The sequence below is a fragment of the Ruegeria sp. CDSB013 genome (assembly GCF_059611165.1).
This window is the reverse complement of record NZ_JBXWPA010000001.1, coordinates 454,683-567,349: the sequence shown is the minus strand read 5'-3', so window position 1 is coordinate 567,349 and position 112,667 is coordinate 454,683. Positions and strand designations below refer to the sequence as shown.

General features: G+C 56.9%; 113 protein-coding genes, 3 tRNA genes and 1 other RNA gene (2 of these 117 cut by a window edge). 53 read left to right on the top strand and 64 right to left on the bottom strand.

Translation table 11 applies throughout. The features are described 5' to 3' along the window. The 4 genes in view from AC2FJF_RS02840 to AC2FJF_RS02825 are tightly spaced (at most 4 nt apart) and all read right to left on the bottom strand, a layout consistent with a single transcriptional unit that may run on beyond the window. On the bottom strand, positions 1–974 hold the 5' portion of the coding sequence (locus tag AC2FJF_RS02840) for a dimethylsulfoniopropionate demethylase (protein ID WP_496722736.1). Its footprint begins 130 nt before the window's first position; 974 of the gene's 1,104 nt are visible here — the first part of the coding sequence; its start codon is at positions 972–974; the stop codon falls past the left edge of the window. Further along, a complete protein-coding gene (locus tag AC2FJF_RS02835) occupies positions 975–1,481 on the bottom strand; it encodes a DinB family protein (protein WP_496722734.1) in 507 nt (168 codons plus the stop codon). Then, complete coding sequence (locus AC2FJF_RS02830; RefSeq protein WP_496722732.1) at positions 1,481–2,185, bottom strand: DUF1326 domain-containing protein; 705 nt, start codon at positions 2,183–2,185, stop codon at positions 1,481–1,483. Before AC2FJF_RS02830 ends, AC2FJF_RS02835 begins: the two co-directional genes overlap by 1 nt. Before the next feature lie 4 nt (positions 2,186–2,189). Then, positions 2,190–2,981 carry a DUF2182 domain-containing protein gene (locus AC2FJF_RS02825; protein ID WP_058277885.1) on the bottom strand — a complete coding sequence of 264 codons (792 nt, stop codon included), beginning with the start codon at positions 2,979–2,981 and terminating at the stop codon, positions 2,190–2,192. 86 nt (positions 2,982–3,067) lie between these two features. On the opposite strand from AC2FJF_RS02825, the gene AC2FJF_RS02820 reads away from it, so the two are divergent. The 7 genes from AC2FJF_RS02820 (at position 3,068) to AC2FJF_RS02790 (ending at position 7,815) form a co-directional block, all read left to right on the top strand. Beyond that, positions 3,068–3,799, top strand: a complete 732-nt coding sequence (locus AC2FJF_RS02820) for a FadR/GntR family transcriptional regulator (RefSeq protein ID WP_058271561.1) — start codon at positions 3,068–3,070, stop codon at positions 3,797–3,799. A 10-nt stretch (positions 3,800–3,809) separates the two neighbouring features. Further along, positions 3,810–4,172, top strand: a complete 363-nt coding sequence (locus AC2FJF_RS02815) for a DUF4345 family protein (protein WP_496722729.1) — start codon at positions 3,810–3,812, stop codon at positions 4,170–4,172. A 36-nt stretch (positions 4,173–4,208) separates the two neighbouring features. Beyond that, positions 4,209–4,554, top strand: a transfer-messenger RNA (tmRNA) gene (gene ssrA, locus AC2FJF_RS02810). A 99-nt stretch (positions 4,555–4,653) separates the two neighbouring features. After that, positions 4,654–5,085 (top strand): ester cyclase, encoded by a 432-nt coding sequence (locus AC2FJF_RS02805; protein WP_282168355.1) that lies wholly within the window; start codon positions 4,654–4,656, stop codon positions 5,083–5,085. 126 nt (positions 5,086–5,211) lie between these two features. Then, entirely contained in the window at positions 5,212–6,027 is an 816-nt protein-coding gene (locus AC2FJF_RS02800; RefSeq protein ID WP_496722726.1) for a chromate resistance protein ChrB domain-containing protein, read from the top strand. Continuing rightward, entirely contained in the window at positions 6,024–7,277 is a 1,254-nt protein-coding gene (gene chrA, locus AC2FJF_RS02795; RefSeq protein ID WP_496722724.1) for a chromate efflux transporter, read from the top strand. The genes AC2FJF_RS02800 and chrA overlap by 4 nt, the downstream gene beginning before the upstream one ends. A 76-nt stretch (positions 7,278–7,353) precedes the next feature. Further along, complete coding sequence (locus AC2FJF_RS02790; RefSeq protein WP_058271556.1) at positions 7,354–7,815, top strand: SspB family protein; 462 nt, start codon at positions 7,354–7,356, stop codon at positions 7,813–7,815. 33 nt (positions 7,816–7,848) lie between these two features. Here AC2FJF_RS02790 and AC2FJF_RS02785 read toward each other — a convergent pair whose 3' ends face one another. Next, complete coding sequence (locus AC2FJF_RS02785; RefSeq protein ID WP_496722722.1) at positions 7,849–8,436, bottom strand: hypothetical protein; 588 nt, start codon at positions 8,434–8,436, stop codon at positions 7,849–7,851. A gap of 183 nt (positions 8,437–8,619) precedes the next feature. Between AC2FJF_RS02785 and fumC the strand changes: the two genes are divergently transcribed. The 5 genes from fumC (at position 8,620) to AC2FJF_RS02760 (ending at position 11,587) form a co-directional block, all read left to right on the top strand. Continuing rightward, the gene (gene fumC, locus AC2FJF_RS02780) at positions 8,620–10,011 is read left to right on the top strand and encodes a class II fumarate hydratase (RefSeq protein WP_496722720.1); all 1,392 of its coding nucleotides are present in this window, start codon (positions 8,620–8,622) and stop codon (positions 10,009–10,011) included. Continuing rightward, entirely contained in the window at positions 10,008–10,532 is a 525-nt protein-coding gene (aroQ, locus tag AC2FJF_RS02775; protein WP_496722717.1) for a gamma subclass chorismate mutase AroQ, read from the top strand. The genes fumC and aroQ overlap by 4 nt, the downstream gene beginning before the upstream one ends. Further along, positions 10,529–10,705: a DUF4169 family protein gene (locus AC2FJF_RS02770; protein WP_109311564.1), complete on the top strand. Its 177-nt coding sequence runs from the start codon at positions 10,529–10,531 to the stop codon at positions 10,703–10,705. Before aroQ ends, AC2FJF_RS02770 begins: the two co-directional genes overlap by 4 nt. Beyond that, on the top strand, positions 10,702–10,920 hold the full coding sequence (locus tag AC2FJF_RS02765) for a ribbon-helix-helix domain-containing protein (protein ID WP_496722714.1): 219 nt from the start codon (positions 10,702–10,704) through the stop codon (positions 10,918–10,920). The genes AC2FJF_RS02770 and AC2FJF_RS02765 overlap by 4 nt, the downstream gene beginning before the upstream one ends. Positions 10,921–10,984: 64 nt before the next feature. Then, positions 10,985–11,587, top strand: a complete 603-nt coding sequence (locus AC2FJF_RS02760; RefSeq protein ID WP_496722712.1) for a DNA-3-methyladenine glycosylase I — start codon at positions 10,985–10,987, stop codon at positions 11,585–11,587. A gap of 3 nt (positions 11,588–11,590) precedes the next feature. On the opposite strand, the gene AC2FJF_RS02755 is transcribed toward AC2FJF_RS02760, so the two are convergent. From AC2FJF_RS02755 to AC2FJF_RS02740, 4 genes are all read right to left on the bottom strand, one after another. Further along, positions 11,591–12,472, bottom strand: coding sequence for a fructose bisphosphate aldolase (locus tag AC2FJF_RS02755; RefSeq protein WP_496722710.1), 882 nt, complete (start codon positions 12,470–12,472; stop codon positions 11,591–11,593). Positions 12,473–12,544: 72 nt separating this feature from the next. Next, the gene (locus AC2FJF_RS02750; RefSeq protein ID WP_496722708.1) at positions 12,545–13,894 is read right to left on the bottom strand and encodes a cytochrome P450; all 1,350 of its coding nucleotides are present in this window, start codon (positions 13,892–13,894) and stop codon (positions 12,545–12,547) included. After that, positions 13,891–15,105 (bottom strand): hypothetical protein, encoded by a 1,215-nt coding sequence (locus AC2FJF_RS02745; RefSeq protein ID WP_472723713.1) that lies wholly within the window; start codon positions 15,103–15,105, stop codon positions 13,891–13,893. The genes AC2FJF_RS02750 and AC2FJF_RS02745 overlap by 4 nt, the downstream gene beginning before the upstream one ends. Before the next feature lie 63 nt (positions 15,106–15,168). Next, the gene (locus AC2FJF_RS02740) at positions 15,169–15,921 is read right to left on the bottom strand and encodes a cytochrome c biogenesis CcdA family protein (protein WP_496722705.1); all 753 of its coding nucleotides are present in this window, start codon (positions 15,919–15,921) and stop codon (positions 15,169–15,171) included. Between the two features lie 105 nt (positions 15,922–16,026). Between AC2FJF_RS02740 and AC2FJF_RS02735 the strand changes: the two genes are divergently transcribed. Then, a complete protein-coding gene (locus AC2FJF_RS02735) occupies positions 16,027–16,260 on the top strand; it encodes a sulfurtransferase TusA family protein (RefSeq protein ID WP_496722703.1) in 234 nt (77 codons plus the stop codon). A 46-nt stretch (positions 16,261–16,306) separates the two neighbouring features. Here the strand turns inward: AC2FJF_RS02735 and AC2FJF_RS02730 are convergent, their stop codons facing one another. From AC2FJF_RS02730 to purC, 7 genes are all read right to left on the bottom strand, one after another. After that, positions 16,307–19,186: an Rne/Rng family ribonuclease gene (locus AC2FJF_RS02730; protein ID WP_496722700.1), complete on the bottom strand. Its 2,880-nt coding sequence runs from the start codon at positions 19,184–19,186 to the stop codon at positions 16,307–16,309. Between the two features lie 510 nt (positions 19,187–19,696). Next, positions 19,697–21,031 (bottom strand): sigma-54-dependent transcriptional regulator, encoded by a 1,335-nt coding sequence (locus AC2FJF_RS02725; protein ID WP_496722971.1) that lies wholly within the window; start codon positions 21,029–21,031, stop codon positions 19,697–19,699. 12 nt (positions 21,032–21,043) lie between these two features. Then, the gene (locus AC2FJF_RS02720) at positions 21,044–22,822 is read right to left on the bottom strand and encodes a sensor histidine kinase (protein WP_496722698.1); all 1,779 of its coding nucleotides are present in this window, start codon (positions 22,820–22,822) and stop codon (positions 21,044–21,046) included. A 36-nt stretch (positions 22,823–22,858) separates the two neighbouring features. Continuing rightward, a complete protein-coding gene (gene purQ, locus AC2FJF_RS02715; RefSeq protein ID WP_496722696.1) occupies positions 22,859–23,527 on the bottom strand; it encodes a phosphoribosylformylglycinamidine synthase subunit PurQ in 669 nt (222 codons plus the stop codon). A gap of 23 nt (positions 23,528–23,550) precedes the next feature. Continuing rightward, positions 23,551–23,781, bottom strand: a complete 231-nt coding sequence (gene purS, locus AC2FJF_RS02710; RefSeq protein ID WP_109311572.1) for a phosphoribosylformylglycinamidine synthase subunit PurS — start codon at positions 23,779–23,781, stop codon at positions 23,551–23,553. A gap of 118 nt (positions 23,782–23,899) precedes the next feature. Beyond that, a complete protein-coding gene (locus tag AC2FJF_RS02705) occupies positions 23,900–24,568 on the bottom strand; it encodes a MarC family protein (protein WP_496722693.1) in 669 nt (222 codons plus the stop codon). A gap of 138 nt (positions 24,569–24,706) precedes the next feature. After that, complete coding sequence (gene purC, locus AC2FJF_RS02700; protein WP_058271542.1) at positions 24,707–25,462, bottom strand: phosphoribosylaminoimidazolesuccinocarboxamide synthase; 756 nt, start codon at positions 25,460–25,462, stop codon at positions 24,707–24,709. Between the two features lie 187 nt (positions 25,463–25,649). Between purC and AC2FJF_RS02695 the strand changes: the two genes are divergently transcribed. After that, complete coding sequence (locus AC2FJF_RS02695) at positions 25,650–25,967, top strand: DUF1476 domain-containing protein (RefSeq protein WP_058277863.1); 318 nt, start codon at positions 25,650–25,652, stop codon at positions 25,965–25,967. A gap of 116 nt (positions 25,968–26,083) precedes the next feature. After that, entirely contained in the window at positions 26,084–27,100 is a 1,017-nt protein-coding gene (gene bmt / locus AC2FJF_RS02690) for a betaine--homocysteine S-methyltransferase (RefSeq protein WP_058271540.1), read from the top strand. A 5-nt stretch (positions 27,101–27,105) separates the two neighbouring features. Here the strand turns inward: bmt and AC2FJF_RS02685 are convergent, their stop codons facing one another. The 10 genes from AC2FJF_RS02685 to AC2FJF_RS02640 all read right to left on the bottom strand — a co-directional run bounded on the left by AC2FJF_RS02685 (position 27,106) and on the right by AC2FJF_RS02640 (position 38,526). Beyond that, positions 27,106–27,882: an enoyl-CoA hydratase-related protein gene (locus AC2FJF_RS02685; protein ID WP_496722690.1), complete on the bottom strand. Its 777-nt coding sequence runs from the start codon at positions 27,880–27,882 to the stop codon at positions 27,106–27,108. A 75-nt stretch (positions 27,883–27,957) separates the two neighbouring features. Beyond that, on the bottom strand, positions 27,958–28,413 hold the full coding sequence (locus AC2FJF_RS02680) for a cytochrome c-type biogenesis protein (protein WP_058271538.1): 456 nt from the start codon (positions 28,411–28,413) through the stop codon (positions 27,958–27,960). Continuing rightward, positions 28,410–30,374 carry a heme lyase CcmF/NrfE family subunit gene (locus AC2FJF_RS02675; RefSeq protein WP_496722969.1) on the bottom strand — a complete coding sequence of 655 codons (1,965 nt, stop codon included), beginning with the start codon at positions 30,372–30,374 and terminating at the stop codon, positions 28,410–28,412. The genes AC2FJF_RS02680 and AC2FJF_RS02675 overlap by 4 nt, the downstream gene beginning before the upstream one ends. 74 nt (positions 30,375–30,448) lie before the next feature. Beyond that, the gene (locus tag AC2FJF_RS02670) at positions 30,449–31,027 is read right to left on the bottom strand and encodes a holin family protein (protein ID WP_496722688.1); all 579 of its coding nucleotides are present in this window, start codon (positions 31,025–31,027) and stop codon (positions 30,449–30,451) included. Continuing rightward, positions 31,018–31,629, bottom strand: a complete 612-nt coding sequence (locus AC2FJF_RS02665; RefSeq protein ID WP_496722686.1) for a holin-associated N-acetylmuramidase — start codon at positions 31,627–31,629, stop codon at positions 31,018–31,020. Before AC2FJF_RS02665 ends, AC2FJF_RS02670 begins: the two co-directional genes overlap by 10 nt. Before the next feature lie 123 nt (positions 31,630–31,752). Further along, entirely contained in the window at positions 31,753–32,199 is a 447-nt protein-coding gene (ccmE, locus tag AC2FJF_RS02660) for a cytochrome c maturation protein CcmE (RefSeq protein ID WP_496722684.1), read from the bottom strand. 7 nt (positions 32,200–32,206) lie between these two features. Beyond that, positions 32,207–33,235 (bottom strand): N-acetyl-gamma-glutamyl-phosphate reductase, encoded by a 1,029-nt coding sequence (gene argC, locus AC2FJF_RS02655; protein WP_496722682.1) that lies wholly within the window; start codon positions 33,233–33,235, stop codon positions 32,207–32,209. Positions 33,236–33,329: 94 nt separating this feature from the next. After that, positions 33,330–34,139 (bottom strand): glutamate racemase, encoded by an 810-nt coding sequence (gene murI, locus AC2FJF_RS02650; RefSeq protein WP_496722680.1) that lies wholly within the window; start codon positions 34,137–34,139, stop codon positions 33,330–33,332. 8 nt (positions 34,140–34,147) lie between these two features. Continuing rightward, the gene (locus AC2FJF_RS02645; RefSeq protein ID WP_496722677.1) at positions 34,148–35,026 is read right to left on the bottom strand and encodes a lysophospholipid acyltransferase family protein; all 879 of its coding nucleotides are present in this window, start codon (positions 35,024–35,026) and stop codon (positions 34,148–34,150) included. An 80-nt stretch (positions 35,027–35,106) separates the two neighbouring features. Continuing rightward, positions 35,107–38,526, bottom strand: a complete 3,420-nt coding sequence (locus tag AC2FJF_RS02640) for an indolepyruvate ferredoxin oxidoreductase family protein (RefSeq protein ID WP_496722675.1) — start codon at positions 38,524–38,526, stop codon at positions 35,107–35,109. Positions 38,527–38,697: 171 nt separating this feature from the next. On the opposite strand from AC2FJF_RS02640, the gene AC2FJF_RS02635 reads away from it, so the two are divergent. The 6 genes from AC2FJF_RS02635 (at position 38,698) to grxD (ending at position 45,672) form a co-directional block, all read left to right on the top strand. Next, the gene (locus AC2FJF_RS02635) at positions 38,698–39,603 is read left to right on the top strand and encodes a LysR family transcriptional regulator (protein WP_058271530.1); all 906 of its coding nucleotides are present in this window, start codon (positions 38,698–38,700) and stop codon (positions 39,601–39,603) included. 277 nt (positions 39,604–39,880) lie between these two features. After that, positions 39,881–42,127 carry a mechanosensitive ion channel family protein gene (locus AC2FJF_RS02630; RefSeq protein ID WP_496722673.1) on the top strand — a complete coding sequence of 749 codons (2,247 nt, stop codon included), beginning with the start codon at positions 39,881–39,883 and terminating at the stop codon, positions 42,125–42,127. 189 nt (positions 42,128–42,316) lie between these two features. Next, complete coding sequence (purL, locus tag AC2FJF_RS02625) at positions 42,317–44,476, top strand: phosphoribosylformylglycinamidine synthase subunit PurL (protein ID WP_496722671.1); 2,160 nt, start codon at positions 42,317–42,319, stop codon at positions 44,474–44,476. Positions 44,477–44,612: 136 nt separating this feature from the next. Continuing rightward, complete coding sequence (locus tag AC2FJF_RS02620; RefSeq protein ID WP_282168374.1) at positions 44,613–44,849, top strand: BolA family protein; 237 nt, start codon at positions 44,613–44,615, stop codon at positions 44,847–44,849. Positions 44,850–45,032: 183 nt separating this feature from the next. Continuing rightward, the gene (locus tag AC2FJF_RS02615) at positions 45,033–45,323 is read left to right on the top strand and encodes a hypothetical protein (RefSeq protein WP_058271526.1); all 291 of its coding nucleotides are present in this window, start codon (positions 45,033–45,035) and stop codon (positions 45,321–45,323) included. Continuing rightward, positions 45,310–45,672 carry a Grx4 family monothiol glutaredoxin gene (grxD, locus tag AC2FJF_RS02610; protein ID WP_058277848.1) on the top strand — a complete coding sequence of 121 codons (363 nt, stop codon included), beginning with the start codon at positions 45,310–45,312 and terminating at the stop codon, positions 45,670–45,672. The genes AC2FJF_RS02615 and grxD overlap by 14 nt, the downstream gene beginning before the upstream one ends. On the opposite strand, the gene AC2FJF_RS02605 is transcribed toward grxD, so the two are convergent. The 3 genes from AC2FJF_RS02605 to AC2FJF_RS02595 are packed head-to-tail and all read right to left on the bottom strand — an operon-like array spanning position 45,673 to position 47,212. Beyond that, the gene (locus tag AC2FJF_RS02605) at positions 45,673–46,023 is read right to left on the bottom strand and encodes an MliC family protein (RefSeq protein WP_282168375.1); all 351 of its coding nucleotides are present in this window, start codon (positions 46,021–46,023) and stop codon (positions 45,673–45,675) included. Further along, positions 46,020–46,415, bottom strand: a complete 396-nt coding sequence (locus AC2FJF_RS02600; protein WP_058277846.1) for a cell division protein ZapA — start codon at positions 46,413–46,415, stop codon at positions 46,020–46,022. Before AC2FJF_RS02600 ends, AC2FJF_RS02605 begins: the two co-directional genes overlap by 4 nt. Continuing rightward, positions 46,415–47,212, bottom strand: a complete 798-nt coding sequence (locus AC2FJF_RS02595; RefSeq protein WP_496722666.1) for a hypothetical protein — start codon at positions 47,210–47,212, stop codon at positions 46,415–46,417. Before AC2FJF_RS02595 ends, AC2FJF_RS02600 begins: the two co-directional genes overlap by 1 nt. A gap of 234 nt (positions 47,213–47,446) precedes the next feature. On the opposite strand from AC2FJF_RS02595, the gene tkt reads away from it, so the two are divergent. Next, complete coding sequence (tkt, locus tag AC2FJF_RS02590) at positions 47,447–49,471, top strand: transketolase (protein ID WP_496722664.1); 2,025 nt, start codon at positions 47,447–47,449, stop codon at positions 49,469–49,471. 51 nt (positions 49,472–49,522) lie between these two features. Here the strand turns inward: tkt and AC2FJF_RS02585 are convergent, their stop codons facing one another. Together AC2FJF_RS02585 and AC2FJF_RS02580 are read right to left on the bottom strand one after the other, a co-directional pair. Continuing rightward, entirely contained in the window at positions 49,523–49,936 is a 414-nt protein-coding gene (locus AC2FJF_RS02585; protein WP_282151122.1) for a hypothetical protein, read from the bottom strand. A gap of 15 nt (positions 49,937–49,951) precedes the next feature. Next, positions 49,952–50,923 carry a DUF808 domain-containing protein gene (locus AC2FJF_RS02580; RefSeq protein WP_282151121.1) on the bottom strand — a complete coding sequence of 324 codons (972 nt, stop codon included), beginning with the start codon at positions 50,921–50,923 and terminating at the stop codon, positions 49,952–49,954. A gap of 181 nt (positions 50,924–51,104) precedes the next feature. Here AC2FJF_RS02580 and gap (AC2FJF_RS02575) point away from each other — a divergent pair, with 181 nt between their 5' ends. From gap (AC2FJF_RS02575) to gap (AC2FJF_RS02565), 3 genes are all read left to right on the top strand, one after another. After that, the gene (gap, locus tag AC2FJF_RS02575; RefSeq protein WP_496722660.1) at positions 51,105–52,106 is read left to right on the top strand and encodes a type I glyceraldehyde-3-phosphate dehydrogenase; all 1,002 of its coding nucleotides are present in this window, start codon (positions 51,105–51,107) and stop codon (positions 52,104–52,106) included. 71 nt (positions 52,107–52,177) lie between these two features. Further along, positions 52,178–52,321 carry a hypothetical protein gene (locus AC2FJF_RS02570; protein WP_282151119.1) on the top strand — a complete coding sequence of 48 codons (144 nt, stop codon included), beginning with the start codon at positions 52,178–52,180 and terminating at the stop codon, positions 52,319–52,321. 82 nt (positions 52,322–52,403) lie between these two features. Continuing rightward, on the top strand, positions 52,404–53,408 hold the full coding sequence (gene gap, locus AC2FJF_RS02565; protein ID WP_496722657.1) for a type I glyceraldehyde-3-phosphate dehydrogenase: 1,005 nt from the start codon (positions 52,404–52,406) through the stop codon (positions 53,406–53,408). Here the strand turns inward: gap (AC2FJF_RS02565) and coaD are convergent. The 3 genes from coaD to AC2FJF_RS02550 all read right to left on the bottom strand — a co-directional run bounded on the left by coaD (position 53,400) and on the right by AC2FJF_RS02550 (position 55,377). Further along, positions 53,400–53,891 carry a pantetheine-phosphate adenylyltransferase gene (gene coaD, locus AC2FJF_RS02560; protein WP_170412872.1) on the bottom strand — a complete coding sequence of 164 codons (492 nt, stop codon included), beginning with the start codon at positions 53,889–53,891 and terminating at the stop codon, positions 53,400–53,402. The two genes, gap (AC2FJF_RS02565) and coaD, sit on opposite strands and share 9 nt — an antisense overlap. A gap of 85 nt (positions 53,892–53,976) precedes the next feature. Then, positions 53,977–54,414: a CBS domain-containing protein gene (locus AC2FJF_RS02555; RefSeq protein WP_113790721.1), complete on the bottom strand. Its 438-nt coding sequence runs from the start codon at positions 54,412–54,414 to the stop codon at positions 53,977–53,979. A gap of 60 nt (positions 54,415–54,474) precedes the next feature. Continuing rightward, positions 54,475–55,377 carry a LysR family transcriptional regulator gene (locus AC2FJF_RS02550; RefSeq protein ID WP_496722967.1) on the bottom strand — a complete coding sequence of 301 codons (903 nt, stop codon included), beginning with the start codon at positions 55,375–55,377 and terminating at the stop codon, positions 54,475–54,477. Between the two features lie 104 nt (positions 55,378–55,481). Here AC2FJF_RS02550 and AC2FJF_RS02545 point away from each other — a divergent pair, with 104 nt between their 5' ends. Beyond that, complete coding sequence (locus AC2FJF_RS02545; RefSeq protein ID WP_496722655.1) at positions 55,482–56,981, top strand: CoA-acylating methylmalonate-semialdehyde dehydrogenase; 1,500 nt, start codon at positions 55,482–55,484, stop codon at positions 56,979–56,981. A gap of 405 nt (positions 56,982–57,386) precedes the next feature. After that, complete coding sequence (locus tag AC2FJF_RS02540; protein ID WP_496722651.1) at positions 57,387–57,986, top strand: L,D-transpeptidase; 600 nt, start codon at positions 57,387–57,389, stop codon at positions 57,984–57,986. A 53-nt stretch (positions 57,987–58,039) separates the two neighbouring features. Here the strand turns inward: AC2FJF_RS02540 and AC2FJF_RS02535 are convergent, their stop codons facing one another. Beyond that, positions 58,040–58,516 carry a fasciclin domain-containing protein gene (locus AC2FJF_RS02535; protein ID WP_496722649.1) on the bottom strand — a complete coding sequence of 159 codons (477 nt, stop codon included), beginning with the start codon at positions 58,514–58,516 and terminating at the stop codon, positions 58,040–58,042. Positions 58,517–58,587: 71 nt separating this feature from the next. Further along, positions 58,588–59,439 carry a class I SAM-dependent methyltransferase gene (locus AC2FJF_RS02530; protein ID WP_496722647.1) on the bottom strand — a complete coding sequence of 284 codons (852 nt, stop codon included), beginning with the start codon at positions 59,437–59,439 and terminating at the stop codon, positions 58,588–58,590. Positions 59,440–59,579: 140 nt separating this feature from the next. On the opposite strand from AC2FJF_RS02530, the gene AC2FJF_RS02525 reads away from it, so the two are divergent. The 5 genes from AC2FJF_RS02525 to AC2FJF_RS02505 all read left to right on the top strand — a co-directional run bounded on the left by AC2FJF_RS02525 (position 59,580) and on the right by AC2FJF_RS02505 (position 64,309). Next, positions 59,580–60,695, top strand: a complete 1,116-nt coding sequence (locus tag AC2FJF_RS02525) for a carboxylate-amine ligase (RefSeq protein WP_496722645.1) — start codon at positions 59,580–59,582, stop codon at positions 60,693–60,695. 117 nt (positions 60,696–60,812) lie between these two features. Continuing rightward, positions 60,813–61,955: an acyl-CoA dehydrogenase family protein gene (locus tag AC2FJF_RS02520; protein WP_496722643.1), complete on the top strand. Its 1,143-nt coding sequence runs from the start codon at positions 60,813–60,815 to the stop codon at positions 61,953–61,955. A 7-nt stretch (positions 61,956–61,962) separates the two neighbouring features. Continuing rightward, positions 61,963–63,003, top strand: a complete 1,041-nt coding sequence (locus tag AC2FJF_RS02515) for an enoyl-CoA hydratase/isomerase family protein (RefSeq protein WP_496722641.1) — start codon at positions 61,963–61,965, stop codon at positions 63,001–63,003. A gap of 3 nt (positions 63,004–63,006) precedes the next feature. Beyond that, positions 63,007–63,879, top strand: coding sequence for a 3-hydroxyisobutyrate dehydrogenase (gene mmsB, locus AC2FJF_RS02510; RefSeq protein ID WP_496722639.1), 873 nt, complete (start codon positions 63,007–63,009; stop codon positions 63,877–63,879). A gap of 205 nt (positions 63,880–64,084) precedes the next feature. Next, complete coding sequence (locus AC2FJF_RS02505) at positions 64,085–64,309, top strand: excinuclease ABC subunit A (RefSeq protein WP_472723686.1); 225 nt, start codon at positions 64,085–64,087, stop codon at positions 64,307–64,309. A 9-nt stretch (positions 64,310–64,318) separates the two neighbouring features. Here AC2FJF_RS02505 and uvrA read toward each other — a convergent pair whose 3' ends face one another. The 3 genes from uvrA to AC2FJF_RS02490 form a co-directional block, all read right to left on the bottom strand. Next, positions 64,319–67,177, bottom strand: a complete 2,859-nt coding sequence (gene uvrA / locus AC2FJF_RS02500; protein ID WP_108858724.1) for an excinuclease ABC subunit UvrA — start codon at positions 67,175–67,177, stop codon at positions 64,319–64,321. A gap of 176 nt (positions 67,178–67,353) precedes the next feature. Beyond that, positions 67,354–67,430: transfer RNA gene (locus AC2FJF_RS02495), tRNA-Asp, on the bottom strand. 46 nt (positions 67,431–67,476) lie between these two features. After that, positions 67,477–67,553: transfer RNA gene (locus AC2FJF_RS02490), tRNA-Asp, on the bottom strand. A gap of 211 nt (positions 67,554–67,764) precedes the next feature. Between AC2FJF_RS02490 and AC2FJF_RS02485 the strand changes: the two genes are divergently transcribed. Together AC2FJF_RS02485 and AC2FJF_RS02480 are read left to right on the top strand one after the other, a co-directional pair. Then, a tRNA-Val gene (locus tag AC2FJF_RS02485) sits at positions 67,765–67,839 on the top strand. Between the two features lie 127 nt (positions 67,840–67,966). Continuing rightward, complete coding sequence (locus AC2FJF_RS02480) at positions 67,967–69,553, top strand: APC family permease (RefSeq protein ID WP_496722637.1); 1,587 nt, start codon at positions 67,967–67,969, stop codon at positions 69,551–69,553. Between the two features lie 52 nt (positions 69,554–69,605). Here the strand turns inward: AC2FJF_RS02480 and lon are convergent, their stop codons facing one another. Continuing rightward, complete coding sequence (gene lon / locus AC2FJF_RS02475; protein ID WP_058277828.1) at positions 69,606–72,014, bottom strand: endopeptidase La; 2,409 nt, start codon at positions 72,012–72,014, stop codon at positions 69,606–69,608. Between the two features lie 338 nt (positions 72,015–72,352). Here lon and AC2FJF_RS02470 point away from each other — a divergent pair, with 338 nt between their 5' ends. After that, positions 72,353–73,525, top strand: a complete 1,173-nt coding sequence (locus tag AC2FJF_RS02470; RefSeq protein ID WP_496722634.1) for a sugar-transfer associated ATP-grasp domain-containing protein — start codon at positions 72,353–72,355, stop codon at positions 73,523–73,525. Positions 73,526–73,571: 46 nt separating this feature from the next. Here AC2FJF_RS02470 and tgt read toward each other — a convergent pair whose 3' ends face one another. Beyond that, complete coding sequence (tgt, locus tag AC2FJF_RS02465) at positions 73,572–74,702, bottom strand: tRNA guanosine(34) transglycosylase Tgt (protein WP_496722632.1); 1,131 nt, start codon at positions 74,700–74,702, stop codon at positions 73,572–73,574. A 64-nt stretch (positions 74,703–74,766) separates the two neighbouring features. After that, on the bottom strand, positions 74,767–75,678 hold the full coding sequence (locus AC2FJF_RS02460; RefSeq protein ID WP_496722630.1) for a nucleoside hydrolase: 912 nt from the start codon (positions 75,676–75,678) through the stop codon (positions 74,767–74,769). A gap of 177 nt (positions 75,679–75,855) precedes the next feature. Between AC2FJF_RS02460 and AC2FJF_RS02455 the strand changes: the two genes are divergently transcribed. From AC2FJF_RS02455 to AC2FJF_RS02445, 3 genes are all read left to right on the top strand, one after another. Continuing rightward, on the top strand, positions 75,856–76,746 hold the full coding sequence (locus tag AC2FJF_RS02455; protein ID WP_282151106.1) for an SPFH domain-containing protein: 891 nt from the start codon (positions 75,856–75,858) through the stop codon (positions 76,744–76,746). Further along, positions 76,746–77,024, top strand: coding sequence for an NfeD family protein (locus tag AC2FJF_RS02450; protein ID WP_113788870.1), 279 nt, complete (start codon positions 76,746–76,748; stop codon positions 77,022–77,024). The genes AC2FJF_RS02455 and AC2FJF_RS02450 overlap by 1 nt, the downstream gene beginning before the upstream one ends. 98 nt (positions 77,025–77,122) lie before the next feature. Further along, positions 77,123–77,485: an SUF system Fe-S cluster assembly protein gene (locus tag AC2FJF_RS02445; RefSeq protein WP_058271500.1), complete on the top strand. Its 363-nt coding sequence runs from the start codon at positions 77,123–77,125 to the stop codon at positions 77,483–77,485. Positions 77,486–77,583: 98 nt separating this feature from the next. On the opposite strand, the gene AC2FJF_RS02440 is transcribed toward AC2FJF_RS02445, so the two are convergent. Further along, positions 77,584–77,925 (bottom strand): hypothetical protein, encoded by a 342-nt coding sequence (locus tag AC2FJF_RS02440; protein ID WP_496722627.1) that lies wholly within the window; start codon positions 77,923–77,925, stop codon positions 77,584–77,586. 193 nt (positions 77,926–78,118) lie between these two features. Between AC2FJF_RS02440 and AC2FJF_RS02435 the strand changes: the two genes are divergently transcribed. Then, complete coding sequence (locus AC2FJF_RS02435) at positions 78,119–78,484, top strand: HesB/IscA family protein (protein ID WP_496722625.1); 366 nt, start codon at positions 78,119–78,121, stop codon at positions 78,482–78,484. Here the strand turns inward: AC2FJF_RS02435 and AC2FJF_RS02430 are convergent. Continuing rightward, positions 78,481–79,392: an isopenicillin N synthase family dioxygenase gene (locus tag AC2FJF_RS02430; RefSeq protein ID WP_496722623.1), complete on the bottom strand. Its 912-nt coding sequence runs from the start codon at positions 79,390–79,392 to the stop codon at positions 78,481–78,483. The two genes, AC2FJF_RS02435 and AC2FJF_RS02430, sit on opposite strands and share 4 nt — an antisense overlap. A gap of 121 nt (positions 79,393–79,513) precedes the next feature. On the opposite strand from AC2FJF_RS02430, the gene tpiA reads away from it, so the two are divergent. After that, a complete protein-coding gene (gene tpiA, locus AC2FJF_RS02425) occupies positions 79,514–80,263 on the top strand; it encodes a triose-phosphate isomerase (protein WP_496722621.1) in 750 nt (249 codons plus the stop codon). A 2-nt stretch (positions 80,264–80,265) separates the two neighbouring features. Here tpiA and AC2FJF_RS02420 read toward each other — a convergent pair whose 3' ends face one another. The 6 genes from AC2FJF_RS02420 to AC2FJF_RS02395 all read right to left on the bottom strand — a co-directional run bounded on the left by AC2FJF_RS02420 (position 80,266) and on the right by AC2FJF_RS02395 (position 87,409). Next, positions 80,266–80,577, bottom strand: coding sequence for a DMT family transporter (locus tag AC2FJF_RS02420; protein ID WP_496722619.1), 312 nt, complete (start codon positions 80,575–80,577; stop codon positions 80,266–80,268). Between the two features lie 330 nt (positions 80,578–80,907). Then, on the bottom strand, positions 80,908–82,284 hold the full coding sequence (locus AC2FJF_RS02415) for a TRAP transporter large permease (protein WP_496722617.1): 1,377 nt from the start codon (positions 82,282–82,284) through the stop codon (positions 80,908–80,910). Then, on the bottom strand, positions 82,284–82,961 hold the full coding sequence (locus AC2FJF_RS02410) for a TRAP transporter small permease (RefSeq protein WP_058271493.1): 678 nt from the start codon (positions 82,959–82,961) through the stop codon (positions 82,284–82,286). The genes AC2FJF_RS02415 and AC2FJF_RS02410 overlap by 1 nt, the downstream gene beginning before the upstream one ends. Before the next feature lie 115 nt (positions 82,962–83,076). Then, positions 83,077–84,078: a DctP family TRAP transporter solute-binding subunit gene (locus AC2FJF_RS02405; protein WP_109311602.1), complete on the bottom strand. Its 1,002-nt coding sequence runs from the start codon at positions 84,076–84,078 to the stop codon at positions 83,077–83,079. Positions 84,079–84,449: 371 nt separating this feature from the next. Continuing rightward, positions 84,450–85,679, bottom strand: coding sequence for a sigma-54-dependent transcriptional regulator (locus AC2FJF_RS02400; RefSeq protein ID WP_496722615.1), 1,230 nt, complete (start codon positions 85,677–85,679; stop codon positions 84,450–84,452). Further along, a complete protein-coding gene (locus AC2FJF_RS02395; protein ID WP_496722613.1) occupies positions 85,676–87,409 on the bottom strand; it encodes a sensor histidine kinase in 1,734 nt (577 codons plus the stop codon). Before AC2FJF_RS02395 ends, AC2FJF_RS02400 begins: the two co-directional genes overlap by 4 nt. A gap of 47 nt (positions 87,410–87,456) precedes the next feature. On the opposite strand from AC2FJF_RS02395, the gene AC2FJF_RS02390 reads away from it, so the two are divergent. Next, on the top strand, positions 87,457–88,638 hold the full coding sequence (locus AC2FJF_RS02390) for a cytochrome P450 (RefSeq protein ID WP_496722611.1): 1,182 nt from the start codon (positions 87,457–87,459) through the stop codon (positions 88,636–88,638). Here AC2FJF_RS02390 and AC2FJF_RS02385 read toward each other — a convergent pair. Beyond that, positions 88,635–89,114: an Lrp/AsnC family transcriptional regulator gene (locus AC2FJF_RS02385; RefSeq protein WP_058271489.1), complete on the bottom strand. Its 480-nt coding sequence runs from the start codon at positions 89,112–89,114 to the stop codon at positions 88,635–88,637. The two genes, AC2FJF_RS02390 and AC2FJF_RS02385, sit on opposite strands and share 4 nt — an antisense overlap. A gap of 143 nt (positions 89,115–89,257) precedes the next feature. Here AC2FJF_RS02385 and cobA point away from each other — a divergent pair, with 143 nt between their 5' ends. The 7 genes from cobA (at position 89,258) to infC (ending at position 94,886) form a co-directional block, all read left to right on the top strand. Then, positions 89,258–90,034 (top strand): uroporphyrinogen-III C-methyltransferase, encoded by a 777-nt coding sequence (gene cobA / locus AC2FJF_RS02380; protein WP_496722609.1) that lies wholly within the window; start codon positions 89,258–89,260, stop codon positions 90,032–90,034. After that, entirely contained in the window at positions 90,034–90,348 is a 315-nt protein-coding gene (locus AC2FJF_RS02375; RefSeq protein WP_496722608.1) for a DUF2849 domain-containing protein, read from the top strand. The genes cobA and AC2FJF_RS02375 overlap by 1 nt, the downstream gene beginning before the upstream one ends. A 68-nt stretch (positions 90,349–90,416) precedes the next feature. Beyond that, entirely contained in the window at positions 90,417–92,081 is a 1,665-nt protein-coding gene (locus AC2FJF_RS02370; protein WP_496722606.1) for a nitrite/sulfite reductase, read from the top strand. Then, a complete protein-coding gene (locus AC2FJF_RS02365; RefSeq protein ID WP_109311607.1) occupies positions 92,071–92,832 on the top strand; it encodes a phosphoadenylyl-sulfate reductase in 762 nt (253 codons plus the stop codon). The genes AC2FJF_RS02370 and AC2FJF_RS02365 overlap by 11 nt, the downstream gene beginning before the upstream one ends. Next, positions 92,829–93,236 (top strand): DUF934 domain-containing protein, encoded by a 408-nt coding sequence (locus AC2FJF_RS02360; protein ID WP_170557552.1) that lies wholly within the window; start codon positions 92,829–92,831, stop codon positions 93,234–93,236. Before AC2FJF_RS02365 ends, AC2FJF_RS02360 begins: the two co-directional genes overlap by 4 nt. A 107-nt stretch (positions 93,237–93,343) precedes the next feature. Then, the gene (locus tag AC2FJF_RS02355) at positions 93,344–94,177 is read left to right on the top strand and encodes a ferredoxin--NADP reductase (protein WP_058271890.1); all 834 of its coding nucleotides are present in this window, start codon (positions 93,344–93,346) and stop codon (positions 94,175–94,177) included. Positions 94,178–94,304: 127 nt separating this feature from the next. Continuing rightward, positions 94,305–94,886 carry a translation initiation factor IF-3 gene (gene infC, locus AC2FJF_RS02350; protein WP_496722603.1) on the top strand — a complete coding sequence of 194 codons (582 nt, stop codon included), beginning with the start codon at positions 94,305–94,307 and terminating at the stop codon, positions 94,884–94,886. Between the two features lie 88 nt (positions 94,887–94,974). Here the strand turns inward: infC and AC2FJF_RS02345 are convergent, their stop codons facing one another. Beyond that, on the bottom strand, positions 94,975–96,297 hold the full coding sequence (locus tag AC2FJF_RS02345) for an aspartate aminotransferase family protein (protein ID WP_496722601.1): 1,323 nt from the start codon (positions 96,295–96,297) through the stop codon (positions 94,975–94,977). Next, positions 96,294–97,064 (bottom strand): beta-keto acid cleavage family enzyme, encoded by a 771-nt coding sequence (locus AC2FJF_RS02340; protein WP_496722599.1) that lies wholly within the window; start codon positions 97,062–97,064, stop codon positions 96,294–96,296. The genes AC2FJF_RS02345 and AC2FJF_RS02340 overlap by 4 nt, the downstream gene beginning before the upstream one ends. A gap of 89 nt (positions 97,065–97,153) precedes the next feature. Here AC2FJF_RS02340 and AC2FJF_RS02335 point away from each other — a divergent pair, with 89 nt between their 5' ends. After that, positions 97,154–98,053: a MurR/RpiR family transcriptional regulator gene (locus tag AC2FJF_RS02335; protein ID WP_496722597.1), complete on the top strand. Its 900-nt coding sequence runs from the start codon at positions 97,154–97,156 to the stop codon at positions 98,051–98,053. Positions 98,054–98,100: 47 nt separating this feature from the next. Here AC2FJF_RS02335 and AC2FJF_RS02330 read toward each other — a convergent pair whose 3' ends face one another. From AC2FJF_RS02330 to AC2FJF_RS02310, 5 genes are all read right to left on the bottom strand, one after another. Beyond that, positions 98,101–98,892, bottom strand: a complete 792-nt coding sequence (locus AC2FJF_RS02330; RefSeq protein WP_496722596.1) for an FAD binding domain-containing protein — start codon at positions 98,890–98,892, stop codon at positions 98,101–98,103. A 93-nt stretch (positions 98,893–98,985) separates the two neighbouring features. Next, positions 98,986–101,346: a xanthine dehydrogenase family protein molybdopterin-binding subunit gene (locus tag AC2FJF_RS02325; RefSeq protein WP_496722594.1), complete on the bottom strand. Its 2,361-nt coding sequence runs from the start codon at positions 101,344–101,346 to the stop codon at positions 98,986–98,988. Positions 101,347–101,425: 79 nt separating this feature from the next. Next, a complete protein-coding gene (locus AC2FJF_RS02320) occupies positions 101,426–101,911 on the bottom strand; it encodes a (2Fe-2S)-binding protein (RefSeq protein WP_109311614.1) in 486 nt (161 codons plus the stop codon). Between the two features lie 153 nt (positions 101,912–102,064). Further along, entirely contained in the window at positions 102,065–103,066 is a 1,002-nt protein-coding gene (locus AC2FJF_RS02315) for a molybdopterin-binding protein (protein ID WP_496722590.1), read from the bottom strand. Beyond that, the gene (locus tag AC2FJF_RS02310) at positions 103,063–104,031 is read right to left on the bottom strand and encodes an XdhC family protein (RefSeq protein WP_496722588.1); all 969 of its coding nucleotides are present in this window, start codon (positions 104,029–104,031) and stop codon (positions 103,063–103,065) included. The genes AC2FJF_RS02315 and AC2FJF_RS02310 overlap by 4 nt, the downstream gene beginning before the upstream one ends. A 241-nt stretch (positions 104,032–104,272) precedes the next feature. Here AC2FJF_RS02310 and AC2FJF_RS02305 point away from each other — a divergent pair, with 241 nt between their 5' ends. Then, entirely contained in the window at positions 104,273–104,773 is a 501-nt protein-coding gene (locus AC2FJF_RS02305) for a hypothetical protein (RefSeq protein WP_496722585.1), read from the top strand. Positions 104,774–104,776: 3 nt separating this feature from the next. Here the strand turns inward: AC2FJF_RS02305 and AC2FJF_RS02300 are convergent, their stop codons facing one another. Both AC2FJF_RS02300 and AC2FJF_RS02295 read right to left on the bottom strand, forming a co-directional pair. Continuing rightward, positions 104,777–106,033, bottom strand: coding sequence for a vWA domain-containing protein (locus tag AC2FJF_RS02300; protein ID WP_496722582.1), 1,257 nt, complete (start codon positions 106,031–106,033; stop codon positions 104,777–104,779). Further along, on the bottom strand, positions 106,033–106,941 hold the full coding sequence (locus tag AC2FJF_RS02295; RefSeq protein WP_496722580.1) for an AAA family ATPase: 909 nt from the start codon (positions 106,939–106,941) through the stop codon (positions 106,033–106,035). The genes AC2FJF_RS02300 and AC2FJF_RS02295 overlap by 1 nt, the downstream gene beginning before the upstream one ends. A gap of 154 nt (positions 106,942–107,095) precedes the next feature. Here AC2FJF_RS02295 and pyrC point away from each other — a divergent pair, with 154 nt between their 5' ends. Then, positions 107,096–108,133, top strand: coding sequence for a dihydroorotase (gene pyrC / locus AC2FJF_RS02290; protein ID WP_496722577.1), 1,038 nt, complete (start codon positions 107,096–107,098; stop codon positions 108,131–108,133). On the opposite strand, the gene AC2FJF_RS02285 is transcribed toward pyrC, so the two are convergent. Both AC2FJF_RS02285 and AC2FJF_RS02280 read right to left on the bottom strand, forming a co-directional pair. Continuing rightward, positions 108,130–109,425 (bottom strand): MmgE/PrpD family protein, encoded by a 1,296-nt coding sequence (locus tag AC2FJF_RS02285; RefSeq protein ID WP_496722575.1) that lies wholly within the window; start codon positions 109,423–109,425, stop codon positions 108,130–108,132. The genes pyrC and AC2FJF_RS02285 overlap by 4 nt on opposite strands. Before the next feature lie 37 nt (positions 109,426–109,462). After that, positions 109,463–109,909 (bottom strand): type II toxin-antitoxin system RatA family toxin, encoded by a 447-nt coding sequence (locus tag AC2FJF_RS02280; RefSeq protein ID WP_058271887.1) that lies wholly within the window; start codon positions 109,907–109,909, stop codon positions 109,463–109,465. A 71-nt stretch (positions 109,910–109,980) separates the two neighbouring features. On the opposite strand from AC2FJF_RS02280, the gene hpt reads away from it, so the two are divergent. Then, positions 109,981–110,523, top strand: coding sequence for a hypoxanthine phosphoribosyltransferase (gene hpt, locus AC2FJF_RS02275; protein ID WP_058271886.1), 543 nt, complete (start codon positions 109,981–109,983; stop codon positions 110,521–110,523). A 131-nt stretch (positions 110,524–110,654) separates the two neighbouring features. After that, positions 110,655–111,014 (top strand): hypothetical protein, encoded by a 360-nt coding sequence (locus AC2FJF_RS02270; protein ID WP_496722572.1) that lies wholly within the window; start codon positions 110,655–110,657, stop codon positions 111,012–111,014. Positions 111,015–111,018: 4 nt separating this feature from the next. Here the strand turns inward: AC2FJF_RS02270 and AC2FJF_RS02265 are convergent, their stop codons facing one another. Next, positions 111,019–112,161, bottom strand: coding sequence for an amidohydrolase (locus AC2FJF_RS02265; protein ID WP_496722570.1), 1,143 nt, complete (start codon positions 112,159–112,161; stop codon positions 111,019–111,021). Further along, positions 112,158–112,667 carry the 3' portion of a lipoyl synthase gene (gene lipA, locus AC2FJF_RS02260; RefSeq protein ID WP_496722568.1) on the bottom strand. Its footprint extends 441 nt past the window's final position, so the window shows 510 of its 951 coding nt (coding positions 442–951); its start codon lies beyond the right edge, outside the window — the gene reads right to left on this strand; the stop codon is at positions 112,158–112,160. Before lipA ends, AC2FJF_RS02265 begins: the two co-directional genes overlap by 4 nt.

Below are 112,667 nucleotides of genomic sequence, written 5' to 3'. Positions count from 1 at the left end.
GACCATGCGGCCGACGTGATCTGACCAATCCTCTTGCCGCCCGCAACAATCGGCCAAGGGCGGTCGCATGGTGGCACGGCGTCACCGTCGATTGCGATTGGACGGATTTGCTGAACCGGACCTTCCTTAGCCACGCGCAGCAGCGCGTCTCGGCCAATACACCCGATCGCCGTATGCGTGTTGCAGAACTTGCCCAGTCCGCATTCATGCGGCGTGTTGTCGTCGGTCATATCGTTGCCGTATGACAATAAGCCACCCTCAATCCGTTCGATCAGATTTGGACAGCCCGCACGGACTTGCAGGTCTTCGCCCGCCGCAAACAGCGCATTCCACAAGGGCATACCGATGTCCGAACCCTCGACATAGATTTCGAAACCACCTTGTTTGGAATAACCAGACCGTGCGATTGCGAGTTCACACCCCTCGAACTCGAACTTGTCGAACTTAAAAAAGCGAATGTCACGCACCCGGTCGCCAAAAACACGAGCCAGCAGGTCATTCGCCTTCGGCCCCTGTATCGCCAGAGGAGACACATCGGGTTCGTCGACCAGCACATCCAGACGGTATCCGTTGGCAATGCCCTTAACCCAAAGCAGCAAGTCACTGTCGGCAATCGAAATCCACCACCGATCTTCCGAGAGCTTCACCGCCACAGGATCATTCAGCATTCCGCCTGTTTCATCGACAATGGGAACGTAAAAGCACTGACCGGGCAACATCCTCCGCAGGTCCCGTGGTGTTAGCATCTGCATCAGCCGCGCGGCATCCGGCCCACGCAGTTCGACCTGCCGTTCGCAGGACACATCCCAAACCTGCACATGACTTTTCAGGTGCCGGTAATCCGCCTCAACGGACTCAAAAACAGTGGGCAATAACATACGATTATAGACCGTATATCCTTTAACCCCGGCAGCTTCGACACCCTCAGAAAAAGGTGTTCGTCGCAGGCGACGCGAGAGTGAGATCTGAGCCACTTAAGCCTCCTCAGGCAGAAAAACCAGATCGCTCACCGGTGCGGCCGAACCTGTCTCAGTCAGCATTTGATGCAACTGACCCCGGTGATGTGTTTGGTGGTTGAAGAAATGGATGACGCATTGCGCATACGGTTTCGTGACATCGGCTTCCTTGGCGGCCGAGAACCATGTGAACGGGCCGCACAGGTCCTCGTCATTCAAGGACGCGGCCCATTGGGTAGTCCGCTGGTCAATCTGATCGCGCAGAGGCAACCATTCTGCCAGATCGATGCACAGTGACGGGCTTTCCGGGATGCCGCCGCCGGGACCCTGCCCTTTGTCAAACCGCGACATCCAAATCCAGTCACCCCAAAGCAAATGATTTGCCGTACCCAGGATCGAACCAAAAAACGCTCCGCGTTCGCGGGTCAATTCCTCGTCCGAAAGTGCCGCAAGGAACCCCTTCAACTGACTGTTTTGCCAGTGATTATACCGAGCCATTTCTTGCGCGTAGGCGGCGGCGATCATCACTTTGGTCCGTGCCAGTCAATTGGGCAGATTTCGGCAGATTTTCCTCCAAAATCCCAGACACGGCCGTAGTCGCGCACCTTGGACTTGGTGCCGCGGGCCACGATGATGTCCGGACCCATCCAATATTTCGAGTTTGACACCATGACCGGGTGGTCCGGATCTTTGCCGCCCAGCATCTCGATCTCACCCTGAATTTTGCGGCCAATCGCGATGCGGCGTTTGTTGCCGTCGCGCTCAATCTGAACTGGAGCGCGCTCGGCCCCGATAATCTCGCTGACCAGCATGGTAAACAATCCGGTGGTCCCGCCTGCCTGACCACTGAAGATTTGCAACAGGCCATTGTAAGCCTTGCCGCTTGCCCGTTCGTCAACATAGGCGGCAACTTTCCACTGGCCCTCGCCCATGCGGCCCGGAATATCGACCAGCAACCCGACGTTCAGACCGGACAGATCTTCGCCTTCATAGTGGCCCTCATCAACGATAATTCCCATCCACGCGTGGCAATGCCCCTCGGTCGGAGGATGCGCGCCCAACGAAACCACGCAAGGGCAGAACACATCGCACGAGCAGTTCAGGATCAATTCGCCTTTGATTGCCCAATCTGTCGGGCTCATCTCGCGCCGCTTGGGGTTGGGCATACGGCTATCAATGCGCTGACTAATCGGCAGCTTGTCGGCCTCGGGTTTTCTGTTCTTAGCCATAGGCTTATCCTCCGTAGCTTATTGGATAGACGAGCAGAACAAGACCGCCCGCAATCAATGCAAATCCCATCGGTCGGGTCACTGCGTGCCCAATCTGGGGAAGTTTCTCCAAAACCATGAACAGGGTCGCGAGACCCATCCACAACAGGCTCATGACACCGCCAACAAAACCAAGCGCCATGAAGCCCCAGCAGCAGCCCACACAGAATGCGCCCAGTCCCAGCCCCATGCGCAATCCGCCGGTGAACCCGGTTTTCCAGTGCCCCAGAAAATAGGTCATGGGGGCATGGCAGACGCCATGACAGACCTCTTTCGCGCGGGTGAACTGAAATGCGCCGACGGCGATCATCAAGCCGCCTGCGAAATACCCGGATTTACCAATGCCCAGCATGTCAACGACCCCACCAAACAATAGCGCCAACTGAACACCGGTGATCAAAGCTGCAAAGCCAACCCAGACGACCAGATACCCGGACAGAACACCCAACCAACCTGCGCGCGAGCCATTGGCGCTGCGGATCAGATCGTCATAACTGCGCAACGTCGGCACGAGCGTCGGCAGCATCATAGCCGCCATCATGATTGCCCACATCCAGAACAGCGGGCCAAACTCGGCCATGGGCATATACATGTCCATGCGCGGGTCCATGGCCGCCATGGCCTGACCCATTGGGCCGGGGCGACCGATCCAATCCAGATCCATGTCGCGGCTCATGGTGAACATGACCCACCACGCGGACAGGATCAGGGCATAAAACCCCAGCCAAAATGCAGTGCGTAGAACTGTGCGACTCACGCGCTCCTCCCGACTCAGTCCTTGCTTTTCAAATGTCAGACTTTTAAATGTCAGACAAATAAAAATTCACCGACGGTCCCCGGAATATGAAAATCGACCCAAAAAAACCTGCTGATCTGTCCGCGCAGATCGCTCAGGCCATTCGTGACGCAATCATCTCGGGCGAATTGATCGTGGATGAACGTTTGCCCTCCGAGGCGGAATTGTCCGAGCAATTCCAGGTGTCTCGCCCAACCGTGCGCGAGGCTTTGAAGCGTCTTGCGGCGCAATCCCTGATCCGCACGCAACGTGGTGCAAGCGGTGGTGCATTTGTGAACCGGTTAAGTTTCGAGGGCGCGTATTCCCAACAGATCACGACCTCGACCCTGCTACTGTCGATGAACGCAGTCAGTTTCGACACCGCCTGCGAAGCGCGCTTCGCGCTCGAACGCGCCTGCGCTGCCTTGTCCGCACAGCGCCGTACAGCGGATCAGTTGGCCACCATGCGAGCCGAAGTTCACCGCCAATCCCAACCCGGCCTGACGGATGAGGCATTCTGCGCCTCGGACGTGGCGTTTCACCGGGCGCTGGTTGATGGTGCCGGCAATCCCGTACTGTCTTATCAACTGGCCGGCGCGGTCGAAGCCATGCAGCCGCTGATGAACATGATCACTTTCACAGCGCGGTCCCGGGAAGCAATTATTGCCTTCCACAATCAGATCGCCGACGCGCTGGAAGATCGCGACTCGACCAAAGTGGACGCGACGCTAGTTGAGCTTGAGAGCTACACAAGACAATTGGCGCAAGACGTGGCGCAGCAGCGACGTAATCCGGCGTAAGGAAAATGAAATGACCACCGCTTTGAACGTGATTGCAGCCCTCATGACCATTGGGTTCGGCCTGTTCGGGTTTCTCGCGCCCAGCTTTACCTTGGGTGCGCTGGATCTGAGCACTACAAACAGCAACATGGGGCTGAGCGAGATGCGTGCTTCGGTCGGCGGGCTTTTCGTCGTCACTGGCGTGGCTGTTTTGTTCCTCAACAACCCGATGGCCTACGCCATGTTGGGGGTTGTCTATGCGGGCGCGGCATTGGGCCGGTTCGTTTCGGTTTTTCTGGACAACCCGCCTTTGGTCAAGGCGGCTACTTTTGGTGGAATTGAACTAGTCCTTGCGCTTTGGTTGATACTGGCCAACATCAACAGGGCCACTTAACCCGCTGTAATTGCTTAGCACACCCGATTCAATTCCCAGTTTGCATCTGCTCGCACGCTCACTTATATAGGGTATGTCCTTCGGGACTATGGACATAAACGCGCTCGTAATAAGCGGATCGGACCCGGGGGCGGTACCCGGCGGCTCCACCAACATCCTTCATTTGGGGATCATGGGGCCGAAATAGGATCGACGAACGTCTAAAGGGGTTAGCTTTGTCTCGGCGGGGTGCCACCGTATCGGCCCGAAAAGTACAATTGCAAATGACAATCGTGCTCCGGTTGCAGTTGCTGCGTAAGCAGTAGCAAGACCGAAACTTAAGCCCTTGCGCCTAGCCGCGTAAGGCGGGGTTCGCAGGTACCTGGCAACAGAAACCTGCACTTTCCACTTAAAGTCTGAGTTTTTTGCTGAGCATGTTCATGTTCAGAGTTTTTTCACTATTTGGTCTCATGCTGACCCCAGCAGAATAAGGAGAGCTGGGATGTCGCACGCAGATCTACTCAGAGAGTGGTATTCCGAAGTTTGGGAAAACGGCAATACAGACGCTATTGACCAGTATTTTGCCCCCGAAGCCATGGCCGAAGGGCTTATTCCGGAAATGCAGGTCGGTGCGGATGATTTCCGGGATCTGGTCATGGCCTTTCGCCATATCCTTGGGGACATTCAGGTCGATATGCCCAAAATCATCGAAAACGGCGATTGGGTATCCGCCATCATTCACCTGCGCACAACGCGCGCCGATAATGGTGCCCCGCTTCAAGCCACGGGCAGCGTCATGGGGCGAATTAAAAACGGACGCATGGTTGAAGCGTATAACCAGTTCGATTTCATCTCACTCTTCGAACAGCTCGGCCAGTTCCCGCAGGACACATTGCCTGTGTGTATGACCGGTCAAAGGCTGGATTGGGCTTGACCATATAAGCAATCTTGACCCCCTCAGCGCTTACGCGGTAGCAAGTGCCATGGGGTAAGATTGCGAACACCCCGTGAGGCGTCAGCCCAAGTTTCGCATGTATCCGACGAAACCAGGAGACATGCTGTGCCCGCACCAAACTCGATCACCCCAAAGCAATTGTTAAGACTGATCGGCAAGCCGCAATCCCCCATACTGATCGACATCTGTATGGATGCGGATTTTGAGGCTGACCCCTATCTTATCCCCGGCTCAATACGCCATCCTGCGAAGGATATCGAAGGGCTGGTCAACCTGATCGGTGACCGACCTGCAGTCGTGATTTGCCAGAAAGGCAAGAAGCTCAGCCAGGCCGTCGTCTCGTGGTTGCGAGGCGAAGGTGTAAAAGCCGAGTATCTTGAAGGCGGCATGTTTGCGTGGCGAGACATGCCAGACGCTCCGCGTGTGCCTGCGAAGGCGTTTTCGATGCTGCAGCCCGAAGGATCCCTTTGGGTGACCCGACACCGCCCAAAGATCGATCGCATCGCCTGCCCCTGGCTGATCCGGCGGTTTGTGGACCCAAATGCCCGGTTCCTGTTTGTTGCCCCGTCGGAAGTCGAAGCCACCGCTGCAATATTTGACGCGACCCCTTTTGACATCGAAGGCGCTCATTGGAGCCACCGGCAAGACAAATGCACCTTTGACACTATGCTGGACGAATTCGCATTGCACACGCCCGCGCTGGATCGGCTTGCAACTGTCATTCGGGGCGCAGACACCAATCGCCATGACCTTGCACCAGAAGCTGCCGGGTTGCTTGCTGTCTCTGTCGGGTTGTCCCGGCAATACCGTGACGATCACGAAAACCTTGCTGCAGGAATGCATCTGTACGATGCGTTGTATCGCTGGGCGCGCGACGGGTTTGAAGAACAACACGACTGGCCAATGGACCGCAAATCATGACCCCGACACTATCGGAGCTGGTCCGTATCTTTGGGCGCATCGGGCTTTTGTCCTTTGGGGGGCCTGCGGCGCAAATCTCACTGATGCATCAGGAATTGGTGGAAAAACGCCCGTGGCTGGACGAACAATCGTATCTACGGGCGCTGTCTCTTTGCATGCTGTTGCCCGGCCCCGAGGCCATGCAACTTGCCACATATGCCGGCTGGCGGCTGCGCGGCGTGACCGGAGGGTTGATCGCCGGCGGCCTGTTCGTCATCCCTGGCGCGCTGATTATCGCCGTTTTGGTCGGGCTTTATGCAGCTTTCGGGGACCTGCCACTGGTTCAGGCCGCTTTCGTCGGGGTGAAGGCAACTGTAATCATCATTGTCCTTCAAGCGCTTAGAAACCTGTCGCGCAAAGCCCTGACCGATGTGGAGCACCGGGCAATCGCCGGATTGGGCTTTGTTGCAATCTTTGCCTTTAACCTGCCTTTTCCCTTGATCATTCTGGCTGCAGCGCTTTGGGGGTATCTGAGTTTCAAAGGTGAGGCCAACACCGCCCAAACACCCCCTGCCCCAAATGCGACGCGCCCGCTGCGCACCTGTGCCGTCTGGCTGACCCTATGGCTTGGCCCATTGGTGTTGCTGAGCGTGACTGGTCAGAAATTGCTGAGCGATCTCGGGTGGTTCTTTGCCCGCCTGGCCGTTGTTACGTTCGGCGGCGCTTATGCGGTTCTGGCATATATGACCCAAACCGTCGTGGACAAATATCAGTGGATCAGCACAGATCAGATGATTGATGCGCTGGGGCTGGCCGAAACAACGCCGGGACCTCTGATACTGGTGACACAATTTGTGGCCATGCTGACGGGACAGATTTCGGGCGGCATCCCTTTGGCACTTGCCGCCGGCGCGGTGGCACTTTGGGCCACCTTTGTCCCGTGTTTCCTGTGGATCTTCCTAGCTGCACCATATCTGGACCAGCTGGCCGCCCGTCCACGGCTGTCCGCAGCCCTGCACGGGATAACAGCAGCGGTTGTCGGCGTGATTCTCAACCTTTCCGTGTGGTTTGCTCTTAACGTTCTTTTCGGAACAATCCCGGAATTGGCATGGGGACCCCTAACCATCCCATGGCCCGAACTTGCGACACTGAACACAAAAGCGCTGGTTTTGACGTTCATGGCCGGGGTGTTGATATTCAAGCTAAAATTCGGCATGGGAATGACCTTGGCCCTGATGGCCGTGGCCGGAGTCGGTTTTCATTTTCTTTGAACAATCCACCCCCTCCCGGTCTTTCGTTTCCGAACGAATCCCCTATGCTTGGGATAACCACTTTTGAGGATGAAACATGTCGCAGGACATTGACTATGGAACCCTGATGCACACCGCCATGCGCGGCCTCATTCAGAAGGTTCTGACCAACGTTTCTGAAAACGGTCTGCCTGGGGCGCATCATTTCTTCATCACCTTCGACACACGGCAAGACGGAGTTGAACTGGCCGACTGGCTGCGCGAACGCTACCCCGAAGAAATGACGGTCGTCATGCAGCACTGGTTCGAAAACCTTGATGTCGGCGACAACGGTTTCGCGATCACGCTGAATTTCGGTGACGCTCCAGAACCGCTTTATATTCCGTATGATGCGATCAAAACCTTCGTGGATCCGTCGGTTGAATTCGGACTGCGTTTCGAAAGTCCGGAAGACGAAGAAGAGGTTGCGACCCATATCGTCGAAGAATCGATTGAGGTTGAGGAAACGCCGGTCCAGCAAGACGCGGATGTCGTTTCACTGGACAGCTTCAGAAAGTAGGCTCAGACTTACAAACCCCGCCTCTCGCGGGGTTTACTGTTTTTCGAGGAACGTATCGACCGAGCGGGATTTAACCCCGTTACGGAACCGCGAAAAAGACAGGTTAAGCCCACCGTCGGCCAGTGTGCGATCGAACTGCTGCAATTCATAGCCACCGTTTTCATCAATGAACAACGAAAACACCGTCAGAGTCTCGCCCTCGATCCGGCCCCAGACGAACGGTTCACCCTGCATCGGGTCCAGGGGCACCTCGTGACCAAACACATTGCGCTTCATCGCCGCTGAATACACGTCTGACCTGTCAGATTGCTTGAAATCGATCGAGAAGGATTGATCTTTGACCCGGCCATCCGGCTTATAGGTCGTGGTCTTCCAACTGACGTTGAACCCTTCTTTCGTTTCATGGATCGAAACGCTCATATCGCGTGGGGTTTCGGTACCATCATCGTCAACTAAATTGGCTGAACCGACGTAATCCCCGATAAAGGGCGTGATGTCCCCGGCCTGGGCCTGAAGATTGGCAAAGACAAGCCAGAATACGGCACCCACCGCGAATGCGATAAGCCGCAGCGGATTAACCCGGTTAAATTGCAGCACCTGACCCTCCAGCGTTTTGATCATGCTATTCTACCCCAGTCACAGGCGCACACAATGGTCCTAGTACCTGTGTATCAAAGAAAAATGCCCCACCCCAACGCCTATACCTTTGGTCGGGTTACGCTTATGGTGCGCGCAACTGGCCGATTGCGCGATGACGCCGTCACGGGTAAACGGCATACGACTGCATACTAGACGGAGTGACCGATGTCCCAGACCCGCACCGAATCCGACAGCTTTGGCCCGTTGGAAGTTCCCGCCGACAAATATTGGGGTGCACAGACTCAACGCTCGATCATGAATTTTCCGATCGGCTGGGAAAAGCAACCCGTCGCTATCGTACGGGCGCTGGGCGTTATAAAAAAGGCCTGCGCGATGGAGAATAAAGCCATCGGCAAGCTGGATGCTGAGATCGCCGATGCCGTCATTCAGGCCGCAAGCGAGGTGATTGAAGGCAAGTTCGATGACAACTTCCCTCTGGTCGTTTGGCAAACCGGTTCTGGCACACAGTCGAACATGAACTCGAATGAGGTCATCGCAAACCGCGCGATTGAGATCATGGGTGGTGTGATCGGTTCAAAAGAACCGGTGCACCCCAACGACCACTGCAACATGGGGCAGTCGTCGAACGACACTTTCCCGACAGCAATGCATATTGCCACAGCGATGAGCGTACGCGACGTGCTCATGCCCGGACTCGAAAAATTTGCGTCGGCACTGGAAGCCAAAGCAAAAGAGTTCGCGGGCATCATCAAAATCGGCCGCACACACACTCAGGATGCGACCCCTTTGACCCTGGAACAGGAATTCGGCGGCTATGCGCACCAGATCCGCCAAGGGATCGCTCGCGTCGAGGCTGCAATGCCCGGCATCTATGAACTGGCGCAAGGCGGCACCGCCGTCGGCACCGGTCTGAACACGCATGATGGCTGGGATGAGGCCGTCGCCAAGAACATGGCTGACATCACTGACCTGCCCTTCGTAACGGCACCGAACAAGTTCGAAGCACTCGCTGCACATGACGCCATGGTGTTCCTGTCAGGCGCGCTGGCGACCATTGCTGGCTCTTGCTACAAAATCGCGAATGACATCCGGTTCCTGGGCTCTGGCCCGCGGTCTGGCTTGGGTGAGCTGATCCTGCCGGAGAATGAGCCGGGTTCGTCGATCATGCCCGGCAAGGTGAACCCGACACAAGCCGAAGCGCTGACTCAGGTGGCCGCGCATGTAATCGGCAACGATGCGGCGATGAAGTTTGCGGGTTCGCAGGGGCATTTCCAGCTGAACGTCTACAACCCGATGATGTCGTACAACTTGCTGCAATCCATTCAGCTGCTGGGCGATGCCACCGACAGCTTTACCGAGCGTATGCTGCTGGGCATCAAGGCCAATGAACCACGCATCGATAAGCTGATGAAGGAATCCCTGATGCTGGTCACGGCGCTGGCCCCGACCATCGGTTACGACAACGCCACTACTGTCGCCAAAACGGCGCATAAGAACGGCACGACCCTCAAGGAAGAGGCCATTGCGCTAGGCTTTGTTGATGAGGAGACATTCGATGCGGTCGTCCGGCCCGAGCACATGATCGGCCCTAAATGATCGCGTGGCGTCAGCCTGCCTGCCTGTGCCTGCTTATTGCGGGCACAGCAACCTCAGCTCAGGCTGACCTGTTCGACCTGATCGACTCTCGGCTGGAATGGATGCAGGACGTTGCTGCGTTCAAACACGCCAATGGCCGCCCGGTCGAAGACCTTGAGCGTGAAAAAGTCGTGATTGACAAAACCTTGGAACAAGCAGCGCTTGCGGGCGTTGACCCGGACAGCGCGCAGCTGTTTTTCCAAGTGCAGATCGAAGCCGCGAAAGAGATTCAATCTTGTTGGATTGAACGGTGGACCGAGGACCAAACCTCTGTTCCCGAAAGCTATGCGGACCTGACAACCGAAGTACGCCCTGCACTGTTAGATCTGGGCGGGCAAATCCTTGAGACATTGTCGGATCAACCACCGGTCTCAACTACATCGCAGGCCGATTTTCTGGACACCGTGAATGTCGAATGCCTTTCAGATGACAGCCGTGCGGAATTATTCGATAGTCTGACCAAAGTGAGACATGCGCAATGACGGAACCGGTCAATCTGAACAAATATCGAAAAGAAAAAGCGCGGACCGAAAACAAGGCCCGCGCTGATCAAAATGCAGTTGCTTTTGGCCGCACCAAGGCCGAAAAGGATCTGGCAAAAAAGCAGCAACACAAGCTGAACCAAGACCACGAAGGCCGTAAGTTGGACAAATGAGCGGACGCCCGGTCAAACGATCCCTGACGCTGAAAGGCCATCGGACGTCCGTATCGTTGGAAGATGAATTCTGGCAGGCGTTCCGGACCATTTCCAAGGAAAAAAACCTACCGATCAACGCTCTGGCGGCCGAAATTGATGTCGAGCGTGACCCGGACATCGGACTTGCATCGGCCATACGGGTTTTCATTCTGAACTGGTATCAATCCAAGTAAATCAGTCTTGCTCTGACATCCAGAAACCGCTTACAGTAAGGGGGAACAAAAGGAGTACGAAGCGGTGGTTGATACAGTTCTAGGTCCAGACGGAAAACCACGCTGCGCGTGGTGTCAGGCCGCGCCCGAATTCTTTGACTACCACGATCAGGAATGGGGGTATCCGGTTGGCAATGACCAGCGTCTGTTCGAAAAGCTATGCCTCGAAAGCTTTCAATCCGGTCTAAGCTGGCGCACGATTTTGTCCAAGCGCGAGAACTTTCGGAAAGCTTTCAAAGCTTTTGATATCAACGCAGTAGCCGCGTTTGATGATGCAGATACAAAGCGCTTGCTACAAGATGCAGGAATTGTGCGACATCGTGGAAAGATCGAGGCCGTGATTAACAACGCACGCCGCGCGCAAGAGTTAATCGCTGCCGAAGGGTCTCTGGCCGCATATGTGTGGCGATACGAGGCCGACTCACCGCCTGCCCCGCAAACCGCTTCAACGTCGCCGGAATCTGTGGCGATGTCGAAAGACCTGAAAAAACGGGGCTGGAAGTTTGTCGGGCCGACGACCGTGTTTGCCTTTATGCAGGCAATGGGGCTGTTGAATGATCACGCCGAAGGTTGCGTCATGCGTGAAAAAGCGGCGCAGTTGCGCCGCGAATTCACCAAACCCCAATAGTGTTTAGACTGACGCTCGGAAAATCTTGTCGATGTTTCCGCCCAGGGCTGCATTGAACTCTGCGTCTGATTGCTTTTTTGACAATCCTTCGGTCAGCGCGCGCGAGAAGGACGCGATCATCTTACCGTTCTGGCCAAGCAAATCGCAGGCCTGTTCCGTCGAATAACCGCCCGACAGTGCAACCACACGCAGAACACGCGGATGATCGGCCAATTCATCATACAGGTTGGCCTGGCTGGGGATCGTCAACTTGAGCATTACGTCCTGTCCCTCAGCCAACTGATCAAGGTTCTTCAGGATTTCGGCCTTCAGGATGTCTTCGGCTTGGGCTTTGGTGGCGGAGTTGATGTTCACCTCGGGCTCAACAATTGGAACCATTCCGGCAGCCACAACTTCGCGCGCAACGTCGAACTGTTGTGCAACAACTGCCGCGATTCCTTCCGCGTTGGCCTCATGAATGACCGAGCGCTCCTTGGTGCCAAAAACACCGTTGGCCTTGGCCAGTGTCTCGGCCAGACCCGGAATGGGTTTCATCAACTGAACGCCATTCGCTTCGTCTTCCAAGCCTTTGTCAATCTTGAGGAAAGGTACAATGCCTTTCACTGACCACAAATAGTCCGCGACCTTCTGACCATCAATTAGCTCCCCCAGAGTGCGTTCGAACAGGATCGCGCCGATCACTTTGTCCTTGGTGAAATCGTCCGCTAGAATGATCCGCGCGCGCATTTTCTGGATTTCACCGAACATCTCTTCGTCCGAGCTGTATTCAGATGCGTCCACGCCATAAAGCGCCAGCGCCTTGGGGGTCGAGCCGCCGCTTTGATCCAATGCTGCGATGAATCCTGCGCCGTTGGACATTTGTGTGCGCTGTTCTGCTGATGACATAAGACTTTCCCGTTCAAAATGATTCCGCGATTTCAAACCGCATACAGCAAGGCGTGAAAGGATGGTAGTTTGTTAGCGCTCAACCAAGCGCAACCAAATTCCATCTTTCGACCGAACGGTCAAATGTGCGACTGGAACCGGCGTTTGTCCCGCGACCAACTCGAACCGGTAGTGTCGCAACAGCATGGATAACAGAAGCGGCCCCTCGATCATGGCGAACCCGGCACCGGGACATACGCGGGATCCTGTCGAGAATGGAATGTACGCGTTGCGCTGACAGGTCTTTCCATTCTCAGTTCCCCACCGGGTCGGATCAAATTCGTCGGGACGTTCCCAGAGCCTTTCCTGCCGATGCAGATGCCACGGGCTGATCACGATTTGCGACCCTTCGGCGACAGCCCTATTGCGGAAACGTTCGGGGCATTTCGCTTCTCGAACCATCATCGGCACGGGCGGATAAAGCCGCAGCGCTTCGCGGAACACATCCCGGCTAAGCTTTAGCCGCGACATTACAGAAAAATCGGGCGTGTCGAGCGCCACAGATTCCTCGGCCAGCCTGTCCTGCCATTCGGGATACATGGCCATCAGGTACAACGTCCACGCCAGTGCGGACGCGCTGGTTTCGTGCCCGGCAAGAAAGAAGATCGCCACCTGATCGACCATTTCCTGCGTGTCAAACCCACGCCCGGTTTCGGGATCACGCGTGGTCATGATCTTGGTTGCCAGATCATTCGGAGCGCCACCACGAGCGATCAGTTCAGCCCGATCCGCCGTAAGTCTCTGGATTAGCGACCTGATATCCTTTGCATTCTTCTTGGTGCGTCTCGAATGCAATCGCGGCAACCATTTTGGTAGAGGGACAAAGGCCGCAATGTTCAGAATGGGTTGTTCGCGCTGATAGCTGCGAAACTTGTCAAAAACCCGAGCGGCAATTTCGTGTTCGATGGGCACCGAATACAAGGTGCGAAAAATGACATCCGCCGCGATATGGCTGGTGACCTCTTCAAACTCAACGACACCACCTGACTGCGGACGCAACCGATCCACCGCTGCTTGACCAGCCGCGTGCATCGCCGGAAAGGTATCTTTCAAACGGCCGCCTTCGAACGCGGGATCAATGATCCTGCGCTGCCTCTTCCAGGTGTCCCCATTGGTCAGGAAGACAGAGTCCCCCAGCAACGGACGCAGCCCTTCACTTATGCGGTTTGATTTGGGAAAATCATCAGGGCGTTTTTTCAGAACTGTGTCGATCAATTCTGGCTGATTTACCAAATATGATCGAAAGAACGGCGTGCGAAATTCGGCCATCCAGGCGCGGTACAGCCTATGGGGTTGGGCTGACAGAATGTCCTTGCGAAACAACCTCAGATACCGCCAAAGCGATACTTTATCAGGGCGCGAAGTTGGCTTGGGCGGCGTCATGCCTTCACCGAGATGTATTTTGAGACCGGCTTATCCATCCGCGATTTCGACGGTGCCCGCCCCTCAAACCTCTGACCTAAGGTTTGAGGCCCGGCAGTGATGCGAAAATAGTCATACCGATCGGGCTTGTCGAAGGCGCAGAGATACTGGAAATGCAGGCGGAAGAATTTCCATCGCAAGTTCTTCCAGCGTTCGGGGGACAGGGTCTGTGTAAAGGCCGCAGACAGAACCAGCGGCCATTTCTTTTCGGCGGTGGCGACACCGCTGACAGAAACCGGATCGCACAGCGCAAAAGAACAACCATCGCCGGGGGCCGAGACGTCGACCCAGGTCAGGCCTTCCTGCGTGGACAAGAATTGCAAATCCGCCCTCAAACCCTGCGCCTCGGGTAGAAATGACACCATGGGCACGACCTGCCCCAATGTCAGGAACGAAAACGCGGGGCTATTGTCGCGCTGCCTGCTTTCTCGGATAACATCGGCCAGAACACTGACACCCAGATGGGCCCCTGAGCTATGGCCGACGACCAGCACCTCGTCTGCGTCTGAATTCAGCGCCTCTTGGATCAACGCACTGAATGCACGCAGGCGATTGCGTAATTCAACTGGCGTCGCCCCTTTGAGTTTCGCGGAATAGGCATAATCATGCATCAGGTAATAGGCAAAAAGTTGGCCGTCTTGCTGGCGAAACCAGCGCATCAGACCGTAGCCGGCACCAACTGCAAGTATTACGCCCAACCAATCGATAAACGGCGTCAAAACCCATGTCATGGCCCCGGCTAGCAGGATCGCCAACAGCATTTGAGCCACCAACATTCCAACCGGGTACAGTGCAGCAATCACCGGTCCTTTGCGCAGCTGCATCAGGCGCCACAGCGTTCCTGAGGACATATAGGTCCATGCGGTCTGCACCAATTGCAGATAGGTCGCCGGGATTGAGTTGGACATGCTGTCACGCACCAGATCCGACCAGACCAAAACACTCACATCGGCCTGAACTTCATCATCATCCTGCCGGGAAGTGACGTGCCATCCATATGGTCCATCGTCTGACTTGGCGGACACCGAAATCTCATAACCGGATATCTCCGCCTGCAGCGAGCCTTCGGTACGATAAAGCTCACGATACCGCCGCGGCGGTATCGGGTCATAGCCGGGAATATAGAATACCCGGCGTTTACACACCCGAGGTTGATTATTCTGACTGCTCATGGCCTTACCTTCTGCAGCGCAGGTTAACGCAGGCTAAGCGTCAAGGTAAGTCAGATCAGCAGATCATCCGAAATTCGCCAGCGCCGGGAATGTCTCTAACAGCCACCAGCTGAATTCAGTGAACAGCCCTGTGATCAGCATGATGCCCACGAAGAGCAACAAGCCCCCCATCACCTTTTCGATCGTGCCCATGTAAGGCTTGATCCGGTTCATCACCGACATAGACCGGTTCAGGAACATTGCAGCAAGCAGAAATGGAATACCCAAGCCCGCAGCATAGACGCCCAACAATAGGGTTCCCCGCGCGACCGAGGTCTCGGACGCGGCCAGCGACAGGATTGCGCCCAGCTGCGGCCCAATGCACGGTGTCCAGCCAAACGCAAAGGCCAGACCAAGGATATAAGCGCCAAACACTGATCCACCAGAATCACCAGTCTCAATCCGGGCCTCACGGTCCAGAAACGGAATACGGAAGACGTTCAGAAAATGCAGGCCAAAGACGATGACCACTGCGCCAGAGATCTTTGCGAACAACACCTGGTTTTGCAGGACAAACACCCCAAAGGCAGAAGCGGTGAAGCCCAGCAACAAAAACACCGTAGACAGGCCCAGAACAAAGAACAGAGCGGCCAAGGTTGCCTTGCGGCGTGCTTTCGCCTCATCCTGCATTTCGTTGATCGTCACGCCGCTCATATACGCCAGGTACGGCGGAACGATGGGCAGAACGCAGGGCGACAGAAAGCTGATCAGCCCGCCCAGCATCGCGATGAACATGGCAGGCAGCAGGCCCGCGTCTATGATATCTATTCCGAACATGTTCAAGCACATATGGTATGAGGCGGCCAACGTCACGGGGCCAATCGGTCACATCCTCGTGGTTGCACGCTGGACACCCCGCCAAAGTGGAAATATCTGAACCTTATGTCAAATCCGTCAGAAACACTCGATGCGCTGGGTCTGTTGTGCCCTCTGCCCGTCCTCAAAGCGCGCAAGCGTTTGAAATCCATGCCTGCGGGGGCCGTTTTGCGCGTACTGGCAGATGATCCTGCCGCCATAATTGATGTCCCGCATTTCTGCTCTGAGAGCGGGCACCAATTGCTGTCGCAGGAAGACGCAGACGGCCATCAGATCTATATGATCCAGAAATCTCACTAAGATCGGCCCAAAAGAAAAAGGCGGGCACATGGCCCGCCTCTTCTTGTTACTGACCCAGTGACCACCAACCACGCCGCTTGGGTTTGGCCGGCTGCTCCGGTTCTTCGGCTACGACCTCCAGAACCGGCTCAGGGGCTTCTTCAACCATTATGTCCGCTGGTTCTTGCGGGTCTTCTGCGGCCACTTCGGCCACAGGTTCGGGTTGTTCGGCCTCTGCACGTTCAACCTGTTCTTCAACGACGCTTTCCGCTTCGGGCGGGAGCTGCTCTGCCGCTGTTTCAGTTTGTTCAACTTTTTCGGCAGGCGCTTCCACAGGTGCATCTGTCACACCAGTTTCCTCGGCCGGTGCTTCAGGGCTTGCGGCCTGGGCATCCTTGCTCACAACAGCTTCAGCGGCGACTTCTTCCGTAGCTTCAACAGGTTCCGCGTCCTTCTTCTTGCGGCGCGGTGCACGGCGACGCTTGGGCTTGGCCGCTTTTTCTTCTTCGGCAGGATCAGATGCTTCACCCTCAGGTTTTGCGTCATCCGCCGCTTCGGTTTTGGCTTCATCCGATTCCTCGGACGCCGCTGCGTCACCCTCTTCAGCGTTCACCTCAGGAGTTTCGTCAGAACCATTGCTCTTTTTCCGACGGCGACGACGACGTTTGCGCTTGGGCTTGGCGTCCTCTTCGGCCTGAACGGTGGTTTCCTCTTCGACTGGCTCTTCCTCGCTGGCGTCGACAAGATCCATCAGGGACGCATCCACGGAAACAACGGGCGCGCTGGCTTCGGGAACGATCCGGCTTGCCGTCTTGAATTTCTCCATCGAGAAATCCGGGCTGACCAGATGTACGTCGCCTTCAACACGTACAGACAGGCCATAACGGGCCTCAATCTGTGCAATATGCTCGCGTTTCTGGTTCATCAGGAAGTTGGCGATGCTGACAGGGCAGCGAACCAGTACTTCGCGTGAACGGCGGCGGGTGCCTTCTTCCTCAATCTGACGCAAGATGGTCAGCGCCATATTGTCATCCGAACGGATCAGGCCAGTGCCGTGGCATGCCGGGCAAGGCTGCGTAGTCGCCTCCAACATACCGGGACGCAGACGCTGGCGGCTCATCTCCATAAGGCCAAAGCCCGAGATACGGCCGACCTGAATACGCGCGCGGTCAGTTTTCAGCCGTTCCTTCATACGCTTTTCGACGGCCAGGTTGTTCTTGCGCTCGTCCATGTCGATGAAGTCGATGACGATCAGACCAGCCAGATCGCGCAGACGAAGCTGGCGCGCAACCTCTTCGGCGGCTTCCAGGTTGGTCTTGAGCGCGGTTTCTTCGATCGAGCCTTCCTTGGTTGCCCGGCCGGAGTTCACGTCAATCGCGACCAGCGCTTCGGTCACGCCGATCACGATATAGCCACCGGATTTCAGCTGAACGGTCGGGTTGAACATTCCGGCCAGATAGCTTTCGACCTGATAGCGCGCGAACAAAGGCAGCGCATCCTCGTACCGTTTCACGTTCTTCGCGTGTGACGGCATGATCATCTTCATGAAGTCTTTGGCGATGCGATAACCGCCCTCGCCTTCAACCAGAACTTCATCGATTTCGCGGTTATAAAGATCGCGGATCGACCGTTTGATCAGATCGCCTTCCTCATAGATTTTTGCCGGCGCAATCGATTTCAGCGTCAGTTCGCGGATCTGCTCCCACATGCGTTGTAGGTATTCATAATCACGCTTGATCTCGGATTTAGTACGCTTGGCGCCGGCGGTCCGGATGATGAGCCCGGCTCCGGTTGGCACGTCGATTTCCGCCGCGATTTCCTTAAGTTTCTTACGGTCCGGCGCATTGGTGATTTTGCGGCTGATCCCGCCCCCACGCGCCGTGTTAGGCATCAGAACGCAATACCGACCTGCCAGAGACAAGTAGGTGGTCAGAGCAGCACCCTTGTTGCCACGTTCTTCCTTTACGACCTGCACCAGCAAGACCTGGCGGACCTTTATAACCTCTTGAATCTTATAGCGACGTGGCCGCGGCTTACGCACCGGGCGAATGTCTTCGCTGTCATCTTCGTCGGCGACGGATTCGATTGAATCGTCCTTCGAGGTCGCATCAGCACGCGCTTCGACATCGGACTTTTCGTCATCTTCAGACGTGGTGTCCTCAGAGGCTTCAAACTCTTCTACGGCTGCCTCTGGTTCGTCACCGCCAACCTCGGAATCTTCAACGGATTCCTCTGCGGCAGCTTCGACAGAGTCATGCTGAGTACCATCGGCGGCTGCCTCCTCAGCTTCTGCAGGGGCTTCGGCCACTTCCTCGACCTCAGCAGCACCTTCTGCTTCTGCCACAACCTCAGCATCAACTGGCTCTTCCGAAGATTCAGCTTCAATAGGTTGCTCTTTGGTTACTTCGGCATCGACCGGCTCTTCCACCGGAGTTTCGGCCACACGATCAGCCGGAGAGGTGCCTTCCGGAACCGACATGTCGGCTCCTTCTTCACCTTCGTCCAGATCGATGGTTTCCATGCCGGTGGGTTCGGATGAAACCTCAATCGACTCTACGGCATCATCGGATTTTACATCCGCAGCCTTCGTGCGCGAACGCGAGCGACGCTTTTTAGGCTTCGACTCTTCGGCTTCATCCCGCGCCTTCATTGCCTCGGCATAGGCGCGCTCTTCTTCCATCAGCGCTTCGCGATCTGCGACCGGAATCTGATAGTAATCCGGATGGATCTCCGAAAACGCCAGGAAACCGTGCCGGTTCCCGCCGTAATCCACAAAAGCCGCCTGTAGGGACGGTTCGACCCGGGTTACTTTTGCAAGATAGATGTTGCCAGCAAGCTGGCGTTTATTTTCGGATTCAAAGTCGAACTCCTCAACCTTGTTTCCGTCAACCACCACGACGCGGGTTTCCTCCGCGTGGGTGGCATCGATAAGCATTTTCTTAGCCATGTGTCCTTGGTGCACCGCGCCAAACGCGTTGTCCTTTCCCGTCCGGGGGGACGGGCGCTTTTGGGGTGGTGTCTTGTCAGGGCGATTTCGGACGGCGCGCGGCAGGGTCTGGCGCTGTGGCCCCCTGCCCGTATACTCAATCGTTGCGCGCGCGTCATCGCGGTTCTTCTCCGACAGGCGCAGATCTAACCGCTGCCTGCCCATTTATTCCTTTCGCTCGCTTTTGCGGGCTCAGGCGTTCAGCTGCCCCCTTGGGGGCATAATCGGTCTGCTTTGCCTTGCGGGATTGATCACCATCAACGACAGAGCAGCGAAACTCAAAGATTCGGGACTTTGGGGCGCAAATGAGCCCTGCCCGTCCAGATACAATAAAAGCAGTCCTGTGGAAAACACAATGGGCAAACTGCGAGAAGAACAACACAAAGCCCCGGGATCACTTCATCTGGCCAAAAATATCCCGGGGGTGATTTGAACCGCAGGCTCAAAAGGGGGCTGGCCCCCCTCTCTTTCTTACAAATAGTCCGAGCGCTGCAGCCCGTATTTCGCCATCTTCTCGTTCAAGGTCCGACGTGGCAAACAAAGTTCGTCCATCACAGATGCAATCGAACCCTTGTGGCGCCGCATCGTGTTGTCGATCAGCATCCGCTCGAACGCCTCGACATATTCCTTGAGCGGCTTGCCTTCAGTCGTCATCACGGGCTGCATTTCTTCATGATCGGACATCAACAGCGACGCTATCGTTCCGGAACCGCGCCGTGATTGCAAAACGGCCCGTTCCGCAATGTTGATCAATTGCCGCACATTGCCCGGCCACGGCGCTTGCAAAAGCTGAGCCGCTTCCTGTGCACTTACCTGTGGCGCGTCACAGCCATATTCTTCCGAGAACTGCTCACTCAGCCGGGTGAACAGCGTCAGGATATCCTCGCCACGCTGACGCAAAGGCGGCATGGTGATCCGCAATGCAGCAAGACGATAGAACAGGTCCGGGCGCAGAACGTCTTCGCTGGTCTTGCCTGCTTCTTGCAGGTTCGAAATTGCGATGATCCGGGTTTCGGCCGGCGTTCCTTGATCGTTCATCACGCTCAGTAACCGGGCCTGCAGCGTATCGCTCAACGCCTCTACGTCTTCCAGCACAAGTGTACCGCCTCGCGCCTCTTCGATCGCTGGCAATTGCGCGTCTTCCGGCATCATCGGGCCAAACAGGCGTTTTGACAGCGCCTCCTCCTCAAGCGCGGCACAGGACACCAGAACGAACTTCTTGCCAGCACGGCTGCCAACCGCGTGCAAAGCGTGGGCCACAAGTGTCTTACCAGTGCCGGTCTCACCGTCGATCAGCACATGGCCATCGGCCTGCCCCAGATCTAGGATATCCTCACGAAGGCGCTCCATAACCGGGCTGGCGCCGATCAACTTGTTCATGATTTGGGTTCCGCCCGACAGCTCGCGCCGCAAGGCACGGTTGTCCAAGGTCAGTCGGCGCGCATTGCTGGCGCGTTTGGCCAGTTCCGACATGCGATCAGGGTTAAAGGGCTTTTCTAGGAAATCAAACGCCCCAACGCGCATCGCTTCTACCGCCATCGGCACATCGCCATGACCGGTGATCATGATGACCGGCAACGTACTGTCGGCGCCCATAAGCTTTTTCAGGAGCTGAATGCCGTCCATGCCGGGCATTTTGATATCCGAGATCACGATACCCGGATATTCCGGTCCCAACACTTTCAGCGCGTCCTCGGCGCTGGCGAAGGTTTCCGTGTCATATCCCGACAGTGCCAGCCATTGGCTGATCGACTGGCGCATGTCCTGTTCGTCATCCACAATGGCGATCTTCATGGCCTGTGCCATAGTCATTCCTCGTTATTCCGCGGCCTCTAGGCCGTCGCTTCCCAGTATCGGCAACTGCATCTCGAACACGGCCCCGCCTTGTGGGCTGTTTCGTGCAGTCAGCCTTCCGCCATGGTCGTTCACGATCCCGGAAGAGATGGCAAGCCCCAGACCGACCCCGTCGCCGGGCTGTTTCGTAGTATAGAACGGTTCGAACAGATTTTCGATGTTCTCGATTCCATAGCCGTTATCGCGCACTGTCAGCACCGCTGTATCGCCCGCTGCCAGTATGATTTCGATATCCGGTTCGGATACTGATTTGGTGGCGTCCAGCGCATTACGCAAGAGGTTCACCATCACCTGCTCGATCCGCATCCGATCGCCCATAACTGACACCGGTTCGTCCGGCAGTATCTGGGTGATCTTGACGTGACGCTGGCGCAGTTGCGGCTCCATCATGGACAGCGACGATGCCAGCGCTTCACTAAGATTTACTGGGGAAAACGTATCCGCACCCTTACGCGCGTAGGATTTGAGCTGGCGGGTAATCGCCCCCATCCTTTCGATCAGACCATCGATCCGACCAAAGCTTGCCAACGCCTCCTCAGGCCGGTTCCGACGCAGCAAAAGACGTGCGCCAGCCAGGTAGGTCTTCATTGCAGCCAGGGGTTGATTTAGCTCGTGACTCACGGCCGCCGACATCTCACCCAAAGCGGCCAGTTTCGAGCTTTGCGCCAGCGTCTGTTCGGCAACTTCCAGTGTTTTTTCAACCCTTTCCCGCTCAGCAATTTCCCGCTTTAGCCTTGAGTTCAATGCGCGAAGCTCTGCCGACTCGCGCTGGAACAACGCCATGCGGAACGTGGCTCGACGGCTAAGCGCATAGAAGGCCAGTGCCAGAAGAATCGCAAAACCCATGATCTCGAGCGCGATAACGCTGTTAACCTTTTCCCGAATCGACTCGTAAGTGGTGAACGACGTCATTTTCCATCCCCGGAACGGGATGCGCGTTTCCATCCGCATCACCGCCTCACCCTGCAGATAGGCGTCTGGCGGCAACGCGGTCCAGTCGGTTGTGGCGCGTATTGCCCGCTGAATGGCACCTTGCGCCGGCTGGCGAAGCAACGCGGCGTTTTCTTCAAGCCCCCGCCATTGCGGTTCAGTCGACAGAATGATCGTTCCGGTACTGTCAGTCACCATTACAGCGTCGGAAATACCTGCCCAGGCGCGTTCGAATTTCTGCAGATCGACCTCGACCACGATGACGCCCAGAACGTCGGCATTGGCTTCCATTCGTCTTGAATAGACAAAGCTGTAGCCGCCCGATTCCTTTTCAATAACGGTGAAGATCGTCGAATTCGCCCGCACTGCATCAATGAAATACGGCGAACTCCGGTGTGGTTCTCCCAAGCGAGCACGATCAGTGGCCGCAACAGTTCGCCCGTCCCCGTCAAGCAACATCAGCGAGGCCGCGCCAATCTCTTCGACAAACGAAATCAAACGCTGGGTGGAAAGGGAATAGTCACTGGACTGCAGCGCGGAAATCAACGTCGGGTCGCGTGCTAAAAGCTGCGGAACAATTGCGTTTCGGCGCAGTTCGCTCAGCAAGTTGCCGGAATACAACGCCAGCCGCACTTCGGCCCGGTTTCGTGTTGATTCAGTAAACCGGTCCGTCAGAAGACGGTTGGTTACATAAACCGTGGTGAACGTTGCGATCAAAAGAATGATAATCGCCAAGCGCAGCCGCCAACCCAATGGCGCACCACGAAACGGTTTTGTCAGAAAGGACCAGCCAGAGCGAACTTCGGTACTCATCCCAGAAAGTTACGCGGGCTGGATCATAACCTCAAGTCACGCTGGGGCAAGAACACCAGACAATGCGCGGAACAATGCCGTTCCGTCCGTTCCACCATGGCCGTCATCCGCCGCACGTTCAGGGTGTGGCATCATTCCCAGCACCCGGCGATTTTCAGACAGAATACCGGCGATATCCCCGACCGAGCCGTTCGGATTCTCGGTATAGGTGAACGCGACCCGATCCTGATCCTGCAGTTTGGCCAGTGTGGCGTCATCCGCAAAATAGTTACCGTCATGGTGCGCGATTGGAATACCGATCACATCGCCCGCATTGTAACCTTCGGTGAACGCGCTGTCGCTGGTTTCCACCTTCAGACCGACCGTGCGGCAAATGTATTTCAAACCGGCATTGCGCAGCAAAGCGCCCGGCAGGATGCCGGTTTCAGTCAATATCTGAAACCCGTTGCAGACACCAATGGCATAACCGCCACGTTTGGTATGTTCGACCACGGCTTTGCAGATCGGTGACTGCGCAGCAATGGCGCCGCAGCGCAGGTAATCGCCGTAGGAAAAGCCACCCGGAACGCCGACGATATCCACACCTTCAGGCAGCGCGGCGTCCTTGTGCCAGACCATATCGACCTCAAAACCTGCCTGTTCGAAAGCGACGGCAAGATCCCGGTCACAGTTTGAGCCTGGGAATACGATGACAGCTGCGCGCATGGCGGGGCCTCCGGGGATAAGGTTCAGACCAGTTCGATTTCGTAGCGTTCGATGACCGTGTTGGCCAACAGCTTTTCGCACATCTCGGTGATGTCCGCCTCGGTCGCGCCTTCGGCCAGCTCAAGGTCGATCACCTTGCCCTGCCGCACGCCTTCGACCTGATCAAAGCCCATGGCACCCAATGCGTGACGCACCGCCTCACCCTGCGGGTCGAGGACCCCGTTTTTGAGCATCACATGCACACGTGCTTTCATTCTCGCAACTCCAGCTGAGGGCCGATATTGTCGGCCCGTTCCGTTGCGCGGGGGATAACGTGCTGAAAGGCGTTCGACAACCCTTCTTGAAGTGGGCAGATGACCGCACTTATGCCCGCTACCCGCCACCCCCGGAAATCAGACCAGGATAGTGCGCGTCAATTGCATTGAACGTGCCTGTCAAAACCATCTCGATTGCGACCGCCACAAGTATGAGAGCCATGACACGCGTGATGACATTAATCATCGTCATCCCCAATAAGCGCGAGATCGGATCGGCGAACAACAAGCCTAAGCCAACGATCAAACAAGCGATTACGATTGCCGTGCCAAGCGTCACCACTTCGGCACCATCGCTAAGCGTATGAGAGTAGACGATTGTTATCGCAATAGTGCCGGGCCCAATAGTCAACGGAATTGCAAGCGGTACAACGGCGATGTTTTCTTTTTTCTTATGCCCCTCCTCCACAGCTTGCTGATCCCCTTGTGGCCTGTCCGACGCGTTCAGCATCGACATACCAATACCGAAGATGATCAGACCCCCGGCAATACGGAACGAGGGTATGTCGATCCCGAACACAGCCAGGATCTCTTCTCCGATCACAACCGCTATCAGACCGATTATAATCACCGTACCCGTCACGATAAACGCTACCCGCCGGCGTTCGGGGGCCGAATACCCTTTCGTCATGCTAAGAAAAATCGGGATGCCGTAGAGCGGGTTGAAAATCGCCAGAAGGGCTGCAAGGAACTTTAGAAAAACTGCCTGATCAAACAATTCGGCCATGTATAGCGCCACCCTCGTTTTCCTATTTGCCCGACAATGCCGGACAACCAGTAACCCTGTCAAACCGCTAGATACAAAGAAAAAAGCACCGCTTTGGGTAAAGCAGTGCTTTTAACAAAATGCTGTTCGCCCCTGTGATCAGTTGATCAGCGTAGGCTTAGCGACGTTACTTTTCGGCAAAACGCCCAGCCGGCGTGCGACTTCGGAATAGGCGTCCGTCAGACTGCCCAGATCGCGGCGGAATACGTCTTTGTCCAATTTTTGACCGGTTTCGATATCCCATAGACGGCAACTGTCGGGGCTGATTTCATCGGCCACGATCAAACGCTGGAAATCCCCGTCGTAAACGCGGCCAATCTCGATCTTGAAATCGACCAGACGAATGCCGACAGCCAGCATCATGCCGCTCATAAAGTCATTGACGCGCAGCGCGAGGCTCAGGATATCGTCCATGTCCTGTTGGCTGGCCCAGCCAAAGGCAGCGATGTGTTCCTCAGTAACCAGCGGATCACCCAACGCGTCGTCTTTATAGCAATATTCGACAATCGGGCGCGGCAGTTGCGTACCTTCGGCAATGCCCAAACGTTTCGACATTGTTCCCGCGGCATAGTTGCGAACGATAATTTCAAGCGGAACAATCTCGCAATTGCGCACCAATTGCTCGCGCATGTTCAGGCGACGGATGAAATGAGTCGGAACGCCAATCTGGTTGAGGCCGGTCATGAAGAACTCGCTCAGGCGGTTGTTCAGCACGCCCTTACCGTCAATGACATCTTTCTTCTCCGCATTGAACGCGGTGGCATCATCCTTGAAATACTGCACAATGGTGCCGGGTTCCGGGCCTTCATACAGAATTTTGGCCTTACCTTCGTAAATCTTTTTGCGACGCGCCATGAGCGACCTTTCCAGTCCGGGGCGAGGGAATGAGTCCCTTCGCGTTGGCGCTCTCATAGTCCAAGCCCCACTTTCCCGCAAGTTCAGCGGACCGAGAGGCTTTGACGCAGCGCAATTCCCTTGCACAGGCGCTCAGCTATAGTCATATCATCAATTAAGAAGATGTAAGCTATGAGGTCCGCAACCAATGACCACTTTTGACGAACGCGAAAACGCTTTTGAAGCAAAATTCGCTCATGACGAAGAAATGCAGTTCAAAGCACAGGCGCGCTGCAACAGATTGCTGGGCCTCTGGGCTGCAGAAAAGATGGGCAAGTCCGGCGAGGACGCCGAAGCCTATGCCAAAACCGTAGTAATCGCCGATTTCGAAGAGGCCGGGCACGAAGATGTCGTGCGCAAGGTTTCCGGTGATTTGGGCGCGCTGTCGTCCGATGAGGAAATCCGCGCAAAAATGGCCGAGCTTTTACCCCAAGCCAAAGCGCAGGTCCTGAGCGAAACCGAATAAAAAACACTCGGCTCATGATCTTCATGAGTTTTATGAATTTGATTTGATGCCCCGGTCATGAGACACGGGGCGTCTCTATTTTTAACGGCCCTATTCGGCTATTTGGGAATACCCCCATGACAAATGCGCTCAATAAACTTCTGGAAACAAATGATGCTTTGCTGGCCGATGGTGCCACAGGCACGAACTTGTTCAATATGGGCCTGCAATCAGGTGACGCGCCCGAGCTGTGGAATGTCGAAGCACCGGATAAAATCCGCGCTTTGTACCAAGGTTCGGTTGACGCCGGCAGCGACTTGTTTCTGACCAACACCTTCGGCGGCACATCCGCGCGCCTGAAATTGCACGACGCCCAGAACCGGGTTGGTGAGTTGAATCGGATCGGTGCCGAACTGGGCCGTGAAGTGGCGGACAAATCTGGTCGCACCGTTGTTGTCGCAGGCTCTGTTGGTCCGACCGGTGAGATCATGGAACCTATTGGCAGCCTGTCCCATGCCGGCGCTGTTGAGATGTTTCACGAGCAAGCCGAAGCGCTGAAAGAAGGTGGTGCGGACGTTCTATGGGTCGAAACCATCAGCGCACCAGAGGAATTCAAAGCAGCGGCGGAAGCTTTTGCGCTGGCCGACATGCCCTGGTGTGGCACCATGAGCTTTGATACTGCCGGACGCACCATGATGGGCGTAACCTCCGCAGATCTGGCTCAATTGGTCGAAACCCTGCCCAATCCGCCGATTGCATTCGGTGCCAACTGCGGCACGGGCGCGTCGGACATCCTGCGCACGGTTCTTGGATTTGCGGCTCAGGGAACCGAACGTCCAGTGATTTCCAAAGGCAACGCGGGTATCCCGAAATATGTCGATGGCCATATCCACTATGACGGCACGCCTGAATTGATGGGGCAGTACGCCGCGATGGCACGGGATGCGGGTGCCACGATCATCGGCGGGTGCTGTGGCACCATGCCAGATCACCTTCGCAAAATGCGCGAGGCACTGGATACAACCAGCCGCGGCACGCGCCCGACGCTGGATCAGATCACGGATGCTTTAGGCCCGTTCTCATCAGCTTCGGACGGTACCGGAGACGATGCGGCAGTGCCTGAACGGCGCAATCGCCGCCGCCGCCGCGCTTAAATCTTTCAGCGCCCCTCGAATTTCGGGGGGCGTTTTTCCATGAAGGCAACTACCCCTTCGGCAAAGTCGCGCGAACGGCCACAGTCGCCCTGCAAATGCGCCTCCATCTCCAGTTGCCGCGGCAGAGTGTTGTCGTAAGTTCCGCGGATTGCCTGTTTGATCGCGCCAAACGCGGTGGTCGGTCCGTTTGCCAGATAGGCAGCTCGCTTGCGCCAATGCGCGTCGAAATCGTCGTCAGCCACCGCTTCCCAGATCATGCCCCATTCATCCGCTTGTCTGGCGCTGATCTTGTCGGCGAACAAAGCCGCCCCCATGGCCTTGGCGAACCCCATCTGGCGTGGCAGGAACCACGTGCCGCCCGCATCCGGCATCAAGCCGATACGGGAAAACGCCTGCAGGAAATACGCGCTTTCAGTCGCAATCACCACATCGGCGCTGAGCGCAATGTTCGCCCCGGCCCCGGCAGCTGGTCCGTTGACGGCTGCGATGGTTGGGACCGGACAGTTGTAGATGGATTCCAGCATGGGATCGTATTCGTCGCGCAGTGTGCGTTCCAGATCAATCCGGCCAGTGCTGGAAGAATCGCCCAGGTCCTGACCCGAGCAGAATGCGCCCCCTGCCCCTGTCAGCACGATTGCCCGCGCATGCCGGGCCGCATGCGTCATCGCATGGGTGACCTCGGCCCGCATCTGTGCGGTCAGCGCGTTCATCTTGTCGGGCCGGTTCAGGGTTACCACTGCCAGATTGTCAGTGATTTCCAGCAGTATAGCCTCATAGTCCATGTAGTCCTCTCCCCATGCTCACGGCATTAGGGAACCCTGACTCAATTCAAGACGAAGGGAAAGAAATACGGTGGGTCAGTCGTCAAGAATCTGGCGCAGGCGTTCTTTCTCAGCTTCGCTGAGGCCGTCCTTGACTTCAGTGCCCACCGCCTGAGATCGGTTGCGTAAAAAACTCCAGCCTATCACGGCGGCGATCAACAGCATGATCGGACCGGCCAGCCAAAGCATCAGGTTCGCCCCCGTAACCGTAGGCTTTAACAGAACGTATTCACCGTAACGATCCACGATAAAATCGACCGCTTCTTCATCTGTATCGCCCGCGACCAGTCGTTCGCGCAACAACAAACGCAGATCGCGGGCAAGTTCGGCATTGCTTTCGTCGATGCTTTCGTTGCGGCAAACGAGACAGCGCAGACCGGTGCTCAGGTCACGCGCGCGTTGCTCCAGGACCGGGTCCTCCAGTACCTCGTCTGGCTGCACCGCAAACAAGGGCGATGCGATCAGGGCGAAAATCAGGATCAGACGCTTCATTCCGCCGGTACTCCGCCCGAGGGTGCTTTGCGCGCACCCGCTGCCACCCGGAACCTGCGGTCCGTCAGGCTAAGAAGCCCGCCCAATGCCATCAGGATACATCCGCCCCAGATCCAGTTGGCCAGAGGTTTGATGTAAGTCCGCATGACCCAACCACCATCGGCCTGCTGGTCCCCTATCACGACATAGAGGTCGCCCCAAAAGCGGTAGTCGATCGCCGCCTCGGTGGTAGGCATCCGGGCAACGGGGTAATTGCGTTTCTCGGGATGCAGCGTGCCCATAGACCGCCCGTTCTTTTCAACCTGAACATCCGCAGTGGTTGAGAAATAGTTCGGTCCCTTAACTTCGCGGACGTTTCCAAGCGTCAGTGTGAACTGCCCTACTTCAAACGGCTGACCGGGCTGCGCAACGCGGATATCTTCAACTTCCCACGCGGTCAGACCGGCAATGGCAAAGATAGTCACGCCAAGCCCGGTATGAGCCACCGCTTTACCCCAGTCCGCGCCCGGCAAGCGGAACAGACGTTGGATGCTGCCCTTGCGACCGGTACGGCTCCACAAGTCAACGGCCGCACCTAAGGTGATCCAGGCCCCCAGAAACAGACCGATTGGCCCAAGGGCGCTGCGTCCGGTCTGCATAACCCAAACCAACAGGGCCAATGCGACCGACAAGATGAACACATAGCGCAGGGAATAGGCCGTCTTTCCCAATTTGCCCCGCTTCCATGGCAACATGGACCCTATTGGCAATGCGATACCCAAGGCGACCATAAAGGGAGTAAAGGCCGCATTGAAGAATGGCGCCCCGACCGAGAGCTTACGGTCGAACGCCATCTCGGCCACCATCGGCCACATCGTTCCGAAAAACACCACGAAACAGCTGACGGCCAGCAGAATGTTGTTTAGAATCAGCGCGCTTTCTCGGCTGACCACGCTGAACACACCCTTTGCCTCCATCGCTTGCGCGCGGGCCGCGAACAGGGTCAGTGCCCCACCGATGAAGAGCACCAGAATGATCAGGATAAAGACGCCGCGTTCCGGGTCATTTGCAAAGGCATGCACAGATGTCAGCAAGCCCGACCGCACGATGAATGTCCCGATCAGCGAAAAGCCAAATGCGATGATGGCCAACAGGATGGTCCAGCTTTTCAACGCTTCGCGTTTTTCAACCACGATGGCGGAATGCAACAGAGCAGCGGCCAAAAGCCATGGCATGAACGAGGCGTTTTCCACCGGGTCCCAAAACCAGAAACCGCCCCAACCCAGTTCGTAATAGGCCCACCATGATCCCAGAGCGATGCCAATGGTCAAGAATATCCACGCGGCCAGGGTCCAAGGACGCACCCAGCGGCCCCATGCGGCATCAACGCGCCCTTCGATCAGGGCGGCGACGGCAAAGCTGAAGGCCATGCTAAGCCCCACATAACCCAGATACAGGAACGGCGGATGGAAGGCCAAGCCGGGATCCTGCAACAACGGGTTTAGGTCGCGACCGTCAAACGGGGCGACGATCAGCCGATCAAAGGGGTTCGAGGTAAACAGGATGAACGCAAGAAACGCCACCGCAATCATCGATTGAACCGACAGAACCCGAGCTTTCAATGTCGGTGGCAAGCCACCCCCAAAAAAAGCAGCCATCGCTCCGAACAATGACACGATAAGAACCCACAACAGCATCGAGCCCTCGTGGTTTCCCCATGTCCCGCTGATCTTGTACAGCATCGGCTTGGCCGAATGGCTGTTCTCGACGACCACACGCAGGGAAAAGTCCGAAGTCACGAACGCCCAGACCAAGGCTCCGAACGAGAAAGAAACCAGCAAGAACTGGACGATTGCGGCGGGTTCCGCGACCCCCATCCAGCCGACCCAGCGTTTGGCTGCGCCGATCAAGGGAACGATCGACTGCACGATTGCGACGAGGAAGGCGAGGATCAGGGCGAAATGGCCAAGTTCTGTAATCATGCCCCAGATATAATCCTGTTGCGTGACCAGCACCAATCACTTTCGCCCCCTTGCCGCGAACATAGTGTCGCGGGTCAGCCGGTCCTTTTGCGCCGCCATGTCTCTAACGCAAGGTTTTCGTCAGGTTTTATTACGGCTGCTGTCAGTGCCGCGTCGGGGCCGGATTTGGCCACGCCCACGCCGTCGCTACGCATCTCAGCCAGCGCCTTTAGGCTTTCAAGCACCTGCGGAGTGCGCATCATTGTGGCCGAAATTTCGCGTTGCAATTCTTGCACCTTGGCCTGATGCCGCGCGCCGAAATAGAAGGACACGATCACCCCCAGCAACCACCACAACGGCTCGGGTACCAGGGCGATCCCCTGCATACGCGCCGAAAACCAGATCGGATCGACCATCGCCGCCACAAAAAGACCAAGCGTTCCCAGTGCCATCGCGGGCCTGGGCAGGCGGTTAAGACCGTCGATAAACCGATCAAACGGAGTTTTTCCAGAGCCCTGAAATTCTGCCCCGAACTGACTGACAGCCTGCTGTCGAATCTGCAAACTCCTCTCGGCGCCGCTTTCTGCATTTTCCCGAAAGACCTCGGCGGTTTCTCGTATGATGTTGCGCTCGTTTCCAAACAGAAAAGCCAAAATACCCGAGATCAATCCCATCGTGAAACCCTCTTTTGAAACTCTGTGTCCGTCAGGTGATAGGAGGGTGAAACAAACTCTTCCGCCCGCCGGATCCAGCCTCCTTTACCGCCCGCCCTACTGCGCGCGAATTTCCGGGACGCGGGCCTTCGATCCGCAAGACGGAAGTAATAGTTGCGGCGTGCAACCCCATAGGCATCTGCAAAGGTAACCGGGTCAGACTTGGCCGCGCTTCGGCATGCCCGAGCTGTCTGTGGCCCGACAACCCCGTCCACCACCACGTCGAAACCCATTTCGCGCAACAATCGCTGCAGAATGCGGACTGCCTGCGCACCAGCATTGACATACATGTCGAACACCGAGGGCTGGACAATCTCGGGCAACAGTCTCAGGCGCGGAAGCTCAAAATAATGTCGGACGAAAATATCAATGGCCTGCGCTTTGCTGAGCCTTCGAACATCCGTCCGGTCCACCACTCCATCACCGGACAAATCCAGACCCAGACGCCGCATGGTATGAACGGTCACACCATAGTTTGTCGCGCCGCCCGGATCATCCCGGTCATCTACGAACCCACCCTCACGCCCCACGATCTCAGTCGCAATTTGCCGAACCGTCTGCATCGCACCCTCCGCCTGTGATTGCGTAAAGGCTCGGGCAAATTAGTTAACCCGTGGCAATGAAAAAGGGCGCTGTGTGCCATGTGCACGCAACGCCCCTGTTTGAAGTTAGGTATCAGGCCCGGATCAGCCTCCGTCGACCTCTTTATAGACACCCTGTTCCTTCAGGGCATCGACGACCTCTTTCGGCATATAGGTTTCATCGTGTTTGGCAAGAATTTCAGTGGCTTCGAAAACGCCGTTTACGTAAGATCCGGTGCCGATCATCCCCTGATTCTCCGAGAACAGGTCCGGCAGAACTCCGGTGAATGCCACTGGAACGCTTTCGCCGCCATCGGTTACAACAAATCGCACTGTCTCTCCCTGCCCACGCACAATCGAGCCCTCTTCGACCAGTCCGCCAATCCGAAACACTGCGGTCGGCTTCGGGGGCTCGGCGATCACCTCGCTGGGCGAACGGAAGAAATTGATGCCATCCCGCATGGCATACCCAATCAACGCCGTCGACAGCGCCAATGCGACAGCGGCCAAAACAATGACCTGAATACGACGACGTTTCTTGAGCGTTTTCATACCGTCCTCACGGGAACAAGGGGGCCATCATCAGGCCCCGAGTTTCATCCTCACCTAACATTAGGTTGGCGTTCTGCAAGGCTTGCCCGCTGCTACCTTTTGTCAGGTTATCCAATGCTCCGATCACGATGGCCCGGCGTTCGATCCGGTCGGCGACCACGCCGATATGGCAGAAGTTCGATCCCCGCACATGGTGGGTCGAAGGCGCCTCACCAAAAGGCAGCATCTGGATAAAGGGTTCGTCTTCATAAGCCTTGGCCAATGTCTGATACACGCTGGCCGGATCGCCCTTGACGTATGTTGTCGCCAGAATACCGCGGTTGGCCGGGATCAGATGTGGCGTAAACTGAACGTGCACTGTGCGCCCGGCGAGCGCCGAGAATTCCTGATCGAACTCACCCAAATGGCGGTGCGTGCCGCCAATAGCGTAGGCGTTGTATCCTTCGCTCAACTCTGCATGCAGCAAGTTTTCCTTAAGCGACCGCCCTGCCCCTGACACCGCACATTTCAGGTCCAAAACAATGTCATCCAGATCAATGACGCCGGTCGAAATCAGCGGGCGCAGTACGTACTGACCAGTCGCCGCATTGCAGCCGGTTCCGGCTACGAGACGCGCATTGCGGATCTCATCCCGATAGAACTCGGTCAGGCCATAGACGGCCTCTTCCTGTTGCTCCAAGGCCGTATGAGGGTTCCCGTACCACTTTTCGTATTCGTCCGGATCACGCAGCCGGAAATCAGCGGACAGGTCCACGATTTTAAGTGTCTTGGGCAGGTCGCGAATGACCTCCTGGCTGGTTTTGTGCGGAAGGGCACAGAAACAAAGGTCGACTTTCGAGAAATCGATTTCGGAGATTTTGCACAAATCCGGCAAGTCCATGTGCCGCAGATGCGGAAAGACCTGCGCCATCGACTGACCAGCCTTACGCTCAGCGGCCAGCGCGACGATGTCCATATTCGGGTGCTCGGCGATCAGCCGCACCAGTTCAGCGCCGGTATAACCAGATGCGCCCAAAATTGCGATTCTATGGGTCATGTGAGACCTCTTGTTTCAGTGTGTCACAGGATACGATCGCCGGTGTGACGATCGTTGAACTACGGGATCAAACTGGCTGCGTCCTTGACCTAAGTCACGCGGCCTCAAAGGTGATATGTCGTCGGAGGAATTGCGTCGCCCTGTCGCTGACAAACGCGGGCTTGCCGGTGGTCAGAAAACCACCGTCGCCGTCACCCTGCATTCTCGGATGCCGTTGCAAGTAATCCGCTAGGCTTTCGGCGACCAAATCACCCTGACTGTACACCTGAACATCCGGCCCAAGAGCCCGCTGGAAGGTTTCGGCCATCAGCGGGTAATGCGTGCAACCCAGAATCGCCGCCTGCGGTTCGGGCATCTTGCGTTTCAGCGCATCCACATGCGACCGAACCAACGCTTCAGCGAGAATCATGTCACCGTCTTCGATGGCATCCACGACACCTCCACAGGCCTGCGCCTCTACATCGACACCGATGGCTCGAAACGCCAGTTCCCGCTGAAAGGCCCGACTGGACACTGTGGCAGGCGTCGCAAACAAGGCCACGTGCTTGACCGCAACCTCACGAGGCGGACTGTTATCGCCCCACTGCCGTTCCGTCAGCGCCTCAATAAGCGGAACAAACACGCCAAGCACGCGCTTGCCTTCGGGCACACCCTCTTCCTGCATCCGGCGCAATGCGGCCGCGCTGGCGGTATTGCAAGCCAGAATCACAAGATCACAACCACGGTTCCACAGATCGTTCACGGCTCTGCGTGTCAGGTCGTAAATGTTTTCAGCGTCCCGCACCCCATAGGGCGCGTGTGCGCTGTCCGCGAAATATAGAAAATCCACGTCGGGCAGACGTTTCTGCGCGGCGTTCAGGACGGTCAGACCGCCCAATCCGGAATCAAAGATGCCTACTGCCATTTGCCCCTTTAGGCGCGATGCCGTTCCTCAAATTCATAGCCGTAGTCATAAGACTTCAGCGGCTTCGGGGACAGCTCATACGTGGCTTTGCGCAAGAAATCCATCATCTTGCGCTTGTCGGTGGCTAAAGGGTCCAAAACGTCGCGGGAAATCGGGCTACCGATGACCACTTTAACCGGCGTATCGACGCGCTTTTTGAACTCTTTGATCAGCAACCCCATGCGCAAAGTGTTGTGCAGATGGCTGGCAATCTGGAAGAGGCGCGAGGTGTGACCGTCAAAGAAAACGGGCACTACGGTAGCCTCGGATTTGGCCACCATCCTTGCAGTAAACCCACGCCACCCCGGATCCATCGGATGTGAGAACGGCTTTACGCCCGTGCTCACCGTGCCACCCGGAAATATCCCAATGGCACCGCCATCACCCAGATAGTTCAGCGCGGTTTTCCGGGTTTCAATATTCTGCTTCATCGCCTCTTTCGTTTCTTCAAACGATATAGGCAAGACAATGTTGTCCAAGTCTTCGGCCTTGCGAAACACGTGGTTCGCCAGAATTCGAAAATCTCCGCGCGTTTCGGACAAGATATGCCCCATCATCATCCCGTCCAGAATACCATATGGATGGTTGGCAATCAGGATCAGTGGCCCGGTTTTGGGAATGTTGGACAAAGACCCGCTGACCACGTCCAGCGAAAGCCCGTACCTCTCAACCATGACCGACCAGAAATCACGCCCGTCGGCCACTTCTTTTTCATACCCGTCTGCACGCTTAATCAGGCGCATGCGACCCGTTGTGTTCTCCATCAACTTAATAACCATACGCCCGCCTTTGGTTTCGGCGGAATAGGCATAAGAGATGTCACGAGCAACGTGGCGGCGCGAGGGCATTTCGAACTCCGATACTTGGCACCTGCTAGATAGTACCAAGTAACATTTTTGCCTAGCTATCGTGACAGGCTTGTGACGGATTATTCGGCCGCCGCTTGCATTTCTGGACCGCCATTTCGAATGGTCGCCAACAGTTCTTCGCGCCTTTTTGCGGCCTTAGCCTCGTTTTCAAGTAGAACCGGGCCAAAACCCTTGATCTCTAGTGGCAACTTGGCCAAAGCAACAACCGCATCCTTGGTTTGTGGTGTAACCAAGGGCGTTATCTCTTTGAGATCATGTTCATATTGCCGGATCAAGGCGCGCTCCATCCGTCTCTCGGTGCTGTAGCCAAAGATATCCCATGGAGTACCACGCAGGCCTTTCAACCTGGAAAGCAACTTCAACGGACCCAACATCCACTCTCCGAATGCCCGCTTGCATGGCCGGCCTTCTGCATCCTTCCCACCCAATATCGGTGGCGCAAGGTGCAGGGTCATCTTGAAGTCGCCGTCAAACTCGGCCTCTGCCTGTTCGCGACTGCGAAGCAACAGACGCGCAACTTCGTATTCATCCTTGTAAGACAATAGCTTATGATACCCTCTTGCGACGGCCTCTTTGACGGTTTCATCCTCGAAGCTATCGACAAGCTGACGATAACGCTTTGCCAGACGGGCGCCTTGGTAGTCGGTCAGGTGCTGCGCACGGAATTCAATCAGCTGTTCCAGAGTTTTTGGCAGCTCGGTCACCTGAGGGTTCAAAATCGCGGTGACATCTTCCGGATGCAGAACGGCCCAACGGCCAATATCAAAGGCGCGTTTGTTGCGCTCAACCGCGGTCCCGTTCAACTCGATCGCCTGTAACATCGCTTCATGGCTGATCGGTAACAAACCACGCTGCCAGGCCGCTCCCAAGACCATCATGTTGGAGTAAATCGAGTCGCCCATCACCGCGCGTGCCAGATCGGTGGCGTCGAACAGCGACAGACCCTCTTTCAACCGCGCCTGCAGCGCAAGCTCTAGTCGATCGCCGGGGATTTGGAAGTTGGAGTCGCGGGTAAAGTCGCCCGTGACGGTTTCATGGCTGTTTACCACGGCACCAGTTTGTCCGGTGCGAGTCAGTCCAAGCGTTTTGGCCCCAGCGGACACAACAAGGTCGCCCCCAATCAGCGCATGTGCCTCGCCCGTGGCCACACGAATGGCACTGATGTCCTCGGGCCGGTTGGCCAGACGGCAATGTATGTGCACCGCGCCGCCTTTTTGGGCCAGACCCGCCATCTCCATCATCCCGGCGCCCTTGCCGTCGATCTGAGCTGCTTGCGCCATCACAGCGCCCAGAGTGACCACGCCAGTCCCGCCAATGCCAGTAATGACAACGTTATGTGTACCGTTGATCGTCGGCAGAACGGGCATCGGCAAGTCCGGCAAATCGATCTCGGTCGTGGCCTCTTTGCGGATCTTGGCCCCTTCCAATGTCACGAAAGACGGGCAAAACCCTTTCAGGCAAGAGAAATCCTTGTTGCAGCTGGACTGGTCGATAGCGCGCTTGCGCCCCAACTCGGTCTCTTTCGGAACGATCGAGACGCAGTTCGACTGAACCCCGCAATCGCCGCACCCCTCACAGATGTCCGAGTTGATGAACACGCGCTTGTCTGGATCCGGGAACGTACCCCGCTTGCGTCGGCGACGCTTTTCTGCCGCACAGGTCTGAACGTAGACGATGACCGAAACGCCTTCGATCTCGCGGAATTTCTTCTGCACGTTCATTAGTTCGGCGCGCTCAAAGGTTTCCACGCCGGACGGCATCGCCCTGAAGTTCACATCTTCTTTTTCGTCGTAAACCACAGCCACATGCCGAACGCCCATCGCCTTGACCTCGGCCACGATCCGCTCTGCGCTCAGATCACCTTCGTTATCCTGTCCGCCCGTCATGGCGACGGCATCATTGAACAGGATTTTGAAGGTGATGTTGGTGCCTGCCGACAGCGCCGCTCGGATCGATTGAACGCCCGAGTGGTTGTATGTCCCGTCGCCCAGGTTCTGAAACACGTGATTGGTCGTCGAGAACGGCGCTTCGCCGATCCAGTTTGCACCTTCTCCGCCCATCTGGGTGAACCCGGTGGTTTCCCGATCCATCCACTGCACCATGTAGTGACAGCCGATCCCTGCATAGGCCCGGCTGCCGTCGGGCAGTTTGGTCGAACTGTTATGTGGGCAGCCTGAACAGAAATACGGCAAACGCGTTGCAATCTCTTCTGCATTATCCGCCCGGCGCGCCTCGGAAAGCTTGGCCATCCCGGCGCGCACCCCGTCTGTGTCGCGCCCTTCCTCGATCAGGATATCGCCCAGTTTTTCGGCGATCATGATCGGGTCCAGTGCGCCACGTGTCGGGAACAGCTCTTCCCGATGCAAGGTCCCGGCTCCGCCCTTGTACCAACCGTAAACACGGCGTCCGCGGCGATCATCAAATATGGCCTCTTTAACCTGAACCTCGATCAGCTTTCGTTTTTCTTCAACGATTACAATCAGGTCCAAACCCTCGGCCCAGTCATGGAAGCCTGCCATATCCAGCGGGAATGTCTGACCAATCTTGTAAGTCGTAATGCCCAGGCGCTCGGCCTCGGCCTCATCGATATTCAGCAGTGACATGGCGTGCGTCAGGTCCAGCCAGTTCTTGCCGGCCGCAACAAACCCAATTTTCGCACCCGGCTTGCCCCAGACACGCTTGTCCATCTTGTTCGCACGCGAGAACGTCTCGGCCGCGAACCGCTTATAGTCGATGACCCGCGCTTCCTGTAGGTGCGGTGTATCACCCAACCGAATGTTCAAACCACCTTCAGGCATGTCGAATTCGGGAACCACCACATTCATGCGATCCGGGCTGCCATCCACGACCGAAGTAACCTCGATCGTGTCTTTCATCGTCTTCAGGCCGACCCAGACGCCTGCAAACCGGCTGAGTGCGAACCCGTAGATGCCATAGTCTAAGATTTCCTGCACACCAGCGGGACTGACCACAGGCATATACATGTCGACCAACGACCACTCGGATTGATGCAATACGGTCGAGCTTTCGCCGGTATGGTCATCGCCCATCGCCATCAGAACGCCGCCATGTTTGGCGGTTCCGGCCATGTTCGCGTGGCGCATCACGTCGCCGGAACGGTCCACACCCGGCCCCTTGCCGTACCAAAGACCAAAAACGCCGTCGAACTTGCCGTCGCCGCGCAACCCGGCCTGTTGGCTGCCCCATAGTGCCGTGGCGGCCAGATCTTCGTTCAGCCCGAACTGAAAGGTCACATCGCTTTCAGCGAGTTGCTTCTGGGCCCGCATCATCTGTTGATCTACAGCCCCAAGGGGCGAGCCGCGATATCCGGTCACAAGACCCGCGGTATTCAGGCCCGCCTCATTGTCCCGTGCCTTCTGCATCAGCATAAGACGCACCAGCGCCTGTGTGCCGTTCAAAAGAACGGGGTTTTTCTCAAGATCGAACCGGTCGTTTAGCGATATTTGTGGCTGACTCATCAGACGCCTCCCCTCGTCAGATCAGTGTGCTTCATTCATACGCATTTTAGGTCAAAAAAGCTGACCTGTATAGGACCTACCAGTCTGTTATTGTAACGTTTCAACAGTTTGAATGTAGAACTTGTTACCTATTTCATATAGGGCTTCGGAAGGATAACGAAAGTTGCGGTGATGGATTGGGACAAGTTAAGGATATTTCACGCGGTTGCAGATGCCGGCAGCCTGACACATGCGGGGGACAAGCTGAATCTGTCCCAATCCGCGGTCAGTCGGCAGATCCGCGCGCTTGAAGAGTCGCTTGATTCGACGCTTTTTCACCGCCACGCCCGCGGCCTGATTCTAACCGAACAGGGAGAGCTGCTGTTCGACGCGACATCGGCCATGTCAAAACGTCTGGATGCGGCCGCCGCCCGCATTCGCGACAGCGAAGAAGAAGTGTTCGGAGTTCTGCGCGTTACCACTACGTTTGGCTTTGGCACACTCTGGCTAGCACCACGCCTTCCGAAACTATACGAGCAATACCCCGATCTGAACATCGACCTGATGCTGGAGGAGCGTGTCTTGGACCTGCCGATGCGCGAGGCCGATGTCGCCATCCGCATGAAAGAACCCAGCCAAGCCGATCTGGTTCGAAAACGCCTGATGACCGTGCAAATGCAGCTTTATGCTACGCCGGAATACCTGGAAGAACGCGGCAGCCCGGAAAGTCCCGAAGACATCTCGAAACACAGGTTGATCTGCCAGACACCCTCGGCCCCTCAGGTCGGCGCAAGCGCGATGATGGTTCGGCACCTGATGACCTACAATCCGACCTCGCTGTTGACGGTGAACAACTATTTCGGTGTTTTGCAGGGTGTTTTGCACAACCTCGGCATCGGTGTGTTGCCGGATTACGTGACCCATGACTTTCCGCATCTGCAGTCGATCCTGTCGGATATCGAAACCGCCGATGTCCCGGTTTATCTCGCCTATCCCGAGGAACTGCGCCATTCTAAACGCGTCGCGGCGTTCCGCGACTTTGTTCAGGATGAAATCATTGCGCAGCGCAAGCAGTTGAAGCAGATGGGAAAACTGTAGCTATGCACCAGTAGCATAGCGGCAATGATCTGCGATCAGTCTATAAAACCTTGATAGTACACAAACCGCCCCCTAAATGAGCAATCGAAGGCGGTGATGCTGTAACGCTCATCATCTTCACCTCCCTGTTGGACTACGGCCGAGCTTAGTGCTCGGCCTTTTTTTTGCCCGCAACACTAAATTCATATCTGAAATGGGTGAAACATCTGGGAAAATCCTGCACTTAAGCCTATGATCACGAAAAAATCATCAAGACTTATGGTCGAGGACAGATTCGATGTTTCACCTCACTCGCCTGTTAATGGCGTTCTTCTCCATTGCGCTATTATCTGGGCCAGCACTTGCCCAGGTCACTAGTACCCCTAGTGCACCGACTACCGTCACAATTCCCGAGGATCTGACGCCCGAACAAGTCGATGACATGGTCGCACGTATGTCCGACGACCAGGTCCGCGCGATCTTGCTGGAGCGTCTGGACGCAGTTGCGGAAAAAAACGCCGCCGAAGCGGAAGAGCGCGAAGACCCAATCACGGAAATCAATGAGATCTGGGCCGAAATGGTGGCGTCGTGGACTCAGGTTATCGTCACGGTCCCGAACATCTTCAGTGCGCAAGCCGACGCTTTCAAAAACTTTTCGGCAACCTTTGGCACTACCGGCGCGTTTACCCTGTTGGGCCTGATCCTCAGCGTACTTGTCGTCGGCTTCCTCGCGGAAAAGCTGTTCGAATTCCTTACTCGGCGGTGGCACGAACATGCTGAAGTCGGGGACGAAAATGACCTTTGGGGCGCCGTCAGGTACCTGTTTCGCCGTTTTTGCCGCGAGATCGCAGGATTGGTCGTGTTCTATGTCGTCATCCGCGCGGTCGGGCGTGGGCTTCTGACTCCGGAACAAATCACCTACGCGGCACCTTTCGTTTTTTACCTGATCTGGATTCCGCGCTTGGGCGCAGCGGCCTCGCGGTTCGTACTTGCACCAAGCAAACCACACTACCGGCTGGTAAACATTGATGATCACTGGGCGAAATACCTACACCGCAACCTGATCGGTCTGCTTATTTTGGTCGGTTTCACGCTGTTCCTGCTTCATTTCAACAGGCTGAACGGCATTACCGGCGGCGAAACACGCATTGGTTTCTGGCTGAACGCAGCGATCCATATCTATATCGGCGTCATCGCCTGGACCGCGCGCGAAGGCCTGTCTCAGATGATGTTGGGTACCGACCCTGATCACTCCAAATTTGATGAGGAAGTCGCCCACTACTACCCCTACTTCGCAATCGGCGTGTCGGCGGTAATCTGGCTGCTGGTCGAGTTTATCGTAGCGCAACGCAATCCTTCGTCCTTGGCGCTGCTGGTCAAGGGGGCGCATTTCACCACCATGGCATGGCTGCTGATCGCACCTGCGTTGGATACGCTGATACGTGGGCTGGTTCGCCATCTGCAACCACCGATGCTCGGCGAAGGACCGGTGGCCGAGCGCGCATACAAGTCCACTAAACGCAGCTATATCCGGATTGGTCGGGTTTTGGCCGGCATTCTTGTCATCCTGATGATTGCCCGGGCATGGGATCTCGACCTCAGTGAAATCGCGGGTGGTGGGGATGAATCCGGTAGCAAGGTCATCCAGTTCTTCATCATCATTGCTGTTGGCTACATCCTGAACGAGGTCGTTTCGCTTTGGATCAACCGTCGGCTTGCGAAAGAGCAAACTGCGGTTGAACAAAGTGCCGATCAAGAAGCGGGCGAAGGCGGCGGTTCCGGTGGATCACGTCTGGCGACGGTTCTGCCCCTGCTACGTGTGACCGCTCAGGTCGCGATTGCGGTGATCTTTGTCCTGCTCGCGCTTGGCGCGCTGGGTCTGGATATCACGCCGCTGCTTGCTGGTGCCGGTATTCTTGGCCTGGCTATCGGCTTTGGTGCGCAAAAGCTGGTTTCGGACATTGTCGGCGGGATCTTCTTCCTGATCGACGATGCGTTCCGGGTTGGTGAATATGTCGATATCGGCGGCACCATGGGAACGGTCGAAAAGATCTCGATCCGCTCCATGCAACTGCGCCACCACCGCGGTCTGGTTCACACCATCCCCTATGGAGAGATTCAGAAGATCACCAACTTCAGTCGCGACTGGGTCATCATGAAGCTGAAATTTACCGTGCCCTTCGATACAGACCCGAACAAGGTGAAGAAGATCTTCAAGAAGATCGGTGCCGAGATGATGGAGGATGAAGTTCACAAGGACGGCTTCCTGCAGCCCTTCAAATCTCAGGGCGTGTTCGACTTTGACGATGTCGGCATGATCATCCGCGGTAAATTCATGGCGAAACCAGGCAAGCAGTTCACCCTGCGCAAAGAGATCTTCAACCGGGTCAAGGCCGCCTTCAAGGAAAACGGCATCGACTTTGCCCGTCGCGAAGTTCGCGTCGCTATTCCGGGGCTGGATGACGCCGAAAATCTGACCGAGGAGCAAAAGGCAGCCGTTGGCGCTGCGGCTGCAGATGCGTCCAAGGCGCAAAACCCGGCCTAGCGGCATCAGTTCAGCCGCTGATTGGACAGTGACTGACACCCGCATTCTCAAAACAACAGACGGAACCGGCCCAATCGCCGGTTCCGTTTTTTATTGTCATAATTGGCCTGCGCTGACTTGACCCTTTCCACAGACGGCACCTTGCCCTAAAAGGCCCGCAATCCCGGCCAACCTGGACAAGGACAAACGATGCAAGAGCCCGCCATCACCCCGGATCTGATTGCTGCACACGGGCTGAAGCCCGACGAATACGATATGATCCTTGAGATCATCGGGCGCGAGCCGACCTTTACCGAACTCGGCATCTTTTCGGCCATGTGGAACGAACATTGTTCCTACAAATCGTCCAAGAAATGGCTGCGCACCCTGCCCACCTCTGGGCCTCAGGTGATCTGCGGGCCAGGTGAAAACGCCGGCGTTGTGGATATCGGCGACGGTCAGGCGGTGGTGTTCAAGATGGAAAGCCACAACCATCCCTCTTATATCGAACCCTATCAAGGTGCGGCCACAGGTGTTGGCGGCATTCTGCGCGACGTCTTCACCATGGGTGCGCGCCCCATCGCATCGATGAACGCGCTGTCATTTGGCGAGCCCGGCCACCACAAGACCCGCCAGCTGGTCAACGGTGTGGTCGAAGGCATTGGCGGTTACGGCAACTGCTTTGGTGTCCCTTGCGTGGGTGGCGAAGTTCGGTTCCATCCCGCCTACAACGGCAACTGCCTTGTGAACGCCTTTGCTGCAGGTCTGGCCGACAGCGACAAGATTTTCTATTCGGCGGCCTCTGGCGTCGGCATGCCCGTCGTGTATCTGGGTGCAAAAACCGGACGTGACGGTGTTGGCGGCGCAACCATGGCCTCGGCCGAGTTTGACGACACAATCGAAGAAAAGCGCCCGACCGTTCAGGTCGGTGACCCGTTCACCGAGAAGCGCCTGATGGAGGCGACGCTGGAGCTGATGCAGACCGGTGCCGTGATTTCGATCCAGGATATGGGTGCAGCGGGTCTGACCTGTTCCGCCGTTGAAATGGGCGACAAGGGTGGTCTGGGTGTGCGTCTGGATCTGGAAAACGTTCCTCAGCGCGAAGAAGATATGACAGCCTATGAGATGATGCTGTCTGAATCGCAAGAACGCATGCTGATGGTCCTCAAGCCCGAGCTTGAAGCCGAAGCCCGCGCCGTGTTTGAAAAATGGGATCTGGACTTTGCAATCGTCGGCGAAACCATCGCCGAAGACCGCTTCCTGATCCTTCACAACGGCCAAGTCAAAGCCGATCTGGTCCTGTCCAAGCTGTCCTCGACGGCACCGGAATACGACCGCCCATGGGAAGCCACGCCAGAAGCCGAAGAGCTGGCCGAAGTCCCGCAAATCGACCCGATCGACGGTCTGCGCGCCTTGCTTGCTTCCCCGAACTATGCAGGCAAGCAGTGGGTTTATGAGCAGTACGACACCATGGTCATGGCCGACACCGCCCGCACACCGGGCCTGGGCGCAGGCATGGTCCGCGTGCACGGCACTGACAAGGCGCTTGCCTTCACCAGCGACGTAACCCCGCGCTATGTCCGCGCCAACCCTGTTGAGGGCGGCAAGCAGGCTGTGGCCGAGGCCTACCGCAACCTGACCGCCGTGGGGGCAAACCCCTTGGCAACCACCGACAACCTGAACTTCGGCAACCCCGAAAAGCCCGAGATCATGGGCCAGTTCGTCGGCGCGATCCAAGGTATCGGCGAAGCCGTAGCCGCGCTGGATATGCCAATCGTGTCGGGCAACGTCTCGCTGTATAACGAAACCGATGGTCAGGCGATCCTGCCGACCCCGACCATTGGCGCCGTAGGCTTGCTGAATCACACGGACGAGATCATCGGCAACGAGGTCCGCGAGGGTCACGTGGCATTGGTGATTGGAGAAACCAATGGCCATCTTGGCCAATCCGCCCTGCTGGCCGAAGTGTTCAACCGCGAAGACGGCGACGCGCCGCATGTCGATCTGGATGCCGAAAAACGCAATGGCGAGTTTATCCGTGCCAACCGTGAGATGATCAAGGCCTGCACCGATCTGGGTGACGGTGGTCTGGCGCTGGCAGCCTTTGAGCTGGCGGAATCCGCAGGCGTCGGCGTTCACCTCGATGAAGCCTCGACCGAGTTCCTGTTCGGCGAGGATCAGGCCCGTTATCTGGTCGCGTGCAACTTTGATCAGGCCGAGGCATTGATGATCGCTGCTGGTCAGGCAGGCGTCCCTCTGGTGTCCGTAGGTCGGTTCACTGGCGATAGCATTCGGGTTGGCAACTCTGAGGCCGCGTTAGAGGATCTGGCTACCACGTTCCGCGCCAGCTTTGCTGAGGCCGTCGCATAACACCGAAGCAATCTTTGCAAAATGAAACCTGCGCCTGTCCCGGCGCAGGTTTTGTCGTTTCAGGGCCCCTATCCTCCCCTTGCACGCCCCGTCTGGGAGCTCTACATCTTGAGAAAGACCTTCAGGAGAAACCTACATGCCGATGAGCGCCCACGAAATCGAAGCCCTACTGCGCGAAACCTTTCCGGATGCGGAAATTCAGGTTGGCGGCAATGATGGCGTGCATATGTCCGCAATGGTCGTGGACGAGAGCTTTCGGGGGAAAAACCGGGTGCAGCAGCAACGCGCAGTCTATGCGGCCCTGAAGGGCAAGATGGACGGCGCGGACGGAGAGTTGCATGCGCTGGCGTTGACCACAAAAGTGCCTGAATAGTGAATGAGCCGATTGGATGGATTCTGCTAAGGCTGACCTTTCTGGTCTTTGATATTGCCAACTTCGTAGCGATCTTGTTTTGTGATCTGCCAAAGCTACTGAAATACGGACCCAGATATTGGCGTGTTACCAGGATAATGAGGCGCCGCGACTACAACCTTCGCCAAAGCTGGATGGCAAAAAATGAGTAGTTGGCTGTTCTGGATATCAGTAATCGCAACGTTGATTGTTGCCGCCGCTCTGATCGAAGCCTATGTGAAGCGCAACAGAAAGCGTAAGCTGGCCGACATGCGCCCGGACCCGGACAAGATCAGCAAGGTCGGCGGCATTGAAAGATACGGGCTGGATCCGCTGGCCCTGGCACAGGCCGAGCATCGGCGACTAGAGGAAGAAGGATGGGTCCCGGACCCGTCAAAGGATGAAACGACCGCCCCCGACGCGGGTGAAAAGGACAAGCAAGATGACCGACGTTAAGACTCAGATCGACGAAACCGTCAAAGCCAACGATGTGGTGCTCTACATGAAAGGCACCAAAGAGATGCCCCAATGTGGTTTCTCGTCCCGCGTGGCCGGCGTGCTGAACTACATGGGCGTTGAATATGCCGATGTGAATGTTCTGGCCAACGAAGACGTTCGTCAGGGCATCAAGGATTATTCTGACTGGCCGACCGTGCCACAGCTGTACGTCAAAGGTGAATTCGTCGGCGGTTGCGACATCATCACCGAGATGACCCTGTCGGGCGAATTGGACACGCTGTTTGACGAAAATGGTGTCGAATTCAACAAAGAAGCGGCTGACAAAATTCGCGAAGCAAACGCCTGATCAGCGACTGCTGCAATTCTCCAGAACAACCTGCTCACTGGTGGCCCCACTGGCCGCCAGAAAGCTGACGGTCGCATCCCACCCCTTTGACCGAAGGATATACGACCCGGTCTCTCCTTTGGATTCATAGCGAATACCTGATCCGCTGGGCACTTGCTGCAAGGCAACCAATTGGTTGTCTACCATCATCGCCGCCGCACCGGAGCCGTCGGACGCATTGAAATACGCAACCTGCAACTCAATGCCATGCTGGCAGGTGAAGCTAACCGGCAGGATATCCATGTCCGCCCAGGCCAAGCCCCCTGGTAGACCGAACAATCCGGCCAACGCTACCGTTTTCAACGCATTCATTTCGCCGTATTCTCCTCAACCACCGAGGCCAAGGCCTCAGCGCGTGCGGCCAGTTCGGCCAGTGTGTCCGTGACCGAAGGCGGGACGACCGCCACTTCAATCCTTTCAGGCTCGGGCTCGGGCCGGTTGCGCAGGCTTTGCAATTCGGCTTCAACCTCGGCCAGCTTGGCCTCTGCCCGTTTGAGCTTGTCATCTGTCGCGGCGGTCTTGTCGGCCAGCATCAGCCCAGCCATCAACAGCATGCGTGCTTCGGGCATCCGACCGATCTGATCAGACAAAACCTGCGCTTCGTCATCCAGCATTTTCGCCGCAGATTGCAGAAATGGCTCTTCACCGTCCTGGCAGGAAACGTCAAAACCACGGCCACCGATATGAATGGTCAATTCGGGCATTACTCTACCTCTCCCTCAGCCAGCTTTGCCTGCGACAGCAACGGCTCCAGCCGGGCCAGTACAGCCTGAGCTTCGGCAGCGTCGGTTGCCTGTGCAGCCTTTGTCGCCTCAAGCTCGGCTACGGTCGCGCGGTTCAACAGCTCGGCATCGGCCAAGCCGTCCTTGCTGGCCGCCCGCAACTCATCCACCGAGTTGCGCAGTTGTTCGTTCGCCTTGCGCATACGTTGAAGATCATCATCCAAACGCGACATGGCCGCGCCGTGGCTGGCACGTTCCGCACGCAACATCTCAAGCTCTGCGCTTAACTCCGCAACACGCTCGCTGTCGGCCAATTCGGACCGCAACTTTTTATTCTCATCTTCAAGCGACTGCGTTTTGCTCACAACCGCTTTAAGTTCATCGTTTTCTGTCTTGAGAACAACCAGTTCGTCCTGGTTTTCCAATGCAGCTTTAGCCTCTGCCAACTCGGCCCTGGCCGCTTCGACCGCCGCCAATTTGGCGGTGGCCTCTGACAGCTGCTGACGCAACGCGCCGTTTTCAGGATCTTCGGCTGGCGTTGCTTTTAGCGCATCCATGTCGGCGCGCATCGCGTCGACTTCCTTCTCGTGCCGTTCCTTGAGGGATTTCAGACGCTCTTCCAACTGCGCATTGGCGACGCGCTCGTCTTCCAATGCCGTGTGCAAAGCGGTGTCATCACCGCCACTTGCGGGCACCGTGTTACGCAATGCGTCGACACCGGTTCCAATCCTCTCCATCGCGGCAACGATACGGCGCTGTAATTCTTCGATCTGGCTCATGCCCCTGCCACCTCTTTACCAAGGTTCACTTTTTCGCGGCCCATCCGAATCAATACGGGCCGGGTATTGGCCTAGTCTAACCGAATGAAACGGAAAATACCCACTGTTTGCTTTCAATCACTTGGACAGCATTCTTGAACCACGAACGCGACGCACCCCCCGGTTCCACTTGCACTTTGGGGGGTGGATGGTATTGAGCGCCTCATCTGCCTGTAATCCAAAGGAACAACGCCCGTGGACCTGACTGCGCTGCGCAATGCCAATCCTGAACACTGGAACAAGGCTGCGGCTATCCGCACCCTGACCCTTGACGCCGTCGCTGCCGCCAATTCCGGCCATTCCGGTATGCCGATGGGCATGGCCGACGTTGCGACCGTGCTGTTTGAAAAGCATCTGAAATTCGACGCCTCGGCCCCGAACTGGCCCGATCGTGACCGGTTCATCCTGTCTGCAGGTCACGGTTCGATGCTGGTCTATTCTCTGCTGTATCTCACCGGTCATGCGGACGTGACGCTGGACGAGATCAAGAACTTCCGCCAGCTGGGTGCGAAAACTGCAGGCCACCCGGAAAACTTCCTGGTGGACGGGATTGAAACCACGACCGGCCCGCTGGGACAAGGTATCTCGAACGCCGTGGGTTTTGCCATGGCCGAAGAAATTCAGCGCGCGCATTACGGCAAAAAAGTCGTCGACCACTATACTTACGTGATCGCGGGTGACGGCTGCCTGATGGAAGGCGTCAGCCAGGAGGCCATCACTCTGGCTGGCCGTCATGAGCTGAGCAAGCTGATTGTTTTCTGGGACAACAACAACATCACCATCGACGGCACTGTGGATATTGCCGATCGCACCGATCAAGTGCGCCGTTTCAAGGCCTCGGGCTGGAACGTGATTGAAATCGATGGTCATGATCCGATCGCGATTGATGCGGCCATTGTGCAAGCCAAATCATCGAACAAACCATCCATGATCGCCTGCGAAAGCCATATCGCGCTGGGTCACGCCGCACAGGACACTTCCAAAGGTCACGGCGCATTGACCGATCAGGATCAGCTGAAAGCCGCCAAAGACGGCTATGGCTGGCCCCATGACGCCTTTGTGGTCCCTACTGACGTCAAATCAGCTTGGGAGGCCATCGGTACCCGTGGCGCGGCTGAACGCGCCGAATGGGAAGAGCGTTTCGCGCAGATTTCCGAACGCAAACAGGCCGAATTCAACCGCGCCTATGCGTTTGAAGCGCCCAAAAAACTGGCCGGTGCCATCCGTGCGTTCAAAAAGCAGATGTCGGAAGATCAGCCGAAACTCGCCACCCGCGCGTCTTCGGAAAAGGTTCTGAACGTAGTGAACCCGATCATGCCCGAGACCGTTGGCGGTTCCGCCGACCTGACCGGGTCGAACAACACCAAATCTGCGGATATGGGCGTGTTCCTGCCGGAAAACCGCAAGGGTCGCTATATCCACTACGGAATCCGCGAACACGGCATGGCCGCCGCGATGAACGGTATGGCGCTGCATGGCGGTATCCGCCCCTATGGCGGCACGTTCATGGCGTTCACCGACTATGCCCGCCCCTCGATGCGTTTGGCCGCCTTGATGAAGGTGCCGACGGTCTTCGTGATGACCCATGACTCGATCGGTCTGGGCGAAGACGGCCCGACCCACCAGCCTGTTGAACATCTGGCCATCTCGCGCGCGACGCCGAACACTTATGTGTTCCGTCCCGCCGATGTGGTTGAGACGGCTGAGGCCTGGGAGTTGGCGCTGACGTTCAAGGACAGCCCTTCGGTTCTGTCGCTGACCCGTCAGGGCGTGCCGACGGTGCGTAAAGAACACAAGACCAAGAACCTGACCGCACAGGGCGCGTATGTTCTGGCCGACGCGGACAGCAAACGTCAGGCCATCCTGATCGCCACCGGGTCCGAAGTATCGCTGGCGATGGAAGCCAAAGCGATGCTTGAGGCTGAAGGCATTGGCACCCGCGTCGTCTCAATGCCCTCGATGGAGCTGTTCGCCGAGCAGGATGAAGCCTATCGAAAGCGCGTCCTGCCAGGTGGACCCGTCCGCGTTGGTATTGAGGCCGCCGTTCGCGCCGGTGGCTGGGATCGCTGGTTGCTGGGTGAACGTGGTCGCGAAGCCAAAGCCGGTTTCATCGGCATGTCCAGCTTCGGTGCGTCGGCCCCAGCCGGTGAACTGTACAAGCAGTTCGGCATCACCGCCGAGGCGACAGTGGCCAAGGTCAAGGAACTGCTGGGTCAATAAACGCTCGGCTCATCAGCCAGATACAAAAAGGGCGGCTTTGGCCGCCCTTTCCTATTTTGGCTGCTTTAGCTCGGCCTTCAACGCCGTATAGGCCCGTTTCGCATAATCCAACCGCAACTCATACCGTTCTGCTGGCACAATCCCATCGGGCACGTTCAGCCCTGCAGCAGACAAAACCTGCCTAACATGCGTTCCATATAGCGGAATGAATTGCGCCGACTGGCCGCTGAGCAGGTTAAACAATCGCCCCCCTGCCCACTTGGCGCGTCGGGCCGCAGTCTCCGCCGTGTCGATCCGGAAATGCAGTACCTGGTAAAGCCTGAGCGGTTCAAACGGCATTTGTTCCGCGCCAAGGTTCATGGCCGACAAGGCCGCCGTTTTGCGTTTGGCTGCGCGCCCCTTCAATTGTATGCGGACCCAACTCTGAACCGGTCGATAAGCCGGTAAATGGCTCAGGTCACTCATTTCAGGATTATCAATTTAATGCGCATCAGTCTTCTTTGAAAACAACCCGATCATCGGCCCGACCACCTTTGTCGCCACCGGGATCAGAACAAACCCCCATGCCAGACCGAACACACCGTCCATCGTCGCCTTGGATACCCATTCAACAACGCCGGTCCACTGCTCAGACACGGAATGACCAATGGCATAGGCCCAGTCGTGGATGTGGTGTCCCAGCCACCCAAAGCCCAGAACCTCCATCCCGTGAATGATGATGGAACCGCCGACCCACAACATCGCGGCGGTGCCGACTATGGACAGGATTTTCATGACAACCGGCATGGCTTTGACCAACCCGCGCCCAAGCCCTCGCCCAATCGGTGTCGGTGCGTTTTGCGCGAGGTACAGCCCGACATCGTCCATCTTCACGATCAGGGCAACTGACCCGTAGACCGCCACGGTGACACCGATCCCCACAACCGCCAAGGTCGCGGCCTGCATCCATAGGTTTGGGGCCTCAATCGCGGCCAGCGCAATCGTCATGATTTCAGCCGAAAGGATAAAATCTGTCTTGATCGCGCCTTTGACCTTTTGCTCTTCCAGATGGCCGGGGTCGCGAATGGCCATGTCTTCGTCGATAACGTGACTGCCATGAGGGAATAGGACATGAAATATCTTCTCGGCCCCTTCGAAACACAAATAAGAGCCGCCGATCATCAACAAAGGCGTAATCAACCACGGAGCAAAATTCGCCAGTAGCAAAGCAACCGGCAGCAGCAGGATAATCTTGTTGAATATGGAACCACGCGCGATGCGCCAAATGATGGGCAACTCGCGCGCCGGGGCGAATCCTTGAACGTATTTCGGCGTCACGGCCGCATCGTCGATGATCACACCAGCGGTCTTTGCACCCGCCTTTCCGGCCGCCGCGACCACATCGTCCACGGACGAGGCCGCAACCTTTGCAATACCTGCAACGTCATCCAACAGGGCCAACAGACCGCTCATGGTGTTTCCTTTCACTTCACCTGCCGCACCCGGAGCCTACCCGATCCGACGGCTAGCGCAAGCGTTAGCGCAACCGGTATAGGTTTGCGCTAACACGTTAAAAATATGTCACTTTTGGTCTTTTGAGAATGCGCTTTGACCGCTATATGGCGACCAAAGCAAGCGCATTTGGAGACAGCACATGACCATCAAGGTCGGTATCAATGGTTTTGGCCGCATTGGCCGCTGCACGTTGTCGCATATCGCGGCATCCGCCCGCAACGACATCGAAGTGATCAAGGTCAACGCAACCGGCCCGCTGGAAACTACAGCGCACCTGCTAAAGTATGACAGTGTCCACGGACGTTTCCCTCGCGATGTCGCAATCGACGGCAAAACCATGGATCTGGGCCGAGGCCCGATGGAGATGTTCTCGACCTATGACATGAATGAACTGGACTGGGATGGCTGCGATGTCGTTCTGGAATGCACCGGTAAATTCAATGACGGTTTGAAAGCAAAAACGCACTTGGATCGCGGTGCGCAAAAGGTCCTGCTGTCAGCCCCCGGCAAGAACGTCGATAAGACCATCGTGTATGGTGTAAACCACAACAGCCTTGTGACCGATGATAAAATGGTCTCGAACGGTTCGTGCACCACGAACTGCCTTGCTCCGCTTGCCAAGGTACTGGACGAGGGCATCGGCATCGAGAACGGCATCATGACCACGATCCATGCTTATACCGGCGACCAGCCGACCCTGGACCGCCGTCACAGCGATTTGTACCGCGCCCGTGCTGCCGCGATGTCGATGATCCCGACCTCAACAGGTGCCGCGAAAGCACTGGGCGAGGTTCTGCCCAACCTGAAAGGTCGCCTGGATGGTTCGGCCATTCGTGTTCCGACCCCGAATGTTTCTGCGGTTGATCTGACATTCCGCGCCGCACGTGATGTAACGGTAGAAGAAGTGAACGCCATCGTACGCGAGGCCTCGCAGGGTTCGATGCAGCGCGTTCTGGGCTATGAACCCGCGCCGCTGGTTTCGACCGATTTCAACAACACCGAAGAAAGCTCGATCTTCGCACCCGATCAGACCCGCGTGGTCGGCGACCGCATGGTTCGCGTTCTGGCATGGTACGACAACGAATGGGCGTTCTCGGTCCGCATGGCAGACGTCGCAGTTGCCATGGGTCGCCTTAACTAAGGTTGCTTTGAAATCTTGAACCTTTTCGCCCGCTCAGGTTAACTGGGCGGGCGTTTTCGTCCGGGGCTAGCATGACAAATCAAATCGCCATCTGGCTTGCCCTGCTCATTCTGGGCTTGTTCGTTATCAGCTATGCCCTCTTTGGAACCGAACAATTCGTGTTCCTTGGCAAGAAACTCTACTTCTTTCTGGACTGGCTCGCCTTCTGGCGTTGACTGAGGTTTTGCTTGACTTTTTCTTTGATCTGGCTTTGTTAGCGCTAACTTCATATTGGCCGCATATCGGACGGAGCAGGACATGACACTCAAGCTGGCAATCAACGGATTTGGACGGATCGGACGCGGCGTGCTGCGGGCGGTCATGGAATCCGGGCGCACGGATGTTGAAATCGTTGCGATAAACGACCTGGCAAAGCCGGAAATGAACGCGCATCTGTTCGAATTCGACAGCGTCCATGGCCGGTACGGCAAACCGGTCACTTTGACCGAGGCAGGCCTGGACGTTGGAAACGGTCCGATCCGCCTGAGCAGCGAGCGTGAGCCGGAAAAACTGGATTGGTCCGATGTGGACGTCGTTCTGGAATGCACTGGCGTATTCCGCACACGCGAAGCTGCATCCCGCCATTTCACGAACGGATCGAAGAAGGTTTTGATCTCGGCCCCAGCCCGCGGCGATGGCGCGGTAAAAACGATTGTGTTCGGCGTCAACGATCACGAGCTGACGGCTGAAGATAACGTGGTGTCCAACGCGTCTTGCACGACCAATTGCTTGTCACCGGTTGCCGCAGCACTGGATGCAGGGCATGGCATTGTGCATGGCAACATGACCACGGTTCACGCCTACACAGCCAGCCAACCCGTCCACGACACTGCCGGGAAAGACCCATACCTGTCCCGCGCGGCAGCATTGTCGATGATCCCGACCACAACAGGCGCGGCCTCTGCCGTTGGCCTCGTCTTGCCGCAATTGGCTGGAAAACTGACAGGTCAGGCAATTCGTGTCCCAACCCCGAACGTGTCCGTGGTTGATCTGGTCGCCGAAGTCTCGCGCCCGACAACGGAAGAAGAAGTCAACGCGCTGTTTACCGAAGCCGCAGCCAGAATCCCCGGAGTTCTGGCGGCAGAGAACCGCCCGCTGATCTCGGTGGATTTTAACCACGACCCGCACAGTTCGACCGTTTCATTGCCGGAAACCAAGGTGACCGACGGCACACTGGTGCGTGTGCTGGCGTGGTATGACAACGAATGGGGTTTCTCGAACCGGATGCTGGACACCGCCGCGGCGATGGGAGCCCTATCCTAAACGGTCACGCAGCGCAGCATTGACGCGGGGCGTGACGAATTTCGACACGTCCCCGTCCAACCGGGCGATTTCCTTAACCAACTTGGAGGCAATGGCCTGATGCCGCGCCTCGGCCATCAGGAAGACCGTCTCGATCGAGTCGTCCAATGCCCGGTTCATTCCGACCATCTGGAATTCATACTCAAAATCCGCAACCGCCCGCAGCCCGCGGACAATGATCTGCGCCCCAACATCGCGGGCGCAGTCGATCAGCAGGTTTTCAAAGGGATGCGCAACGATTTCAGTTCCCGTTTGCTCGGTCAGATGGGCGCATTCCGCCTCGATCATCGCAACGCGTTCCTCGAGCGAGAACAAAGGGCCCTTGTCGCGGTTGATCGCGACGCCAATGACCAATTTGTCCACCAAAGCAGCCGCACGGCGAATGATGTCGATATGACCCAGGGTGATTGGATCGAATGTTCCGGGATATAATCCAACCCTCATCGCGGCCTCCTGCGCAATAAAATTTCTGCGCAAGCAAACATAACTTCGCCGCAGGTGCAAGAGGCAGCTTTGGGATTCAAGGGCCTCAATGCCCCATGATCATGCCTTGCAGCGCGTCTTTTTCCATAGCCAGTTCTGCCAGCTGCGCCTTTACCACATCGCCCAGCGTCACGATCCCCACCAGTTTGCCATCTTCGACAACGGGCATGTGACGAAAGCGCCCTTCGGTCATGCGGGTCATGATATCCTGAACTGTATCTTGTTTCGTGGCCGTCACCAGGTCCCGAGTCATATACGCACTGACAGGTTGCGTGAGGCATCCGCTTCCGGTTGCGGCCAGTTCTCTTACAATGTCACGTTCCGACAGAATTCCTGCGGCCGTCTCGCCGCCATCTTCCGACACGACCACTGTACCGATCCGCTTTTCCGAGAGAATTTTCGAAGCATCAGACACCGTGATCGACGGCAAGACAGTGACTACCCCTCCGCTGCCCTTGGATTTCAGAATGGCCTGAACGAGCATAAGCGTTACCTCCGAAATAATGTCCTGTTTTCCAAAACGTTGCCGGAATGTTTAAACCTGTCAAGGTGACACTTGGGCCTCAAGCCGCTCAACCTCTTCCCGAATACCCTGCGATAAGGCCTGCGCGAAGCGGTTCAACCTTTCATTCCGCTGATCGCCCTGATGTCGCACCAGGTGAAAGCTCCGGGTCAAACTCACCTGATCCGTCAGGATTTTCTGCAGGTTGGGATGAAACGGCAAGGTGAAATCATGCGCCACACAAACCCCCGTTCCAAGCGTGGCCTGCCGCAGCTGAACCGACACCGAATTCGATGCAAGCGCGACACGGTCAACACCGATATCAACAAGATAATCCAATTCGCGGTCAAAGATCATATCGGGAATGTAGCCAATCATACGATGGTCACTTAGGTCCTGGACTGACCGAATTGCCGGGTAAGAGGCCAGATAGTCGCGCGTCGCAACAAGGTGCAGTTTGTAATCGGTGATTTTCTGGACCAGAAGGCTCCCAGCTGTTGGTGCACTGACGGTCACCGCCATATCCGCCTCACGCCGGGACAGGTTGATCACGCGCGGCAGGGCCAGAATCTGAATATCCAGATCGGGGTTAGCATCGCTGATTTTCGCGCAGACCTGCGGCAAAAGATAGTTGGCCGACCCGTCCGGCGCGCCAATCCGTATTTGTCCGCTGAGCGTTTTCGACGTGCCCGCCATCGCGCCAGCCGCCGCGCGCATCGCCTCTTCGGCTTTCAGCCCGTGTTCCATCAGGCGTTCGCCCGCTGCGGTCAAAAGGTAGCCTTGTTGCGACTTGGTAAACAGGGGGGCTTCCAATGAGGCTTCCAACCGAGCAATCCGTCGCCCGACGGTGGCTGGGTCGATCTTCAGCTGACGCCCCGCAGCCGAAAGGCTTTCTTCTCGCGCGACGGCCAGAAAGACCCGCATATCATCCCAGTTTGGTGTCACCGCCTGCCCTTTGCATTTTTGCAAAACATCTTTGGGACATTGCCTCTGTTCAAGCAATTTATGCAAGCCTATTGTGCGCACAAACGCATCGGAGGAGATCTGCAATGACCGAGCTGTCCCATTTCATCAACGGCGAGAATGTCGCCGGAACCTCAGGACGATTTGACGACGTCTTTAACCCCGCCACTGGCGAGGTTCAGTACAAGTGCCCGATGGCAAATGTTGCGGAAACGACTGCCGCAATCGAAAGCGCAGCCGCCGCGCAGCCTGCATGGGGTGCAACCAACCCACAGAAACGCGCGCGTGTCATGATGGCCATGGTCGGCCTGATGAACCGCGACATGGACAAACTGGCAGAGGCGCTGAGCCGCGAACACGGCAAAACCATTCCCGACGCCAAAGGTGATTTGCAGCGCGGTCTGGAAGTGATCGAATACTGCATCGCCGCACCGCAGATGCTGAAGGGTGAGTTCACCGACAGCGCAGGCCCTGGCATCGACATGTACTCCATGCGGCAGCCGCTGGGTGTGGTCGCCTCGATCATGCCGTTCAACTTTCCAGCCATGATGCCGCTTTGGCACGTAGGCCCTGCCCTGGCCTGCGGCAACGCAGTGGTTCTGAAACCGTCCGAGCGTGATCCCTCCGTTCCCCTGATGCTAGCAGAGCTGTTTGTCGAAGCCGGCCTGCCCAAGGGCGTCTTCCAGGTCGTCAACGGCGACAAAGAGGCCGTCGACACTCTGCTGGACAGCGATACCATTCAGGGCGTGTCCTTCGTTGGCTCGACCCCGATCGCGCAATACATCTATTCCCGCGCGACTGCGAACGGTAAGCGCGCGCAGTGTTTCGGCGGCGCCAAGAACCACATGATCGTCATGCCTGACGCGGATCTGGATCAGGCGGCCGACGCTCTGGTCGGTGCCGGGTTTGGCGCGGCGGGCGAGCGCTGCATGGCCATCTCGGTTGCAGTGCCCGTTGGCGAGGAAACCGCCGACGCTCTGATCGAAAAGCTGATTCCACGTGTCGAAAAGCTGAAGGTCGGCCCTTACACCGCCGGCGATGACGTCGACATGGGCCCAGTTGTAACCGGTGCTGCCAAAGAGCGTATCCTCGGCCTCATCAATTCGGGCGTAGAACAAGGCGCGAAGCTGGTTGTTGATAACCGCGACTTCAGCTTGCAGGGCTATGAGGACGGCTTCTTTGTCGGCCCGCACCTGTTCGATAACGTGACGCCTGAGATGGACATCTACAAGCAAGAGATCTTTGGCCCGGTTCTGTCGACCGTGCGCGCAGGCTCTTATGAAGAAGCGCTGAAACTGGCGATGGATCACGAGTACGGCAACGGCACTGCAATCTTCACGCGCGATGGTGACACCGCCCGCGACTTTGCCAGCCGTGTGAATATCGGCATGGTCGGGATCAACGTTCCGATCCCTGTTCCGCTGGCCTACCACACCTTTGGCGGCTGGAAGAAATCCATGTTTGGCGACCTGAACCAGCACGGCCCGGACAGCTTCAAGTTCTACACCCGCACGAAAACCGTTACGGCGCGCTGGCCGTCGGGCATCAAAGAAGGTGGCGAGTTCAATTTCAAAGCAATGGACTGATTTTTAGCGTCAAATTGACCAAAGGCCGCCTCAATGGGCGGCCTTTTTCGTTCCTCGTCAAGGTATCAGTTGTTTAGGAGCTCGCTCAGATCTGCCAATTTGGTTTTCAGCTCATAAGATACGGGAATTTCCAGGGTTTCTGATTTCTTGGTCATATCGTGCGGTCTCCGAACATCTGTGGGCCTGTCCCTTGGAAATGGAGGGGCCAAGTTAGAAAAATACCCCAAGCCTTATCCGGCAAACAGCAAAACCCTGTCCGGACACCGGTCAATTCCCCGTCCGAGCAGGCAAAAAACCGCGTGAAACATGTAAATCTCACGGAAAATTTAAGCCAAGCATCTGGCCCTGAAGCAACGCAGTCACTAAATTGCTGGAAACTCTCGAGCAGTCCTTCAGGAGGCATCCGTGTCCAGTTCCCGTATTAATCGTCGTACCGCCTTGCTGGGTGCTGCGTCCGTCCTTGCGACACCGACGCTGTTGCGCGCCCAAAGTTCAGATGCTTTCCCAACAACAGAAGAGGCGATCAGCACGCAACTGCCGGTGCGCCGCAATGTCTCGTCCTTCTCGCAACAGAACTGGCAGGACCATTTTGACCAGCTGGGCGCTGGCGCTTTGCTGGCCGATATCACAAGCCGCGCGGTGCACTATTGGGGACCCGATGGCACCTACAAGCTGTACCCCAGTTCGGTACCGATGAGCGAAGAGCTGACCAAGCGCGGCTATACCAAAGTTGTGCGCAAAGCGGAAAACCCAAGCTGGACGCCGACCGCCTCGATGCGCGAACGCGACCCGCTTTTGCCGGTTCGTATGGAAGGCGGGGAGCCCGGCAACCCGCTGGGTACACGCGCCATGTATCTAGGTTGGCCAGCTTATCTTGTGCACGGAACTCATGATACGCGAAAGATCGGACGCCAAAGCTCGTCAGGGTGCATTGGCCTGTATAACCAACATGTCGAGGAGCTTTATCCTCTGGTAAAAGTCGGAACCCAAGTCAGACTAGTCTAACGAAAAAGCCCCGGTCATCAGAACCGGGGCTTTCTTCTTCTCAGATGGGGGTCTTATTCCGGCAGGATCACCGCATCGACGACGTGGATCACACCATTGCTGGTTTCGATGTCGGCCTGAACGACTTTAGCGTCGTTCACTTTTACGCCGTTCTTGGCGTTCACGCTCAGACGGTCGCCTTGTACGGTAAGCACCTTCGCACGTTTGCCAGCGATATCACCCGACATCACCTTGGCCGGGACCACGTGATAGGTAAGGATTTCGACCAACTGATCTTTGTTTTCCGGCAACAGCAGCGTTTCTACCGTGCCTTCGGGCAATGCAGCAAACGCCTCGTCCGTTGGCGCGAAAACGGTGAACGGTCCGTCGCTTTTCAGCGTATCGACCAAACCGGCGGCCTGAACAGCGGCGACAAGGGTGTTGAACGAACCGGCTGATACTGCGGTGTCCACGATATCTGCAGCCTGCGCCTTTACAGGCAAGGTCAGTGCAATTGCGGCGGCGGCGCCCATAAACGTGCGACGAAACATGGCTGTCATCTCCTCTCCAGCTTGTTATGGAAAGGGGTACGGGCGCTTTGTCGCACCGGATCACTATCAGATCAATTTTCTTTGACCTGCACCCAGATGCTTTGGGCACGGCCGTCTTTCAAAAACGGCAAAGCTTCGACCGCGTCGGGGCGATCCTGTTGCAGGTAATATCCGGGCCAAAGCATTGAATATGCACCAGATTGCAGCAAGGCATGCAGCATGTACTGCTCACCCCAGCCCGGGCAATCATAGAAGAACCGGTTGGGATATTCGTAGGGCAGAAAAACATCGTGCACATGAATGACCACACCGGGTTTGAGCGTCGGAATGATGCGGCAGAACAGGTGCGCGACGTCATTGCTCATGCGAACAACGTGGCTGGAATCGATGAACAACACGTCACCGGATTCGAGTTGCTCGAACAGTGCCGGATCGACTTCTTCCAGACGTTTTTGTTCGAACTCATCCACCACATGCGCGATATCTGCCCGTGGATACGGATCGATTGCGGTAACCTTGGTCTGCAACCCGCCGTCAATTACCGCCTGTCGCGTCACACGGGTCGAGTTGCCGCAGCCCACCTCGATCACACGCTTGGGTTTGAACCGGCGGATCATCAGATACAACGCGTCCGCATCCGGGCTGTCGTAGTACCCGTTGTTGATACGATATCCGGTCGTGTTGCGCGCAGGGTCTTTCAGAGCTTCCAGCGAAGCGGAGTGTTCTTGGTATTCCGACAACAAGTGAGTGATGTCGAACCCTTCCATCCCCGGAGACAGAGCATAGGCAGGTCGGGTCAGACCCCCTGCACGTTCAAACGCCTCAAGGCGCGCGCGTTCGTCCCGTTCGGTCACTTTGTCGATCAGTTTAACACCAAACCGATCAAGCGCGGCGTTCAGCCGGGGGAATTTCCTTGGTTTCACGGGGGGGCTCCGGGTTTGGTGACGGTCTAGACGCCTCCTTACCTGTGCGTATGGGGGCTTCGCAAGAACCCAGCTGGCAAACACTTGGCAAAAAGACAATTTCCGTATTCACTGGTCAGAACATAGTTGCGAGGGCCGGAATGCAGCAGGAATTTACGCTGGGCATTGAAGAAGAGTATCTGCTGGTTGATCGAGACAGTCTGGAACTCGCCGAAGCGCCTGCCGCGTTAATGGAATCCTGCCAGGCCGATTTTGAAGGACAGGTCAGCCCCGAATTCCTGCAATGTCAGATTGAGGTCGGTACGCGACCGCATGTGACCATCAGCTCTGCGCGCGAGGATCTGAGACGCTTGCGGTCCTGTGTTTCGAAACGCGCCGCCGAGCACAACCTTGCCCCAATCGCTGTATCCTGCCACCCCTTTGCCGACTGGAAAAAGCAGCAACATACGCGCAAAGACCGATATGACGCCCTCCAACACGCGTTGGGCGGAGTGGCGCGGCGTATGCTGATCTGTGGCATGCATGTTCATATCGGGGTGGCCGATTCAGCCTTGCGCGCCGACCTGATTCCGCAGCTGTCCTACTTTCTGCCGCATCTCTTGGCCTTGTCGACGTCATCGCCCTATTGGAACGGAGAAGACACAGGTCTGTCTTCGTACAGGTTAACGGTATTTGACAACTTGCCCCGGACCGGTCTGCCCCCGATCTTTTCCGGCTGGTCCGAATATGAACGCACCACGGGCGTTCTGGTCGAACTGGGCGTGATCGAAGACACCACGAAAATTTGGTGGGATCTACGACCGTCGCACCAATATCCAACGCTGGAAACCCGGATCATGGACGTGCAACCCCGCATGGAGCATGCACTTTCACTAGCCGCAATGGTGCAGGCGTTAACGCGCATGTTGTGCCGCCTGAAAGACAGAAACCTCAGGTGGCGGCAATATGATCGGTTCTTGATTGGCGAAAATCGCTGGCGCGCGCAACGCTATGGCGTGGGCGAAGGGATGATTGACTTCGGAGATCGCTCAATCAAACCCATGCCGGAACTCATGGGCGAATTAATGGGTCTGCTGGCCGAAGATGCCGAAGCGCTGGGCACCATGACCGAGTTGGCCAAACTACAGCAGATTGCCCAGAACGGCACCTCGGCCACTCGCCAGCGCCGGGTACATGCCGAGGCAGCGGCAAAAGGCGATGACCCCGGCAAGGCTGTGGTTCAACACTTGATTGACGAATTCCATCAAGACCTCTGAACGTTGGCACGTTTTCCCGCACAAGAATGTGCCCGTGATTGCTGGCCGTGCAAAATTTCTGTAAGGATTGAGAAATAAACACTCGTTCAATTCAACGGGCAGCGTGGGAGGCAATCCATGGATTTCGCAACAACCGAAGAGCAGAACGCAATCTTCGACATGGCCCATGATTTCGGGCAGGAAAACATCGCCCCATTTGCCCGCCAGTGGGAGGCCGACGGCACCATCCCCAAAGACCTGTGGCCGCGCATTGGTGAGCTGGGTTTCGGCGGCCTTTATGTTTCTGAGGACAGCGGCGGTTCTGGCCTGTCTCGTCTGGACGCCACGCTTGTGTTCGAAGCTTTGTCGATGGCCTGCCCCTCTGTCGCGGCCTTTCTGTCGATCCACAACATGTGCGCCAAGATGCTGGACAACTTTGCCAGTGACGAGCTGAAATCCCGCATCATGCCCGATGTTCTAAGTTTGAACACCGTGCTCAGCTATTGTCTGACCGAGCCGGGCTCAGGTTCTGACGCAGCCGCTTTGAAAACCCGCGCTGAACGCACAAACGAAGGCTACACCCTGAACGGCACCAAGGCGTTTATCTCGGGCGGCGGGTACTCGGATGCCTATGTCTGCATGGTGCGCACCGGTCAAGATGGACCCAAGGGCATTTCAACGGTTTATGTCGAGGATGGCACCCCAGGCCTTAGCTTTGGCGCTCTGGAACAGAAGATGGGGTGGAAAAGCCAGCCTACCGCGCAGGTGCAGTTCGACGATTGCAAGATCCCCTCTTCCAACCTCGTTGGTGTCGAGGGCGACGGTTTCAAATACGCGATGAAAGGGCTGGATGGCGGACGTCTGAACATCGCCTCTTGTTCATTGGGTGCCGCGCAAACCGGGTTGAACATGACACTACAGTACATGTCCGAGCGGAAGGCTTTCGGGCAATCCATCGACCAGTTTCAGGCGCTGCAGTTCCGTCTGGCAGATATGGAGATCGAATTGCAGGCCGCCCGGACATTCCTGCGTCAGGCGGCGTGGAAGTTGGATCAGGGCGCGCCCGATGCAACAAAGTTCTGCGCTATGGCCAAGAAATTCGTGACAGAAACGGGATCGAAAGTGGTGGATCAATGCCTGCAATTGCACGGCGGCTATGGTTATCTGGCCGACTATGGCATCGAAAAACTTGTGCGCGATCTGCGCGTGCATCAGATTTTGGAAGGCACGAACGAGATCATGAGGGTCATCGTTGCCCGCCAGATGCTCTCTCAGCGCTGAGGACTTTATGTCAGACATTTATATTCGCACCGCAGGCCGTGCCGGTCGTATCACCCTGACCCGAACCAAGGCCCTGAATGCACTCAGCTATGACATGTGCCTGGCGATCGACACCGCGCTGCGCAACTGGCGCGAGGACGACGCGGTCGAACTGGTTATTCTGGATGCCGAGGGCGACAAGGCCTTTTGTGCCGGCGGTGACATTGCCGAGCTTTATGAGACTGGCACCAAGGGCGATTTTGAGTACGGCCGAAAGTTCTGGCGCGATGAATATCGCCTGAATGCTCTGATCTTTGAGTATCCCAAGCCGGTTGTCAGCTTTCTACAGGGCTTCACCATGGGTGGAGGCGTTGGCATCGGGTGCCATGGCAGCCATCGCATCGTGGGTGAAACGTCGCAAATCGCCCTGCCCGAATGCTCGATTGGTTTGGTTCCGGATGTCGGCAGCACACTGATGCTGGCACTCGCACCCGGACGGTTAGGTGAATATCTCGGCACTACAGGTCATCGTATGGGTCCAGCAGATGCCATTCTGGCCGGTTTCGCAGATCATTACATTCCTATCCAGCAATGGCCGGATCTGATCGACATGCTTGAAGCATCCGGAGACGCCAGCATTCTTGAAAGCCATTCCGAAACGCCGCCCCAAGGCTCGTTGGGCGCAATGCAAGATGCGATTGAGTCAGATTTCGGTGGCGAAACTCTTGCAGATATACAGAACAGCCTGCGCAACTCGAACAATGACACCGCCTCTGACGCGCTGAAGTTGATCGGGCGCAATTCGCCACTCTCCATGGCTTGCACGGTCGAAATGCTGCACCGTCTACGCACTCCAAACCTGACCATACGCAAGGCGTTGGAACTGGAGTATCGCTTCACCTATCGCGCGATGGAGCACGGGGACTTTCTGGAGGGTATCCGGGCGCAGATCATCGACAAGGATCGCAACCCGAGCTGGCGCCATCAGAACCAAGACATACCGGCTGTCGCTGTTTCAAAGATGCTACAACCTTTGGGCGCGGACACGCTGACTTTTGAGGAGGATTAAGGAATGAAAATCGGGTTTATCGGTCTGGGCAACATGGGCAATCCGATGGCGGCCAACCTTGCCAAAGCAGGGCATGATGTCAGCGGCTTTGACATGGCAGATGTCTCTGTCCCGGGTGTCACTATCGCCAGCTCCGGTCCTGAGGCCGCGACTGGTGCCGACATCGTCGTGACCATGCTGCCGAACGGACAGATCCTGCGGGCGGTGGCAAAAGAGATCATTCCCGCCATTGTGCCCGGAGCGGTCTGGATCGACTGTTCAACGGTCGATGTCGACAGCGCCCGTGCCGTCGCTGAGCAGGCCAAAGAAGCGGACGTTCTCGCAGTAGACGCCCCTGTGTCAGGTGGCATCGGCGGTGCGGCAGCGGGTACGCTAACCTTCATGGCAGGCGGTAGCGACGCGGCGTTTGAAAAGGCATCGCCGCTGTTCGACATCATGGGTCAGAAGGCTGTGCATTGCGGCGAATCCGGTGCTGGTCAAGCGGCCAAGATTTGCAACAACATGATCCTGGGCGTAACCATGATCGCCACCTGCGAAGCCTTTGCGCTGGCCGACAAGCTTGGGTTGGATCGGCAAAAGATGTTCGATGTGGTCAGCACGTCCTCGGGCTATAGCTGGACGATGAACGCCTATTGCCCTGCCCCAGGTGTCGGCCCTGCAAGCCCCGCGGACAACGGCTATCAGCCCGGTTTCGCGGCTGAACTGATGCTGAAAGATCTTCGCCTCAGCCAGCAAGCTGCTGAAAGTTCGAACGCAGACACGCCCATGGGACAGGTTGCAACGGCGCTATATGAGAAATTCGTCGAATCCGAAGACGGGCTGGGCAAGGATTTTTCCGCCATGCTGCCACGTTTTGAAAACCGTACCAGGGGCTAGTCGCCACAGGGTGGCGACTTCCTGCCCATCGGGTTGACCGGCAGACAAACAGCGGCCATCTGTTTCCTAACCGCGCTTTAACGCGAAAGGAAACATGATGTCGCGAATTTTGTCTGTTACTTTGACCATTGCCGCGCTTTCATTAAGTCCGGCTACTGCAATGGCTGGGAACGGAAAGAGTAAGGCGGGTCATTGCCCGCCAGGCTTGGCAAAAAAAGCAGTGCCCTGTGTTCCGCCGGGTCAGGTAAAAAACCTGTACAAAAAGGGCGACTATATCACGCGTGACTATCGCTGGATCAATGATCCCTACCGCTATGGTCTGAATCGCGGCGGATCCTACATTCGCGCCGGCGATTACGTTTATCGTGTCGACCCCGAAACGCAAAAGGTGCTGAACCTGATCGGCGCAGTGGCTGATATTCTTTACTAAAGAACGGCACTATTCCGCAGCAACGCGCGCACCGTCCAACATCGGCTTGAGATACCTGCCGGTATGGCTGCGATCAACCTCGGCCACATTCTCGGGTGTCCCGGTTGCCACGATCTCACCACCGCCATCGCCGCCTTCCGGGCCGATATCAATGATGTGGTCGGCGGTTTTGACGACATCCAGATTGTGTTCGATCACAACGACCGTATTGCCCTGATCGACCAGTTCATGCAGCACTTCCAACAGCTTACGGACATCTTCAAAATGAAGTCCTGTGGTCGGTTCATCCAGAATATACAAAGTCCGCCCGGTCGACCGTTTGGACAATTCCTTTGATAGCTTCACGCGCTGCGCTTCACCTCCCGAAAGCGTTGTCGCCTGCTGCCCAACCTTGATATAGCCAAGCCCGACACGCGCCAGTGCATCCATTTTATCGCGGATTGAGGGTACAGCCTTAAAGAATTCCTGCGCGTCTTCGACGGTCATATCCAGTACATCGGCGATGGACTTGCCTTTGAACTTGATCTCAAGCGTTTCACGGTTGTACCGCGCGCCCTTGCAGGTTTCGCAGGTGACGTAGACATCAGGCAGGAAGTGCATCTCAATCTTGATGACGCCGTCACCCTGACATGCCTCGCAACGACCACCTTTGACGTTAAAGCTGAAACGCCCCGGTTTGTAGCCGCGCGCCTTTGCCTCGGGCAGACCGGCAAACCAATCGCGGATCGGCGTGAAGGCCCCGGTGTAAGTCGCTGGATTCGAACGCGGAGTTCGCCCGATGGGGCGCTGGTCAATGTCGATGACCTTGTCCAGATGCTCCAACCCTTTGATGGTTTCGCAGGGCGCCGGCGTTTGCCGCGCGCCATTCAGACGCATGGAGGCAGTTTTAAACAGCGTCTCAATCGTAAGCGTCGATTTCCCGCCGCCGGAGACACCCGTGACACAGACAAACTTGCCCAGCGGAAACTCCGCCGTCACGTTTTTCAGGTTGTTCCCGGTCGCTTTGACGACCGTAACCTTCTTTTTGTTCCCTTTGCGTCGCTCGGCCGGGACCGAGATCTCGCGGGTTCCCGACAAGTATTGCCCGGTCATCGAGGCCGCATCAGCCGCGATTTGATCGGGTGTGCCCTTGCTGACAACCTGACCACCATGCACGCCAGCCCCCGGCCCGATGTCAAAAACATAATCCGCCTCGCGGATTGCTTCCTCGTCATGCTCGACGACAATCACTGTGTTACCCTGGTCACGCAGGTTCTTGAGCGTCCCAAGCAAACGGTCGTTGTCCCGTTGATGAAGACCGATAGACGGTTCGTCGAGGACGTACAAAACCCCTGTCAAACCCGATCCGATCTGGCTGGCAAGACGAATACGCTGACTTTCGCCACCGGACAAAGTTCCACTTGAACGGGACAGTGTAAGGTATTCCAAACCAACGTTATTCAGAAACCCCAGCCGCTCACGGATCTCCTTGAGAATGGCACGCGCGATTTCGTTCTTCTGGACACTAAGATGGTTCGGTGCATCTTCGATCCAGGCCAGGGCCTCGCGGATCGACATCTGCACAACCTGCCCAACATGCGCGCCTGCGATCTTAACCGCCAGCGCCTCGGGCCGCAGGCGATAGCCTTCACAGGCGCCACAGGGGCGGTTGTTCTGATACCGCTCAAACTCTTCCCGAATCCAGGCGCTGTCAGTCTCCCGATAGCGGCGCTGCATATTCGGGATCACGCCCTCAAAGCTGCGGGTGACCTGATAGACCCGCCCGCCTTCATCATAGCGGAATTGGATTTCTTCGTCGCCGGAACCGCGCAGAAACACTTGCTGCACCTTTGGTGGCAGGTCCTTCCACGGCGTGTTCTTGTCGAACTCATAGTGTCGGGCAATCGCTTCGATGGTCTGCAGAAAGTACGGCGACTTTCCCTTGCGCCAGGGAGCCAAGGCCCCGTCGTATAGTTTCAGGGTCTGGTCCGGCACCACAAGACGTTCGTCAAAGAACAACTCGACGCCCAGACCGTCACAATCCGGGCACGCCCCGAACGGAGCATTGAACGAAAACAAACGGGGTTCGATTTCAGGAATGGTGAAGCCGCTGACCGGGCAAGCAAAATTCTCGCTGAAGGTGATCCGTTCCGGATCGCCCTCACGCGGCGCGGTTTCCAGAACGGCGATACCGTCGGCCAAGTCCAACGCGGTACGCAAACTGTCGGCCAGCCGGGTCTCCATCCCTTCACGCACGACAAGGCGGTCGACTACAACATCAATGTCGTGGCGATATTTCTTGTCCAGCGTGGGCGGTTCATCCAGCTCGTAGAATTCTCCATCGACCTTCACGCGCTGAAAACCCTGCTTGCGCAGTTCGAGGAATTCCTTTTTGTATTCGCCTTTGCGGTCGCGCACGATGGGGGCGAGCAAGTATCCGCGCGTCCCCTCTTCCATCGTCATGATGCGGTCGACCATGTCCTGAACCTGCTGCGCCTCAATCGGCTGCCCAGTGGCCGGGCTGTACGGCGTTCCGGACCGTGCGAATAGCAAGCGCATATAGTCATAGATCTCGGTGACCGTTCCGACGGTCGAGCGCGGGTTCTTGGATGTTGTCTTCTGTTCGATAGAGATGGCCGGTGAAAGGCCGCTGATGTGGTCCACATCCGGCTTTTCCATCATGTCCAGAAACTGGCGCGCATAGGCTGACAGGCTTTCAACGTAGCGCCGCTGGCCCTCGGCATAGATCGTGTCAAAAGCCAAAGACGACTTACCAGACCCCGACAGCCCGGTGATCACCACGAGCTGATCACGTGGGATGTCCACGTCGATACCTTTGAGGTTATGTTCGCGCGCTCCACGCACTTCGATATTCTTCAGCTCAGCCATTTTTGGCCCCCAACACACAAGTGTCTTAGAAATAGGTGAACGACGCTGGAACTCCAACAGAAAAATCAGAACAAAGCAAGAACTGTCATTTATTCGCCTATCCAACAAAGCAGCATCGCAACTGACACGCCGAAGCGTGCAACAAGTTACGATTTCAACGCTGACTTTTGGGAAAATGGCGCGGTTGACGGGGCTCGAACCCGCGACCCCCGGCGTGACAGGCCGGTACTCTAACCAACTGAGCTACAACCGCGCATCTATTTTCGTGATCCCTTAACCCGGATCCAGGCTGACAGCAGTGGCGCGGTTGACGGGGCTCGAACCCGCGACCCCCGGCGTGACAGGCCGGTACTCTAACCATCTGAGCTACAACCGCCCGCTGTCTGTTCATCGCTGAACGTTTGGGTGTATTATGGCTACGCCCCGACATCGTCAAGCGGCGTTTTGAAGTTTTTTCGAAGAACCTGATTTTTTCCGATTGAGCCACCCACCCCCGAGGCCGGAAAACCAGCTTTTCATGAGGTGGATCGAATTCACCACCGGCCATCTTGCCAACCAATCCGAGTCGCTGTAACAGCAGCGCCTACGGGTGATTAGCTCAGTGGTAGAGCGCTTCGTTCACATCGAAGATGTCAGGAGTTCAAATCTCTTATCACCCACCATTCCACTTCCTCAGAATCAACGCCCTCTAAGGCCTTGAAATTACAATACTTTCCAGCTTGCATTTCAGCTGCGTATCGTTCCTGCATCTGCCGTGTGATCAACCGGCGCTGAGGCATGGGGTTTCGCATGGCCAAATTGAAACGGGATATTGGCCTTGTCGGCCTGACCTTCATTTCGGTCGGTGGAATTATCGGTTCCGGCTGGTTGTTCGGCCCCCTCCTCGCAGTTCAACACGCAGGTCCTGCCGCTATCCTTTCGTGGATCATTGGCGCGGTGGCCATGTTCGTTCTTGCGATAACCTTCGCCGAGATCTCGGCCATGCTGCCCATTCCCGGAGGGATCGCCCGCGTCCCCCAGTTTTCGCACGGGAACATCGTTTCGATGGCAATGGGGTGGACCGCCTGGATTGGGTACAACACCACCGCCCCGATTGAGGTCGAGGCGATGCTTAAATACCTCGGGCCTTATGCTCCCTGGCTGCACACAGCCGATACGGGCGATTTGACCGGCGCGGGTATCGCCGTGGCGTTGTTTTTCATGTTGTTGTTCGTTGTCATTAATGCGTTGGGGGTAAAACTCTTCACGCAAGTCAACGCGACGCTGACATGGGCCAAAATTGCCATTCCTATCGTTCTATCGGTTCTGCTGATCGCAAGTCGATTTGACACCGGGAACTTCACCCAAGCGGGTGGTTTTGCGCCGTACGGCTTGCAGGGCATCATGGCGGCTGTTTCAACCGGAGGCGTCATCTTTTCCTTCATCGGTTTCCGCCATGTGGTCGATATGGCTGGTGAGGTTCGAAACCCCAAAGTCGCCATTCCTGCGGCACTGGTGCTGTCCATCATTCTGTGTGCAGCCATTTACGTCGGATTACAGATCGCGTTTATCGGCGCACTTGACCCGGAGATGCTGAAGAACGGCTGGGCAAGCCTGAATTTTAGCGGTCAGGGGCCATTGGACGGGGTCATCCTATCGGTTGGGATCGTCTGGTTCCTGAGCGTTTTGAACATAGGCTCGGTCATTGGCCCCTTTGGCAACGGTTTGGTGTCCACCGGTTCGAACGCGCGTATCGCGATGGCCTTGTCACAGAACGGGTTCCTGCCAAAGCGTTTGCAAATACTGTCCTCATTTGGGGTGCCCTTGTGGGCCTTGGCGCTGAACTTTCTGATTGGAATTCTGTTCCTTCTTACGGTCCCGTTCACCACCGTTATTGCCCTGAATGGCGCCGCCATAGTCGTATCTTTTGCCGTTGGGCCAATCGCCGTTGTGTGCCTGCGCCGCCTGATGCCGGACCACCCGCGGTCCATTCGCATCCCCTTCGTTAAAGTGGTGGCCATCACGGCCTTCGCTGTCGCCACGCTCATCGTCTATTGGAGCGGATGGGACACCGTTTGGCGGCTTGGCATCGCGTTGATCGTCGGGTTTGTTCTTCTTCTGGCACGGTTCCACAATCGGTTGGACGAAATGGACGTGACCGAGGCCCTGTGGCTGGTTCCCTATTTCGGAGGGATCGGCTTGATCTCGTTCCTGGGACAGTTCGGGGAAGGTGCGCTTAAGCAAATCCCCTTTGGTTGGGATATTTTGCTGTGTGTTCTGTTTTCAATCGTCATTTTTGGTCTGGCGGTCCGATCCTCCCTGTCCGCCAAAAAGTTTCAGACTTACATCGCCGAGGAAGAGGTTCTGGACCCGAAGAAACCCGTTATCGGCTTCTGAAAAAGAAAAAGGCGGGGAAAACCCCGCCTTTTCTTTGTCTATCGCCTATCGCTTAGTGCGTCGTGGCAGACGGGCTTGCGCTTTCAGTGGCCTTTGCAGCGGCTGCGGCAGCCTCTTCGGCAGCCTCATCCCACTCAATCGCTTCCGGCTCACGCACCAGCGCCAGTTTGAGAACTTCGGACACGTGCTCTACCGGAATGATCTTCAGACCTTCTTTCACGTTGTCCGGGATCTCGGCCAGGTCCTTTTCGTTCTCTTCCGGGATCAGAACAGTCTTGATGCCACCGCGCAGGGCCGCCAGCAGTTTCTCTTTCAAACCACCAATCGGCATCGCGTTGCCACGCAAAGAAACCTCACCCGTCATAGCGATGTCCTTGCGAACCGGAATACCGGTCAGCACGGATACGATCGAGGTCACCATGGCCAGACCAGCCGAAGGCCCGTCTTTCGGAGTCGCACCATCCGGCACGTGCACGTGGATGTCTATCTTGTCGAACTTGGGTGGCTTCACCCCAATCTGAGGCGAAATTGACCGCACATAAGACGACGCCGCATCGATGGATTCCTTCATCACATCGCCCAGCTTGCCGGTTGTCTTCATCCGACCCTTGCCCGGCAGTTTCAGCGCCTCGATATGCAGCAGATCACCACCGACCGATGTCCACGCCAGACCGGTGACAACACCAACCTGATCGTCCTGTTCGGCCAAACCATAGCGGAACTTGGGAACGCCCAGGAACTCATCCAGATTGTCTGGCGTCACCGTTACTGATTCCGCCTCTTTTTTGATGATCTTGGTCAGCGACTTCCGCGCCACCTTGGCGATTTCACGTTCTAAGTTCCGAACGCCAGCTTCCCGCGTGTAAGTGCGGATGATCGAATGCAGCGCGTCATCGGTCAGTTCGAACTCCTTGGCCTTCAGGCCGTGGTTCTTCACCTGCTTGCTGATCAGATGCTGTTTGGCGATCTCACTTTTTTCGTCCTCGGTGTAACCGGCCAGCGGAATGATCTCCATCCGGTCCAGCAAAGGCCCAGGCATGTTGTAGCTGTTGGATGTGGTCAGGAACATCACGTTGGACAGGTCATATTCGACCTCAAGGTAGTGGTCCATGAACGTGCTATTCTGTTCCGGGTCCAACACCTCGAGCATCGCCGAAGCCGGGTCACCACGGAAGTCCTGCCCCATCTTGTCGATTTCGTCGAGCAGGATGAGCGGGTTCGTGGTCTTCGCCTTTTTCAGCGCCTGGATGATCTTACCGGGCATCGAACCGATATAGGTCCGACGGTGGCCACGGATCTCGGATTCGTCGCGTACGCCACCCAGCGAGATGCGGATGAACTCACGCCCCGTCGCACGTGCAACCGACTTACCAAGTGAGGTTTTACCCACACCCGGGGGGCCGACAAGGCACATGATGGGGCCCTTCAGCTTTTTCGAACGCTGCTGTACGGCGAGATACTCGACGATCCGCTCTTTGACCTTCTCAAGGCCATAGTGATCGGCATCCAGAATGTCCTGCGCGCGGCCCAGATCCTTTTTGACGCGGGATTTGGTGCCCCACGGCAAGGCCAGAATCCAGTCCAGATAGTTGCGTACGACGGTAGCCTCAGCCGACATCGGGCTCATGTTACGCAGCTTTTTCAGCTCGCCTTCGGCCTTTTCCCGGGCCTCCTTCGACAGCTTGGTCTCTTCGATCTTGGCTTCCAGTTCGGCCACTTCATTGCTGCCGTCTTCGCCATCGCCAAGTTCCTTCTGAATGGCCTTCATCTGCTCATTCAGATAGTACTCGCGCTGCGTCTTCTCCATCTGGGTTTTGACGCGGGTCTTGATCTTTTTCTCGACCTGCAGAACCGACATTTCGCCCTGCATCAGGCCATAGACCTTCTCAAGCCGCTCGCTCACGCTGAGGGTTTCCAGCAGGTCTTGCTTTTGCTCAACCTCGATACCCAAATGACCCGACACAAGGTCAGCCAGCTTTGCCGGTTCGGTGGATTCCCCAACCGCGGTCAACGCTTCTTCGGGGATGTTCTTGCGTACTTTCGCGTAACGCTCGAACTCATCCGCAACCGTGCGCTGCAGTGCCTCGGTCGTGGTCACGTCACCCGGAATCTCGGTCAGATACTCGGCGCGGGCCTCAAAGAACTCTTCGTTTTCAAGGAATTCCGTGATCATCACACGGGCTTGGCCCTCGACCAGCACCTTTACTGTGCCGTCCGGCAATTTCAGCAATTGCAGTACATTGGCCAGCACACCGGACCGGTAGATGCCGTCCTCGGTTGGGTCATCGTCGCTCGGGTCGATCTGGCTGGACAACAGAATCTGCTTGTCGTCCTGCATCACTTCTTCCAGCGCGCGGACGGATTTTTCCCGACCTACGAACAGCGGCACAATCATATGCGGGAAAACCACGATATCGCGCAGCGGCAGCACTGGGTATGATGAGTTCAGGGGCTCTTGCATGCTCTATCCTTATCATTGGCAAGACGGCTCTGGTCCCTCATCGAGGCAACGCCTGTCCGTCTCCTGTACTTTAGAGTGAAGAAATGGTGCACATGAGCACACAATTCAACCTTCCCTTTTGACCATCACCATGACGCGAACCAGAAAGATCGGCAAGCCGATAACAGGACAACAGAAGCTAATTTCTGGGGCCGAGCTGGATAGAAGAGAATACCTTGTCCGGCAATCTCTGCAGGAACCAAACCAAATATTCCGGCAACAAGTCATAAAACTGCCATTTTTCCGCTCAAAACAGTTTCCAAAATGGAACCAATAAATCGAACGTGGAGATCTCTGCCATGACAACGTCAAACCCCACAAGCGCCGCGGATATTGACTATGAAAAGTATTTGTCTGCCCGAGACTCTGATCATACCGCGTTGCTAACACATGCGGCAAAATCGTCCGGCCGGTCCCCAGTTCAGATTCAGCGCGAGTTTAACAAAATAGCCAAGTCGCACAGCAGATTGAACATGGCCGAATATGTGCGTAACGGGCTGCATCATTCTGATCGGTTCTCGGACGCCCAAAGATCCGAGTACATTTCAAACGATCTTCACTGGCCAATCACACATATATGCAACCACACTGGCTGGCAAAGCGCAGCTGAAGACAAAGTAGTAGCGACAACTCTGCTCAATGCGGTGGATGTGCCGGTCCCGGACATTGTGGGCGTAATCGACCAAACCTCACGTGTATTTCCAGGCATAAAAAAGATTTGCACTGCGGATGATCTACGCGAAACGGCACTGGATAATCTACATACGGGCCTGTTTGGGAAAATTACTGAAGGGATGGTCAGCTTTGGCGCATTTCGAATCCAGAACGCTAATAATGATACTTTAACATGCGCGGGGATGAACCCTGTACCATACGAAGAATTCTTGTCAGAAACCGTTGGGCAGAACTCGTATGTATTGCAACCTTTGCTTCATAATCATTCCGCCCTCAGCCCGTATGCTTCTGCTCTGGCCACGATTAGAATGGTGAACCTGCTTCGCGAGGACGACGTTTTTTGTCCGATCGCAGTGATCAAGCTGCCCCAAAACGACAATATCGCTGATGCCTTTTGGCGCCCCGGTAATCTAGCTTGTGCGATTGACCCCGAGACTGGAAAAATCACTACCGTCACTCGGCGTGATGGCATGGAGGTTACCTTTCTGGAAGATCACCCCGAAACAGCCGGTTTGATGGGAATGCAATTGCCCTACTGGCAAGAATTGCGCGAGATAAACAGCCGTGCTGCCCGAACCTTTGCGCCGATACGGTATCAATCCACCGACATCGCAATTACTGAGTCAGGCCCCGTTGTTGTTGAATTGAATTACGGCGGTGGTTTCGACTTACCCCAATACGCGACTGGTCGCGGAATGCTTACAAAAGAAGTCCGGGATTTTTTTGAGAGCTTTGGTTATGACTTCGGTCAAGCGCCGAACAAAAAACGGCGTTCACTGCTTGGTTTTAGGCGTTAACAGTCTGTTTTGGGAAGGTTAGGAACCTTCCCAAACCTCGCCATGCCTAGACTGGCTCAATATCCCCCTGCGCGCGCTGTGCGTGGAACTCGACCTGCCACGCATCGAATGTTCCGGCGGCGATGGCGTCGCGCATGCCCTGCATGATCTCTTGGAAATAGTGCAGATTATGCCAGGTCAGCAGCATACCCGAGATCATCTCGTTCGAGCGGAACACGTGGTGCAGATAGGCGCGGGAGTAGTTTGAACAGGCAGGACACGTACAGCGTTCATCCAACGGGCGCGGATCGTCGGAATGGCGGGCATTCTTAATGTTCACCACGCCGTAGCGCGTGAATACCTGCCCTGTGCGCCCCGAACGGGACGGCAACACGCAATCCATCATGTCAATGCCGCGCGCAACGGCGCCGACGATATCATCCGGTTTTCCAACGCCCATCAGATAACGTGGCTTGTCGACCGGCAGCATATCCGGCGCAAAGTCCAGCACGTCGAACATCGCCTCTTGGCCTTCACCCACGGCAAGTCCACCGACGGCGTAGCCCTCAAAACCGATCTCTTTCAGCGCTTCGGCCGATTCCTCGCGGAAATCCTGCTCTAGTCCGCCCTGCTGAATGCCGAACAAGGCATGACCCGGGCGATCCCCGAAAGCATCACGCGACCGCTCAGCCCACCGCATCGACAGGCGCATCGACTCGGCAATGCGATCCCGGTCAGCGGGCAACGCTGGGCATTCGTCGAAACACATGACGATGTCGGACCCCAACAGGCGCTGAATCTCCATCGACCGTTCAGGCGTCAATTCGTGGCGCGAACCGTCGATATGAGATTTGAAGGTCACGCCTTTTTCGGTCAGCTTGCGCAACCCGGCCAGCGACATGACTTGGAACCCACCGGAATCCGTCAGGATCGGCCGTTCCCAATTCATGAACTTGTGCAACCCGCCCAGACGGTCGATCCGCTCGGCTGTCGGGCGAAGCATAAGGTGATATGTGTTGCCCAACAGGATGTCCGCCCCTGTGGCGCGTACGCTTTCCGGCATCATCGCTTTGACTGTTGCCGCCGTGCCAACCGGCATAAAGGCCGGCGTGCGAACTTCCCCGCGCGGAGTATTGATTACTCCGGTACGGGCCTTGCCGTCCGTGGCCTTCAGGTCAAAAGAGAAACGGTCTGTCATGTGAATGCCTCAGGGTCGCTGAACCGGGCAGCAATTGCCCGATCTTCGCTGGTATTGCAAGCCGTCAGGGCAAGGACGCAACGCGGTCAGTGAACAGGCTGACAACCCCTGCCCCATCCACATCCCGGCATACGCGCACCATTGGTCTATTGGCATCCGGTCGGGTTGCCCCGATTTGCGGACCATCTACCTCAACCTGAAGCCCGGTTTCGACTATCTCGAACATGGGTTCGTGGGTACAGGCAATCACAGCCGTCGAGTCGTGCAGGCCGCACCCTTCCAATCCGCCGATATCCTTGTAGAACTTCAGATAAAATTTCGAGATGTCGCGCAGGAAACCGCCCATGTCAGCGGAACGTATGGCCAAAGCATCAAAATCTGCGGTCTCATACAGAGTTTTCAGCGTGACATCCAAGCCGACCAGAACAGTATCTGGTGGAGACGCGAACACTGCATCCGCGGCCTGCGCATCGTGATAGATGTTGGCCTCGGCATGCTCCGTGATGTTTCCAGGGCAAAACACGGCACCGCCCATAATCACCAGGCGCTTGATGTTGCCCGCAAACTCTGGATCCAACCGCATGGCATCGGCGATATTCGTCAGCGGACCAATGGCGCAGACGACCAACTCACCCTTGTGTTCCCGCGCCTGTTCGACAAGGAATTCGGCCGCTGTAAGGGGGTGATTTTCACCAATTTGCGGGATGTCAGTCAAATCACCGAATCCTTCGGGGCCGTGCACATGCTCGGACGGGTCGTACGTGGTCGCACCAACTGGAAGCGGCGCCCCCTCGGCTACTGGCGCGTCCAATCTCAGTTTATGCAGCAAGAACCGCGCGTTGCGGCTGGATTGGTGCACATGCGTGTTGCCGAAAACCGTGGTCAGGCCGATCAGGTCGATTTCAGGTGCAGCGGCGGCATAGGCAATGGCCATCGCATCGTCGATGCCCGGATCTGTATCAATTATCAGTTTCATCCCCGCCCGATAGCGCAATCACAACCGGATGCAAAGCAGCCACATTCAAAATATTCCACGCTACATTGTGGTTTTCAGAGATTTGCATCTATCCCCATTCCCGCCATACCAGAGTTGAAAATGGGCGAGTCAATCCCCAAGTGTATACCATAGTACACAATAATACAGAGGACAGATATGACCGAAGAACAGATCATTGGGTTGCTAACATCGAACATCATTTACCTGCTTGCGGCAGTTCTGATTGTCGTCGTTATTTTCAAAGGCATCAAAATTGTGCCTCAGTCCGAAAAATACGTGGTTGAACGCTTTGGCCGCCTGCACTCGGTGCTTGGCCCCGGAATAAACTTTATCGTTCCTTTTCTTGATGTTGCACGCCACAAGATATCCATTCTTGAACGCCAGCTGCCGAATGCGACGCAGGACGCGATCACCAAGGACAACGTTCTGGTTCAGATCGATACCTCGGTGTTCTACCGCATTCTTGAACCGGAAAAGACCGTGTACCGTATCCGTGACGTCGACGGAGCGATTGCAACAACCGTTGCAGGTATCGTCCGTGCCGAAATCGGTAAAATGGATCTGGATGAGGTGCAGTCCAATCGCGCGCAACTAATTGAACGCATTCAGGAAAGCGTCGAAACTGCCGTTGACGACTGGGGGATCGAAGTCACCCGCGCCGAGATTCTGGACGTAAATCTGGATCAGGCCACACGCGATGCTATGTTGCAGCAGTTGAACGCGGAACGTGCCCGCCGCGCGCAGGTGACCGAGGCTGAAGGTCAGAAACGTTCGGTCGAATTGAATGCGGACGCGGAACTTTATGCGGCCGAGCAGACCGCAAAAGCCCGCCGTATCCAGGCCGAGGCTGAAGCTTATGCAACCGGCGTAGTCGCCAAGGCCATTCAGGACAATGGTATCGAGGCCGCCCAATATCAGGTCGCATTGAAGCAAGTCGAAGCCCTGAACGCGCTGGGTAACGGCACCGGGTCGCAGACCATCGTGGTTCCCGCCAATGCGCTGGAGGCGTTTGGCGATGCCTTCAAGATGTTGAAAGGAGGAAAGTAATGGCTGACCCCATCTGGCTGACATGGTGGCTCTGGCTGGCCGGAGCGTTGGCTCTGGGCATACTTGAGATCGTCTTGCCGGGGTTCATCTTTCTTGGCTTTGCGATTGGCGCGGCAGTCACAGGGCTTTTGCTTGTGATCCCCAGTTTTGCCCCAAGCTTGGCAGTTCTGCTGTTGATCTTTGCGGCCCTATCGCTTGTGGCCTGGCTGATCCTGCGGCGCATGTTCGCCCTGCCCCATGGCCAGGTGAAAACCTTCCGCCACGATATCAACGATTGATCCAAATCGACGCAGCGTCCCGGGGGCCACACGGCACCACTGGACGCTGCCCCAGCCTTTCCCTATATAATTTCTCAGGTAACAGCCCCGAGGCACGAATGACCCATCCAAGTGAACAGTTCGAAGGTACGCCGCTGATCGCGCCTTCGACCATCGATCATCCACTCTACGATTCCGTGGTCGAGGCTTGCAGATCTGTCTTCGATCCCGAGATTCCGGTGAATATCTACGATCTGGGTCTGATCTATACGATCGATATCACCAAGGAAAACGCGGTGAAGGTCATCATGACACTGACCGCGCCCGGATGCCCGGTCGCCGGTGAAATGCCAGGCTGGATTGTCGAAGCCATCGAACCGGTCGCTGGCGTCAAAGAGGTTGACGTAGAGCTGACATGGGAGCCCCCCTGGGGCATGGAGATGATGTCAGACGAAGCACGTCTTGAACTGGGATTCATGTAGAATTTCGGTCAGCTTTACCAAGTAAAGCATTGAAGGATAACAAAAAGGGCTGTCCATAAACCGAGGCAGCCCTTTTTACGTCAAAGGGCCCGAGCGGCCTATTCCACGCCGCAGGTCGATTTTATCTCGGCCGCGCGTTGATCCAGCTCTTTGACGTAATCGCCATTCAACATACTGAGCCTTTTTTGCTCGGTTCCCGTGACCAGTCCCAGCAATGCACCGGCAGGAGTGATCGCAATGATACTTTCTGCCTGCTGGTCTTCTGCGTGCTTCTTTTCTGCGGCGATGGCCCGAAGATCCCCCTCGGCTGTTGCGCAATTCACCGGATGCCGTGCGCTATCCGTTGCTGCATGTGCCAAGCCCGCGGTCAGAAAGACTGTAACAACAGCTTGCATCGTAATGATTTTTCTGCGGAAATACCTGTTCTTTAACATCTTCATTCGCCCTTCGCTCAAATATCTTGTTACAACCGTCAGGCTAAGGCGAAGACCGTGAGAGACGCAAGTTTGCTGTGGCAATTGGTCGTTTGGCAGCGTCACTGCCGGTAAAACTTAGGTCAGCAGGTCTGCTATGTCTTGAGCCTGACGCCTCTCGGCCCTAGATTGGGGATAACGTAGCGCAACGGAGACCACCATGTTTGGCATTCCCGGCAAACAAGCCGTGACAATGACGACCAAAGCGGCCGAGCAGATCGCGCGCCTGATGGCGACCGGTGGTCATGCCGGGTTGCGCATTGGCGTCAAGAAAGGCGGCTGCGCTGGCATGGAATACACCATGGACTACGTGGATGAAGCCGATACCAACGACGAAGTGGTCGAACAGGACGGTGCCCGCATCATGATCGCGCCAATGGCGCAGATGTTCTTGTTCGGAACTGAAATCGACTATGAGGTCTCGCTTCTGGAAGCCGGGTTCAAGTTCCGCAACCCGAATGTTGTGGACGCTTGCGGTTGCGGCGAATCCATCAAATTTGACGAGACGCTTTCCGCACAAAACTAAGTTGCCTGCAGGTGCAGATAGGTCTCGTTGTAACGCCGTGTAAGATGGTCACCTGCGCTGATCGTTTTGCCTGAGCTTGGCGGAGCAACGTTGGTATCGTAGGACGGGTTAAAGAACAGTGGGACCGAAATGCGTTCTTGCGTCCCGCCTATGACGCGATGCTCGGTGGCTTTGACTTTTCCGGCGGTCCAGAATTCCAGCATCTCTCCAAAGTTGATGATGAACGTACCAGGCGCCGCAGAGACAGGTTGCCAGCGATCATCCGGCATGCGGACCTCAAGCCCTGAGACCCCGTCCGTGGCCAGCAATGTCAGACACCCATAGTCAGTGTGCGCCCCGATGCCAAAATCCCGATCACCTGCCCATGCCGAGCGTTCTGGGTAGTAGTTCCCGCGCAACAGGGCCATTGGCGTGTCAAAGGCACGATCAAAGCTGAGTTCATCCCGGCCCAAAGCGACCGCAATGGCCCGGAGAACGCGCATCGCCACATTGCAAGCGTCGCTGTAGTAAGCCCTGATAATACTTTGAAATTCAACGGGACTATTCGGCCACAGGTTCGGAGCATACACACTGAGCCCTTTTCCGGCATAAGAATTTCCCGCAGGCAATTCGTAACCGCAATCGAACACTTCCTTGAAATCCGGATTGGCCTTTGGGTCGACCTGTTCTGATCGCGGCGCGCCCCACCCTCGGTTTGAACCCGTCATCGCCATATCAACGGTTTTTTTCTGGACGTCCGGCAAATGGAAGAAGTCGCGATACGCCTCGATCACGTTTCGGACTTGATCGGCGTTCAACCCGGTGTTCGACACCGTTAAAAACCCAACCTCACCAATGGCATGCAGCAGCATTGCCATTTCTGAAGCCTCGCGTTCATCCAGTTTTCTCAGATCCAGATCGTCGATCATGCTGCCCTCCACAATGACGCGGAACCTGCCGTTGTGGTCGGACCTTTGCAACCGGAATTGTCAGGCTCGGCTGGTGGTGCTATCCGATGAGCAAACAACGACTTATTTGGGGGTACGCGTTATGCGGCGCAAGCTGGCAGCTGGAAACTGGAAAATGAACGGAACCGCGGCTGCATTGCCCGAGCTTCTGTCGCTGGCTACATCGTATCCTGATGCATCGGTAGACGTCCTGATTTGCCCACCGGCAACGCTATTGCATCGCGCGGCAGAGGCCGTGAAAGACACTGGAATTACCGTCGGCGGTCAGGATTGCCATGCAGCCGAATCCGGCGCACATACTGGCGATGTCAGCGCCCTGATGCTGATTGATGCAGGGGCAAGCGCCGTCATTCTTGGGCATTCAGAGCGGCGCGAAGATCACGGCGAGCAGAATGAGGATGTCCGCGCCAAAGCACGTTCCGCGATGGACGCGGGCCTGAAAGCCATCATTTGCGTCGGCGAAAGCCTGGAGCAGCGTGAGGCCGCGAACACGCTGGACATAATCGGCGGACAGTTGTCCGGTTCGATCCCAGACCAGTCGACCGGTGAGAACCTGGTTGTTGCCTATGAACCGATCTGGGCCATTGGCACCGGCAAAGTCCCCACACTGGACGAGATCGGAGAAGTGCACGACTTCATCCGCGCTCGGCTTGAACGTCGATTTGGCGAAGGCGTCGGCCGCTCGGTCCGGTTACTTTATGGCGGTTCGGTCAAACCGGGCAACGCAGCCGAAATCTTTGCAGTCTCCAACGTGGACGGGGCGCTGGTGGGCGGCGCAAGCCTGAAAGCCGAAGACTATTCTGGCATTATCGACGCCCTGCAAAAGGCCTAAGCTCAAGCCAATTTCATCGTCACCAGCCCGGCAACAATCAGGGCCGCCGCGATCAGGCGGGGCGCGGTCAGCGCCTCACCCAGAAACATCACGCCGACCATGAAGGCACCAACGACGCCGATGCCGGTCCAGATCGTATAGGCCGTGCCTAAGGGCAACTCCCGCATCGCAAGGGCAAGCAACCCGAACGACCCGATCATTGACGCACCCATCAAAGCCGTAGGCCATAGGCGCGTGAAACCGGCGGATTGCTTCATGGCGACGGCCCAGACAATTTCCAGAAGGCCAGCGAATAACAAAAACATCCAGGGCATAGAGACACCTCACATCTCTTCGGGTCGTCCCGAATGATCAGCCAACAAGGCGAGGTCGTCCTCTTTCCCGTACATAAATTCTCTTGCCCTGTATTCAAGAGGGCGCGGCGTGCAGATCAAAACCTCCAACGCGGCGCTACCCGAAAAACCCAGTATCTGTTGCGCCCATCGGTGATCCCTACCCTTAGATGACGGCATCCGTTACTGGAGGACACGCCGTCACCTTGCCTATCGCGGGATCGCTCTGGGTGCGGAATACTCAAAAATGGCGGCATATAAAAAAGGCCGGGTCTGGCATAGACCCGGCCTTTCTTGTCGCAGGTATGCCCGCTAGTTCGTCACGATTTCCGGACCCATAAAGGTATTGGGCAAGAAGGTCGAAATCCACGGTATGTACGTCACCATGATCAGGAAGACGAACAATACGGCCAGGAACGGCAGCGCCGCCTTCACAACGCTCATCATCGGCATACCAGCCACGCCCGAAGTCACGAAAAGGTTCAGTCCGACCGGAGGCGTAATCATCCCAATCTCCATGTTGACCACCATGATGATGCCCAGATGGATCGGGTCGATGCCCAACTCGATGGCGATCGGGAACACCAGAGGTGCCACGATGACCAACAGTCCCGAAGGTTCCATGAACTGACCACCGATCAGCAGGATCACGTTGACCACAATCAGGAAGGTGACTGGTCCCAAACCCGCCGACAGCATTGCACTAGCGATGTGCTGAGGCACCTGTTCATCGGTCAGCACGTGCTTGAGGATCAGCGCGTTAGCGATGACGAACAGCAACGTCACCGTCAACTTACCGGCCTCAAACAGCGTGTGCTTGGTGTCAGGGTGAAAGAACGCCGTGACCAAAGCATAGGGTTTTTTCAACAGCGGAATGTTCTGCCCATCCCCATTGGTGCTGAGGGGCCCCATGTCCTTGTAGACAAAGCTGGCGATAAAGAAGGCATAGACGGCAGCGACGGCAGCGGCTTCGGTCGGTGTGAAGATCCCGCCATAGATGCCACCCAGAATGATGACGATCAGAAACAAGCCCCAACCAGCTTCGCGGGCCGAAGTAAATATCTCACCCCAACCCTTCCATTCACCCTTGGGCAGGTTCTTGACTTTGGCCATCACATAGATCGTGACCATCAGCATCAGACCCGCCATCAGGCCCGGAATGACGCCCGCAAGGAACATCCTCCCGACCGAGACCTCAACGGCGGCGGCATACACCACCATGACAATGGACGGCGGGATCAGAATGCCCAGTGTACCCGCGTTACAGATCACTCCCGCAGCAAATTCCTTGGAATAGCCAACCTGCCGCATACCGGCGATGACGATGGAACCGATGGCCACAACAGTCGCCGGAGACGATCCCGACAGCGCGGCAAACAACATGCAGGCAAAGACACCCGCAATCGCCAGGCCGCCCGGCAAGTGCCCGACACAGGCGATGGAAAAGCGGATGATCCGCCGCGCCACTCCACCGGTCGTCATGAAGGACGATGCAAGAATGAAGAACGGGATCGCCAACAGAGTGAAGTGGCCTTCAAAGGCTTCGAACAGGGTTCCCGCGACCGAAGCCAACGAACTGTCAGAGTAGATCAACAGGAACAGGGTCGAGCTGAGACCCAGGGCTACCGCAATCGGCACACCGATCAGCAACAGGCCGATGACCATAGAGAAAAGAAGTACGACGTCCATCAGTCATGCTCTCCTTGCTGAGCCCGGACTTCTTCGATCTCGTCCTCGACTTCGTGACTGGCAACAAGACGGTCGGTCTCACCACGCCAGATTTGTACTGCGACCTGAGCGAAGCGGATCACTAGAAGCAGCATCGACACCGGCAGCACCAAATACGGCACCACCTTGGGCAATTTTTCATACCCCTCGCCGTAGTTGATCAGATCCTCGAGGAAGCGCAGTGGCGCGACCATCGGGATATCGTCGACCTCGTAGAAACTCTGGCTGCGTGCGTCGAAATTGAACCCGGTCGGGAACCAGCGGCCCGAGGTGGGCGGCAGGTCCGCAAACACGGCCCAGTAGTCATACGACCCTTTCAGCAGCAGAAGCGAGAACACCAGACAACACGCCACCGATATCAGCGCCAGAATGCGGCGCGGCGCCGGGGCCAGCATGTTCAGGATTGCATCAACACCCAGATGCGCGTGTTTCTTGACCGCATAAGAGGCCCCCAGCAACACCAGCCAGCCAAAGGTGAAAACCGTCAGCTCAAGCGCCCATAAGATGTTGGAATTGAACACAAAACGCGCGATCACGTTGGCGAAGGTTACGACCGTCATCACGCCCAACAGGGCGGCAATCATGGTCTCTTCGATATGGTCGACCAGCCCGCCTTGGCCGGGTTTCGAACCAGACATTTTTCTGTCCCCACATTATTGGTGATGAGAGTTAGGTGTGGCGGGCCAAATTACGGCCCGCCCAGCCTGCGTGTCCGCCACTCCCCAGTCTTTGGACACGCGGCCTCAATCGGGATCAGAACCCGGCGTTGATGGCCTGAGCGGCGTCGATCTTATCCTGACCTACGTCGTCGGAAAACTGGTCCCAAACGGGCTTCATCGCATCGACCCAGGCCTGGCGCTGTTCGGGGTTCAGTTCGCGGATGATTCCGCCGGCATCAGTGATCGAAGCCTTGGCTGCTTCGTTCACCGAGAAGGCTTCCTTGTTCCGTGTCTCGGTCACTTCGCCCAGAATCGTCAGGAACTGATCGCGCACCTCGGGATCAAGGCTGTCCAACCAGTCAACCGATGTCACGACCAGATAGTCGATGATGCCATGGTTGGTCTCGGTGATACCGTCCTGCACTTCGAAGAACTTTTTGCCATAGATGTTCGACCAGGTGTTTTCTTGGCCATCCACAACGCCCTGCTGCAGCGCGCCGTAAACTTCCGAGAACGCCATTTTCTGCGGGCTGCCGCCAATGGCTTCCATTTGGGCTACCAGAACGTCCGAGGATTGAACACGGAATTTCAGGCCTTCGGCATCCGACGGAGCCTCAAGCGGTTTGTTGGCCGACATCTGTTTCATGCCATTGTGCCAGAACGCCAGCCCTTGCAGGCCGCGGCGCTGCATGCTGTCCTTCATGGCCTGACCATCAGCCGAAGCTTGGAATGCATCAACTGCGTCGATGTTCTTGAACATGAACGGCAGGTCGAACAGACGGAACTGTTTGGTAAACTTCTCGAACTTCGACAGCGACGGCGCGGCCAGCTGGACGTCGCCTTGAAGCATTGCTTCAAGCACCTTGTCGTCATTATAGAGCGTCGAGTTCGGATAGACCTCAACGCACATTACGCCATTCATCTCGTCATTGACGCGCTGCTCCAGCAGCGATGCCGCGATGCCCTTGGGGTGTTTGTCCGTGTTCGTCACATGCGCGAACTTGACGACAATCTCGCCGTCATCACACGCGGCCATACCGGCGGTTGCTGTAACACTCAACGCCAGCGCGGTCGCGGCAGTTGTCAGGAATTTCATCTGTCTTTTCCTCCCAGACTTCCATGAAACCTTCAGTCAACGCCAGATCGGCGTCTCATGTGGCGCAGTGAAGCGAATCAAAGGGCACCGCTCAACTTTTTGTTCGAAATTCAGCGCTCTCAATTATTTTCGTTTTATTTCAGCTTGTTAGAAGGGCATTCCTCGTCATCAAAAGTCAGTGGCGCTGCCTGTTGTGCGAAAATCCGCACATTAATTTCCACGGCTGTGCGGATTTCCGCACGCACTTCGAATCAGATCGAGCGACTCACCCCCTGATTCTCTGGTGACCACACGCAGCCTGCGAATGCAGGCTGCCCGGCCCAACGCCTCTAAATGCATGATAATGCAGTCAAAGGCGGCGAGAGCCTCCGTTAGCGCCGATAGTCTTCTGGGCGAATCTGATAGCGGGCCAGTTTGTCATAAAAAGTCTTGCGCGGCAGTTTCAACGCTTTTGCCGCATCCGAGGCTTTGCCATTGTGCCGACCCAGCGCCGCGATCAGCAGCGACCGCTCTACGCGCGCCATTTGCTCATTCAGCCCCAGATCAGCGGCACGTGCCACCTCTTTCGGCATCCCCAACACGAACCGCATCGCCGCCGACATCAGCGATCTGGCATTGCCCGGCCAATCGCTGGCCATCAAGGAAGCAAGGTGCTCCGAGGTAATCTCGGGCTCGGCAATGCCCGCCTGTTCTGCCGCTTGCGCGACATAATGGCGAAAAATCACTGGAATATCTTCGGGTCGTTCCGCCAGCGACGGGATGCGCACACGCATGACATCCAGGCGATAGAACAGGTCGGCATTGAATTGACCCTGCTCTGACAGCGCCGCCAGATCTGCGGTCGTTCCCGCGACGATCCGTGAACCGGTGCCCTGCTCTATCATTTCAAGCGCGGCGTATTGTGTGGCGTCTGGCATGGCCGAAACCTCATCCAGGAACAACGACCCACCGGCCGCATCTTCGCACACGCGCACCAACCCCTCGGGCGTCAGCCCTGAGGCCGGGCGCTTGACGAACGGCCCCTGCCCAACCGGCGACATCAGATGTACGACTTCGGCCACTTTCGATATCCCGCTGCCCGGTGGCCCGGTTACCAGAACTTCTGCCCCGGTGGGGGCAACGGATCGAACCCGTTCACGCAAAGCCTCGGCCTGTGCGGACAGACCGAACAAAAGCCGCGCTGCCGGATCGCCGCGCTCAAGCTCTGATTTGAGGGCACGCTGTTCGATCACCTGCGCGCGCGCGTCAAAGGCGCGCTCCAGCACGGACAGCAGGTCCGCCGCCGCGCATGGCTTTTCCAGAAAATCAAAGGCCCCCTGTCCCATGGCCTGCACCGCCATTGGGATATCACCCTCTCCGGTCAACAGGACAACGGGCAAGTCTGGATCAACCTCACGCGCGTAGTTCAGCAGATGAAAACCATCCCGGCCCGGCATACGGATGTCCGAAACGATCACACCCGGAAAGTCGGCGCGAATATGGTCTTTTGCCGCCACAAAGGATCCCGCAGTAACCGGATCATAATCTGCCAGTTCAAGCGTTTGCGCCAAAGCTTCGCGGACGGCAGCGTCGTCATCAACCAGTAGAATTTTCCGCGTCATGCGACCTCGTGCTCCGTGAAAGGTTCAAGCTCGACGGTAAACAGCGCCCCGGTGTCCAGATTTGCACCCCGGATGTTACCCCCAAAGCTTTGCACCAGACCATACGAGATCGAAAGCCCAAGCCCCATCCCCTCAGAGGTTCCGACAGCCTTGGTCGTATAGAACGGTTCGAACAGTTTTTCCGAGTTTTCGATGCCCGGGCCGATATCGCGGACAGTCACGGCCAGCTTGTCGCCGCGGTCGATCGCAATGCGGATGAGGCGGTCGTCTTGCCCACTCATCGCGTCGGCGGCATTGTTAATCAGGTTGACGAACACCTGAACCAACCGCACCTCGCCGCCCCATGCGTAAACCGGGTTATTGGGCGGGGCCCAATCCATACGGACATCCTCGGTCCGCAACCGCGCCTCGGTCAACTCGACCGCCGTGTCGATCACCTGAACCAGATTAACCTTGCCCATCGGTTCGCTTTCATTGCGCGAAAAGGCACGCAGGTTCTTGATGATACGCGCCATGCGCGCCGCCATAGCAGAGATACGCGTCAGGTTTTCCGACGCTTTCTCATCCCGGCCCCGGGATAGAAAAGCCGCGCCATTATCTGCGAATTGCTGAATCGCCATCAGCGGTTGGTTCAGTTCGTGACTGATACCCGCCGACATCTGGCCCAACGCGCTGAGTTTACCTGCCTGGATCAACTCTTCCTGAGCGTGTTTCAGAGCCGCTTCTGCATCTTCACGTTCACGCACTTCATGGCGCAGTGCGGTGTTTGCAGCTGTCAACGCATGCGTCCGTTGCGCGACCCGGCTTTCCAGAATCGTGTTGGCTTCGGCCAATGTGCGCCTGCGTTCGGTCGCCAGATACAACAGCGCGCCGAAAGCCAGACAGATTGCAGCAACGGTTGCCGCCTGCAACCTCGCCAAACGCTGGGCAGGGGCCACATCGACTAGAACCTCAGCCGTCATGTCGATCACCGGCAAATCCAACATCAGGTGTAATGCGCGACTGGGCAGATACCGCCCCCAGTTCAACTGCCAGACCTCGTGCGGGCCGACCAGAACCGATGCGAAATCAACTGCCCCACCGTCTGGCGGTGTCAGGCCCAACTGTCCTTCGTCCCGATGCCAAAACAGCAGATCCGATCGGTTTGAGATAAAGACGACACCGTCCCCGTCGGTGAAGAACACCGCCTCTGTACTGCCGCGCCAGGTCTGTTCCACATCCTGCACATCGGCCACAACGATTAATACACCCTCGACCTGACCAGCATCGCTAAAGGCCGGGGCGGCGTAGGAATAGGTGCGGTCTCCGCTACTTTCCACAACCCCATGCGCGCTGCCCATTGCGCCCTGCAATGCGCGCCGAAACGCGGGGTGGTCCGCCATGTTTGGCCACACAACCGGCTGCGCCGAGGCCAGCACCTGCCCGCTTCGGTCAAGATACATCATGTTGACGGCCGAGGTTTTGTCGGCGACGTCCAACAATATCGCGCGCGCTGCCCGTTGTTGCACCGGTGTCTCTAGGGCGCGCAGGATGGGATGCGTGGCCATCAGTACGGCCAGTTCTTGATAGACCTGCATCTGAGTGCTGAGCCGGTCGGCAGCCAGTTCAAGGTCAGCCTCGGCTTTTTCACTGAGCTGCGACAGCGCTTGACGGTAGCCATAGGACCAGACCCCTGCGGTCAACAGGCCGACAGCAAACAAAAATCCCAGAATGACCCAAACGCGTTGCATGATATAGGGTCTTGCATTCGGCGCGCCGCATGGCAAGTCTGCGCCGCATGAAGACGGTATTTCAATCTCCGGTCGATCCGGAATTCGTGCAGAACCCCTACCCGTTCTATGATCAGGCCCGCGCGAGCGGTGATCTGGTCTATTGGAAGGAATATGGGAAGGTCGCCGCAGTATCCCAGCGGGCGGTCTCGGCCCTGCTGAAAGATCGCCGCTTTGGTCGGGAAGTACCCGAGGAAATGCAAACCCCTGGTCCGGCGCATCTTGCCCCTTGGCTGGCGGTCGAGGCGCATTCGTTGCTGGAAGCCGAACCGCCAAAACACACACGCCTGCGTGCATTGGTGATGCGGGCATTCACGTCCCGTGCTATTGCGGCACTGGAACCTTCGATCCACGACCTAACCCATTCTTTGATTGACGCATTTCCCGACCAGCCGTTCGATTTGCTCTCTACCTTTTGCACCCAAGTTCCGGTCATCACGATCTGCCGCCTCTTGGGCGTGCCCGAGGATATGTCACCCAGCCTATTACGCTGGTCACATGATATGGTGGCAATGTATCAAGCCAGCCGTACGCCCGAGACTGAGACCGCTGCCGCAGCCTCATCCCAGGAATTCTCCGACTTTCTGATCGACTACATCGAGCAGCGCCGCAGCGATCCGCAGGACGATCTGATCACACGGTTGATCGCGGCCGAAGCGGATGGCGAAAAGCTGTCACGCGAAGAGCTGGTCGCCACCTGCATTCTGCTTTTGAATGCCGGGCACGAAGCGACGGTGCATTCACTTGGAAACGGCGTAAAGACCGTTTTGCAAAATGGCATCGGACCGCAATACTTTGCGCCGGACAGCATCGACCGCACGGTAGAAGAGATTTTACGCTATGACCCGCCGCTGCACATGTTCACTCGCTATGCCTATGAAGACATCGACGCATTTGGGTACAGTTTCAAACGTGGTGATGAGGTCGCGCTACTACTGGGCGCTGCGAACCGGGATTCTGCGGTCTGGAGCGACCCGGACAGGTTCGATCCCACCCGCGCCATCGTCACGAACACCAGTTTCGGTGGCGGCCTGCACTTTTGCGTTGGCGCCCCTCTGGCACGGATGGAAATGCGCATCGCACTGTCCACGCTGTTCGACAGATATCCGAACCTTCGCCTGAGCGCCGAGCCCGAGTATTCGAATACCTACCATTTTCACGGGCTGACCAAACTAATGGTGCAGACCTAGCTTTCGATCAGCGCTTTCAGAGGTAACATGGTGGTGGACTTGATTTCTTCCATCGACAGCAAGGCGGTCACGTTGTGCACGCGCACTTCCGAAATCAGCGCCTGATAGAATTCGTCATATGCACGCGCGTTCTTGACCCGCACCTTTAGGATATAGTCGATGTCCCCGGCCAGCCGATGCGCCTCTTGCACTTCGGGCCTGTCCCGCAGAGCTTTCAGGAACTTATGCTGCCAGTCAGCCTCGTGTTCCGACGTTCGGATCAGAACAAAAAACGTAGCTTCAAATCCCAGCGCTTCGGCGTCCAGCAAAACGGTCTGTTGACCGATCACTCCGGCCCCTTTCAGTTTGCGTATCCGATTCCAGACCGGGGTCTTGGAACTGCCGACACGAGCGGCTATTTCGTCCAGCGATTGACTGGCGTCCCGCTGCAGCTCGACCAGAATTTTCCGATCCGTATCATCAATCCGCACCGACATTCCAAATTTCCCTTCGTTTCGAAACCAATGTCCCGTTTTGCCGTTGGCGCGGAACATTTGTCCTTATTTGTTCGCCTATATGGCGCATTGGCGGGAATATTTCCTATATTGCAAGGCAAGTCAAACCACACTCGGGACACGAAATGCAGCTTACGCAATCATATGATGGCACAGGACATGTCGACTTTGTCGGCGCGGGTCCGGGCGATCCGGAATTGCTGACGCTCAAGGCGCTGAAAGCCTTCGAGCGCGCGGATGTTGCTCTGCATGACCGTCTGATCAGTGATGAGGTCCTGGCATTGGCCGGCAAGACCGCGCAACTGGTCGATGTCGGCAAGGCCGGTTTCGGCCCGTCTTGGAAACAAGAAGACATTGACGCCCTGCTGGTCGAGCACGCCCTGAAAGGTCAGCGCATCGTGCGCCTGAAGTCCGGCGATCCGACCGTATTTGGACGTCTGGATGAAGAGATTGAGGCGGTTGAGGCTGCTGGTATCTCGTGGCGGATCGTACCGGGCATCACAGCTGCATCGGCAGCGGTTGCCGGAATTGGTCAAAGCCTGACACGGCGTGGACGCAATTCTTCGGTCCGTTTTCTGACCGGCCACGACATGAAAGGGTTTGCGGATCACGACTGGACTGCCTTGGCACGCGCCGGTTCGGTTGCAGCGATTTACATGGGTAAAAAGTCCGCCCGCTTTATTCAAGGCCGCCTGATCATGCACGGCGCAGATCGCCAGACACCGGTGACATTGGTCGAAAACGCTACGCGCCCCGACCAGCGCATTCTGGAAACAACGCTGGACCAGTTGCCCACCGATTTGAACGCCGCCGAAATGGACGGCCCTACCCTGACATTTTATGGCCTCGCCCCGCGCCAAGCGGCCGTGGCCCTGACCGAATTCAAGAAGGAGCACGCCTGATGGCCCGCGCTTTTACCCCCAAAGTTGTGACCGCCAACGACCTGTTGGAAGGTGACGTTATCTATTTGACCGAAGACGATCGCTGGTCTCGGGAGCTGTCCGAGGCCGAACTGATCACCGATGAAGCGCACGCTCAGGTGCGCCTGCTGGATGCCACGCGTCAGGCCAGCAAAATCGTTGGTGCTTATCTTGCCGATGCCGTCGCCGGCGACAACGGCCCCGAGCCCACACATTTCCGGGAAGACTTCCGCCGCACTGGTCCGTCCAACTATGCCCACGGCAAACTGGAAACTTCCCCGCAGCCCCGGGCCTGACATCTGGCCCGTCTCTCTCCCCTACTCAAGGCCCCAAGGTTCGGGGCTGCAACTAAGGACAGCTAATCATGTATCGCTACTCCGAGTTCGACACAGCATTTTTGGCAGAACGTAACGCGCAGTTCCGCGCGCAGGTCGAGCGCCGCATCGACGGCTCGCTCACCGAGGATGAATTCAAACCCCTGCGCCTGATGAACGGCCTGTACCTGCAATTGCATGCCTATATGCTGCGGGTTGCCATTCCATATGGCACGCTCTCCAGCGCGCAGATGCGTCAACTGGCCCTGCTGGCCGAGAAGTGGGACAAGGGCTACGGCCATTTCACCACCCGTCAGAACATCCAGTACAACTGGCCGAAACTGAACGACGTGCCAGACATGCTGGACGCGCTGGCTGAGGTTGGCATGCACGCCATTCAGACCTCGGGCAATACAATCCGCAACGTGACCGCCGACCATTTCGCCGGTGCCGCGGCGGATGAGGTCGCTGACCCGCGCCCTTATGCGGAACTGCTGCGACAGTGGTCGACCGACCACCCGGAATTCCAGTTCATGCCGCGTAAGTTCAAGATCGCCATCACCGGCTCGGAAAACGACCGTGCCGTGATCAAGGCGCATGACATCGGCCTGCAACTGGTCGAGCGTGATGGCGTACTGGGTGCCCGCGTTATCGTGGGTGGTGGCCTGGGCCGTACGCCGATGATCGGTAAAGAACTGTCCGAATTCGTCGCCTTTGACGACCTGCTGGCTTATCTGGAAGCCACTGTTTCCGTGTGGAATCAGATCGGTCGCCGCGACAACAAGTACAAAGCCCGCATCAAGATCACTGTGCATGAGCATGGCATCGACGCGATCCGCGCCAAGGTTAACGAACGCTTCCTGAAAGTTCGCCCGCAGTTCAAGGGCGCAGACATGAACCTGCTGGAAGAGATCAAGGGCCACTTTGCCCCGCCGACCTTCCGTGAAGCCTCGGTTGCGTCGTTTGAAAGCGCCTACACCAACGATCCGGTCTTCCGCTCGTGGGTCGACACCAACATCGCGCCGCACAAGAACGCGGACCACGCGATCGTCACCATCTCGATCAAGAAGCACGGTCAGACGCCGGGCGATGCAACTGCCGAGCAGATGCGCGTAATGGCTGATCTGGCTGAAGAGTTCGCCTATGACGAGCTGCGCATCAGCCATGAGCAGAACGTGATCCTGCCGCATGTCCACAAGTCGGACCTGCCCGCGATCCACGCTCGTCTGAAAGAGCATGAGTTGGCCACCGCCAATATCGGCCTGATCAGCGACATCATCGCCTGCCCTGGCATGGATTACTGCGCGCTGGCAACGGCGCGTTCGATCCCGGTCGCACAGGAAATCGCGACCCGTTTCGATGATCTGAAGCTGGAGCATGATATCGGTCACCTGAAGATCAAGATCTCGGGCTGCATCAACGCATGTGGTCACCACCACGTGGGGCACATCGGCATCCTGGGTCTGGATCGCGCAGGCGTCGAGAACTACCAGATCACTCTGGGCGGTGACGCGACCGAAACTGCGGCCGTTGGTGACCGTACCGGTCCGGGCTTTGCCTATGATGAGATCGTGCCTGCCGTCGAACGCATCGTAGACACTTATCTGGAACAGCGTGACAGCACCGAAGAAACGTTCCTGGAAACCTATCGCCGCGTAGGCATGGCACCGTTCAAGGCAGCCCTCTACCCCGAGGCGCGAGCGAATGCCGCTTGACCTGATCCAGACGGAACTGGGGGCTGACCGCGCTGAGCTGACCGAAAAGGTCGAAGCGCTGAACACCCAGTTCCGCCACCACAGTGCCCATGACGTCATGCATGGCGCGTTGGAGGCCATCGAAGAGCTTGCTTTGGTCTCCAGCTTTGGGGCGGAATCGGTGGTGTTGTTGCACATGGCAGCCGTGGTCGACAAAGCCACACCGGTCCTGTTTGTGGACACGCAGATGCTGTTCACCGAAACGCTGGAATATCAGCAGGACGTTTCAGATCGGCTTGGCCTGAAGAACGTCCACATCATCCGCGCAGATGATGAGGATGTTCAGCGCGAAGACCCATACGGCGCCCTGCGCCTGAGCGACACGGATGCCTGCTGCAACCTGCGCAAAACCTTCCCACTGCAGCGTGCTTTGGCGGGCTATGACGGCTGGATCTCGGGTCGGAAGCGGTTTCAGTCTGGCACACGCGCCGCGCTTGACTTCTTTGAGGTCGAAGACGGCACCGGCCGGATCAAGGTGAACCCACTGGCCCATTGGGCGCCCGAAGACGTGCGCGCCTATATGGATGAAAACAACCTACCCCGGCATCCGCTGGTGGCCAAAGGTTACCCCTCGATCGGTTGTGCGCCCTGCACCTCGCCGGTCAAAGAAGGCGAAGACCCCCGCGCCGGACGCTGGCGCGATCAGAACAAAGAAGAATGCGGCATCCATTTTGTCGACGGCAAGATGGTGCGCGCTGGAGAGAAAACATGAACGTAATCGTAACGGATGAGGGGTTCGCCCCCGACGACTGGACAGATGGCTTTGTCACGCTTGAGGACGCAGCCAATGATGTGGTTGCGCTGGACGTGGCCTCGGACACTGATCCTGATGAACTGGTTGACCGCCTGGGCAGCGCCCGCATGGTCCGCGTGGACTTCCCGTCTTCGGCGGATGGTCGTGGCTTTACCATCGCCCGCGTGTTGCGCCTGAAAGGCTACACCGGTCGTCTGCGGGCCAGAGGCCATGTTCTGGCCGACCAATACGCTATGGCGCGCCGCAGCGGGTTTGATGAGGTCGAAATCGACGACGCGCTTGCCAACCGCCAGCCCGAAGATCAGTGGCTGGCCCGCGCCGATTGGAAAGACCACAACTATCAGGCCCGCCTGCGCGGCTAATCCCGCCAATCGCCAGCTTGTGAATTCATAGGGGCATTTAGCCCCTTTTCCTGACTTGGATCAAAGATTAAACGGAGATGTCGGTTTACCCAGCCGATAGTGAAACGATGACAGAGATGAAACCCGTGACCGAAGTAACCGCCGTCAAGGCCCCCGTCCTTCCGGACGCACAGACCGTAACAGACGTCAAACATTGGACCGACAGCCTGTTTTCCTTCAAGGTGTCGCGTCCCGCCTCGCTGCGGTTCCGTTCGGGCGAGTTCGTGATGATCGGCCTGCTGGGCGACAACGGCAAGCCGTTGCTGCGCGCGTATTCCATCGCCTCGCCTTCGTGGGATGAAGAGCTGGAATTCTACTCGATCAAGGTGCAGGACGGTCCGCTGACCTCGAAGCTGCAGCACATCAAACCGGGCGATCAGATCATCCTGCGCCCCAAGCCTGTTGGCACGCTGGTGCATGACGCTCTGCTGCCAGGCAAGCGCCTGTGGTTCTTTGCCACCGGAACCGGTTTTGCGCCCTTCGCGTCCTTGCTGCGCGAACCGCAGACCTATGAGGATTACGACGAGGTCATCATCACCCATACCTGCCGCGAAGTGGGTGAATTGGAATATGGCCGTCAGCTGATCGAAAGCATCCGCCAGGATGAGATGCTGGCCGAGCTGATGGGCGAAGGCTTTGCCGACAAAATCCGTTATTATCCAACCACCACGCGGGAAGAAAGCCCTAAGATGGGCCGCATCACCGAATTGCTGAAAGACGGCACGGTTTTTGCTGATCTGGGCATCGAAGGCGGCATCAAACCGGAAACCGACCGCGCTATGGTCTGCGGGTCTTTGGCCTTCAACCTGGACATCAAAAAGATTCTGGAAGAGTTCGACCTACGCGAAGGTGCCAATTCCGAACCCAAAGAATTTGTCATCGAAAAAGCCTTTGTTGGTTAACCCGATGCACCGGATCCAGGGCATTTGGCCCCGGACTGGCGAAAAACCTCTGACAAACCCCGTTTTTTCGGGCTGGCCTGTACTTATGCCGCTTGAATCGGCGTGCAGGCCAGTCTAAATTCCGGCCTTGAATTTCTGCAATCATCAAAGGAATGAACCCATAGCCCGCAGACCTCACAACGCGCCGCCGCAAAGAGACACCGGCCCCCGCGTCAATGATAAGATCCGTGCCCCCGAAATCCGTCTGATTGGCGCTGAAGGTGAAAATGTCGGGGTGGTTCATCCCGCCAAAGCCATGCAGATGGCAGTTGATGCCGGTCTTGATCTGGTCGAAATTTCGCCCAACGCAAACCCACCGGTCTGCAAGATCATGGACTTTGGTAAGTTCAAATACGAGACGCAGAAACGCGAAGCCGAAGCCCGCAAAAAACAGAAGATCATTGAGATCAAAGAGGTCAAATTCCGACCCAACACTGACACTCATGATTACGACGTGAAAATGCGGAATGTGTTCAAGTTTCTTGAAAACGGGGACAAGGTCAAAGTGACCCTGCGTTTCCGCGGTCGTGAAATGGCGCACCAAAATCTGGGTCGTGAACTTTTGGAACGTGTTGCGGCCGACACCAAAGACATCGGCAAGGTCGAAAACATGCCGAAGATGGAAGGCCGTCAGATGATCATGCTGATCGGTCCGCTGCCACAGAAATAAGCCCCTGTGCATATCGAATTCGAAACCCTGTCAGATCCGCTCTGACAGGGTTTTTTTGTTGGTTTTTAGGTACAGGCCACGCGGCGCTTCAGCCGGGGATTGAGGTTGAGATCGCCCGACCAAGTTTGCCCACAAGCTCGTCTATTTGCGCGTCTTCAATGATGAATGGCGGGGCCAGCAGGACATGATCCCCAAGACGCCCATCCCGTGTACCGGACATGGGATAGCAGATCAGGCCCTCAGCCAGCGCGGCTTTCTTGATTTTGCCTGCTACGCCATGAGCCGGATCAAACGGTGTTTTTGTTTCGCGATCAGCCACCAGCTCCAGCCCTCGAAACAGCCCCCTGCCACGGATATCACCGACATTCGGATGCTGTCCGAATTCGGCCTGCAACGCCGCTTGCAGCTTTTCGCCCATGACACCGGCGCGCGCGGGCAACGCGCGCGTGGTAAGTTCGGTGACAACAGCCAGGGCCGCTGCTGTCGCAACCGGGTGACCAATATAGGTGTGACCATGCTGAAAGAACCCGGACCCGTCGCGGATTGCATTATAGATTTTCCCGGTGCACATCATCGCACCAATCGGTTGGTATCCAGCACCCAACCCTTTGGCGATGCACAGAATGTCCGGCGAAACCCCATCATGATCGCAGGCAAACAAATGCCCGGTCCGCCCCATGCCACACATGACTTCATCAAGAATCAACAGAACGCCATATTGGTCACATATCTGGCGAATACGCTGAAAGTACCCCTCAACCGCAGGAACCGCACCCAGCGTTGCTCCCACGACGGGTTCTGCCATGAAAGCCATAACCGATTCAGGACCCAAACGCAGGATCTCGGCCTCCAACTCATTCGCGACGCGCTGGCCGTAGTCAAAGCTACTCTCGGCATCTGGCTTTTCAGCGTATTCGAAGCAGGGCGCGATATGCGTCATCTCGATCAACATCGGTGCAAATTGCGCGCGTCGCCATTCGTTACCTCCAGCCGACAACGCGCCCAAAGTGTTCCCGTGATAGCTCTGCCGCCGCGCGATCACCCGGCGACGCTCGGGCTGGCCAATTTCAAGAAAGTACTGCCGCGCGAGTTTCATCGCCGCCTCGGTCGCCTCGGACCCGCCTGAGACGAAATACACACGGTCCAGACCATCAGGCGCGTGTTCCACCAACAGATCGGCCAGTGCTTCGGCAGGTTCGGATGTCATGAATCCGGTATGAGCAAAAGCGATCTGTTCGACCTGCCGCTGCACGGCCTCAATAACCGCCGGGTTCGAATGCCCAAGGCATGACACCGCAGCGTCACCACAATCCAAATAGCGCTGCCCCTGATCGTCGATCAGGTAACACCCGTCGCCACCAACGGCGACCGGCAGGTTCGATTTGGTATGACGAGGAAAAACGTGGCTCATTGCTGAGGTCCTTTCAAAGCCGCGACCAGTGCCGAAACCGACGCCGCGTTGTTCGCCCAGGTACTTCCATCCCGGTCGGTCAAACTGTTTTCAAATCCAACCCGCACATCCCCGCCACGGTCCGCAGCCGTTTTTAGGCAAGCATGTTCCTGCTTTCCGAATGCACAGACCATCCAACTGGAGTGGGTTTGCGAAAAGTGATCAAGGTCTTCTGGTGCGGATTCCTGCCCCGAGGAATATCGCCCCAGAACAAACAGTCGATCAGTTTGCCCGTCGCGGACGATCCCGCGGGCCTGCCAGTCTGCCAAAAGCGCAGCATCTGCATCGTCATAGAGAATATGCTGAACGCGCGTCCCCTGCTCGGCACAGAGATCGTAAACACTATCTGCGAGGTCAAGCGTGCGCGCGATTTCCCGGACCGAGATCGAAGCCCATTTCGGCTTTACATTTTGCAAACAGTGCAATTGGGCCGGGACATCAAAGATACCCGCCGCCTCGGTCGTGATCTGAACATCCATCTCTGGCACGGCACGACGCAATTCCGCCATCGTCTCAAGATAACGCCCGGCATCCAGAGAATGCTGCCCCTGATCATCGCGCACATGCAGGTGAATTCCATCTGCACCAGCCCGAAAGCAGCTTTGCGCAGTCGATACGATCTCCTGCACAGACACCGGAAGCTGAGCGTGATCCGCATGCCGCCTGCGGGCACCGTTCGGCGCCACCAGAACATAGGGCGTATGCGATTGCGGCAGTGTTTTGGACATAAGAGTACCCTTTTAGACTTTTAACCCAGTTAAGGACCTTAGGCGCGTTTTCAATTTACATCTTTCATAACATTTGTTTTCTTTCACGGATGACCAAGTCTTTGAGCCAGCTTACCGAAGCTCTGCGACAGCAGATTGACCAGTTGCCTCCCGGATTGCAGATGGCGGCAAAATACATCCTCGACCATCCCGGAGATTTCGGGCTGGACTCAATTCGGGAAACCGCAGCAAAGATCGGCGTCAGCTCGAACGTTCTGGTCCGGCTGGCGGACCGGATGGGATATGACCGCTTCGACAGCCTGCGCGCTCCGTTCCGCGATGCGTTGGTCACAGATGGTGAGGATCATCTGAGTCAAAGTTGGCTTGCCGACATGCAAGACGGTGATTCATTCAGCGCTGCCCAGGCAAAATTCGCCCAGAATGCACAGAACGTCGTTATGCGATCCCTGAGGTTAATGAACCCTGAACGCGTCAAGCGCGCCGTAGAAATTATGACGTCTGCTGACAGGTGCTTTGTCACCGCCACCCGGGCCAGCTACGCCTTGTCTTACTATTTTTCATATGCGGGACGCATGGCACACCCCGGTCTGCAACTTATTCCGCGCCACATGGGGTCCGCGGCAGATGATCTGTTGGACGCAAGCCCCAACGATTGCCTGATTGCAATCACCGTTCACCCTTATTCCGCCGACACCATCCAATCAATGCGATTGGCGCGACGCATGAATGTGCCGCTCATCCTGATTGCCGACAGCGAAGTGATCGCACCCGGGATCGAGCCGGACGTGGTTTTCCCCGTCAGCACGCGATCTCTGCACCACTTCTCGAACTATGCTGGGGCCATGGCGGTTCTGGAATGCCTACTGGGTCACCTATTTCAAGCAGGCGGAGACGTCGCGCGCAATCGCGTGGACAATTACCAAAAGTCCCGAGAAGACACAGGCGCATACTGGCAACCATCCCAGCCGCCCAGAATAAGACGGAAATAAAAAAAGCCCCGGCCATAAGGTCCGGGGCTTTTTTGACAGTTTTGAGCTTACATGCAGGCTTCAATGGCCCTCTTGGTCATCACGCTGACCAGATGCGCGCGATACGCCTTACTGCCGTGCAAATCGGCAATCATATTCGCGGGATTGATGCTCAGCCCGGTCAAGGCATCCTGCCGAAACTCCTTGTTCAGTGCTTCCTCGGCCTCGGACCAGCGGAACACACCATCCTCACTGGCACCTGTTACCGCAACGCGAACACCGTCCGCGAAACGCGCCAGATACACTCCGACTAGTGCAAATCGCGATGCGGGTTGCAGGAATTTCTGGTAGCTGGCCGCTTGTGGCACCGGAAAATTGACCGTGGTGATGATTTCACCTTCCTCCAGGGCTGTACTGAACATGCCCTCGAAGAAATCATCCGCCGCGATTTGGCGCGTATTGGTGATGATCGTCGCACCTGATCCTAAAGCGCCCGCCGGATAGCAAGCGGCCGGATCATTGTTGGCCAGCGAGCCACCGATTGTACCTCGATTGCGCACCGCTGGATCGCCGATCTGTCCAGCCAGCGCGGCCAGTGCCGGATAGCTGCCGGCGGCCTCTGACGCCACAGTTGCGTGGGTTGTTGCGCCACCAATGGCCACAGACCCGTCATCCTCGATGCAAACGCCCTGTATGTCGGGAATCCCACCCAGCGACACCAGCGTAGACGGCGCTGCCAATCGCTGTTTCAGCGTTGGGATCAGCGTCTGGCCGCCCCCCAACGCCTGTGCATCCTCGCCTCCCAACGCCGAAACGGCATCAGCAACGGTCGAGGGCTTTTCAAACTCGAAATTGTACATTTCGCTTTCCTTTCCGAAAGGCGCGGATCCGCCCTTCATCTGGCTAAAAATATCCCGAGGGTCTGGGGCAGAGCGCCCAGACCACCCGACCAATCAGCTGTTCATCGCCGCCCAGACGCGGGACGGGCTCACCGGCATATCGATGTGATCGACCGCCTTGCCGCCCGAGTTCAGCGCATCCAACACCGCATTGACCACCGCAGGCGGTGAACCGATTGCTCCGGCTTCGCCGCAGCCCTTCACACCTAACGGGTTATGCGTACAGGGCGTCTGGCTGGAATGATCAACACCATAGAAAGGCACGTCATCCGCGCGCGGCATCGCATAATCCATGAAAGACGCGCTCAGCAATTGACCGTTTTCGTCATAGGCACAGTTTTCCAACAGTGCCTGACCTATACCCTGACCGATACCGCCATGAACCTGACCGTCGACGATCATCGGGTTGACGATGTTGCCAAAGTCGTCAGCGGCAGTGAAGGCCTCGATGGTCACCTGACCGGTCTCGGGGTCAACTTCGACCTCGCACGCATATGCACCGGCGGGGTAAGTAAAGTTGGCCGGGTCGTAAAACGCGGTCTCCTCCAACCCGGGCTCAACTTCCAGAGGATAGTTGTGCGGAACATAAGCCGTCAGGGTCACATCACCCCAGGCCACCGATTTGTCCGTGCCCGCGACGCTGAACTGACCGTCCTTAAGCTCGATATCGGCCTCGGATGCTTCCAGAAGGTGGGCCGCGATCTTCTTCGCTTTTTCGATCACCTTTTCGGTCGCCTTAACCATGGCGGAGCCGCAGACGGCCAGCGAACGCGAACCGTATGTGCCCATACCAAACGGGATCTTGGAGGTGTCACCATGAACGATCTCTACCATCGACTCGTCGATACCGATCATGTCGGCCACAACCTGCGGGAAGGCTGTCTCATGCCCCTGCCCGTGGCTATGTGCGCCCACCATGACGCTTATCGAACCGGTGGCGTTCACCCGAACAGTTGCGGCATCATAAAGACCCGCGCGGGCCCCCAACATGCCGACGATGTTCGAAGGGGCGATACCGCAGGCCTCAATATAGCAGTTGATGCCCAGACCACGCAGCTTGCCGTTGGCTTCGCTTTCGGCCCGACGCGCGGCGAAACCCGCCAGATCGGCAGCGACCTCAAGCTTGTCCATCGTCCCGTTGTAATCCCCGGTGTCATAGGTCAGTGCGACCGGAGTGTCATAGGGGAACTGAGTGATAAAGTTCTGACGGCGCAGGGCAATCGGATCAACACCCAACTCGCGTGCAGCTTTGTCAACGACACGCTCCAGCTGGTAGGTCGCCTCGGGGCGTCCAGCACCGCGATAGGCGTCCACCGGCACCGTGTTGGTGAACATCGCCTTCACATTCACCTGAATGACCGGCGTCTTGTAGTTGCCTGCCATCAGCGTGCCGTGCAGCCAGGTCGGAACCGAGCTTGAGAAGGTCGACAGATACGCACCAAGGTTCGCATAGGTGTTGGTGCGCAGGCCGATGAAGTTGTTGTCTGCATCCAGCGCCAGCTCGATCTTGCTGACATGGTCGCGGCCATGGGCATCGGACATGAACGCCTCGGACCTGCTTGAGGTCCACTTGACCGGACGATTGCAAGCCTTGGCGGCAAAGGTGCAGAACGCTTCCTCCGCATAGTGGAAAATCTTGGTTCCAAAACCGCCGCCCACATCCGGGGCCACCACGCGCACTTTATGTTCGGGCAGGCCCAGAACAAAAGCGCACATCAGTAGTCGGATTACATGCGGGTTCTGCGAAGTGGTAAAGAGCGTGTAGTCGCCCGTACCACGCTTGTACTCACCCACCGCCACGCGCGGCTCCATCGGGTTGGCGACGAGACGGTTGTTGACCAGATCCAGCGTCGTTACGTGGGCTGCATTGGCAAAGACCTCATCGACCTTGGCGTCGTCCGTCTCACCCAATTGCCAGTCATAACAGATGTTGTTCTTCAGATCGTCATGAACCAGCGTCGACCCATCCTGAGCAGCAGCTTTCATGTTCATGACAGCCGGCAGTTCTTCGATATCCAGATCGATCGCCTCGGCCGCATCACGGGCCTGTTCGAGGCTGTCGGCCACAACGGCCGCAATCGGGTCGCCCACATGGCGCACCTTACCTTGTGCCAAAATGGGGTGCGGCGGCTCCTGCATCGGCGCGCCGTGCTTGTCGGTCACTTCCCAACCGCAGGGCATCCCGCCCACGCCTTCGAAATCTTTGCCGGTGAAAACCTTGACCACTCCCGGCATAGCTTCGGCGGCTGAGGTGTCGATACTCTTGATCCGTCCATGCGCGATGTCGGACCGCAGGAAATGTACATAAGCCTGGCCATGTACGTTGATGTCGTCGGTATAATTGCCCGCTCCGGTCAGAAAGCGTACGTCTTCGCGCCGCTTGGAACTGGCTCCGATGCCACTGTCTTTGGGCATTGCTTGTTCTCCTCCCATAAACGGATGCTGTGCATCCTATGTCTTCCCACGGGCGCTTCATCGGACGCCCGCAGCGGCATCATTCGGCAGCGATGCTGCTGACGTCCTGACCAGATGCGGCCATGATCGCCTTGACAATGTTGTGGTAGCCGGTGCAACGGCACAGGTTGCCTTCCAGATACTTGCGCACCTCGGCTTCGGTCGGGCGCGGGTTTTCTTTCAGCAGTGCTGCAGCACTCATGACCATTCCCGGTGTGCAGAAACCGCATTGCAGGCCGTGATGGTCCTGAAATGCCTGCTGAATCACGTTCAGCGAGCCATCCTGGTTAGCCTGGCCTTCGATCGTGCCCACATCAGCCCCGTCTGCCTCAAGCGCCAGCATATTGCAGGACTTCACGGCCTCGCCGTTCACATGAACAACACACGCGCCGCATTGCGCTGTATCGCAACCCACATGAGTGCCAGTGAGATTGAGATTCTCGCGTAGAAAACCGGACAACAACGTCCGCCCTTCCACCTCACCGCTCACGGTCTTACCGTTCACGGTCATTGAGACCTTGGTCATAAGATCCTCCCCTATTGGCTTTTATCGCTGTCGCCGAGTTAAACACGGGAAAATTTGTTTGAGAACAAAAATATTTAGCGCCAATATCCGACGTTCGTAGGGGTCGTCTTTTCTTTCATAGCCGCCTAAGAAGAAAAGCTAAAATCTGCCACATCACCTTTTGCGCGACGCGCGTGGTTGCGGCCGCGTCGGGATTTCTTTCAACAACCCGCCAACCCCCATCCCAGCAATGTCCGCGCTGGTTGTTTCGACCCCGCAAGCAACCCGCGACAAGACCCAATCCGCACCGTTCAATGCAGGCGAACGGGCGCATCCGGGCAATCCGATTACTGGCCTTGGGCCGAGTGTTCCAAGAAACAGCAGATTACCGGGATCGACTGGCATGCCGAACCTATCAACCTGACCGCCAGCCGCCCGCACGGCCTGAGGTGCAACATCAAAAACATCAGATGTGGCAGAGCCGGTCAGGATCATCACAATGTCACCGGCAGCCTCTGAAATAGCCTGCGACAGCGGTTCGGCTTTGTGTGGAACGATCCGTACATCGCTGAGGTCCATGCCAAGGGTTTCTACCCGGCCGCGAATGGCTGCGATCCCCTTTTCGTTGGGGGGACCTCCGGGAATATCCGTTACGATCAGCCCTGCCGTTTTATGTACCGGTGCCACCAGACGAATCGAGGCCCTAGCCAGACCAGCGGCCTGCACGACGTCATCCTTTGGAACGGCATAGGATATCACCTTGATCGTAGCGACCATCCCGCCCGGGCCCATCTGTTGATATTGCGGCACCGTCGCTACGGTGATCATCGGGTTGACGCAGTTGAACTCCTGCAGGGCCGCGACGTCCAATTCGACAACACCCGGCCCGTCGGCCAGCAAGTTCACGCGCCCGGTAAACGGCTGCGTTACCCGTAATCCGGCAGCGTCTGGATCAGGCGCAAGCGCTGCGGCCAACATTTCAGCAGCCTCGTCTTCGTGGCAATCGCCGGGCTCAAGCTGCGCAACCGTGACCTCATCATATCCAGCTGCACCCAGCTGAGCGCCATGTTCGGACGTCAGCAGCAATCCTTTGCGCAACTTGGCATCCTGCACCTGGACAGAGTGTGCAAGGATCGCGCCGGTGGCCTCAGCGACAGGAACGGGACCGAATTTCACGCCTTGCCCCGCAGCACGGCCGTCATCTGGGCGAGGATGGCCACCGCGATCTCGGACGGATCCGCCGCGCCGATATCCAATCCAATAGGTCCGTGGATCTGGGCAATCTGTTCGTCCGAAAAACCCGCCTCTTTCATGCGAGCAACTCGTTTGGCATGCGTACGCGTGGACCCCAGAGCCCCTATATAAAACACGCCCGCCTTCAAGGCGGATTCCAAAGCCGGGTCGTCCAATTTGGGGTCATGTGTCAGCAAGACAACAGCGGTTCGCGTGTCCATGCCCAGCTTGGCCACCGCCTCGTCCGGCCAATCAGTCAGGATGGTTTCGCCCGGAAAACGGGAACCAGAGGCAAAGGCGTCGCGCGGGTCGATGATGGCCGGATCATATCCGGCGATCCGGGCCATTGGAACCAGCGCCTGCGCAATGTGCACTGCTCCCACAATTATCAATCGCAGCGGAGGGTTGTGGACCGCAACAAATGTCTGTCCGTCCTCCTCAAAACCTGATCGGTCCATGCGCATTCGGTCTGAATAGGCTTTCCGCCGCAAAGCCCGATGACCGGTTTCGGTATTAACTTCATAGGCCACCGGTTCCCGCTGTGCGCGGGCTTTGACCAGATCTCGCAACATGGATTCTGGCAGGACCGAACCGATGGGTTCCACTAAAACACGGATCGTTCCGCCACAGGCCAGACCCACAGCAAATGCATCCTCGTCACTGACCCCAAACTCCAACAGACGCGCCTCACCCTCGTCCATCGCTTCAAGCGCTTCGACGATGACCGCGCCTTCTACACAGCCACCGGACACCGAGCCTTCGATGCGACCATCTGCGGCAATCACCAACTGAGCCCCGACACGGCGCGGCGCGCTTCCCCAGGTTTCAACCACCGTGGCCAGCGCGGTTGGATGACCTTCGTCATGCCATTCAAGAGCCGTCTCTGGGCTGTTGTCGAATCTGTCCATTGCACCCTCCCGGCCTGTTCTGATCCAACATAGGCAGGTTTGGCGCAATGAAAAGTGAGCCTTAAGACCAATATCGAATGTTCCCCACTCACTTACGCAACGACCTGAATCGGCGTATACAAGCCCAGATCAGCACGCCAACGACTAATCATTGATTGCACCTGAACCAGATTCTAGCCTACATGCATAGCTGCTGCATTCCAGTATGCGCATATTAATTTTTCACAACGGAGACAGAGAGTTGAAACGCATTATTACACTCGGAATGGCATTTGGCCTGTTCACCGCAAGCGTTGCATCCGCGGACACTTTCCTGCGTTACGGCGAAGTTGAAGGTTGGAAAGTCTTTATCGACGAAGACAAGAAATCCTGCCTGATTGAAGCTGTAGACGGCGCCGAAAATGTCGTTCAGATGGGTCTGACCGAAGACCGTAGCGTCGGATATGTCGGCGTCTTCACCAAGGCCAAGACCGACATCAAGCGCGGTGAAAAAGAAGCTGTCGCGGTCCTGCTGGGCGACAATATCTATGTTGGTGAAGCAACCGGTATGAAGGGCAACATCACCAAGGGTTACTCCGGTGGGTACGTCCTGTCTGACGATCCCCAATTCGCCGATGACCTCGCCAAGCAAAAGGTTATGGTTGTGTTCCCGGAAAAGGAATTTGCCTTCACCGTTGATCTGACCGGTACTTACAAAGCCATGGAAATGGCCCGCAAGTGTAACGAAGAACAGCTGAGCTGATACTCAGTCGGAAAGCGCGGACAACAACCGCGCTTTCTCACCCACGTCATCGGGTTTTGAGATGACATTGGCCAGATCTTCCAACGACGCGATCGAGTGACCAGCACGGAAGCTGTCCACATGCGGCAGCATGGCCGCGACACCTTGCGCTTTGGGCGCGAACCCATCCCACCGCAGCAATGGATTCAACCAGATCAGACGGCGCGCGGACAGGTGCAGACGCTCCACCTCTTTACCCAACGCCTCGGGGTCTCCGCGATCCAGCCCGTCCGAGATCAATAGGACCACAGCACCCTGCCCCATGACCCGCCGCGACCAATCGCGGTTGAACGCGTGCAGACACTCGCCAATCCGCGTCCCCCCTTCCCAATCCTGCGCCTCGGCCCCGGCGGCGGCCAGCGCGGCATCTACGTCGCGCTGCTGAAGATGGCGAGTGATGTTGGTCAGGCGCGTCCCGAACGTAAACGCATGAACCTTGGCCCAGCCCGCCTCTTTGGCATTCGAAACGGCATGAAGGAAATGCAGAACGACGCGACTGTATTGGCTCATTGACCCCGAAATATCGCAGAGCACAACAAGATTGGGCCAACGAGGTTTGGGCTTGAGCTTGGCAATATCGCGCAGCTCGCCACCCTGACGCATCGCTGCGCGCAGGGTTCGCGCCCGGTCGATACGGTGCCCCAGGTGGCTGGCCTGACCGCGCCGGGATTCTATCGGCTTTACCGGCAGAGCAAGCCGCGACAGCATGCGCTTGGCTTGCGCGATCTCGGCGGTACTCATCTGCTCAAAGTCCAGACTGCGCAGGCGTTCCTCGGAGGACGCCGTTTGCGAGGCGTCGATCTCTAACTCAGCCTCCTCTTCCTGCTCAGCCACCTCGGGCAGATCACGTTCGACCCCGTCCAACAACGCCTCGGCCGCGCGCTTTTCGGCCGCGTCAGCCTTGCGTTCTTCCTGTACGCCACGGATGGCCGGCAGCATCATCGACATCATGTGTTCAAGATATCGGGGGTCACGCCAATAGAGGCGAAAGACCTGCGCAAATACAGTGCGGTGTTCCGGGCGGTTCACAAAACAGGCGTGCAGTGTCCAATAGAAATCCTGTTTTTCCGTGAACCCCGCCGCTTGTACCGCGCGAATGGCGTCAACAACGCGCCCAGTTCCGATCGGCAACCCGGCTTTACGCAACGCCCGCGCAAAATGAGTGATGTTCTGCGCCAGCTTGGGGTTGTCAGGAATGTCGATCGGAAGCTGTTCAGCCATCAGGCTGGTTCCAGCGACGCTTTGGCTTGATCCAGTATTCGTTTGGCCTCGGACCCCTGCAATTTCTGGATGTCGTCCTGATATTTCAAGATCGCACCCAAGGTATCACCGATGACTTCGGGGCTAAGGTTGATGACGTCCAGCGCAAGCAGGCATTTGGCCCAATCAATCGTCTCCGCCACACCCGGTTTCTTGAACAAGTCTTCGGTGCGTAGATGCTGAACAAAGGCCACGACCTCACGACTAAGCGCTTCGGCAGCTTCCGGCGCGCGCGCGTGCAGGATTTCGATCTCTCGGTCGAAATCGGGGTAGTCGACCCAATGATAGAGGCAGCGTCGTTTTAGTGCATCATGCACTTCGCGTGTGCGGTTCGAGGTGACGATCACGATGGGCGGCTCCGGTGCTTTGACCGTGCCCAGTTCAGGAATCGTGACCTGAAAATCGCTGAGCGCCTCAAGCAAGAAGGCCTCGAACGGTTCGTCCGTGCGATCAAGTTCGTCGATCAGCAGGACCGGCGCACCATGTTCGTCCGGGCGCATTGCCTGCAGCAGCGGGCGTTCAATCAGGTACTCGTCCGAGAATAGCTCGGTCTGCAATGTGCCCCGATCCGCCCCGCCCGAGGCTTCGGCCGTGCGGATCGCCACCATCTGCGCCGGAAAATTCCATTCGTAAACAGCGGAAGAGGCATCCAGACCTTCGTAGCATTGCAACCTGATCAGGCGACGATTCAGTCCGGCGGCAAGGGCCTTGGCGATCTCAGTCTTGCCCACCCCGGCCTCACCTTCCAGAAACAGTGGTCGGCCCAGTTTCAGGGACAGAAACACCACCGTCGCCAGCGCGCGCCCGCAGACATAACCTTGCGCGCCCAGCGTGGATTGAACGGCGTCGATGGAATCTGGCTGTGTCATGTTTCGATCTCTCCCTTGGCACAACAGGTCATGGGCGCTCGCGCGCGTCAAGGCCGTGTTCTTTCCGGGACTTACGACGATCGCACAAGTTGACAAGGTCTGGGACCGAATTGAAGGTCTTTCACCGCCGGGTCCGCTGTGCTAGCGGAAGGCCATGACCGATACCCTCACGATCCGCCGCCCCGACGACTGGCATCTGCACCTGCGCGATGGCGCGATGTTGCAGGCCGTCCTGCCCGAAACCGCGCGTCATTTTGCCCGCGCGATCATTATGCCGAACCTTGTGCCGCCGGTCGTGCGCGGCGATCAGGCTGCCGCCTATCGCGACCGGATATTGGCCGCGCTACCCGAAGGCATGACGTTCGAGCCGTTGATGACCCTGTACCTGACCGAGGATACGGACCCCGATGATATGGCAGCAGCCCATGCCAGCGGTTTGGTCAAAGCGGTCAAATTGTACCCGGCGGGCGCAACAACCAACTCTGCCTCGGGCGTGCAGGACTTCGACAAAGTGCGTCCGGTGCTGGAAAAGATGGCCGAGATCGGCCTGCCCTTGTGCGTACATGGTGAGGTCACCGACGCCGAGATCGACATCTTCGACCGCGAAGCTGTGTTCATCGACCGCGTTCTGGATCCGATCCGCAAGACCACTCCCGGACTGCGCGTGGTTATGGAGCACATCACGACCGCGAACGGTGTCGATTACGTCAAATCCAATGACAAGGATCTGGGTGCAACGATCACGGCGCACCACCTGATCATCAACCGCAACCATATCCTCGTTGGTGGAATCAAGCCGCATTACTATTGCCTGCCTGTCGCCAAGCGCGAAGAACACCGTCTGGCGTTGCTGGCGGCTGCGACATCGGGCGATCCGCGGTTTTTCCTGGGTACTGACAGCGCACCCCACACCGACGCCAACAAGGAAATGGCCTGCGGGTGTGCGGGGTGTTTCACGGCGACCAACACAATGTCACTTGTCGCGGAAATGTTTGACCGTGAAGGCGCTTTGGACAAGCTGGAAGGCTTTGTTTCGCTGAATGGCCCGGCTTTCTATCGCCTGCCGGTGAACGAGGAAACCATCACCCTGACCAAGGGCGCACCAGTAGAATACCCGAGCAAGATCGAATCCGATGACGGACCCGTCACAGTGTTTGAACCGGGTTTCCCGTTGCACTGGCGCGTGACTTAACCCGCCAGCAACGCAGACAAATCGCGGGCGCGGCCTCCGGTGCGCAGCATCGACCAGATCGCGTCCGCGTCATCTGCCCCAATCAGCTTGTTGGCTTTGCCGCGCACGCGGTCCTCACGATCTGCCAAAGTCATGGGGGCCAACAGGTCATGCGTGGCCTCGCGCCTTGCCCCATCCCGGCGCAACAAGGTCAGCTGCGCCTGCGTTTCCGACAAACTGTCATCCGCTTCGACAGAAACTCGGTCCCGCAAGGATACTAGCCGCGGGTCGGCGCATATCTTGTCCGAATAGCTGCCAGGCAAGGCCGTATCATACCCAAGCGCCTGCATCGCAATCACGGTTCGATAAGAGAACTTGGCTCCCAGCCCGGTCGACGGGGACATCTGGTTACAGACACTCATCCATCTCGGGTGCGTCTTGATCTTGATCTCGGCGACTTCCGGTTCGGCGATATCCAGGTCGCGCGCCGCCTCAAGTGCTGCGTGCAAACCGTGACAACACGCATGATACTTGTGACTGACGCTTTCAAAAAGCCATTCCGCACCCAGCCCATCCAATGAGGCTGCAATGTCAGACTGTCCTTTATGTGTCGCGCCAAATCCATAGGACCCTTCCAGCGCGTCTGAATTGGGATCGAATCCCGATGCCACCAACAAAGCGGCCTCAACCCCGGCAGAGGCCGCCAGACCCGCGTTATAAGGTTTTCCCATCGTTCCGAATTGCGCCTTCAGACCGGCAGCCCGAGTCGCTGTCAGGCCCAGAACTTTTCGCATCAGTTCGACGTCGAACCCCAGTATGCGCCCTGCAGCGACAGCCGCACCAAATGCGCCAGACGTGGCGGTCTGGTGAAAGCCCGCCTGATAGTGTTCGCGCCCCAGCCAGAGGCCGATCCGAATGGACGTCTCCATCCCAACCAGCGCGGCCTCAAGGAAATCGACCAGAATACGGTCGTCCCATTCGCTTATGGCCAGCGCCGCCGGAAGGACGGCAACCGATGGGTGGCCAATATGGGCGAAATGCGTATCATCATAATCCAGAGCATGCGACACGGTTCCGTTTACCAATGCAGCACCGCGCAGGGGTGCCCCACCTCCGCCAAAAAGGCGCGCTTGTTCCGCACCCTCTTCGCCAAGCACAAGGTCGCGCACTGTCCGGGAAACAGGCTCATCAACTCCGGCACGCCCGACAGCAATCCAGTCCAAAACAGAAAGAGACGTAACGACCCGCGTCTGCAAAGTCGTCTTGATATGCCCCGCCGCGAAGGCTGCCAGTGATGTGGTAAAATCGGTCATGGGCGCAGTCTAGCGACCGCCAACCCGGGGTAAAGACCTAGCTGTACAAGTCCTTCGCGCGGGTCTCAAAGGCCTGAACGATCCGATGCATAGCCTCGTTGAAGACCACGCCGATGATCCCCTGAAGGATCGCGTTCTTGAATTCGAAATCCACGTGGAACGTGATGTTGCATCCGCCATCGTCGGCGTCAGCGAATTGCCAGTCGGATTTCATGTATTTGAAAGGACCGTCCAGATATTCAGTGTCGATTCTTTTCTGATCGGCAAACAGTGTTACCCGGCTGCCGAACCGTTCGCGAAACACTTTGAACGAGATCACCAAGTCTGCCTCCATGACTTGCGCCTCGCCCGCCGCATAGGTCCGACGAATGCGGGCGGCTGCGCACCACGGCAGAAACTCGGGATACTTTGCCACGTCCGCGACCAGCTCGTACATCTGCTGAGCAGTGTAAGGAAGGTGACGTGTTTCCGAATGAGTAGGCATGGCGTCCGGTTTTTCAGGTGACAATGGCGCGTCATGTCGTATGTTGCGCGCCAAAGATCAAGGGGGCAGCGATGAGCGACCGCGCATATGTGATAGATACGATGATCTCGGCCAAGGCGATTGCAGCCCGAATCGAGGAATTATGCCGCGAAATCACGGCAGAATTCGGAGATACCGACAAGCTGATCGTGGTCGGCCTGCTGCGCGGCAGTTTCGTCTTCATCGCGGATCTGGTGCGCGAGCTGGACCTGCCGATCGAAGTCGATTTCCTCGAAGTATCCTCGTATGGAGACGCGATGGAAAGCAGCCGGGAAGTACGCATTCTCAAGGACTTGCGCGGTGCGATTGAAGGGCGCGATGTTTTAGCGGTCGAGGATATCGTCGACACCGGCCACACGCTGAACCACGTTACAAAACTCTTGCGCAGCCGCAAGCCAAGCCGACTTAAGTCCATTGCCTTGCTGGACAAACCCAGCCGGCGCGAGGTCGATTTCCGTTCCGATTGGATCGGCTTTGAAATTCCGGACGAATTCGTTGTGGGTTACGGGATCGACTACGCGCAGCGCAATCGCAACCTGCCGTTTATTGGTAAGGTTCGTTTTGTCGAAGACTGAGAGGGGCAAAAACAAACCCAGATTCCAATAGTCAAAGTAGCTGCGCACCTTTGCATTCACTTAATTGAATACCATTGGACAACGCCCTCAACAACAGATTACCCTCCGACCATCTTGGGAGGATTCTGCTTATGAAAGTAATGTCTATTGGGCTTCTGGCGACTTGCGCCGTCGCCGCAATGGTTGGTCTTGCGGACGCAAAAGACAACAAGGGCAAAGGGAAAGGCCCAGACAAGTCGAAAATCGAAAAGTCGATAAAGACCAATAATGGCGTTGGTGTACCGTCCGGACAGATCAAGCGTTATACGCGAGGTCAGAAACTCCCTAACGATCTGAATTTTGACTATCTTGATGACCTGGACGGCTGGAAGTTGAAGCCTCTACCCGCCGGTCAGCGATATATCCGCGTGGATGACGAAATCCTGTCGATATCAGATGACACTAAGACAGTCATTGATGCCGTTGGAATAGTGAGCGATCTCGTAAACTGAAGTTTCAGCCATTAAGTGATCGAATTGCGGCAACAAATACGTCTACTCCTACCGAGATAAGTGCATCTGGGAAATCATAGTCAGGGTTATGCAATTGCGGATGATCCTGCCCCGCGCCCAACCAGAACATCGCCGTTTTCGCGCCTTTCCCAAATTGCCCGAAATCTTCTGAGAACTTTTGCGGCGTCTCTGTTGAATGGCACGGTACTCCACGCTCGGCGCAGGCCGTTGCGATGATGTTCACCGCGTCGCTGTGATTGACGCAGGCCTCGAAGACATCGTCATAGGTGATCTCAACACCCAAACTGTCGGCGGATGCGGCGCGGCGCGCCAGCGCTTCGGCCTCGGTGACCAGCGTTTGCATCCGGGCGTCTGAAACAGTACGCAAGGTTACCCAGATCTCGGCCTGCCCCGGAGCGACGCCGAAAGTCGGCTCTCCCAAACGGGCATGCGTCACCGTTGTCAGCGCAAAATCAGCGTCCAACGCGCCGCCTGCGCCCAAACCTGCCAGTTGCAACATCAATTCAGACATTGCCCGAGCCGGGGAATTCCCATCCTGAGGCGCAGCCGCATGGGATGTCTTGCCGGTCAGGATTATCTTCATCCCGCGCGAGGCGCAGTTAGCCGAACCCTGACATAACTCAACGGCACCAAGTTCCAATCCCGGCAGATTGTGCAGAGAGAACACGTAGTCCGGCGCGATCTGCGCGAATTGGGGGTCCGTGCGAAAGGCGATGGCGCCCTGCCCGGTTTCCTCAGCCGGTTGAAAGATCAGAACCACCCGACCCTTATTAGGTCGCTGTCGCGCCAGGTCTTCGGCAACGCCAAGCACCATCGTCATGTGCCCATCATGGCCGCACAAATGCCCTTTGCCCGGAACCTTCGACACATAGGGGTGCGTGCCAAGTTCTTGAATCGGCAGTCCGTCCAACTCGCACCGGATACCCACGGTCGGCCCAGCTTGCCCACTGTCAAAAACCGCGGCAACACCGTGCCCCCCCAGTCCGGTAAGCACATGGTCCGCACCGAATCCCTGCAACAGCTCTGTCATGCGGGCAGCGGTCTCACGCTCCTGCCCGGAAAGTTCGGGATATTGGTGCAGGTCGTGGCGCAGGCGTGTCAGCCGCGCGTGCGCTTCGGGTGTCACCCTTGTTCCAGCTTTTTCTGGCGAGCCTCACGCAACCGGGCAAAGTCATCGCCCGCGTGATAGGATGACCGGGTCAGTGGTGTCGCGGACACCATCAGGAACCCTTTGCCATAAGCTGCCTTTTCATAGGATGCGAACTCTTCCGGCGTCACGAACCGATCCACACCATGGTGCTTGGGCGTGGGCTGCAGATACTGGCCGATGGTTAGAAAGTCGATATCGGCGGCGCGCATGTCATCCATGACCTGCCGGACTTCTTGCTCGTTCTCACCCAAGCCGACCATGATTCCTGATTTAGTAAAGATCGACGGGTCCAGCTCTTTGACACGCTGCAACAACCGCAACGAGTGGAAATAACGCGCACCGGGACGCACTTCGAGGTACAGGCCGGGTACGGTTTCCAGATTGTGGTTGAACACATCCGGCTTGGCCTCGACGACAGTCTCAAGAACGGAAGAATCACATTTAAGAAAATCTGGTGTCAAGATTTCAATCGTCGTCTTAGG

Excerpts from the sequence above, each read along its gene's own strand:
- AC2FJF_RS02750 (WP_496722708.1), bottom strand. The coding sequence starts at position 13,894 with ATGACGCCGCCCAAGCCAACTTCGCGCCCTGATAAAGTATCGCTTTGG.
- AC2FJF_RS02705 (WP_496722693.1), bottom strand. The coding sequence starts at position 24,568 with ATGGCCGAATTGTTTGATCAGGCAGTTTTTCTAAAGTTCCTTGCAGCC.
- AC2FJF_RS02410 (WP_058271493.1), bottom strand. The coding sequence starts at position 82,961 with ATGTCTGGTTCGAAACCCGGCCAAGGCGGGCTGGTCGACCATATCGAA.
- AC2FJF_RS02695 (WP_058277863.1), top strand. The coding sequence starts at position 25,650 with ATGACCACTTTTGACGAACGCGAAAACGCTTTTGAAGCAAAATTCGCT.
- purQ (WP_496722696.1), bottom strand. The coding sequence starts at position 23,527 with ATGCGCGCAGCTGTCATCGTATTCCCAGGCTCAAACTGTGACCGGGAT.
- AC2FJF_RS02280 (WP_058271887.1), bottom strand. The coding sequence starts at position 109,909 with ATGCCTACTCATTCGGAAACACGTCACCTTCCTTACACTGCTCAGCAG.
- AC2FJF_RS02815 (WP_496722729.1), top strand. The coding sequence starts at position 3,810 with ATGACCACCGCTTTGAACGTGATTGCAGCCCTCATGACCATTGGGTTC.
- AC2FJF_RS02830 (WP_496722732.1), bottom strand. The coding sequence starts at position 2,185 with ATGGCTAAGAACAGAAAACCCGAGGCCGACAAGCTGCCGATTAGTCAG.
- AC2FJF_RS02390 (WP_496722611.1), top strand. The coding sequence starts at position 87,457 with ATGAAGACGGTATTTCAATCTCCGGTCGATCCGGAATTCGTGCAGAAC.
- uvrA (WP_108858724.1), bottom strand. The coding sequence starts at position 67,177 with ATGGCTGAGCTGAAGAATATCGAAGTGCGTGGAGCGCGCGAACATAAC.
- AC2FJF_RS02300 (WP_496722582.1), bottom strand. The coding sequence starts at position 106,033 with ATGGCTGAACAGCTTCCGATCGACATTCCTGACAACCCCAAGCTGGCG.
- hpt (WP_058271886.1), top strand. The coding sequence starts at position 109,981 with ATGAGCGACCGCGCATATGTGATAGATACGATGATCTCGGCCAAGGCG.
- AC2FJF_RS02665 (WP_496722686.1), bottom strand. The coding sequence starts at position 31,629 with ATGCAGACGGTTCGGCAAATTGCGACTGAGATCGTGGGGCGTGAGGGT.
- mmsB (WP_496722639.1), top strand. The coding sequence starts at position 63,007 with ATGAAAATCGGGTTTATCGGTCTGGGCAACATGGGCAATCCGATGGCG.
- AC2FJF_RS02620 (WP_282168374.1), top strand. The coding sequence starts at position 44,613 with ATGCCGATGAGCGCCCACGAAATCGAAGCCCTACTGCGCGAAACCTTT.
- AC2FJF_RS02445 (WP_058271500.1), top strand. The coding sequence starts at position 77,123 with ATGACCCATCCAAGTGAACAGTTCGAAGGTACGCCGCTGATCGCGCCT.
- AC2FJF_RS02570 (WP_282151119.1), top strand. The coding sequence starts at position 52,178 with ATGACAAATCAAATCGCCATCTGGCTTGCCCTGCTCATTCTGGGCTTG.
- aroQ (WP_496722717.1), top strand. The coding sequence starts at position 10,008 with ATGATCGCGTGGCGTCAGCCTGCCTGCCTGTGCCTGCTTATTGCGGGC.
- AC2FJF_RS02835 (WP_496722734.1), bottom strand. The coding sequence starts at position 1,481 with ATGATCGCCGCCGCCTACGCGCAAGAAATGGCTCGGTATAATCACTGG.
- AC2FJF_RS02335 (WP_496722597.1), top strand. The coding sequence starts at position 97,154 with ATGACCAAGTCTTTGAGCCAGCTTACCGAAGCTCTGCGACAGCAGATT.
- AC2FJF_RS02385 (WP_058271489.1), bottom strand. The coding sequence starts at position 89,114 with ATGTCGGTGCGGATTGATGATACGGATCGGAAAATTCTGGTCGAGCTG.
- tpiA (WP_496722621.1), top strand. The coding sequence starts at position 79,514 with ATGCGGCGCAAGCTGGCAGCTGGAAACTGGAAAATGAACGGAACCGCG.
- AC2FJF_RS02340 (WP_496722599.1), bottom strand. The coding sequence starts at position 97,064 with ATGTCCAAAACACTGCCGCAATCGCATACGCCCTATGTTCTGGTGGCG.
- pyrC (WP_496722577.1), top strand. The coding sequence starts at position 107,096 with ATGACCGATACCCTCACGATCCGCCGCCCCGACGACTGGCATCTGCAC.
- AC2FJF_RS02755 (WP_496722710.1), bottom strand. The coding sequence starts at position 12,472 with ATGTCATCAGCAGAACAGCGCACACAAATGTCCAACGGCGCAGGATTC.
- chrA (WP_496722724.1), top strand. The coding sequence starts at position 6,024 with ATGACCCCGACACTATCGGAGCTGGTCCGTATCTTTGGGCGCATCGGG.
- bmt (WP_058271540.1), top strand. The coding sequence starts at position 26,084 with ATGACAAATGCGCTCAATAAACTTCTGGAAACAAATGATGCTTTGCTG.
- purS (WP_109311572.1), bottom strand. The coding sequence starts at position 23,781 with ATGAAAGCACGTGTGCATGTGATGCTCAAAAACGGGGTCCTCGACCCG.
- AC2FJF_RS02735 (WP_496722703.1), top strand. The coding sequence starts at position 16,027 with ATGTCAAATCCGTCAGAAACACTCGATGCGCTGGGTCTGTTGTGCCCT.
- cobA (WP_496722609.1), top strand. The coding sequence starts at position 89,258 with ATGCAGCTTACGCAATCATATGATGGCACAGGACATGTCGACTTTGTC.
- AC2FJF_RS02400 (WP_496722615.1), bottom strand. The coding sequence starts at position 85,679 with ATGACGCGGAAAATTCTACTGGTTGATGACGACGCTGCCGTCCGCGAA.
- AC2FJF_RS02685 (WP_496722690.1), bottom strand. The coding sequence starts at position 27,882 with ATGGACTATGAGGCTATACTGCTGGAAATCACTGACAATCTGGCAGTG.
- AC2FJF_RS02525 (WP_496722645.1), top strand. The coding sequence starts at position 59,580 with ATGCAGCAGGAATTTACGCTGGGCATTGAAGAAGAGTATCTGCTGGTT.
- AC2FJF_RS02745 (WP_472723713.1), bottom strand. The coding sequence starts at position 15,105 with ATGAGCAGTCAGAATAATCAACCTCGGGTGTGTAAACGCCGGGTATTC.
- argC (WP_496722682.1), bottom strand. The coding sequence starts at position 33,235 with ATGACCCATAGAATCGCAATTTTGGGCGCATCTGGTTATACCGGCGCT.
- tgt (WP_496722632.1), bottom strand. The coding sequence starts at position 74,702 with ATGACAGACCGTTTCTCTTTTGACCTGAAGGCCACGGACGGCAAGGCC.
- AC2FJF_RS02790 (WP_058271556.1), top strand. The coding sequence starts at position 7,354 with ATGTCGCAGGACATTGACTATGGAACCCTGATGCACACCGCCATGCGC.
- AC2FJF_RS02670 (WP_496722688.1), bottom strand. The coding sequence starts at position 31,027 with ATGGGATTGATCTCGGGTATTTTGGCTTTTCTGTTTGGAAACGAGCGC.
- AC2FJF_RS02330 (WP_496722596.1), bottom strand. The coding sequence starts at position 98,892 with ATGTACAATTTCGAGTTTGAAAAGCCCTCGACCGTTGCTGATGCCGTT.
- AC2FJF_RS02370 (WP_496722606.1), top strand. The coding sequence starts at position 90,417 with ATGTATCGCTACTCCGAGTTCGACACAGCATTTTTGGCAGAACGTAAC.
- lon (WP_058277828.1), bottom strand. The coding sequence starts at position 72,014 with ATGCAAGAGCCCCTGAACTCATCATACCCAGTGCTGCCGCTGCGCGAT.
- AC2FJF_RS02450 (WP_113788870.1), top strand. The coding sequence starts at position 76,746 with ATGGCTGACCCCATCTGGCTGACATGGTGGCTCTGGCTGGCCGGAGCG.
- AC2FJF_RS02595 (WP_496722666.1), bottom strand. The coding sequence starts at position 47,212 with ATGAGCCAGATCGAAGAATTACAGCGCCGTATCGTTGCCGCGATGGAG.
- ccmE (WP_496722684.1), bottom strand. The coding sequence starts at position 32,199 with ATGAAAACGCTCAAGAAACGTCGTCGTATTCAGGTCATTGTTTTGGCC.
- AC2FJF_RS02785 (WP_496722722.1), bottom strand. The coding sequence starts at position 8,436 with ATGATCAAAACGCTGGAGGGTCAGGTGCTGCAATTTAACCGGGTTAAT.
- AC2FJF_RS02360 (WP_170557552.1), top strand. The coding sequence starts at position 92,829 with ATGAACGTAATCGTAACGGATGAGGGGTTCGCCCCCGACGACTGGACA.
- murI (WP_496722680.1), bottom strand. The coding sequence starts at position 34,139 with ATGGCAGTAGGCATCTTTGATTCCGGATTGGGCGGTCTGACCGTCCTG.
- AC2FJF_RS02585 (WP_282151122.1), bottom strand. The coding sequence starts at position 49,936 with ATGAGTGACCTGAGCCATTTACCGGCTTATCGACCGGTTCAGAGTTGG.
- AC2FJF_RS02480 (WP_496722637.1), top strand. The coding sequence starts at position 67,967 with ATGGCCAAATTGAAACGGGATATTGGCCTTGTCGGCCTGACCTTCATT.
- grxD (WP_058277848.1), top strand. The coding sequence starts at position 45,310 with ATGACCGACGTTAAGACTCAGATCGACGAAACCGTCAAAGCCAACGAT.
- AC2FJF_RS02730 (WP_496722700.1), bottom strand. The coding sequence starts at position 19,186 with ATGGCTAAGAAAATGCTTATCGATGCCACCCACGCGGAGGAAACCCGC.
- AC2FJF_RS02740 (WP_496722705.1), bottom strand. The coding sequence starts at position 15,921 with ATGTTCGGAATAGATATCATAGACGCGGGCCTGCTGCCTGCCATGTTC.
- AC2FJF_RS02440 (WP_496722627.1), bottom strand. The coding sequence starts at position 77,925 with ATGAAGATGTTAAAGAACAGGTATTTCCGCAGAAAAATCATTACGATG.
- AC2FJF_RS02605 (WP_282168375.1), bottom strand. The coding sequence starts at position 46,023 with ATGAATGCGTTGAAAACGGTAGCGTTGGCCGGATTGTTCGGTCTACCA.
- AC2FJF_RS02270 (WP_496722572.1), top strand. The coding sequence starts at position 110,655 with ATGAAAGTAATGTCTATTGGGCTTCTGGCGACTTGCGCCGTCGCCGCA.
- AC2FJF_RS02615 (WP_058271526.1), top strand. The coding sequence starts at position 45,033 with ATGAGTAGTTGGCTGTTCTGGATATCAGTAATCGCAACGTTGATTGTT.
- AC2FJF_RS02675 (WP_496722969.1), bottom strand. The coding sequence starts at position 30,374 with ATGATTACAGAACTTGGCCATTTCGCCCTGATCCTCGCCTTCCTCGTC.
- AC2FJF_RS02285 (WP_496722575.1), bottom strand. The coding sequence starts at position 109,425 with ATGACCGATTTTACCACATCACTGGCAGCCTTCGCGGCGGGGCATATC.
- AC2FJF_RS02535 (WP_496722649.1), bottom strand. The coding sequence starts at position 58,516 with ATGTTTCGTCGCACGTTTATGGGCGCCGCCGCCGCAATTGCACTGACC.
- AC2FJF_RS02455 (WP_282151106.1), top strand. The coding sequence starts at position 75,856 with ATGACCGAAGAACAGATCATTGGGTTGCTAACATCGAACATCATTTAC.
- AC2FJF_RS02580 (WP_282151121.1), bottom strand. The coding sequence starts at position 50,923 with ATGAGCGGTCTGTTGGCCCTGTTGGATGACGTTGCAGGTATTGCAAAG.
- AC2FJF_RS02435 (WP_496722625.1), top strand. The coding sequence starts at position 78,119 with ATGTTTGGCATTCCCGGCAAACAAGCCGTGACAATGACGACCAAAGCG.
- purC (WP_058271542.1), bottom strand. The coding sequence starts at position 25,462 with ATGGCGCGTCGCAAAAAGATTTACGAAGGTAAGGCCAAAATTCTGTAT.
- gap (WP_496722660.1), top strand. The coding sequence starts at position 51,105 with ATGACCATCAAGGTCGGTATCAATGGTTTTGGCCGCATTGGCCGCTGC.
- AC2FJF_RS02725 (WP_496722971.1), bottom strand. The coding sequence starts at position 21,031 with ATGGCACAGGCCATGAAGATCGCCATTGTGGATGACGAACAGGACATG.
- AC2FJF_RS02430 (WP_496722623.1), bottom strand. The coding sequence starts at position 79,392 with ATGATCGACGATCTGGATCTGAGAAAACTGGATGAACGCGAGGCTTCA.
- AC2FJF_RS02545 (WP_496722655.1), top strand. The coding sequence starts at position 55,482 with ATGACCGAGCTGTCCCATTTCATCAACGGCGAGAATGTCGCCGGAACC.
- AC2FJF_RS02770 (WP_109311564.1), top strand. The coding sequence starts at position 10,529 with ATGACGGAACCGGTCAATCTGAACAAATATCGAAAAGAAAAAGCGCGG.
- AC2FJF_RS02355 (WP_058271890.1), top strand. The coding sequence starts at position 93,344 with ATGACAGAGATGAAACCCGTGACCGAAGTAACCGCCGTCAAGGCCCCC.
- AC2FJF_RS02515 (WP_496722641.1), top strand. The coding sequence starts at position 61,963 with ATGTCAGACATTTATATTCGCACCGCAGGCCGTGCCGGTCGTATCACC.
- purL (WP_496722671.1), top strand. The coding sequence starts at position 42,317 with ATGCAAGAGCCCGCCATCACCCCGGATCTGATTGCTGCACACGGGCTG.
- AC2FJF_RS02295 (WP_496722580.1), bottom strand. The coding sequence starts at position 106,941 with ATGACACAGCCAGATTCCATCGACGCCGTTCAATCCACGCTGGGCGCG.
- AC2FJF_RS02645 (WP_496722677.1), bottom strand. The coding sequence starts at position 35,026 with ATGCCCTCGCGCCGCCACGTTGCTCGTGACATCTCTTATGCCTATTCC.
- AC2FJF_RS02345 (WP_496722601.1), bottom strand. The coding sequence starts at position 96,297 with ATGAGCCACGTTTTTCCTCGTCATACCAAATCGAACCTGCCGGTCGCC.
- AC2FJF_RS02555 (WP_113790721.1), bottom strand. The coding sequence starts at position 54,414 with ATGCTCGTTCAGGCCATTCTGAAATCCAAGGGCAGCGGAGGGGTAGTC.
- AC2FJF_RS02415 (WP_496722617.1), bottom strand. The coding sequence starts at position 82,284 with ATGGACGTCGTACTTCTTTTCTCTATGGTCATCGGCCTGTTGCTGATC.
- coaD (WP_170412872.1), bottom strand. The coding sequence starts at position 53,891 with ATGAGGGTTGGATTATATCCCGGAACATTCGATCCAATCACCCTGGGT.
- AC2FJF_RS02600 (WP_058277846.1), bottom strand. The coding sequence starts at position 46,415 with ATGCCCGAATTGACCATTCATATCGGTGGCCGTGGTTTTGACGTTTCC.
- fumC (WP_496722720.1), top strand. The coding sequence starts at position 8,620 with ATGTCCCAGACCCGCACCGAATCCGACAGCTTTGGCCCGTTGGAAGTT.
- AC2FJF_RS02405 (WP_109311602.1), bottom strand. The coding sequence starts at position 84,078 with ATGAAATTCCTGACAACTGCCGCGACCGCGCTGGCGTTGAGTGTTACA.
- AC2FJF_RS02325 (WP_496722594.1), bottom strand. The coding sequence starts at position 101,346 with ATGCCCAAAGACAGTGGCATCGGAGCCAGTTCCAAGCGGCGCGAAGAC.
- AC2FJF_RS02520 (WP_496722643.1), top strand. The coding sequence starts at position 60,813 with ATGGATTTCGCAACAACCGAAGAGCAGAACGCAATCTTCGACATGGCC.
- AC2FJF_RS02805 (WP_282168355.1), top strand. The coding sequence starts at position 4,654 with ATGTCGCACGCAGATCTACTCAGAGAGTGGTATTCCGAAGTTTGGGAA.
- AC2FJF_RS02375 (WP_496722608.1), top strand. The coding sequence starts at position 90,034 with ATGGCCCGCGCTTTTACCCCCAAAGTTGTGACCGCCAACGACCTGTTG.
- AC2FJF_RS02640 (WP_496722675.1), bottom strand. The coding sequence starts at position 38,526 with ATGAGTCAGCCACAAATATCGCTAAACGACCGGTTCGATCTTGAGAAA.
- AC2FJF_RS02720 (WP_496722698.1), bottom strand. The coding sequence starts at position 22,822 with ATGAGTACCGAAGTTCGCTCTGGCTGGTCCTTTCTGACAAAACCGTTT.
- AC2FJF_RS02635 (WP_058271530.1), top strand. The coding sequence starts at position 38,698 with ATGGATTGGGACAAGTTAAGGATATTTCACGCGGTTGCAGATGCCGGC.
- AC2FJF_RS02395 (WP_496722613.1), bottom strand. The coding sequence starts at position 87,409 with ATGCAACGCGTTTGGGTCATTCTGGGATTTTTGTTTGCTGTCGGCCTG.
- AC2FJF_RS02470 (WP_496722634.1), top strand. The coding sequence starts at position 72,353 with ATGACAACGTCAAACCCCACAAGCGCCGCGGATATTGACTATGAAAAG.
- AC2FJF_RS02420 (WP_496722619.1), bottom strand. The coding sequence starts at position 80,577 with ATGCCCTGGATGTTTTTGTTATTCGCTGGCCTTCTGGAAATTGTCTGG.
- AC2FJF_RS02680 (WP_058271538.1), bottom strand. The coding sequence starts at position 28,413 with ATGAAGCGTCTGATCCTGATTTTCGCCCTGATCGCATCGCCCTTGTTT.
- AC2FJF_RS02365 (WP_109311607.1), top strand. The coding sequence starts at position 92,071 with ATGCCGCTTGACCTGATCCAGACGGAACTGGGGGCTGACCGCGCTGAG.
- AC2FJF_RS02820 (WP_058271561.1), top strand. The coding sequence starts at position 3,068 with ATGAAAATCGACCCAAAAAAACCTGCTGATCTGTCCGCGCAGATCGCT.
- AC2FJF_RS02630 (WP_496722673.1), top strand. The coding sequence starts at position 39,881 with ATGTTTCACCTCACTCGCCTGTTAATGGCGTTCTTCTCCATTGCGCTA.
- AC2FJF_RS02310 (WP_496722588.1), bottom strand. The coding sequence starts at position 104,031 with ATGGACAGATTCGACAACAGCCCAGAGACGGCTCTTGAATGGCATGAC.
- AC2FJF_RS02320 (WP_109311614.1), bottom strand. The coding sequence starts at position 101,911 with ATGACCAAGGTCTCAATGACCGTGAACGGTAAGACCGTGAGCGGTGAG.
- AC2FJF_RS02460 (WP_496722630.1), bottom strand. The coding sequence starts at position 75,678 with ATGAAACTGATAATTGATACAGATCCGGGCATCGACGATGCGATGGCC.
- gap (WP_496722657.1), top strand. The coding sequence starts at position 52,404 with ATGACACTCAAGCTGGCAATCAACGGATTTGGACGGATCGGACGCGGC.
- AC2FJF_RS02765 (WP_496722714.1), top strand. The coding sequence starts at position 10,702 with ATGAGCGGACGCCCGGTCAAACGATCCCTGACGCTGAAAGGCCATCGG.